Annotated in this window: 109 protein-coding genes (2 of these 109 cut by a window edge); 59 read left to right on the forward strand and 50 right to left on the reverse strand. The window is 54.9% G+C overall.

All coding sequences use genetic code 11. The annotated features are described in order from the left end of the window. Both K0J45_RS04115 and K0J45_RS04120 read left to right on the forward strand, forming a co-directional pair. Window positions 1–3631 carry the 3' portion of a S8 family serine peptidase gene (locus K0J45_RS04115; protein WP_220044368.1) on the forward strand. The gene continues 1487 nt to the left of window position 1, outside the view, so the window shows 3631 of its 5118 coding nt (coding positions 1488–5118); its start codon lies off the left edge, out of view; its stop codon occupies window positions 3629–3631. Between the two features lie 296 nt (window positions 3632–3927). Beyond that, a complete protein-coding gene (locus K0J45_RS04120; RefSeq protein WP_220044370.1) occupies window positions 3928–5592 on the forward strand; it encodes a methyl-accepting chemotaxis protein in 1665 nt (554 codons plus the stop codon). A 103-nt stretch (window positions 5593–5695) separates the two neighbouring features. On the opposite strand, the gene fdhF is transcribed toward K0J45_RS04120, so the two are convergent. Further along, the gene (gene fdhF / locus K0J45_RS04125; protein WP_220044372.1) at window positions 5696–9928 is read right to left on the reverse strand and encodes a formate dehydrogenase subunit alpha; all 4233 of its coding nucleotides are present in this window, start codon (window positions 9926–9928) and stop codon (window positions 5696–5698) included. A gap of 265 nt (window positions 9929–10193) precedes the next feature. Then, window positions 10194–11174, reverse strand: a complete 981-nt coding sequence (locus K0J45_RS04130; RefSeq protein ID WP_220044373.1) for a pentapeptide repeat-containing protein — start codon at window positions 11172–11174, stop codon at window positions 10194–10196. Window positions 11175–11363: 189 nt separating this feature from the next. On the opposite strand from K0J45_RS04130, the gene prfB reads away from it, so the two are divergent. From prfB to K0J45_RS04145, 3 genes are all read left to right on the forward strand, one after another. Beyond that, window positions 11364–12462, forward strand: a protein-coding gene (gene prfB, locus K0J45_RS04135) for a peptide chain release factor 2 (protein WP_186300663.1) whose coding sequence is annotated in 2 segments (ribosomal slippage) — window positions 11364–11438 and window positions 11440–12462 — 1098 coding nt in all. Because the reading frame shifts where the segments join, the coding sequence is not laid out codon by codon here. 12 nt (window positions 12463–12474) lie between these two features. Beyond that, a complete protein-coding gene (gene lysS / locus K0J45_RS04140; RefSeq protein ID WP_011864618.1) occupies window positions 12475–13977 on the forward strand; it encodes a lysine--tRNA ligase in 1503 nt (500 codons plus the stop codon). Window positions 13978–14275: 298 nt separating this feature from the next. Next, complete coding sequence (locus K0J45_RS04145; protein ID WP_258406761.1) at window positions 14276–16756, forward strand: sensor domain-containing protein; 2481 nt, start codon at window positions 14276–14278, stop codon at window positions 16754–16756. 44 nt (window positions 16757–16800) lie between these two features. Here the strand turns inward: K0J45_RS04145 and K0J45_RS04150 are convergent, their stop codons facing one another. Next, the gene (locus K0J45_RS04150) at window positions 16801–17349 is read right to left on the reverse strand and encodes a pseudouridine synthase (RefSeq protein ID WP_258406818.1); all 549 of its coding nucleotides are present in this window, start codon (window positions 17347–17349) and stop codon (window positions 16801–16803) included. A gap of 392 nt (window positions 17350–17741) precedes the next feature. On the opposite strand from K0J45_RS04150, the gene nagB reads away from it, so the two are divergent. From nagB to K0J45_RS04175, 5 genes are all read left to right on the forward strand, one after another. Then, window positions 17742–18548 (forward strand): glucosamine-6-phosphate deaminase, encoded by an 807-nt coding sequence (nagB, locus tag K0J45_RS04155; RefSeq protein ID WP_220044375.1) that lies wholly within the window; start codon window positions 17742–17744, stop codon window positions 18546–18548. A gap of 275 nt (window positions 18549–18823) precedes the next feature. Further along, entirely contained in the window at window positions 18824–19360 is a 537-nt protein-coding gene (locus K0J45_RS04160; RefSeq protein WP_220044377.1) for an SRPBCC family protein, read from the forward strand. Between the two features lie 11 nt (window positions 19361–19371). Then, on the forward strand, window positions 19372–19689 hold the full coding sequence (locus K0J45_RS04165) for a cupin domain-containing protein (RefSeq protein WP_220044378.1): 318 nt from the start codon (window positions 19372–19374) through the stop codon (window positions 19687–19689). Between the two features lie 167 nt (window positions 19690–19856). Beyond that, window positions 19857–21770 (forward strand): peptidase U32 family protein, encoded by a 1914-nt coding sequence (locus tag K0J45_RS04170; protein ID WP_220044379.1) that lies wholly within the window; start codon window positions 19857–19859, stop codon window positions 21768–21770. 40 nt (window positions 21771–21810) lie between these two features. After that, the gene (locus K0J45_RS04175) at window positions 21811–22185 is read left to right on the forward strand and encodes a PH domain-containing protein (protein ID WP_011864625.1); all 375 of its coding nucleotides are present in this window, start codon (window positions 21811–21813) and stop codon (window positions 22183–22185) included. Between the two features lie 50 nt (window positions 22186–22235). Here the strand turns inward: K0J45_RS04175 and K0J45_RS04180 are convergent, their stop codons facing one another. The 4 genes from K0J45_RS04180 to K0J45_RS04195 form a co-directional block, all read right to left on the reverse strand. Then, window positions 22236–23423, reverse strand: coding sequence for an AAA family ATPase (locus K0J45_RS04180; RefSeq protein WP_220044380.1), 1188 nt, complete (start codon window positions 23421–23423; stop codon window positions 22236–22238). 140 nt (window positions 23424–23563) lie between these two features. Next, a complete protein-coding gene (locus K0J45_RS04185) occupies window positions 23564–23851 on the reverse strand; it encodes a helix-hairpin-helix domain-containing protein (RefSeq protein ID WP_220044381.1) in 288 nt (95 codons plus the stop codon). Between the two features lie 66 nt (window positions 23852–23917). After that, window positions 23918–24511, reverse strand: coding sequence for a LysE family translocator (locus tag K0J45_RS04190; RefSeq protein WP_220044382.1), 594 nt, complete (start codon window positions 24509–24511; stop codon window positions 23918–23920). A gap of 247 nt (window positions 24512–24758) precedes the next feature. Then, window positions 24759–25664: a LysR family transcriptional regulator gene (locus K0J45_RS04195; protein WP_220044383.1), complete on the reverse strand. Its 906-nt coding sequence runs from the start codon at window positions 25662–25664 to the stop codon at window positions 24759–24761. A gap of 131 nt (window positions 25665–25795) precedes the next feature. Here K0J45_RS04195 and K0J45_RS04200 point away from each other — a divergent pair, with 131 nt between their 5' ends. Beyond that, window positions 25796–26437, forward strand: a complete 642-nt coding sequence (locus tag K0J45_RS04200; protein ID WP_220044384.1) for an NAD(P)-dependent oxidoreductase — start codon at window positions 25796–25798, stop codon at window positions 26435–26437. Between the two features lie 80 nt (window positions 26438–26517). Here the strand turns inward: K0J45_RS04200 and rpiA are convergent, their stop codons facing one another. Further along, window positions 26518–27177: a ribose-5-phosphate isomerase RpiA gene (gene rpiA / locus K0J45_RS04205; protein ID WP_011864631.1), complete on the reverse strand. Its 660-nt coding sequence runs from the start codon at window positions 27175–27177 to the stop codon at window positions 26518–26520. A 351-nt stretch (window positions 27178–27528) separates the two neighbouring features. Between rpiA and K0J45_RS04210 the strand changes: the two genes are divergently transcribed. Next, on the forward strand, window positions 27529–28452 hold the full coding sequence (locus tag K0J45_RS04210) for a DUF808 domain-containing protein (protein ID WP_220044385.1): 924 nt from the start codon (window positions 27529–27531) through the stop codon (window positions 28450–28452). Window positions 28453–28562: 110 nt separating this feature from the next. Then, window positions 28563–29210: a peptidylprolyl isomerase gene (locus K0J45_RS04215; RefSeq protein WP_220044386.1), complete on the forward strand. Its 648-nt coding sequence runs from the start codon at window positions 28563–28565 to the stop codon at window positions 29208–29210. Window positions 29211–29214: 4 nt separating this feature from the next. On the opposite strand, the gene K0J45_RS04220 is transcribed toward K0J45_RS04215, so the two are convergent. Then, window positions 29215–30108 carry a LysR substrate-binding domain-containing protein gene (locus K0J45_RS04220; RefSeq protein ID WP_220044387.1) on the reverse strand — a complete coding sequence of 298 codons (894 nt, stop codon included), beginning with the start codon at window positions 30106–30108 and terminating at the stop codon, window positions 29215–29217. 100 nt (window positions 30109–30208) lie between these two features. Between K0J45_RS04220 and K0J45_RS04225 the strand changes: the two genes are divergently transcribed. Further along, window positions 30209–30628 (forward strand): CidA/LrgA family protein, encoded by a 420-nt coding sequence (locus tag K0J45_RS04225; RefSeq protein ID WP_011864635.1) that lies wholly within the window; start codon window positions 30209–30211, stop codon window positions 30626–30628. Window positions 30629–30641: 13 nt separating this feature from the next. After that, a complete protein-coding gene (locus K0J45_RS04230) occupies window positions 30642–31331 on the forward strand; it encodes an LrgB family protein (RefSeq protein ID WP_220045215.1) in 690 nt (229 codons plus the stop codon). 40 nt (window positions 31332–31371) lie between these two features. Here the strand turns inward: K0J45_RS04230 and K0J45_RS04235 are convergent, their stop codons facing one another. Beyond that, the gene (locus K0J45_RS04235) at window positions 31372–31791 is read right to left on the reverse strand and encodes a CBS domain-containing protein (protein WP_220044388.1); all 420 of its coding nucleotides are present in this window, start codon (window positions 31789–31791) and stop codon (window positions 31372–31374) included. Between the two features lie 358 nt (window positions 31792–32149). On the opposite strand from K0J45_RS04235, the gene K0J45_RS04240 reads away from it, so the two are divergent. Beyond that, window positions 32150–33922: an alkaline phosphatase D family protein gene (locus K0J45_RS04240; RefSeq protein ID WP_220044389.1), complete on the forward strand. Its 1773-nt coding sequence runs from the start codon at window positions 32150–32152 to the stop codon at window positions 33920–33922. Here K0J45_RS04240 and K0J45_RS04245 read toward each other — a convergent pair. Then, window positions 33874–34083: a hypothetical protein gene (locus K0J45_RS04245; RefSeq protein ID WP_220044390.1), complete on the reverse strand. Its 210-nt coding sequence runs from the start codon at window positions 34081–34083 to the stop codon at window positions 33874–33876. The two genes, K0J45_RS04240 and K0J45_RS04245, sit on opposite strands and share 49 nt — an antisense overlap. A 100-nt stretch (window positions 34084–34183) precedes the next feature. Between K0J45_RS04245 and K0J45_RS04250 the strand changes: the two genes are divergently transcribed. Then, a complete protein-coding gene (locus tag K0J45_RS04250) occupies window positions 34184–34750 on the forward strand; it encodes a phosphoribosyltransferase (RefSeq protein ID WP_011864639.1) in 567 nt (188 codons plus the stop codon). An 81-nt stretch (window positions 34751–34831) separates the two neighbouring features. Here K0J45_RS04250 and K0J45_RS04255 read toward each other — a convergent pair whose 3' ends face one another. The 6 genes from K0J45_RS04255 to K0J45_RS04280 all read right to left on the reverse strand — a co-directional run bounded on the left by K0J45_RS04255 (window position 34832) and on the right by K0J45_RS04280 (window position 41347). Continuing rightward, window positions 34832–35044 (reverse strand): hypothetical protein, encoded by a 213-nt coding sequence (locus K0J45_RS04255; protein ID WP_011864640.1) that lies wholly within the window; start codon window positions 35042–35044, stop codon window positions 34832–34834. Between the two features lie 145 nt (window positions 35045–35189). After that, the gene (locus K0J45_RS04260) at window positions 35190–37817 is read right to left on the reverse strand and encodes an ERAP1-like C-terminal domain-containing protein (RefSeq protein WP_220044391.1); all 2628 of its coding nucleotides are present in this window, start codon (window positions 37815–37817) and stop codon (window positions 35190–35192) included. A 242-nt stretch (window positions 37818–38059) separates the two neighbouring features. Further along, window positions 38060–38653 carry a penicillin-binding protein activator LpoB gene (lpoB, locus tag K0J45_RS04265; protein ID WP_011864642.1) on the reverse strand — a complete coding sequence of 198 codons (594 nt, stop codon included), beginning with the start codon at window positions 38651–38653 and terminating at the stop codon, window positions 38060–38062. Between the two features lie 25 nt (window positions 38654–38678). Further along, entirely contained in the window at window positions 38679–40088 is a 1410-nt protein-coding gene (locus K0J45_RS04270; protein ID WP_258406763.1) for a COG3014 family protein, read from the reverse strand. A gap of 64 nt (window positions 40089–40152) precedes the next feature. Then, the gene (locus K0J45_RS04275; RefSeq protein ID WP_011864644.1) at window positions 40153–40365 is read right to left on the reverse strand and encodes a SlyX family protein; all 213 of its coding nucleotides are present in this window, start codon (window positions 40363–40365) and stop codon (window positions 40153–40155) included. Window positions 40366–40378: 13 nt separating this feature from the next. Next, window positions 40379–41347 carry a WD40 repeat domain-containing protein gene (locus K0J45_RS04280; protein ID WP_220044393.1) on the reverse strand — a complete coding sequence of 323 codons (969 nt, stop codon included), beginning with the start codon at window positions 41345–41347 and terminating at the stop codon, window positions 40379–40381. A gap of 179 nt (window positions 41348–41526) precedes the next feature. Between K0J45_RS04280 and fkpA the strand changes: the two genes are divergently transcribed. Together fkpA and K0J45_RS04290 are read left to right on the forward strand one after the other, a co-directional pair. After that, a complete protein-coding gene (gene fkpA / locus K0J45_RS04285) occupies window positions 41527–42294 on the forward strand; it encodes an FKBP-type peptidyl-prolyl cis-trans isomerase (RefSeq protein ID WP_011864646.1) in 768 nt (255 codons plus the stop codon). Between the two features lie 191 nt (window positions 42295–42485). Then, window positions 42486–42860 carry a YacL family protein gene (locus K0J45_RS04290; protein WP_220044394.1) on the forward strand — a complete coding sequence of 125 codons (375 nt, stop codon included), beginning with the start codon at window positions 42486–42488 and terminating at the stop codon, window positions 42858–42860. Window positions 42861–42988: 128 nt separating this feature from the next. On the opposite strand, the gene K0J45_RS04295 is transcribed toward K0J45_RS04290, so the two are convergent. Next, window positions 42989–43618 (reverse strand): response regulator, encoded by a 630-nt coding sequence (locus tag K0J45_RS04295; RefSeq protein ID WP_011864648.1) that lies wholly within the window; start codon window positions 43616–43618, stop codon window positions 42989–42991. Between the two features lie 61 nt (window positions 43619–43679). Next, window positions 43680–45383, reverse strand: a complete 1704-nt coding sequence (narQ, locus tag K0J45_RS04300) for a nitrate/nitrite two-component system sensor histidine kinase NarQ (protein WP_144203927.1) — start codon at window positions 45381–45383, stop codon at window positions 43680–43682. Between the two features lie 247 nt (window positions 45384–45630). Here narQ and nrfA point away from each other — a divergent pair, with 247 nt between their 5' ends. Next, window positions 45631–47031, forward strand: coding sequence for an ammonia-forming nitrite reductase cytochrome c552 subunit (gene nrfA / locus K0J45_RS04305; protein ID WP_220044395.1), 1401 nt, complete (start codon window positions 45631–45633; stop codon window positions 47029–47031). Between the two features lie 57 nt (window positions 47032–47088). Here nrfA and K0J45_RS04310 read toward each other — a convergent pair whose 3' ends face one another. Then, the gene (locus K0J45_RS04310) at window positions 47089–47631 is read right to left on the reverse strand and encodes a hydrolase (RefSeq protein WP_220044396.1); all 543 of its coding nucleotides are present in this window, start codon (window positions 47629–47631) and stop codon (window positions 47089–47091) included. A 252-nt stretch (window positions 47632–47883) separates the two neighbouring features. Here K0J45_RS04310 and K0J45_RS04315 point away from each other — a divergent pair, with 252 nt between their 5' ends. From K0J45_RS04315 to K0J45_RS04330, 4 genes are all read left to right on the forward strand, one after another. Continuing rightward, window positions 47884–48222, forward strand: coding sequence for a P-II family nitrogen regulator (locus K0J45_RS04315; RefSeq protein WP_011864652.1), 339 nt, complete (start codon window positions 47884–47886; stop codon window positions 48220–48222). Between the two features lie 12 nt (window positions 48223–48234). Beyond that, window positions 48235–49485, forward strand: a complete 1251-nt coding sequence (locus K0J45_RS04320; RefSeq protein ID WP_011864653.1) for an ammonium transporter — start codon at window positions 48235–48237, stop codon at window positions 49483–49485. A gap of 118 nt (window positions 49486–49603) precedes the next feature. Next, window positions 49604–49930: a hypothetical protein gene (locus K0J45_RS04325; protein WP_220044397.1), complete on the forward strand. Its 327-nt coding sequence runs from the start codon at window positions 49604–49606 to the stop codon at window positions 49928–49930. A 92-nt stretch (window positions 49931–50022) separates the two neighbouring features. After that, a complete protein-coding gene (locus K0J45_RS04330; RefSeq protein ID WP_220044399.1) occupies window positions 50023–51192 on the forward strand; it encodes a tetratricopeptide repeat protein in 1170 nt (389 codons plus the stop codon). A gap of 50 nt (window positions 51193–51242) precedes the next feature. Here K0J45_RS04330 and K0J45_RS04335 read toward each other — a convergent pair whose 3' ends face one another. Continuing rightward, on the reverse strand, window positions 51243–51959 hold the full coding sequence (locus tag K0J45_RS04335) for a substrate-binding periplasmic protein (protein ID WP_258406764.1): 717 nt from the start codon (window positions 51957–51959) through the stop codon (window positions 51243–51245). Window positions 51960–52336: 377 nt separating this feature from the next. On the opposite strand from K0J45_RS04335, the gene aroG reads away from it, so the two are divergent. Further along, window positions 52337–53389 (forward strand): 3-deoxy-7-phosphoheptulonate synthase AroG, encoded by a 1053-nt coding sequence (gene aroG, locus K0J45_RS04340; RefSeq protein WP_220044400.1) that lies wholly within the window; start codon window positions 52337–52339, stop codon window positions 53387–53389. Window positions 53390–53513: 124 nt separating this feature from the next. On the opposite strand, the gene K0J45_RS04345 is transcribed toward aroG, so the two are convergent. Continuing rightward, on the reverse strand, window positions 53514–53798 hold the full coding sequence (locus tag K0J45_RS04345; RefSeq protein WP_041406420.1) for a hypothetical protein: 285 nt from the start codon (window positions 53796–53798) through the stop codon (window positions 53514–53516). A 291-nt stretch (window positions 53799–54089) separates the two neighbouring features. Here K0J45_RS04345 and K0J45_RS04350 point away from each other — a divergent pair, with 291 nt between their 5' ends. Continuing rightward, a complete protein-coding gene (locus K0J45_RS04350; RefSeq protein ID WP_220044402.1) occupies window positions 54090–55865 on the forward strand; it encodes an ABCB family ABC transporter ATP-binding protein/permease in 1776 nt (591 codons plus the stop codon). Window positions 55866–55940: 75 nt separating this feature from the next. Then, window positions 55941–56198 carry a hypothetical protein gene (locus K0J45_RS04355; RefSeq protein WP_144200806.1) on the forward strand — a complete coding sequence of 86 codons (258 nt, stop codon included), beginning with the start codon at window positions 55941–55943 and terminating at the stop codon, window positions 56196–56198. A gap of 30 nt (window positions 56199–56228) precedes the next feature. On the opposite strand, the gene K0J45_RS19735 is transcribed toward K0J45_RS04355, so the two are convergent. Both K0J45_RS19735 and K0J45_RS04360 read right to left on the reverse strand, forming a co-directional pair. After that, window positions 56229–56438, reverse strand: coding sequence for a hypothetical protein (locus K0J45_RS19735; RefSeq protein WP_144200808.1), 210 nt, complete (start codon window positions 56436–56438; stop codon window positions 56229–56231). A gap of 113 nt (window positions 56439–56551) precedes the next feature. Next, the gene (locus K0J45_RS04360) at window positions 56552–57088 is read right to left on the reverse strand and encodes a phosphoglycerate mutase family protein (protein WP_220044403.1); all 537 of its coding nucleotides are present in this window, start codon (window positions 57086–57088) and stop codon (window positions 56552–56554) included. A gap of 152 nt (window positions 57089–57240) precedes the next feature. Between K0J45_RS04360 and K0J45_RS04365 the strand changes: the two genes are divergently transcribed. The 3 genes from K0J45_RS04365 to K0J45_RS04375 all read left to right on the forward strand — a co-directional run bounded on the left by K0J45_RS04365 (window position 57241) and on the right by K0J45_RS04375 (window position 59302). Then, complete coding sequence (locus tag K0J45_RS04365) at window positions 57241–57822, forward strand: DUF5610 domain-containing protein (protein ID WP_220044404.1); 582 nt, start codon at window positions 57241–57243, stop codon at window positions 57820–57822. Between the two features lie 129 nt (window positions 57823–57951). Next, entirely contained in the window at window positions 57952–58692 is a 741-nt protein-coding gene (locus tag K0J45_RS04370; protein ID WP_220044405.1) for a ferredoxin--NADP reductase, read from the forward strand. A gap of 10 nt (window positions 58693–58702) precedes the next feature. Beyond that, window positions 58703–59302: a glutathione S-transferase N-terminal domain-containing protein gene (locus tag K0J45_RS04375; RefSeq protein ID WP_220044406.1), complete on the forward strand. Its 600-nt coding sequence runs from the start codon at window positions 58703–58705 to the stop codon at window positions 59300–59302. Window positions 59303–59375: 73 nt separating this feature from the next. On the opposite strand, the gene K0J45_RS04380 is transcribed toward K0J45_RS04375, so the two are convergent. Next, complete coding sequence (locus K0J45_RS04380; RefSeq protein WP_220044407.1) at window positions 59376–59846, reverse strand: hypothetical protein; 471 nt, start codon at window positions 59844–59846, stop codon at window positions 59376–59378. 191 nt (window positions 59847–60037) lie between these two features. On the opposite strand from K0J45_RS04380, the gene K0J45_RS04385 reads away from it, so the two are divergent. The 4 genes from K0J45_RS04385 to K0J45_RS04400 all read left to right on the forward strand — a co-directional run bounded on the left by K0J45_RS04385 (window position 60038) and on the right by K0J45_RS04400 (window position 64995). Then, window positions 60038–61045 (forward strand): Fe(3+) ABC transporter substrate-binding protein, encoded by a 1008-nt coding sequence (locus K0J45_RS04385; protein WP_220044408.1) that lies wholly within the window; start codon window positions 60038–60040, stop codon window positions 61043–61045. A 157-nt stretch (window positions 61046–61202) separates the two neighbouring features. Then, on the forward strand, window positions 61203–62834 hold the full coding sequence (locus K0J45_RS04390; RefSeq protein ID WP_220044409.1) for an ABC transporter permease: 1632 nt from the start codon (window positions 61203–61205) through the stop codon (window positions 62832–62834). A gap of 1 nt (window position 62835) precedes the next feature. After that, on the forward strand, window positions 62836–63864 hold the full coding sequence (locus K0J45_RS04395; RefSeq protein WP_220044411.1) for an ABC transporter ATP-binding protein: 1029 nt from the start codon (window positions 62836–62838) through the stop codon (window positions 63862–63864). Window positions 63865–64050: 186 nt separating this feature from the next. Then, window positions 64051–64995, forward strand: coding sequence for a Dyp-type peroxidase (locus K0J45_RS04400; protein WP_011864670.1), 945 nt, complete (start codon window positions 64051–64053; stop codon window positions 64993–64995). A gap of 156 nt (window positions 64996–65151) precedes the next feature. Here the strand turns inward: K0J45_RS04400 and K0J45_RS04405 are convergent, their stop codons facing one another. Continuing rightward, window positions 65152–65610 (reverse strand): cupin domain-containing protein, encoded by a 459-nt coding sequence (locus K0J45_RS04405; RefSeq protein ID WP_220044412.1) that lies wholly within the window; start codon window positions 65608–65610, stop codon window positions 65152–65154. A gap of 195 nt (window positions 65611–65805) precedes the next feature. Further along, window positions 65806–66276, reverse strand: coding sequence for a transcriptional regulator ArgR (argR, locus tag K0J45_RS04410; RefSeq protein WP_011864672.1), 471 nt, complete (start codon window positions 66274–66276; stop codon window positions 65806–65808). A gap of 307 nt (window positions 66277–66583) precedes the next feature. Between argR and mdh the strand changes: the two genes are divergently transcribed. After that, entirely contained in the window at window positions 66584–67519 is a 936-nt protein-coding gene (gene mdh, locus K0J45_RS04415) for a malate dehydrogenase (protein WP_220044414.1), read from the forward strand. Window positions 67520–67639: 120 nt separating this feature from the next. Here mdh and ispB read toward each other — a convergent pair whose 3' ends face one another. Then, a complete protein-coding gene (ispB, locus tag K0J45_RS04420) occupies window positions 67640–68611 on the reverse strand; it encodes an octaprenyl diphosphate synthase (RefSeq protein ID WP_220044415.1) in 972 nt (323 codons plus the stop codon). A gap of 275 nt (window positions 68612–68886) precedes the next feature. On the opposite strand from ispB, the gene rplU reads away from it, so the two are divergent. The 7 genes from rplU to K0J45_RS04455 all read left to right on the forward strand — a co-directional run bounded on the left by rplU (window position 68887) and on the right by K0J45_RS04455 (window position 73112). After that, complete coding sequence (rplU, locus tag K0J45_RS04425; protein ID WP_011864675.1) at window positions 68887–69198, forward strand: 50S ribosomal protein L21; 312 nt, start codon at window positions 68887–68889, stop codon at window positions 69196–69198. 15 nt (window positions 69199–69213) lie between these two features. Next, window positions 69214–69468 carry a 50S ribosomal protein L27 gene (gene rpmA / locus K0J45_RS04430; protein ID WP_011864676.1) on the forward strand — a complete coding sequence of 85 codons (255 nt, stop codon included), beginning with the start codon at window positions 69214–69216 and terminating at the stop codon, window positions 69466–69468. Between the two features lie 215 nt (window positions 69469–69683). Next, window positions 69684–70847: an Obg family GTPase CgtA gene (gene cgtA / locus K0J45_RS04435; RefSeq protein WP_220044416.1), complete on the forward strand. Its 1164-nt coding sequence runs from the start codon at window positions 69684–69686 to the stop codon at window positions 70845–70847. 35 nt (window positions 70848–70882) lie between these two features. Then, complete coding sequence (locus K0J45_RS04440) at window positions 70883–71644, forward strand: threonine/serine exporter family protein (RefSeq protein ID WP_144200831.1); 762 nt, start codon at window positions 70883–70885, stop codon at window positions 71642–71644. Next, the gene (locus K0J45_RS04445; RefSeq protein WP_011864679.1) at window positions 71641–72111 is read left to right on the forward strand and encodes a threonine/serine exporter family protein; all 471 of its coding nucleotides are present in this window, start codon (window positions 71641–71643) and stop codon (window positions 72109–72111) included. Before K0J45_RS04440 ends, K0J45_RS04445 begins: the two co-directional genes overlap by 4 nt. 40 nt (window positions 72112–72151) lie before the next feature. Then, window positions 72152–72634, forward strand: a complete 483-nt coding sequence (gene folA / locus K0J45_RS04450) for a type 3 dihydrofolate reductase (protein ID WP_220044418.1) — start codon at window positions 72152–72154, stop codon at window positions 72632–72634. 85 nt (window positions 72635–72719) lie between these two features. Beyond that, window positions 72720–73112: a DUF3718 domain-containing protein gene (locus K0J45_RS04455; RefSeq protein ID WP_220044419.1), complete on the forward strand. Its 393-nt coding sequence runs from the start codon at window positions 72720–72722 to the stop codon at window positions 73110–73112. A 104-nt stretch (window positions 73113–73216) separates the two neighbouring features. Here K0J45_RS04455 and K0J45_RS04460 read toward each other — a convergent pair whose 3' ends face one another. The 7 genes from K0J45_RS04460 to lptD form a co-directional block, all read right to left on the reverse strand. Then, window positions 73217–75241 carry a methyl-accepting chemotaxis protein gene (locus K0J45_RS04460; RefSeq protein ID WP_220044420.1) on the reverse strand — a complete coding sequence of 675 codons (2025 nt, stop codon included), beginning with the start codon at window positions 75239–75241 and terminating at the stop codon, window positions 73217–73219. 104 nt (window positions 75242–75345) lie between these two features. Next, window positions 75346–76170, reverse strand: coding sequence for a symmetrical bis(5'-nucleosyl)-tetraphosphatase (locus K0J45_RS04465; protein WP_220044422.1), 825 nt, complete (start codon window positions 76168–76170; stop codon window positions 75346–75348). 26 nt (window positions 76171–76196) lie between these two features. Then, the gene (gene apaG, locus K0J45_RS04470) at window positions 76197–76577 is read right to left on the reverse strand and encodes a Co2+/Mg2+ efflux protein ApaG (RefSeq protein WP_011864684.1); all 381 of its coding nucleotides are present in this window, start codon (window positions 76575–76577) and stop codon (window positions 76197–76199) included. Window positions 76578–76628: 51 nt separating this feature from the next. After that, window positions 76629–77438: a 16S rRNA (adenine(1518)-N(6)/adenine(1519)-N(6))-dimethyltransferase RsmA gene (gene rsmA / locus K0J45_RS04475; protein ID WP_144200841.1), complete on the reverse strand. Its 810-nt coding sequence runs from the start codon at window positions 77436–77438 to the stop codon at window positions 76629–76631. A 2-nt stretch (window positions 77439–77440) separates the two neighbouring features. Continuing rightward, a complete protein-coding gene (pdxA, locus tag K0J45_RS04480; RefSeq protein WP_220044424.1) occupies window positions 77441–78439 on the reverse strand; it encodes a 4-hydroxythreonine-4-phosphate dehydrogenase PdxA in 999 nt (332 codons plus the stop codon). A gap of 5 nt (window positions 78440–78444) precedes the next feature. Next, window positions 78445–79749, reverse strand: a complete 1305-nt coding sequence (surA, locus tag K0J45_RS04485) for a peptidylprolyl isomerase SurA (protein WP_144200845.1) — start codon at window positions 79747–79749, stop codon at window positions 78445–78447. 126 nt (window positions 79750–79875) lie between these two features. Further along, a complete protein-coding gene (lptD, locus tag K0J45_RS04490; RefSeq protein ID WP_220044425.1) occupies window positions 79876–82197 on the reverse strand; it encodes an LPS assembly protein LptD in 2322 nt (773 codons plus the stop codon). Window positions 82198–82353: 156 nt separating this feature from the next. On the opposite strand from lptD, the gene K0J45_RS04495 reads away from it, so the two are divergent. The 5 genes from K0J45_RS04495 to K0J45_RS04515 are packed head-to-tail and all read left to right on the forward strand — an operon-like array spanning window position 82354 to window position 86562. Next, entirely contained in the window at window positions 82354–83391 is a 1038-nt protein-coding gene (locus K0J45_RS04495) for an aminoglycoside phosphotransferase family protein (RefSeq protein WP_220044427.1), read from the forward strand. Continuing rightward, window positions 83391–84092 carry an N-acetylmuramate alpha-1-phosphate uridylyltransferase MurU gene (gene murU / locus K0J45_RS04500; RefSeq protein WP_220044429.1) on the forward strand — a complete coding sequence of 234 codons (702 nt, stop codon included), beginning with the start codon at window positions 83391–83393 and terminating at the stop codon, window positions 84090–84092. The genes K0J45_RS04495 and murU overlap by 1 nt, the downstream gene beginning before the upstream one ends. Before the next feature lie 52 nt (window positions 84093–84144). Continuing rightward, window positions 84145–84921 (forward strand): co-chaperone DjlA, encoded by a 777-nt coding sequence (djlA, locus tag K0J45_RS04505; RefSeq protein WP_220044430.1) that lies wholly within the window; start codon window positions 84145–84147, stop codon window positions 84919–84921. A 22-nt stretch (window positions 84922–84943) separates the two neighbouring features. Then, window positions 84944–85588, forward strand: coding sequence for an outer membrane beta-barrel protein (locus tag K0J45_RS04510; protein WP_220044431.1), 645 nt, complete (start codon window positions 84944–84946; stop codon window positions 85586–85588). 20 nt (window positions 85589–85608) lie between these two features. Beyond that, window positions 85609–86562: a D-2-hydroxyacid dehydrogenase gene (locus tag K0J45_RS04515; RefSeq protein ID WP_220044433.1), complete on the forward strand. Its 954-nt coding sequence runs from the start codon at window positions 85609–85611 to the stop codon at window positions 86560–86562. An 84-nt stretch (window positions 86563–86646) separates the two neighbouring features. On the opposite strand, the gene purT is transcribed toward K0J45_RS04515, so the two are convergent. Continuing rightward, entirely contained in the window at window positions 86647–87825 is a 1179-nt protein-coding gene (gene purT, locus K0J45_RS04520) for a formate-dependent phosphoribosylglycinamide formyltransferase (protein ID WP_220044434.1), read from the reverse strand. Window positions 87826–88092: 267 nt separating this feature from the next. Between purT and K0J45_RS04525 the strand changes: the two genes are divergently transcribed. Beyond that, complete coding sequence (locus tag K0J45_RS04525; RefSeq protein ID WP_220045217.1) at window positions 88093–88482, forward strand: DUF3302 domain-containing protein; 390 nt, start codon at window positions 88093–88095, stop codon at window positions 88480–88482. A gap of 1 nt (window position 88483) precedes the next feature. Beyond that, complete coding sequence (locus K0J45_RS04530; protein ID WP_011864695.1) at window positions 88484–89620, forward strand: HlyD family secretion protein; 1137 nt, start codon at window positions 88484–88486, stop codon at window positions 89618–89620. Between the two features lie 130 nt (window positions 89621–89750). Here K0J45_RS04530 and K0J45_RS19790 read toward each other — a convergent pair whose 3' ends face one another. Further along, a complete protein-coding gene (locus tag K0J45_RS19790) occupies window positions 89751–91064 on the reverse strand; it encodes a methyl-accepting chemotaxis protein (protein WP_220044436.1) in 1314 nt (437 codons plus the stop codon). A gap of 310 nt (window positions 91065–91374) precedes the next feature. On the opposite strand from K0J45_RS19790, the gene K0J45_RS04540 reads away from it, so the two are divergent. Continuing rightward, window positions 91375–92844, forward strand: a complete 1470-nt coding sequence (locus K0J45_RS04540) for an AAA family ATPase (protein WP_220044437.1) — start codon at window positions 91375–91377, stop codon at window positions 92842–92844. A 12-nt stretch (window positions 92845–92856) separates the two neighbouring features. On the opposite strand, the gene K0J45_RS04545 is transcribed toward K0J45_RS04540, so the two are convergent. Then, entirely contained in the window at window positions 92857–93396 is a 540-nt protein-coding gene (locus K0J45_RS04545; RefSeq protein ID WP_220044438.1) for a DUF4136 domain-containing protein, read from the reverse strand. Window positions 93397–93587: 191 nt separating this feature from the next. On the opposite strand from K0J45_RS04545, the gene K0J45_RS04550 reads away from it, so the two are divergent. Continuing rightward, entirely contained in the window at window positions 93588–93860 is a 273-nt protein-coding gene (locus K0J45_RS04550) for a DUF1289 domain-containing protein (RefSeq protein ID WP_220044439.1), read from the forward strand. A gap of 78 nt (window positions 93861–93938) precedes the next feature. On the opposite strand, the gene K0J45_RS04555 is transcribed toward K0J45_RS04550, so the two are convergent. From K0J45_RS04555 to K0J45_RS04575, 5 genes are all read right to left on the reverse strand, one after another. Continuing rightward, window positions 93939–95222 carry an ATP-binding protein gene (locus tag K0J45_RS04555; RefSeq protein ID WP_220044440.1) on the reverse strand — a complete coding sequence of 428 codons (1284 nt, stop codon included), beginning with the start codon at window positions 95220–95222 and terminating at the stop codon, window positions 93939–93941. A gap of 10 nt (window positions 95223–95232) precedes the next feature. Continuing rightward, window positions 95233–95946, reverse strand: coding sequence for a response regulator (locus K0J45_RS04560; protein ID WP_011864701.1), 714 nt, complete (start codon window positions 95944–95946; stop codon window positions 95233–95235). Then, on the reverse strand, window positions 95946–96254 hold the full coding sequence (locus K0J45_RS04565; RefSeq protein ID WP_258406173.1) for a DUF3019 domain-containing protein: 309 nt from the start codon (window positions 96252–96254) through the stop codon (window positions 95946–95948). The genes K0J45_RS04560 and K0J45_RS04565 overlap by 1 nt, the downstream gene beginning before the upstream one ends. Before the next feature lie 107 nt (window positions 96255–96361). Next, on the reverse strand, window positions 96362–97243 hold the full coding sequence (locus K0J45_RS04570) for a MipA/OmpV family protein (RefSeq protein WP_220044441.1): 882 nt from the start codon (window positions 97241–97243) through the stop codon (window positions 96362–96364). A 173-nt stretch (window positions 97244–97416) separates the two neighbouring features. Next, window positions 97417–98253 carry a LysR family transcriptional regulator gene (locus tag K0J45_RS04575; RefSeq protein WP_011864704.1) on the reverse strand — a complete coding sequence of 279 codons (837 nt, stop codon included), beginning with the start codon at window positions 98251–98253 and terminating at the stop codon, window positions 97417–97419. A gap of 188 nt (window positions 98254–98441) precedes the next feature. Here K0J45_RS04575 and K0J45_RS04580 point away from each other — a divergent pair, with 188 nt between their 5' ends. The 5 genes from K0J45_RS04580 to K0J45_RS04600 all read left to right on the forward strand — a co-directional run bounded on the left by K0J45_RS04580 (window position 98442) and on the right by K0J45_RS04600 (window position 104972). Further along, complete coding sequence (locus K0J45_RS04580) at window positions 98442–99617, forward strand: acyl-CoA dehydrogenase (protein WP_220044442.1); 1176 nt, start codon at window positions 98442–98444, stop codon at window positions 99615–99617. Window positions 99618–99725: 108 nt separating this feature from the next. Then, entirely contained in the window at window positions 99726–102017 is a 2292-nt protein-coding gene (locus K0J45_RS04585) for a thiamine pyrophosphate-dependent enzyme (RefSeq protein WP_220044443.1), read from the forward strand. Window positions 102018–102034: 17 nt separating this feature from the next. Beyond that, window positions 102035–103108, forward strand: coding sequence for an ACP S-malonyltransferase (locus K0J45_RS04590; RefSeq protein WP_434086959.1), 1074 nt, complete (start codon window positions 102035–102037; stop codon window positions 103106–103108). 218 nt (window positions 103109–103326) lie between these two features. Next, window positions 103327–103848, forward strand: coding sequence for a GNAT family N-acetyltransferase (locus K0J45_RS04595; RefSeq protein WP_220044445.1), 522 nt, complete (start codon window positions 103327–103329; stop codon window positions 103846–103848). Window positions 103849–104405: 557 nt separating this feature from the next. Beyond that, window positions 104406–104972: an acetate uptake transporter gene (locus K0J45_RS04600; RefSeq protein WP_220044446.1), complete on the forward strand. Its 567-nt coding sequence runs from the start codon at window positions 104406–104408 to the stop codon at window positions 104970–104972. Here the strand turns inward: K0J45_RS04600 and K0J45_RS04605 are convergent. The 5 genes from K0J45_RS04605 to K0J45_RS04625 form a co-directional block, all read right to left on the reverse strand. After that, window positions 104969–106153, reverse strand: a complete 1185-nt coding sequence (locus K0J45_RS04605) for a response regulator (protein WP_220044447.1) — start codon at window positions 106151–106153, stop codon at window positions 104969–104971. The genes K0J45_RS04600 and K0J45_RS04605 overlap by 4 nt on opposite strands. Further along, window positions 106150–106488: an Hpt domain-containing protein gene (locus K0J45_RS04610; RefSeq protein ID WP_220044448.1), complete on the reverse strand. Its 339-nt coding sequence runs from the start codon at window positions 106486–106488 to the stop codon at window positions 106150–106152. The genes K0J45_RS04605 and K0J45_RS04610 overlap by 4 nt, the downstream gene beginning before the upstream one ends. Beyond that, a complete protein-coding gene (locus K0J45_RS04615) occupies window positions 106478–109237 on the reverse strand; it encodes an ATP-binding protein (protein ID WP_220044449.1) in 2760 nt (919 codons plus the stop codon). Before K0J45_RS04615 ends, K0J45_RS04610 begins: the two co-directional genes overlap by 11 nt. A 161-nt stretch (window positions 109238–109398) precedes the next feature. Next, on the reverse strand, window positions 109399–110073 hold the full coding sequence (locus tag K0J45_RS04620) for a YiaD family glycine zipper/OmpA-like lipoprotein (protein ID WP_011864713.1): 675 nt from the start codon (window positions 110071–110073) through the stop codon (window positions 109399–109401). Between the two features lie 148 nt (window positions 110074–110221). Next, window positions 110222–110728: a YcxB family protein gene (locus K0J45_RS04625; RefSeq protein WP_220044450.1), complete on the reverse strand. Its 507-nt coding sequence runs from the start codon at window positions 110726–110728 to the stop codon at window positions 110222–110224. A 152-nt stretch (window positions 110729–110880) separates the two neighbouring features. On the opposite strand from K0J45_RS04625, the gene K0J45_RS04630 reads away from it, so the two are divergent. The 3 genes from K0J45_RS04630 (at window position 110881) to K0J45_RS04640 (ending at window position 111935) form a co-directional block, all read left to right on the forward strand. Further along, window positions 110881–111198, forward strand: a complete 318-nt coding sequence (locus tag K0J45_RS04630) for a TehB-like domain-containing protein (protein ID WP_011864715.1) — start codon at window positions 110881–110883, stop codon at window positions 111196–111198. A gap of 198 nt (window positions 111199–111396) precedes the next feature. After that, window positions 111397–111681, forward strand: a complete 285-nt coding sequence (locus K0J45_RS04635; RefSeq protein WP_258406766.1) for a hypothetical protein — start codon at window positions 111397–111399, stop codon at window positions 111679–111681. A 5-nt stretch (window positions 111682–111686) separates the two neighbouring features. Next, window positions 111687–111935 (forward strand): hypothetical protein, encoded by a 249-nt coding sequence (locus tag K0J45_RS04640; protein ID WP_220044452.1) that lies wholly within the window; start codon window positions 111687–111689, stop codon window positions 111933–111935. Between the two features lie 64 nt (window positions 111936–111999). On the opposite strand, the gene K0J45_RS04645 is transcribed toward K0J45_RS04640, so the two are convergent. Beyond that, the gene (locus K0J45_RS04645; protein ID WP_220044453.1) at window positions 112000–112422 is read right to left on the reverse strand and encodes a VOC family protein; all 423 of its coding nucleotides are present in this window, start codon (window positions 112420–112422) and stop codon (window positions 112000–112002) included. Window positions 112423–112543: 121 nt separating this feature from the next. Next, window positions 112544–113005, reverse strand: partial view of an NAD(P)H-dependent oxidoreductase gene (locus K0J45_RS04650; RefSeq protein WP_220044454.1) — the 3' portion only. Its footprint extends 144 nt past the window's final position; only the last 462 of its 606 coding nucleotides appear in the window; its start codon lies off the right edge, out of view; its stop codon occupies window positions 112544–112546.

Raw genomic sequence — 113005 nt, forward strand, 5'->3', positions numbered from 1 at the left:
GGTGACGGGTATGGTGGTTAAGGCTAGCGACTATGGCGACGAGTACTGTGGTGAGCCGTTCCCGGCCGGCACCTTCGATCTGACCGACGCCGATGGCAACCCGACCGATGTGATCGTGGTGTGTAAGCGTAACGATCTGAACGATCCTAACGGTATCGCTCGTAGCGCTAAGGCCAACAACATCCTGGCTGGCGGCGCCGATGGCATGATCATGTACAACTACGCCAATGCCGACAGCATTGTGGCGACGGCAGCCTATTCTGTGCCAAGCATACATATCACCAAGCAGGAGTGGGATGGTCGCTGGGACAACGGTATGTCGGGTTACGGCCTGAGCGACTGGCTGGCCAAGGGCAGCAACCATGTGCTGACCATCTCTGAAACCACGATCGATCGCGACCTAGATCCTGAGCGCGCCGACTGGTTGGCAGCCTTCTCGTCACGCGGTCCTAGCCCGTCGACTCCAGAAGCCCTGATCCCTGCGGTTGCGGCCCCTGGCGTTAACATCTACGCCGCCTTTGCCGATGAGCATCCATTCGTTTCTGGTGGTTCGTCAGGTGATTTCGCCTTCCTCAGCGGTACCTCTATGGCCTCGCCACACGTTGCCGGTGCCATGGCGCTGCTCAAGCAGGCCAAGCCGAGCTGGAGCGCTACCGAGATCCAATCTGCGCTGGCGATGACGGCAGAGAACAAGGTGCAATATCACAGACTCAACGACGAGAACGGTGATGTGGCGCTGGCGTCTACCTACCGTGCCGGTACCGGTCGTATCAACGTGGCTAACGCCGCCAAGGCCGGTTTCATCATGGATGAAACGGTTGAGAACTTTAAGGCTGCCGATCCGCAAAATGGCGGCGCTGTGCACAAGCTGAACATCCCTCAGCTGGTGAACTTCGAGTGTAAGCCACAGTGTCAGTGGATCCGTACCATCAAGGCGACAACCGCCGGTAGCTGGAGCGTGACCCATGACGACGTGATGAACTGGGCCTTCGATTCTCGTTCACAGATGGCGCAGAACGGTGTGTCTATCAAGGTGACCCCGAGCGAGTTTACCCTGGAAGCGGGCGAAACCATGGATATCGTGGTCGAGGCTTCGATCATGGATACCCAGGACTGGTTCAGCAACGCGGAAGTTGAGCTGCACTCTAACCTGATCTTCACCGAAACCAGCGGCGCGGCGTCTGAGGCGCACTGGCCAGTGGTGTTCAAGTATGACAAGAACGGCATGCCAGGACGTCTGGCGGCAACGGCTCATCGTAATGATGGCAATGCGATCATCAAGGGGATCAGCCTGCCGGAAGGCGACAACATCCAAGGTCGTATCTTTGCACCTGTTAAGGCCGACGTGAAAACCATCACCCTGCCGAAGGATAACGATGGTAGCTTCCCTTGGAGCAGCAATGCCGATCAGAGCGTGCCGATGGAAGAGCGCTTGGATGAGGCGACTCATGTGGAGATGATTCAGGTGCCGGCTAATGCCCGTCGTCTGATGGTCGAATCGTTTGGCACCACAGAGAGTGGTCTGGAAGGCAGCCTGGGTAAGGGCAACCTGCTGGTTTACGTGGGTAAGGACTACAACGGCAATGGCAAGGCGGATCCGTTCGAAGAGCTATTGTGTGTCTCTAACCACATCCAGTACGACAACTTCTGTAACATCAATCAGCCGGAAGAGGGCCAATACTGGGCAATCTTCTACAACCCAAGAAAGGGCTCGGCGCAGAACAACTACCACGACTTCATGGAAGAGACTTTCCAGTTCGCGACAACGGTTGTGACCGATAATGTCGCCTCAGACATGAGCGTGGACGTGCCTGCCAGCAATGGTCAGGAGCCGGTAGATATCCAGGTGAACTGGAACCTGCCTGAGATGGTTGAGGGCGATGTTTACTACTCACTGATCGATTTTGGTACCTCAGAGGTCAACGCCGGCAACATAGGCAAGGTCGCCTTCAAGCTTGAGCGTGGTATCGATGACGTGCATCTGGATGTACCGCAAACCGGTGCCCATCTGGGTGAGCAGGTGCCTTTCACCTTCGAGGTGCAGCCTAATGACAGCGGCGCGGATCGTGCCTTCACCATTAGTGCCGACATCCCGGCAGGCCTGAGCCTGAATGTGGAAGATGTACTGACCTCGTCTAAGGCGATTGTGACAGACATCAGCCTGGAAGAAGGTAAGCTGACCATCAGCGGTGTTCAACCTAATACCGCCGATATGCAAGCCAGCTACAATGTCACCACTAACCTGGAAGACGCCATGTGCCGCACGCCAGACTTTGGTAACAAGAATCCGGGTGGTTATGTGGATCTCGAAGAGTTCCGTATCTATCCGATCTTCAGCGGCTTCGCGCCGGTGGAATACGATGCCAACGGCCGTGCCGTTAATGGTAAGGACAACAATATCCTGAGCCGCAACGGTATCGTGCTGCCAATCGATGTGATCTTCGGTGGTCGTTATGACAGCTTCCATCTGTATAACAACAACGAAGAGCTCAATGTTGCTAAGCAGAACGCCCTGGATATCCATGCACACGGTATCGTGTCGCTATGGGAAGGTCAGCCTTTCTTCTTCCCATACCATGACATCTTCCCGTATCAGAGCTTCCCATACGAGTCGATCGGCATGATGTGGCGTGGCTTCGAGGCGCTGGATCCAAGTGCGCCAAAAGCTATCCTATCGGCACCACTGGTCAACAACTTCAGTGAGCGTTCGGGCATCTCTATCGCCAGCACGCAAACTGGTTGGGGCATCCTGGAATACGATAACGCGCGTTCATACCTGCCTGCGGGCCGCGATGCAAACCGCGTCTATCAGTGGCAAGAGCTGGATGACAGATTCGACTTCGAGCTGATCTTCAACGTCAACACCCGTCATGGCGACGGCGAGTACGAGATGATGATGGCCTATGACAATCTGGACTTCGGTAGCCAAGACGGCCGTGGTTCTATCGGTATCCAAGGCTTCAAGGGCGGCGTCTATGCCTATGGTCCGCTGAGTGCCTACCTGGGTGAGCAGTTTACCTATGGCGAGCTGGACAAGAAGCTATCTGACGGTCTGGTGATCTGTTACGACTACGTGGGCCCTGAGTCTTCGCAGTTCGAGGTAACCGCCTGGACTCGTGTGAAAGACAATGCCGCTGGTCAAGACCTAACGGTTAACGCCGTGAGCCAGGTCGAAGGCATGGCCGACATCAGCATGAGCCACACCGTCAGCGTTGCCTCTAACATCACCCTGGGCGCTATCGCCGACCAGAGTGTGGCAGAGAACACTAGCCTGGAAGGCATCGCCGTGATGTACGCCGATGAGCAAAACAGCGTTAACCAGATCACCGTTACCGGTGAGCACATTATCGCTGTGGTCGATGGCCATACCTCAGGTAGCGAAATCACCATCACGCCAGCAGCCAACTTCTACGGCGAAGTGGAAGTCACGGTTACCGTGAGCGACGTGGAAAACCCAAGCGATGCAGCATCGACCAGCTTCATGCTGACCGTTGAGTCTGATGGCGTCGAGCCACAGCCAGAGCCAGAAACTCAACCTGAAGTCGAAAAGAAAGACGACGGTGGTGCGCTCGGTTTCGCGGCCCTGATGCTGCTGATGTTTGCCGGCCTACGCCGCAAGCTAGCACGCTAAGGTGAAATAGAGATTAGGCGGATTAACTTAATAAGCCGCCTAAAATCTCATGCTTAAATCCAGTGCTTAGCGATCAGGGTGATACTTAAGCGCTATCTGTTAGCACAAACCAATTACTGAAGTGATTGCCAGTATTCCAGGGATGGAATGCTGGCTTTTTTTATGTTAGGCAGAAATTTCCGCCTAGTTGGCTAAGATTATTGATCTACTACAATTTATCTAGCATTAAGCACTGACACTGGTACTTTTTAGCTATATTTTACTTACAAATGTAATAAACCCTGTTGGAGTGGAACATGTGGCAATTAAGAATGAAAAATAAGCTGTTGGTATTTGCTCTCCTGCCCCTGATTTTGAGTTTTCTCTTCTTAGTTTCAATCACCTATAACCTGGAATCTAACTCCCTCGAAGAGAATATGTCGACCTTCAAGGCGAGTCTCTATAGCGAACGTAAGGCCCAGCTAAAGGATCAGGTCGATATCGCCCTGGATATCGTCGAGCATCAGCTCTCCCTGGGGGCGGCGGGCGATGTGAATCAGGCGTTGCGTAACGTGCGTTTCGGCACAGCCGGTTACTTCTTTATTTACGATTTTGACGGCTTCAACCGCTTTCATGCGGTCAAGCCTGCGCTGGAGGGCACGGCGCAGATCGGCATGACAGACCCTAACGGCAAGAAGATAGTGGTCGGCCTGATAGATGCCGCCAGAAGCGGTGATGGCTTCTTTAACTATGACTACTCCAAGCCCGGGGTCACCGGCCTGGTGCCAAAGATAGGCTACGCCGCAACCGTGCCGGGTAAAGATTGGATCTTGGGCACAGGTGCCTACACCGACGATATCGACGCCCAGGTGGAGAGCTATCGTGAGGTGATGACCAAGCACATGAACGACAAGGCGATGATGATTCTGCTCTTCGCCCTGGTGCTGGTGGCGATCACCGCCGTGGTGATGCTGGTGGCCGCCCAGCGCATGGTTAACCCCATTTACAACATGGTGCAGAACCTCGAAGATATCGCCAAGGGAGAGGGGGATCTGACCAAGCGCCTGGACGTGCAGGGCAGCGATGAGATCGCCATGCTGGGCCGCGCCTTCAACCAGTTTGTCGATAAGCTGCAGGGGATCATCAAGGATGTGGCCAGGGCCACCGTCGAGGTGAAGAGCGGTGCGGATAACATCTCCTCCCAGACCGCCGCCATGGCGCAGCAGCTGATCAGCCACAACAACGAGACGGATCAGGTGGTTACGGCGATCACCGAGATGTCGGCGACCGCCTCAGAGGTGGCCATGAGTACCACTCAGGTGGCCGAGGCGACCCAGGCGGCCACCCAGGATGTGGGCAACGCCCAGGAGTGTGTCGACAGCTCGCTGCATGAGGTCTCGACCCTGATGGCGGAGATCGATATGGCGGCCGGACATATCAACTCCCTCAACGAGCAGTCACAGAAGATCAACAGCGTGTTGAGTGTGATAGGTGGCATCGCCGAGCAGACCAACCTGCTTGCCCTCAACGCCGCCATCGAGGCCGCCCGCGCCGGCGAGCAGGGGCGCGGCTTTGCCGTGGTAGCCGATGAGGTGCGTAGCCTGGCCAGCCGGACACAGGCCAGTACCTTAGAGATCAACGAGATGTTGTCTGAGCTGCATAATCTGGTGTCGCTGGCGGTGAGCAGCATGGAATCGAGCCAGCAGAGCTGTCATCGCTCGGTGACCTCGTCGCGGGCGATCTCCGATAGCCTGGGGGCGGTGACCTCGGCGGTGACCTCTATCAACGACATGAGTACCCAGATCGCCACGGCGGCCACGGAGCAGAGTTCGGTGACCGAGGAGATCAACCGCAACGTGTTTGCGATTCAGGAGATCGTCAACGAGTTGCTACAGGCCAGTAATAGCGCCTCGGATACCAGTCAGGGGCTGGCCAATGAGGGCCGCAACCTGGATACCCTGGTAGGCCAATTTAAGGTGTAGCTGGCAGTTTGGTGTAGCAGCCTGCTCGAAGCATCAAGCCGCTAAACAACAAAGAAAAAGGCCACAACTCTTGTTGTGGCCTTTTTGATGATGTCAGTTTGCCCTAAGACCAGCAGATCGCCTCGCTGGCCTTCTCTACTCTGACGGCGCAGATCTTAAACTCGGGGATCTTGGCCACAGGATCCAGCGCATTGTTGGTCAGCTTGTTAGCCGCCGCTTCGGCAAAGTGGAAGGGCAGGAAGAGCACTCCCGGCTGGGCGCGGCGCGTGACGAAGGCGGCGATGTTGATGCTGCCGCGCCTCGTCGACAGGGTCAGCACGTCGCCGTTGTTTACCCCCAGGCGGTCGGCGTCGATGGCCGACATCATCACCTTGGGTGAACCCAGGGTATTGAGACCGTCCGTCTTGCGGGTTAGGGTGCCGGTGTGGAACTGCTCCAGCAGGCGCCCGGTGGAAAGGGTGAAGGGATAATCCTCACAGGGCAGCTCGGCCGGCAGGCGGTAGCCGACGGGCGTCATCTTACCAAGTCCGCGGGTAAAGCGCTCTTTATGCATCAGGCGGGTGCCCTCATGGCCGGGCTCGGGACAGGGCCACTGCTTACCCAGCAGGCCTTGTGGCGTGCTGGGGTCTGTGTCATGCCATTGGATGCCGCGGTACTGGGGCGTGACGCGGGTCAGCTCCTGCCAGATGGACGCTTCATCCTCATAGCGCCAATCGGCGCCGAGTGCCTTGGCGATATCTGTGATGATCTGCCAGTCGCGGCGGGCCAGACCTGGGCTGTCGATGGCCGCCTGCAGACGCTGCACCCGGCGCTCGGTATTGGTGAAGTGGCCAGGCTTCTCGGCGAAGCTGGCGGCTGGCAACACCACGTCGGCCAGCTGGGCGGTCTCCGTCATGAAGATATCCTGGACGATCAGCAGCTCGGCCGACTCCAGCCCTTGCATCACATGGGCCTGATCGGGATCGCTCAGTACAGGGTTTTCCCCCATCACATAGAGGGCCTTGAGCCTGCCGTGGGCCAGGGCGTGCATCATCTCGGTTGCCGCCAGACCTATCTGATCCGGTAGCCACTCCTGCTGCCAGGCTTGTCTGAAGGCGGCTTGCACCTCGGGGTCGGTGACCTTCTGGTAGCCGGTGAAGTAGTTGGGCAGGGCGCCCATATCGCAAGCCCCCTGGACATTGCTCTGGCCCCGCAGCGGGTTGATCCCCGCGCCCTCGACGCCTATGTTGCCGCACAGGAGTTGCAGGTTGGCGATGGCGGTGACATTGTCATGTCCCGAGGTGTGCTGGGTGATCCCCATGGCATAGTAGATGGCGGTCTTCTCTGCCGTGCCTATCATGCGGGCCAGCTGGGCTATCTCCTCTTCGCCAACCCCGGTGATCTTGGCGGCGTTACTCAGGCTGTAGTCGTCCTTCATCACCTCGGCGCGCAGTGCGTCGAATCCTTCGACACGGCGACTGATGTAGTCGCTGTCCTGCCAGCCCTGCTTGATGATCTCCTGCATGATGGCGTTGAGCAGCATGACGTCGCTGCCGGGGCGGTGACGCAGGTAGAGCTCGGCGCTGTCGGCGATGCTCACCCGTTTGGGGTCGGCCACCACCAGGCGGGCACCGTGTTGGTTCACCGCCTGTTTGATCTTGGAGGCGATGATAGGGTGGGCGGCTTCGGTATCCGAGCCCAAGATGAAGATGAGATCCGAGGATTTTATCGACGGAATATCATTGGTCATGGCGCCGCTGCCAAGGCTTTCTTGCAGGGCGGTGACCGTCGAGGCATGACACAGGCGGGCGCAGTGATCTATGTTGTTGGTGCCGATGACGCTTCTAAACAGCTTCTGGAACAGATAGTTATCTTCATTGGTCGCCTTGGCGGAGGCCAGACCTGCTATGGCGTCGCCGCCATGTTCGGCCTTGATGCGACCCAGCTGAGTGCCTATGTAATCGATCGCCTCATTCCAGCTGACCGGCACCAGCTCACCATCTCTGCGCAGCAGCGGCTGGGTCAGACGTTGCTGGCTGTTGATGAAGTCGAATCCGAAGCGGCCCTTGACGCAGAGCATCCCCTCGTTGACCTGGGAGCGGTTGTCGCCCGAGACGCGTTTGATTTCGCCAGTTACGGGATCGCTGTGGATGATGACACGGCAACCCACGCCGCAGTATGTGCAGACGGTGGAGGTCTGTTTCAGCTCATGTTTAACGCCCTGACGCTTGTCTCTTGCATCGGTCAGCGCCCCTGTGGGGCAGACCTGGACACAGTTACCGCACTGCACACACTGGCTGTCGGCCATGGTGGCGCTGAACCCGGCGCGAGGCGCCTGACGGCTGTATGTTGCGGCCATTTCCTGGGGCAGGGCTAGATAGCTGTCGGGCTCGAAGCTGATCGCCTGATGGCCAGACTGCTGGCGGCACATGGCGACGCAGGCACCGCAGCTGATGCAGCGGTTGGGGTCGAAGTTGATAAAAGGCGTACTGGCATCCTGGGTAAAGGCGCGGTGGCCCTGTTTATCGAGCGCGGCACTATCGACACGGTACTCGGTGGCGTAGTCCCGCAGGGCACACTCTGTGTTGGCCTGACAGCCACACTCCAGGCAGCGGGCGGCCTCGAGCATCGCCTCCTCGTCGTTGAAGCCGAGTTCTATCTCGTCGAAATTATCCAGGCGCTTGTTGATGGCCAGTTCCGGCATCTTGGCCTTGGCCTGTAGCAGACGAGCCGGGAAGTGACGGCTGTCAGGCTTCTGCTCATCTTGCTTCTGGGAGTTGAAGGGCGCGGGTGTCAGCTCGCAGCTCAGCTCGCCGCTCAGCAGTTTCTCGATGGCATTGGCGGCCTTGCGCCCATCGGCCACCGCGGCAACCGCGGTGGCGGGGCCGGTGCGTGAATCCCCGAGCACAAACAGTTTCTCCACCCCTGATGACATAGTATGTTCACAGCCGGAGAAGGTGTTCCAGCGGGTCAGGGCCACCTCGCCGGTGGAGAGCTGACTCTCTGGATGCTCGAGGAAGGTCATGTCCGGGGTCTGGGAGACGGCCGGGATCACAGTATCGAACGCCTCGGTGAAGGTCTCGCCCGTGGCCTGGGGTGAGCGTCTGCCGGAGGCATCGGGTTCGCCAAGGCGCATCTTCTCGAAGGTGACGGCATTGATATGGCCATTGGCATCGCCATGGTTTTCGATGGGGTTAGTGAGGAAATAGAAGCGCACGCCCTCATGTTCGGCCTCCTCTATCTCATAGATCTCAGCCGGCATCTCATCGCGGGTGCGGCGATAGACCAGGGTTACCTCGGCACCCTTGCGTAGCGCGGTGCGGGCGCAGTCGATGGCGGTGTTGCCGCCGCCGATCACCGCCACCTTCTGGCCTGTGAGGTAGTTGTTGTCTGTGCAGTGATCTTTAAGGTAATCCACGCCTAAATAGCAACCTTCGAGGTCTACGCCTGGATAGTTCATGGGCACCGCCTTCTGGGCGCCGATGGCGAGACAGACGGCGTCGAATTGGCTGACTAGCTCCTTGAGGTGGATGTCTCGGCCGAGACGAGTATCTGTCTGTATCACCAGGCCATTTTGACACAGCAGGTCTATCTCTCTGTCCAGGATCTGCTTGGGCAGACGGTACTCGGGAATACCGTATCTTAGCCAGCCGCCCGCCTTGGGCATGGATTCGAAAATGGTCACCTCATGACCTGAGTTGGAGAGGTAGTAACCCGCGCTGATCCCCGCCGGGCCGCTGCCTATGATGGCGACGCGTTTGCCGGTGGCGGGCGCCTTGGGCGGCACATAGGTGTCTTCACTGTCCAAATCCAGGTCGGCGGCGTGACGCTTGAGCTGACGAATGGCCAGGGGCTCATCCAGCTCGCCGCGGCGACAGGCCGATTCGCAAAACGCCGGGCAGACACGGCCGATAGAGAGCGGCAGCGGCAGGGTTTGTTTGATCACCTTGACCGCTTCCTTGTGGTTGCCCTGGGCGATATGCAGCAGATAGGACTGCACGTCTACGCCGGCCGGACAGGCCTGTTGGCAGGGGGCTTCGCAGTCGGCGAAGTGGTCGTTCAAAAGGTGTTTCAGCGCCGCCTGACGGCGTTTGCTGAGGGCGGCCGAGTGAGTGATCACCTCGAGCGGCGCCTCGACCTGTGTCTTACAGGCCTTGACTGTGTGGAGGTCGCCCTGGTCGTCTCGCACCTCGACATAGCAGAGGTTGCAGTCTTGCTTGCCCGCGAGTTTGTCGTCCAGTTGCTTGCCCAGATGACATAAATTAGGGATCGCTATGCCTGCGGCCTTGGCACAGGTGAGCAGATCTTCGCCCCGGTTGGCTTTGACGACTTGGCCGTCGAAGGTGAGTTCTATCATGGTAGGGACCTTTTATTAGAATCTAAGCTTGAGCTTGGCTACCTTGGTCTCGTCGATGATTTTTTATGGACTGCCTATGGGTAAAGAGGCTTATCGTAAATTAGCGAAACAAGGTTTGCTTGAGTATACCCAGAGGCTTTTTCACCACAGGTCTTAGTAGTGATTTTTTGTGCTGCATTTGCAGTGCTGCTCACAAATTGCGCTGGGTTTGTTGGCTTGCGCCGTGGCGGAATTGGCGCGATTTGAGCTGGATCACACTCTGCCCTTAGCGGGTCATTTTCTTAACGAACACCACCACGAACAGGGCGATGGTAAAGCTGCCGGTGAAGGCCTCGACGGCCGCTATGGCGCGGGAATAGCCTATGGGGGTGAAGTCGCCATAGCCTAGCGTGGTGAAGGTGACGACCGAGTAGTAGATGCAGTTGAAGAAGAGCGCCAGGTTGGTGGTGAGATCGTTTTGCCAGTTGAACACATGGATATTGCCGTCATAGTTGAGGCCGGTAAACAGGTAGAGCAGGGCGCAGACGAAGATGAGCCCCATGGAGAAGCCGATCACCCGGGTGGGGGCCTCGCCATAGCCGCAGAAGATGTCGATCATCTTGGAGAGGATGCGCGAGTAGCTGTATTTGGGCATCTGATGGCGGCGCATGGTGAGTTCTTTACGCAGGTAGTCGCCGCCCATGGCAAACAGGCCTTCGCGCTCGGCGGCCTTACGCAGATCCCGGTAGATCTCCTCGGCCTGTTCGAAATAGTCGAGGGCGATCTCGTTTTCGCCCACTCTCTCAGCCTCGTTGGCCAGACGTTCCTGCCTGAGGAGCTTGCCGGTATTGATGTTCTCTATTTTGGCGCCGTTCCACTTGATCCCCAAGAGGTTGGTGCCCACCAGATTGGCGCAGTGAACATTGGCCTCGCGCAGATCCGCCTTCATCAGGCTGGCGTGTTGCAGGTTGAGGTTAAACATGTGAGCCCCCTGCAAATTGGCGCGATACAGCTCGGCGTGGCTCATGTCGAAGCCTGTCTTCTGATGGTGCCTCACCAGATCGATGCCGGGCAGGTTGGCCCGCTTGAGGGAGATGCCCCGCAGCATGCCGCCGTTGCGGGCGAAGGCCTCCAGGCGGGCGACATCTTCCGGCTTATCTTTAATGATTTTAGGATCATGCCAATAACAGAGCCCGGAGGCTTCGGCCGGCTCGGTGCAGGAGAAACCTTCGTCTTCGTGATAGCAGCATTGGTTCGTCTGTTTCATATTGAACAGTATAGCCAGCCTGCCGAAAAGGGGCGGGGATTCTCCCTGCTGCCGGAGCCGGGCAAGAATGGCGTTTTTTGCGATGAAATTCGCTCAATTAGCACTGCTTCGCCCCTATGCGAAAAGGGACGATTGCGTTAAAATACCGCGTTTGCATTCCTGCCAATCGAATTTTAAGTAGAAAGAGTCATGTTTGAAGTAAATCCGGTTAAATTTAAAATCAAGGAGCTGGCCGAGCGCACCCAACTTCTTCGGGGGTATCTTTGACTACGATGCCAAGAGTGAGCGTCTAGAAGAAGTCAGTCGAGAGCTAGAGAGCGCCGACGTTTGGAACAATCCCGATAATGCCCAGGCCCTGGGTAAAGAGCGCGCCTCACTAGAGGCCGTGGTCAAGACCATAGACGATATGGACAGTGGCCTAGAGGATGTGGAAGGCCTGCTGGAGCTGGCCGTCGAAGAGGAAGATGAAGACACCTTCAACGACGCCAACAGCGAGCTGGCTGGTTTAGAGAAGCGCCTGGAAGAGCTGGAGTTCCGCCGCATGTTCTCGGGTCCGAACGACGCCTCTGATTGCTACCTTGATATTCAATCGGGTTCTGGTGGTACCGAGGCACAGGATTGGGCCAACATGGTGCTACGTATGTATCTGCGCTGGGGCGAAGCCAAGGGCTACAAGCCTGAGCTTATCGAAGTCACCGACGGTGACGTCGCCGGCATCAAGGGCGCCACCATCAAGTTTACTGGCGAGTACGCCTTCGGGTCACTGCGCACCGAAACCGGGGTACACCGTCTGGTGCGTAAGTCGCCGTTCGACTCCTCGGGTAAGCGTCATACCTCGTTCTGCTCTGTGTTTGTCTATCCGGAGATCGACGACTCTATCGAGATCGATATCAATCCGGCGGATCTGCGCATCGACGTCTACCGCGCCTCGGGCGCTGGTGGTCAGCACGTTAACCGTACCGAATCTGCGGTGCGTATTACCCACTTGCCGACCAATACCGTAGTGCAGTGCCAGAACGATCGTTCACAGCACAAGAACAAAGACACGGCGATGAAACAGCTGAAAGCTAAGCTGTTCGAACTGGAAATGCATAAGCAAAACGCCGAGAAGCAAGCCGCCGAAGACGCCAAGTCTGATATCGGTTGGGGCAGCCAGATCCGCTCTTACGTGCTGGACGATGCCCGTATCAAAGATCTGCGTACCGGCGTGGAAAACCGTAATACCCAGAGCGTCCTCGACGGCGATCTGGACAAGTTTATTGAAGCTAGCCTGAAATCTGGCCTTTAACGAGAGAAGAAGATGACTGAACAAACTCAAGACGAAAACAAGTTAATTGCAGAGCGCCGTGCCAAGTTAGATCACGTTCGCGCTTCTTGCCCTGCTAACGGTCACCCGAACAACTTCGATCGAAAACATAAGGCTGCCGACATCCAGGCCGAGTATGGTCAATACAGCAAGGAAGAGCTGGAAGAGATGAATGTCCAGCGTTCTATCGCCGGTCGGATCATGGCCAAGCGCGGTCCCTTCCTGGTGATCCAGGACGTGAGCGGTCGCATCCAGGCCTATGCCGGTAAAGATGTTCAGAAAGATCTAAAGGCCAAGTATCAAGGTCTGGATATCGGTGACATTATCGGTGTGACCGGCCAGCTGCACCTGTCTGGCAAGGGCGATCTCTATGTCAACATGGAAGAGTACCAGCTGCTGACCAAGGCACTGCGTCCGCTGCCTGAGAAGTTCCACGGCCTGACCGACCAAGAGACCCGCTACCGTCAGCGTTATGTAGACCTGATCGTGAACGAAGAGTCACGTGCGGCCTTCATCATGCGCTCTAAAGTGGTTACCGCTATCCGTAACTTCATGGTAAGCAAAGAGTTTATGGAAGTGGAAACCCCTATGATGCACAGCATCCCGGGTGGTGCCTCTGCGCGTCCTTTCATTACTCACCACAATGCGCTGGATATCGAGATGTACCTGCGTATCGCGCCTGAGCTATATCTCAAGCGTCTGGTGGTAGGTGGTTTCGAGCGCGTGTTCGAGATCAACCGTAACTTCCGTAACGAAGGCCTGTCACCACGCCATAACCCAGAATTCACCATGATGGAATTCTATATGGCCTATGCCGACTACAAAGATCTGATGGACCTGACCGAAGAGATGCTCTCGTCAATCGCCAAAGATCTGCTGGGTGATACCAAGCTGCCATACGGTGAGCACACTATCGACTTCGGTGGTCCATACGAGCGTCTGAGCATGCTGGATGCGATCAAGAAGTACAACCCAGACAACGAGACGATTCAGTCTATGACCTATGAAGAGGTTAAAGACGTCGAGTTCATGCGTAACCTGGCTAAGAGCCTGGGCATGACTATCGAGAAGTTCTGGACCTGTGGTCAGCTGCTGGAAGAGATCTTCGGTGAAACCGCCGAGCCTAAGCTGATGCAGCCTACCTTCATCACTGGCTACCCGGCAGATATCTCGCCGCTGGCCCGTCGTAACGATGAAAACCACTTCATCACCGACCGTTTCGAGTTCTTCATCGGTGGTCGCGAAGTGGCTAACGGCTTCAGCGAGCTGAATGATGCGGAAGATCAAGACAAGCGTTTCAAGGCGCAGGTCGATGCTAAAGATGCGGGCGACGATGAAGCCATGTTCTATGATGCCGACTACATCACGGCGCTGGAGCACGGTCTGCCACCGACTGCCGGTCAGGGTATCGGTATCGACCGTCTGGTGATGTTGTTTACCAACACCCACACCATTCGTGACGTGATCCTCTTCCCGGCGATGCGTCCTCAGGGATAAGCAGGCAACGCTTAAGAAAAAAACCAGCCCCAGGGCTGGTTTTTTTATCTGCGTCATTTGCAGCTAAAGTGACCGCCTGAGATGAAGTTTTAGATTAAACCACTGATAAGTTACTCTATTTCTAGTATAAGATGGGTTGGGTCGCTGCCCGCGCCATTTTTTGTCGGGGCTAACACACTTTTGTTAAATTAAGGTTAATTTATCGCATTTGCAGGTGTCCATTACGACTATTTGGCGATAAGCTAGCGAAAAGGATTCAGGGATAGTGACACTCGGTCGTCGCTCTCGGAGTAGGATAGTGATAGATATCAAGATTCCAGATGAAGCGTTACAAGATTGGCAGGAAGCGTTAGAGACCCTGGCCCAGGCGTTTGACGGCAGTCTTTTCCTGCTGGCCCTCACCGCCAGCGATGGTCTGACGCCTCAGCTTAGCCTGTGCGATGACAATCAGGTCCATCGCCAGAGTGTCGCCCAGCTTTGCGCCCAGGGACTCAGCCTGTTTCGCGACTATATCGAACATCCCCATCATCCCCGTGAACCTGTCGATGTCGGCGGCATCATACTGCATCCGCTCTTCTGGCCATCCCAGGCCCTTTATGGCGCCCTGTGTCTGGTGCCAAACGAGCAGCCCAACCACGACAAGCGGCTAAACACCCAAGTCAAGCTGACCTGTCAGGCGATGCAATATGCCCTGATTAACCTCTATCAGACCCATCGCCAGCAGTTAATAGAGATAGCGCCGCAAGCGGCGCCCAATGTGGATCTGCAACTCTTCATCGACAGCCTGCAGGAGCATGTGTGGATGAAGGATGTGGCGGGGCGCTACGTGCTGATCAACCACAGCGTCGAGATCGCCTGGGGGCGCAGCAAAGAGCAGCTGCTCAATCGCACCGACGATGAGATCTTCTCCCCCGAGCTGGCCGAAGAGTTTGTTCAGGGGGATTATGAGTCAATCGTGCGCGGCGTGCAGGTGACGGCCGCCGAGTGTGAGGCCAAAGATATCGACCAGTCTAACTCCTGGCTGGAGACCACTAAGGTCCCGGTCGTCTCGCCAGATGGCACTCTGGAGGGGGTGATCGGCATCTCCCGTAACATCACCTCCCATAAGGCGGCCCAGGAACAGCTGGAACTGGCGGCCAACATCTTCGAGAACTCTGTGGAAGGTGTGGTGATCACAGACGCCAGCGGCAATATCATCGAGGTTCATGGCGCCTTTACCGAGATCACCGGCTATAGCCGCGACGAGGTGCTGGGGGAAAATCCACGCATCTTAAATTCCGGCCGTCACGACAAGGCCTTCTTCGAGCGCCTGTGGCGCTCGTTGCTGACCAACGGCAAGTGGCACGGTGAGATCTGGAACCGCCGTAAGAGCGGCGCCATCTATCCAGAGCAACTCACCATCAGCTCCATGTATGGCGACGATCATCAGGTGCGCTACTTCGTCGCCGTGTTTGCCGATATCTCGGCCCAGAAGCAGAGCGAGAAGGAGCTGGCGCGGCTGGTGTACCACGACCCGCTGACCAAGTTGCCTAACCGCATGATGCTGTCGGCCAACCTGGAGCAGGAGCTGAGACACGCCGCCCGTGAAGAGACGGAGCTGGCGCTGATCTTCATCGACGTGGATCTGTTTAAACATATCAATGACAGCTACGGCCATGTGACCGGCGATGCCATCTTGGTGGAGGTCGCCAGACGTCTGGGACAGAAGCTGGGGGAAGAGGCGACCCTGGCCAGGCTGGGCAGTGATGAGTTTATCGCCGTCCTGCCCCATGTGGAGAGTGACGACAGCGTCTCCCTCATGGTGAGTCGACTGCGCGAAGCCTTCGATGCGCCCTTCTTGCTGGATGATGAAGGCAGCGTGCGCCTCACCGCCAGCATGGGGGTGGCCATCTATCCGGGTGATGGCGAGAGCGGCGACACCCTGCTGCGTAACGCCGACACCGCCATGCACAGGGCCAAGGCCAATGGCCGCAACAACTACGCCTTCTATACTCAATCTCTGACCCTGGCTTCGGTGGAGCATCTTAAGCTACAGAGTGCGCTGCACGATGCCATCAACAAGGATGCCTTCTATCTGGTGTATCAGCCCAAGTTGGCGCTGGGCACGGGTCAGTGTGTCGGCTTCGAGGCGCTGCTGCGCTGGGAAGACCCACAGCTTGGCACTATCTCGCCAGCCATCTTTATCCCTGTGGCAGAAAATATAGGCCTGATCAACGAGATAGGTCTCTGGGTGCTGAAACAGGCGGCGACTCAGGGGGCTCAATGGTTAGCCGAGGGTAAGCGCTTTGGTCGCATCTCGGTGAACGTGGCCGGGCCTCAGTTGCAGCAGAAACAGTTTTGCGCCCAGGTGAAACGCGTGCTCGACGAGGCGGGACTGCCGCCCGAATACCTTGAGCTTGAGGTCACCGAGAGCTGCATGATGTCCGATCCCCTGGCGGTGATCGAGGTGCTTAAACAATTGGGTGAGCTCGGGGTCGAGCTGTCGGTGGATGATTTCGGGACCGGCTATTCGTCGCTGAACTACCTGAAGCGTCTGCCTATACATAAGCTGAAAATAGATCAGTCCTTCATCCGTGATATTCCCAGAGATGGCAACAACACGGCAATCGCCAAGGCGGTGATCGCCCTTGGCCATGCGCTGAACCTCTGCATCATAGCAGAAGGGGTGGAGACGCCGGAGCAGGCGGCCTTCCTGGAGGCGGCGGGGTGCGATCAGGCCCAGGGCTATCTCTACAGTAAGCCCAGAGTGGTCGAGGAGCTGGCCGAGTTCTTAGGTTAGCGCTAGGGCTAGTACTTAGATTAGCGCTTGGGCTAACGTCTGGCTTAACCTAGTGTCGCGAGCGGTTTAACTTCGCCTGGCAGCAGCGTGCCCAGGTGGATATCGCCTATGCGTACCCGCACCAGCCTCAGGGTGGCAAAGCCCACGGCGGCGGTCATCTTACGCAGCTGACGATTCTTGCCCTCGGTAATGGTGATCGCCAGCCAGCTGGTCGGCCCGTGGCGGGCGTCTCTTATCTTGCGTCCCCGCGGCGGTAGGTCTGGCGCCTGGTCGAGGCGGCGCGCGCGGCAGGGCAGGGTGCGATACTTCTCGCCCTTGATACCTATCTCAACCCCCTCGCAGAGGCTCAATATCGCCTTATCTGTGATCTCGCCATCGAGCTGCAGGTAATACTCCTTCTCTATCGACTTGCTGCGCACCGCATGACTGGTCTTGCCATCAGTGGTCAATAGTAGTAATCCCTCAGAGTCATGATCCAGCCGGCCGATCGCCATGATGCCCGTTGGGAAGTTGGCCAGCTCACCAAGTAAAGGCTTACGTTTACGCCGCTCGCCGACAAACTGGCTCAGATAGCCGTAAGGCTTAAAGATCATAAAGTGTTGGGCAGGCGTGCTTGTTTGCCCAGTCAATTGCAACTGTTCTTGGGCTTCGCCTTGAGTCTGTTCAATTGAATCTGGGGTAACTTTTAAAGGGCTGTCTTCTGCGGTCGTGACCTTTGCTGGCATAGAGGCTGCCATACGGGCTGATTTAGAGGCTGGCTTAGAGGCTGGCTTATAGGCTGACATGGGCTTCTCTGTGGTAATGGGCCGGGGCAGTTTACCACGAATGGCGCGGCGTTTTTATGGTCAGATTAATAATGACAACGCTGTCATTTGTGGTTATAGTAATGTTAATTTCTCTCATCGGCGCGTAGAGCTGAGTTTATGGTATTGCAGCCAGCCGCCGTGAGAGGGCGTTAACTACCAGGGCCGAGACGAATCAAATCATGCAAATTGTTATTCTAAAAGATAGCGCCGAGGTGGCGGAATATGGTGCCAATCTCATCATCAATCAGCTTAAGCGTAAGTCGGACTCTGTGCTGGGGCTGGCGACTGGATCGACCCCTGTGTCTCTCTATCAGCGCCTGGTGGCCGCCAATCAGGCGGGTGCCGTCTCCTTCAAGGGAGTGACCAGCTTTAACCTGGACGAATATCTGGGGCTGGAGGGGAGTCATCCCCAGAGCTATCGCTACTTCATGGATAGCCAGCTGTTCGATGCTATCGACATCAATAAGGCCAACACCCATGTGCCGCCGGGGGATGCCGAAGATCCCATCGCCGCCTGCGAGGCCTATGAGGCGCAGATCCAGGCCGCCGGCGGCATAGATATTCAGCTGCTCGGTATAGGCCGCAACGGTCATATAGGCTTCAATGAGCCTTCGTCTGGTTTGATGTCACGTACCCGGGTCAAGACGTTGACCCAGGCGACCATAGAAGACAATGCCCGCTTCTTTGCCGAGGGGGAATATCAACCCCACCTATCGATCACCATGGGGATTGGCACCATACTCGATGCCAAGAAGGTGCTGCTGCTGGCCACAGGTGAGAGTAAGGCCGACGCCATTCGCGCCGCGGTAGAGGGCGCCCTGAGCGCTGCCTGTCCGGCATCGGCGTTGCAGCTGCATCGCGACGCCGTATTGGTGATCGACGAGGCGGCGGCATCTAAGCTGGCCGACAAGGAGTTCTATCGTCATATCGAGGCGGAGAATCAGCTGCTGCAGACCAGGCTGGCGGCCCTCAAGGCCGGCGAGTAGTAACCGCTATTGGTAAACGAAGGGCGTCTCTCACTGGAGGCGCCCTTTCTATTTTGGGGCCTTGCTATGGCAAGGCCTTGTTATTAAACGGCTCTTTGCTGGTACTAGGAGCTGGTACTAAGAGCTGGACTAGGATTTGGTATTAGGAGCAGGAGTTAGCTGTCGGCGCGGCTTTCCAACACCCTGATTCTTGGCTATGTTATGACAGATACAATTAGGCCAGACCATTTTGTGCCAGCCACAAGGGGCATCGCCCGCCTGCTAAGGAACTCGCCATGCTAAAGAAACTCCTGATACTCGTACTCCTGCTACTCTCATCCCCCTTTATTGCCGCCCTGTTTATCGAAGAAGATTATCGTGTGGATACCCAAATCGTCATTGACAGGCCGGCGGACCAGGTATTCGACTTCTTGAGAAAGCTCAAAAACCAGGATCAATTCAGCGTCTGGGCCAAGATGGACACGGCCATGGAGAAGAGTTATCGCGGCGAGGATGGCACAGTCGGCTTTGTCTCAAGTTGGCGTAGCGACAACCCAGATGTCGGCGCGGGAGAGCAGGAGATCATGGCGATCTTCCCAGGCAAGCGTATCGAATATGAGCTGAGGTTTAAGACGCCCTTCGAGGCGGTCTCGCCCGCCTATATCACTACCGACGCTCTGGGGCCGACCCAGACCGAGGTGCATTGGGGCTTTAGTGGCAACATGGCCTATCCCATGAATATATTGCTGCCGCTGATGCAGGTGGATGCCATGGTAGAGCGGGATCTCAGCCAGGGGCTGAGTAACCTCAAGACCCTACTCGAGAGCAAGTGACGGAGATGGCGATGGAAAAGCACAACTTCTTTGCGTCCCTGCCGGATGACCTCACCCTGGAGGCGTTCGAGCCTCTGGTGGAAACCGGCGGCGTGTTGATCGAGCGTATCGTCTCTAAGGCCCATCGTACGCCAGAGGGACAATGGTACGATCAGGACAGAAACGAGTGGGTCATGGTGCTTAAGGGGGAGGCGACCTTAGTGTTCGAGGGCGCCGAGGTGGTGCACCTTAAGGTGGGCGATCACCTGAATATTCCTGCCCACTGTCGCCACAGGGTCAGCTGGACCAGCGAGCAGGAAGAGACTATATGGCTGGCGGTGCATTATTGAGTATATGGCGACCGGCATTAGTTAAAGCCGACGCTCGAGTGGTATCTGAGCCTGATGAATCGCTGGCTTGGTGAAAAAATGCGCGATATCAAGGTGTTTTGTGAGCCAGGTCTGTTATAATCGCGCCCCTAATTTTTATCTATCTGTGATCTGATTCGAGACTCCTCATGGACAAGCCTGAGATTTTTATCCCCGATAGCGCACCGATCGCGCCGGTAACTACCCGCTCAAACCGCCTCGAGCTCTTGGCCCCCGCCAAGAATGCCGACTATGGTATCGAGGCCATCAAGCATGGTGCCGACGCCGTTTATATCGGTGGCCCAGCCTTCGGTGCCAGGGCGACTGCCGGCAACAGCGTCGAGGATATCGCGCGTCTGTGTGAGTTTGCCCACCGCTATCACGCCCAGGTGTTTGTCGCCATCAACACCATCTTAATGGACGACGAGTTGGACGCGGCGCAGAAGCTGATCTGGCAGGTGTATGAGGCCGGTGCCGATGCCCTGATCGTGCAGGATATGGGGGTGCTTCAGCTGGATATTCCGCCTATCGCCCTGCACGCCAGTACCCAGATGGATAACCGTAATCCAGAGAAGGTTGCCTTCTTAGAGCAGGTAGGCTTCTCACAGGTGGTGCTCGCCCGCGAACTGGGCCTGAGTCAGATCCGCGATGTGGCGGCTAAGACTAACATGCAGCTGGAGTTCTTCATCCACGGCGCCCTGTGCGTCGCCTACAGCGGCCTGTGTAACCTAAGTCATGCCTTCAGTAACCGCAGCGCCAACCGCGGCGAGTGCTCGCAGATGTGCCGTCTGCCGGGGGACCTCAAGACCCGCCAGGGGGAGGTGTTGGCGCAGAACGAACACTTGCTATCGCTCAAAGACAACAACCAGACAGATAACTTAGAGGCGCTGATCGATGCCGGTATTCGCTCCTTTAAGATCGAGGGTCGCCTCAAAGATCTCAGCTATGTGAAGAACGTAACCGCTCACTATCGCCAGGAGCTGGATAAGATCATCGCGCGTCGCCCCGAGTTTGTGGCCTCGAGCCACGGCCGCTGCGAACACAGCTTCACGCCGAACACTGAGAAGACCTTCAACCGTGGCCGCACCGACTACTTCGTCAACGAGCGTAGCCAGGGAGTCAGCGATTTCCGCTCGCCGAAATATATCGGCGAAGAGGTGGGCAGGGTTGCAGCCCTGGGTAAAGATTTTATTCAGGTGGAATCGAGCCACAGCTTCAACAACGGTGATGGCCTGTGTTACTTCCCGCCAAACTATGAGAAGGCCAAGCAGTCTGACGACAAGCTGCAGGGGCTCAGGGTTAACCGCGCCGATGGCAACAAGCTGTATGTGATCGCCGTACCCGGCGATCTTAAGGTGAGCGCCACCCTGTATCGTAACCATGATCAGGCGTTCGAGACAGTGCTGGCCAAGGAGTCCTCCAAGCGTATCATCAAGGTGGACATGACCCTGAGCGATACCGAAAAAGGGGTCGCGCTGACCATGACGGACCAATATGGCCTGAGCGCCACGCGCGAGCTGGAACTCGATAAGACCCCGGCCACAGACATAGAGAAGGCGCTGAAGAATCTGCGTAAGCAGCTGGGTAAGCTGGGTAGCACAGACTTCGAGGCCCGCGAGATCAATATCGAGACCGCCAGTCCCTGGTTTATGCCGGCTTCCCTGCTTAACGGCCTGCGCCGTGACACGGTTGCCGCCCTGGAGCTGGCGCGCGTCGAGGGCTACGAGCGCCCGCAGGCATGGAAATACAACCAAGACGCCGTCTATCCCTTTAAGCACCTGAGCTTCATGGGTAATGTGGCCAACGAGAAGGCCAAAGAGTTCTACACACGCCATGGGGTGATCGAGATAGAAGACACCTATGAGAAGAACGGCGTGACCGAGGATGCGCCACTGATGGTGACCAAGCACTGCCTGCGCTTTAACTTCAACCTCTGCCCGAAAGAGGTGCCCGGCATCAAGGCGGAGCCGCTGCAGATTGAGATAGGTAAGGATGTGCTCAAGCTGGTCTTCGACTGTCCTAAATGCGAAATGATGGTTGTCGGCGCTAACCGTCAGGTATAGGCTAGGGAACAAATTAAGTTCACTTTCAAGGAGATCAAATATGGGATTGTTAGATGCGCTGATGGGCAATGCTGCCGAAGTGAACCTGGATGAGTTAGCCCAGGAGCTGGGGCCCATCATGGGCGACAACGAGCAGTTAGCGCTGGCTTACCGTGTCATCCGCGACATGTTTGTGTTTACCAACAAGCGACTCATCCTCATCGACAAGCAGGGCGTTACCGGCAAGAAGGTGAGTTATCACTCTGTGCCCTATAAGGCGATCACCCATTTTGAGGTGGAAACCGCCGGGACCTTCGACATGGACGCCGAGCTAAAGCTATGGATCTCGGGGCAGAAAGATCCCCTGGTGAAGGAGCTGAAGAAAGGCACCGACGTCGTGGGCATTCAGAAGACGATTGCTAACTTTTCTCTATAACACTAGTTCGCTTTAACGCGACGCGCCTTCGTTATTTGTTAAGCCCAGGCCTAGCCCTGGGCTTTTTGTTGCCAGTTCCAGCTTGGGGTGGAGAGCAGATCTTGCCCCACTATCTTGGTCTGCCCCAGCTGCTTGTCGAGTTCGATTAGCTGACACTGCTCAAATTCGTTGAGGGCATTGATCAGCCGATTGGCGTGGGAGACCACCCAGAGCTGACACACCTTAGATGCCTTGGCGATAAGCCGGGCCAGTGCAGGCAGAAGATCCGGATGCAGGCTGGTCTCTGGCTCGTTGAGCACCATCAACTCAGGCGGCCTTGGGGTGAGTAGGGCGGCGATCAGCAGCAGATACCTTAGGGTGCCGTCGGAGAGCTCCTGGGCGTTGAGGGGCCTTAGCAGCCCCTGCTGGTGAAAGTTGACGCTTAACAGGCCACCGGCCTGGTAGCCTATGGTGACATGGGCGCCGGGAAAGGCATCACTCACCGCCTCATCGAAACTTTCCCTATCGCCTATCTCGAAGATGGTTTGAATCGCCGAGGCCAGATCCCGACCGTCGTGGTGCAGCACAGGGGTGCGGGTACCCAGCTGCGGCTGACGCGCGGGCGCCTCGCCGTCGCTGCGGAAATGATCGTAGAAGCGCCAGGCTCGGATGCTGTCTCTGAGCCTCAGCACCTCGGGCGTGCGGCTGGGATCCGACAGCTCGGTGAAGATGCTGTCGCCATGCTGCATATGCTGATTCAGGCTCTGCCAGCCATCTTGCCCCCCTTGCTGGGCGCGCCCCTTCACCATGGGGCCACGTCGCTCCACCAGTACGGCGGCGGGTCGATACTTGTTGCCGACCCAGATCGCCTCACGCTTTATCTGAGGATCTAGCCCGAAGAGGGTGGTGCTGTCTGGCTTGGGTAGCCCCAGCTCGATGAGGTAGCTGAACTCATCGCCGGCAAAGCCCAGTTTCAGTCGTTTGGTCTGTTGCCGTACCGTGGGAGTTATCTCTGTGTCGCCGCTCAACATCCCCTTGGTGAGGTTTTCCGGCCCCGCCCAGAAGCAGGAGTCCAGTCCGCCCTCCTGGGCCAGGGCATTGACCACGCCACCTTGGGCCGTCTGTGCCAGTAGCCTAAGCGCCTTGTAGAGGTTGGACTTGCCACTGCCGTTGGCACCGGTGACCAGATTGAGCCGCCCCAGGGGCAGGCGTATGTCTCGCAGCGAACGGTAGTTGTTGATGGCTAAGGTGGTCAGCATGGCGCTCTTTTTTGTGGTTTGAGTATTGGTTTTAGTCGTGGTTTTCGTTGTTGTGGTTGAGCATGAGTCTAATTTTGGCTTGGGGCAATAGTGGCATCTTTAGGCTCTCGATGCCATAAGCGCTCAAACGCGGGGCGAGCTTATCCCTGTTGCAGCTTGGCCAGATGTGCCTTGCGCTCCGGGGTATAGTGCCACCAGGGCCGGGACTCTTCACCTTCCATGAAACGCACCGCGGCGATAAACACATCGATGACACAGGGATCGTGACGACACTGGGTGATGGCTTCGAGCTGGGCGTGCATCTGATATGGATCCAGCCCGATAAGCTCCTTGGGGTGATGCAGGCCGAGTTTGTAAAAATCCTCCGCCGTGGCCTTACCCACGTTGGGGATCATGGTGAACTCTGTGATGGTATCGCGGGCTGACATCTGGTTGCTCTTCTTATCTGTGTGGTTTTAAGTGTACGGCGTTTAACGCGGCTTGTCAGCGGCTCCCTAGGCCAGCAAGGCATAACCGACCGCGACTAGCATGGCGACGGCGAAGAAGATGCGCAGCGCCCTCGCGGCCTTTGGCCTGGAAAATAGCGGGCGTAGCAGGCCGCCGAAGATCAGCCAGAGGCTATCTACCAGAGTCGCGACCAGCAAGGCGCAGATCCCTGTGGCCAGATAGCCCAGTGCCGTGTTCTCCAGTGGCAGTAAAAATTGGGAGAAGATGGCCAGGAAGGCAGCATACGCCTTGGGATTGAGCAGGTTGAGGATAAAGCCATCTTTGAAGCTCGGTTCCTGCTGCGCGTCATCTAACTGGGTGCAGGGGGCACTGGCAATCTTATAGGCGATGAAGGCGATATAGGCGGCGCCGAGCAGTTGACAGGTGAGCCTGAGGTCGGGAAAGCGGCTAAACAGGGCGGCGAGCCCAATGCTGGCGCCTATGATGGCTACCGAAAGCCCCAGGAGTATGCCCGCCAGGAAGGGGGCGCCGCGTCTTATGCCAAAGGTAGCGCCCGTGGCGGCCAGTGCCAGCGGCGCAGGGCCGGGTGAGCCCAGGAGTAATCCGGTAGCGGCGATTAACGAAACGAGTGATTCCAACATGCCAGGCTCCTTGTGACGCGCTTTTAATGGGCAACCCATTTGCCCGGATAGAGCATCTTAGCCTGATTGGTTTATCTGTAAAGCCTTGGGGGCGATTTGGCGCGGCGCCTCGCTGCAAGGCTAACGCTACACCTAGCATTGCCCTCTCTGTAACTCGGCGGTAAACCTCGCGGTAAATCTTGCGATAAACCTAGGGGCGACACGTCGCGAGATCTGCACAGGTTTCATTACACTTTCGAAATCCTACCTATCGGGCCGGTGCGGGTTGCTTGAGGATATCTTGCTGCCAGCGCTCAGCGAGAAAATCGATGAAGTGGCGAATCAGATGTTGCTGATAGCTGCGCGACAGGTAGACGGCCCACAGCGTCTTACCCGGCAGGTGATATTCAGGCAGCAGCTCGACCAACGCCCCAGAGGCCAGGTGGGTATTGGCGAGATCGCAGGGTAAATGAATCAGGCCCTTGCCTCGCAGCGCCGCCTTGATGAGGACGCCCATGTCGTTGGCCTGCAGGTTACCGCCGACCTTTTTTTCGATGTTTTGATTGTCTTTGACAAACAACCAGCGGGTTTGGCTGGCGTGCAGCAAGCAGTTGTGCGCCGTGATATCGTCGAGGTTGGTGATGGGCTCATGGCCAGCGAGATAGTCAGGTGAGGCACACAGCACTGAGTCTATATGCATCAGGCGACGGGCGATCAGGCTCTCATCGGGCTGCTGGGTGTAACGCAGGGCGATATCAACCCGCTCATCGACCAGCTGCACCATCTCATCCGACAGCAGTAACTGCACCTTGACCTCGGGATGCTCGCGGGTGAAGTCATCGACCGCATCGAACAGCAGCGCCTGACCCAGGCCTATGGGGGAGGCGATACGTATGCTGCCGACCAGCTCTTGCCTATGGCGCTGGGCGCGGTTTTGTAGCGCCGCGACCTCATCGAGGATCTTCTGGCAATAGATGAAGGCCTCTTCGCCCTGCACGCTCAGGCTGACACTGCGGGTGGTGCGATGCAGCAGGCGCAATCCCAGCCAACGTTCCACCTCCTGAATATGGCGGGAGACCTGTAGTCGGCTGAGGCCTAGTTGTTCGGCGGCCTGGGTAAAGCTGCCGCAACTGGCGACCTCGACGAAACTACGGATCGCGCTGATCTTATCCATTCTAGTAACCTTATTTTGTAATCCAGATTAGTAACACAGGTTGAAACAATGATGCTCTATCTAAGCTATTTATCACTATTAGTGGGCCAAGTAAACTGATGCCAATTTAGTCAGATAGTGAGGAACAGAAGATGAATATAGCGATTATTGGCGCCACGGGTTGGATAGGCAGCACCTTGATGCAGGAAGCCTTAAGCCGCCAATTGCCGGTCACCGCCCTGGTGAGAGACCCGGCTAAATTAAGCGGTGAGTTAGCCGGTCAGGTTACGGCGCGAGTCGTCGATCTCGAGCAGGGTATCGACCCTCAGGTATTCGAGGGGATCGATCTGGTGATCGCCTCCGTGGGTGGACGAGCCTCTGGCCAGCATCAATTGGTGCCCCAGAGCGCCAAGGCGCTTCTCGAGCTGCTGCCCAAGACTCAGGTTAAGCGCCTGCTGTGGGTCGGCGGCGCCGGCAGTCTCGAGCTGGCCCCGGGCCAGACCCTGGTGCAATCGCCAGGTTTTCCGCCAGAATACAGGGATGAGGCCTTAGCCCAGGGCGAGGCGCTCGAGGTATTTAGAGAGAGCGATTCGCCGCTTAACTGGACCTTTGTCAGCCCGGCGGCCGAGATCTACCCCGGCGCCAGCGAAGGGGCCTATCGCATCGGCGGCGACAGGTTCTTCACCGATGAGGAGGGACGCAGCCGCATCTCGGTCGCGGATTACGCCAAGGCGATGCTGGATCTAATTGATTCAGATGACTATGCCCGCCAGCGGATCAGCGTGGCTTACTAGAGTCGCGAAGAAGCGCATTAGGGCCTGAAAAACAAAAAGCCACTCTATGAGTGGCTTTTTTTAATGGCTTTTGATTCGGCCTATGGCTTAACCGTCTTCACGCCTTCTGGGGTGCCGACCAGCAGGACGTCGGCGCCGCGGTTGGCGAACAGGCCATTGGTGACTACACCAACGATCTGATTGATCTGCTCTTCAAGTGCTTTGGGATTAAAGATCTTCATGTTGTAGACATCCAGGATCACGTTGCCGTTATCTGTGACTACGCCCTCACGGTAGACAGGGTCACCGCCTAATTTGACCAGCTCGCGGGCCACGTAAGAACGTGCCATAGGAATCACTTCTACCGGCAGCGGGAACTCGCCCAATACCTCGACTTCCTTAGTGTTATCCACGATGCAGACGAACTTGTCGGCCACGGCGGCGACAATCTTCTCGCGGGTCAGCGCGGCTCCGCCACCCTTGATCATGTCCATGTGGCCGTTGATCTCGTCGGCGCCATCGACATAGACAGAGAGCTGATCGACAGAGTTCAGGTCGAATACCGGGATCCCCAGCGCCTTCATCTTCTCGGTCGAGGCCTCAGAGCTAGACACTGCGCCTTCGATATCGGCCTTCATGGTGGCCAGTGCATCGATAAAGTGGTTAACGGTCGAGCCGGTACCCACGCCGACAATACTGTCTTTCTCTACATACTCGAGCGCGGCCCATCCGGCGGCTTTTTTCATTTCATCTTGAGTCATAAGGAGTTCCTATAAGGATAAACGAAGCATTTTGTCGTCATTATACCTCTAGTTCTCCTCTGGAGTATGTCAAATGACGCAGTTTGTTGCTTTAGCGCAGAATTTATTACCCAGATCCCAGGGGAAATTTGTGTGAAATCTCCCAACTTGGGCCTGCGACTGGGGTTTTGTCTGGCGCCCTCTGGAAAAATGTATTGAGGCAGAGTACTTTAGCTCTCAACAAGCGTACTTTAGCTCTCAACAAGCGTACTTTAGCTTGCAGTTAGCGTTAAAGATTGGCGCTTAATTCGCGAGAGCGCCCTCACGCCCAAGGCGGTGGGTAAAGGATATAGAAGAGAGTAAGGAGAGAGCATGGCGGGCGCGAGTCTGTTAACCCTGTTGGATGATATCGCGGCAATATTGGATGATGTCGCCCTGATGAGTAAGGTGGCGGCGCGCAAGACGGCCGGTGTGTTGGGGGACGATCTGGCGTTAAACGCCCAGCAGGTGTCAGGGGTGAATGCGGACCGTGAGCTGCCCGTGGTGTGGGCGGTGGCTAAGGGATCGCTGCGCAACAAGTGTATCTTGGTCCCGGCGGCGCTGCTGATCAGTGCCTTTATCCCCTGGGCGGTGACGCCGCTGTTGATGTTCGGTGGCCTGTTTCTCTGCTATGAGGGGTTCGAGAAGGTATATCACTCCCTGACCCACAAGCATGAGCCTGCCATGAGTCAGAGCGAGATGGCTAAGGCGGTCGAGGATCTCAAGGCCTTCGAGAAGCAGAAGGTGGCCGGCGCGATCCGCACCGATTTCGTGCTCTCGGCGGAGATCATCGCCATCACCCTTGGGGTAGTGGCCGAGAGTAGTTTCATGACCCAGGTGGTGACTCTGGCGATCATCGCCGTGCTGATGACAGTCGGTGTCTACGGCTTGGTGGCGGGCATCGTTAAGCTCGATGATGCCGGGCTCTATCTGAGTCAGCGTCAGGGGGATGGCCTGCTGCGCCGTCTGGGGCGTAAGTTAGGTGGCGGCCTGGTGAATGCGGCGCCTTACCTGATGCGTGGCCTCACTGTGGTGGGCACCATCGCCATGTTTATGGTGGGTGGCGGTATTCTCACCCATGGGATACATCAGATTGCCGAGGTGTTCGAGCAGGCGGCCCATTGGGTGGCTGGGCTTACTATAGTCGGGCCTGTCTTGGCCTGGATGACTCCGAGTCTGCTCAACGCCCTGTTTGGTGTCTTGGTGGGCGCGGTGGCCCTTGTTGTGATGTCGCTGATTGGGCGGCTACGCAACTGATATTTGAAGGTCAGATGTAGCATAATGTATCAGTAACAACTTGTATCTTATATTGTTTTCTAATTTAGTGCCTCGTAACACCCCTAAGGTAACACGCGTTGGGGACTGTGATGAAAAAGCAAATAAGAGGCAAGTTGGCGCTGGGAATATTGCTGCTTTTGGGCTTAACCGCCTGCGGCGGTGAAGAGGGCAGCAATGGGGCGATAGTCAATCCGCCGGTGACTGGCCCCGTGCCCGAGATGAGCATAGATGCCTGCTTTACTATGACCACGAGTCTGGGGGAGGTTGGGCTAGGCATCGATAGCCGCCATACGCCGCAATCGGCCGCCAACTTCATCGGCTATGTCGACGATGGCTTTTACGATGGCACCCTGATCCACAGGGTGATCCACAACTTCATCATCCAGGGGGGCGGATTCACCTCTGGCATGGTGCCTAAGCCCGGTAAGGCGCCTATCAAAAACGAGGCCAGCGTGGGCTTTAGCAACCTCAGGGGCACCCTGGCCATGGCACGCGCCCGTCTGAGCGATTCGGCCACCTCGCAGTTTTTCATCAACACCTTAGACAATCCGCAGCTGGATTATAGCGCCAGCAGCGAAGGCTATGCCGTGTTTGGCAGGGTGCTGTCTGGCATTGAGGTGGTGGATCAGATTGGCATAGTCGCTACCACCCGGGTGGGGGAGTACGCCGATGTGCCGCTGGAGGAGATAGCGATCGAACGTATCGCTCCCAGCGAGTGCCCTATGCTGGAAGAATGATACGCTATTCGCCGCTCGCCTGATGTCGCTTGACCAGATCTATCATCGCCAGGGCGGCGAAGGAGAGGCTGAGATCTTTGCGCCAAAACAGGCTCATTTGCCAGCTGAGATCTGTCTGGGTTAGGGGACGGGTGATAACGGCGTCGGGGCGATAGCGCTCGGCAATAAATTTAGGCAGCAGCATCAGGCCGATCCCGGCGGCCACCAGGGCGATGCCAAATTCCGGTTGGTTCACCTGGGTGGGGTTCTTGATGCTCACACCGGCCTGCTGGCAGGCATTGATCACCATCTCATGCAGAGAAAACTCCGATTCAAACAGGATCTGCGCCTGGCCATCGAGTTCGCCAAGGGGGATCTCCGAACGCCTGGCTAGCGGATGCTCGCTGGGAAGTACCACCACCATAGGCTCGGTATGGATGGCGATCCCCTCATAGCGGTCCTTGAGATCGATAATGCCGGTGGCGAGTTCTATCTCCCCCTGTTGTAGGGCCTGGGTCTGCTCGACGCCGCCGCGGACCAGCAGCTGGGTCTCTATCTCTGGATAGGCCTGGCGATACTTGGCTATGATGGGGGCAAACAGTTCGGCGCTGCCGAGTGGCGCCAGCCCCAGTTTTAGTATGCCGCGATTGAGCCCCTTCAGCTGTGCCAGCTCCTCCATCATCGCCTGCTTATCTTCCAAAAGCCTGAGGGCGTGGCGGTAGACCACCTCGCCATGGGGGGTGAGCTGCACCTTAGTGCCGCGTTTGCCCCGGGTGAGCAGGGGCAATGCCAGCTCGCTCTCCAGCTGGGCGATAGACTTGGACAGGGCGGGCTGGCTGATATGGATCCGCTCGGCGGCGCGGTTAAAGCCTCCCGAGGCGACGATCTCGACGAAGTAGTGTAGTGCCTTAAGATCCATTGAATAGCTTTTGGTGATTCATTTTATAAATAATATTCATTTTTTTTATTTAAATGGCAAGCGTAAGATCGCCATATCATCTCGTTAGACAGAGTTTTTCATGGCAACTTATCTCCCCCCACTTAGAAACTTGCTGCAGCTGTTGTTGCAGGTGGGGTTATTGTCTCTACTGGCCCTGGCCGCCCAATGGTTGGTGACTCGCCTGGCATTGCCGCTACCCAGCGGTGTGATTGGTCTGGCGGCGCTTCTGGCCCTGCTGGCGCTAAATTGGCTGCCGGAGCGTTTCGTGGCCCGCGGCGCCGCCTGGCTGCTCGGCGAGCTGTTGCTCTTCTTCATTCCGCCCGTGGTGGCCTCGATGCATTATGCGCCGCTGCTGGAGCAGTATGGTGTCAGCCTGCTCTGCACCCTAGTGTTGGGGAGTGTCAGCGTCTTGCTGATCACTGGCTTCGTGATAGACAGGGTCTTCAAGTATGAGCGCCGCCTCAGACAGGCCGGCGCGGCCAAAGCGGTGGGCGTCTGATATGTTGGCTTCCATGCACCTGTCGCTGCTTGGCCTTGGCTGTTTGCTGGCGACCCTGGTCAGCTATGGCCTGAGTAAGCGTCTCTATCGCCGCTACGGTCACTGGTGGCTGTCGCCCATGGTGCTGACGCCGGGCTTCTTGCTAGCCTTGGTGGTGGGGTTTGCCATTCCGCTGCCCACCTATTTTGAGTACAACCACTATCTCAGTTTGTTGCTGGCACCGGCGACCATCGCCTTCGCCCTGCCTATCTACCGCGAGCGTCATCTTATCCGCCGTTATCCGCTGACCCTGAGTCTGGGTGTGCTCACCGGCCTGTTGGCGGGCTTGGTCTCCTCCTGGCTGCTGACTAGGGTTATCTATCTGCCGCCCGAGCTGTCCCACAGCCTGCTGGTGCGTTCGGTCTCGACCCCCTTTGCCCTGGAGGCGACCCGCGAGTTTGGCGGCGTGCCGGATCTCACCGCCGTGCTGGTGTTGATGACGGGTGTGCTGGGCATGTTGCTGTGTGGCCCTGTGTTCAGGCTGGCGAAGATCTCTAGCCCTCTGGCTAAGGGTGCCGCCTTAGGCGCCAGCGCCCATGGGGTAGGGGCGGCCAAGGCCGCCGAATATGGCCGAGAGGAGGGTGTGGTAGCCAGCCTGACTATGATCTTTACCGGTATCGCCATGGTGATCGGTGCGCCGCTGTTCGCCTATCTGCTTGTCTAGCCTGGCTGTATCGGCTTGAGCGGTTGTCTGTTCTGATGCCTCATTGTTTTAGCAGTGAGGCGCACAGCTTAACGAAGTCCGACGAGGTCAGGATGCCGATCACCTTGTGATTGTCGTCGACCACAGGCAGGCAGCCCAGCTTGTTGTCGATGAAGTAATCCACCACGACCGCAAGAGGCTCGTCCAGCGTGACCCTCTGAAACTCCCTATCCATGATCTCGGCCACCGAGGTGCGCCGCTCCTGACGATCTAGCCCTTCGTTGCCGTAATGGGTCAGCATGCTCATCACGGTGCTGATCATCTTCTTGTGCGTCAGTATGCCTACTAGGCTGCCATCGACTTCGCTGATGACGGGCAGATGGCGCACGCCGCGGCTACTCATCAAGAGGTGGGCATCCTTGGTGGTGGCCTGATCGCTGATGCACACAGTGTCTGTGGTCATGATATCGCTGACTCTCATGGTCGACTCCTTCAACTATGGGGATGCCTTCATCATAACAGCTATTTACGCCGTGGTTGAAAAATGCACTCTGGCAAGCGGTGGTCGCGATCTCTGATTGGCGAAAAATGCTGTGACATGGCGATAAGCATGCCTCTGCCGAGATGTTCTGCTGCCGCGGCTGTGCCCCTTAGTCGAAACTAGCGGTTGCCGTGATCATAATAATTTTGCAATATTGTTAATTGATAATTAGAGTCATTAGACCTCTTACCAGGAATAACAATAACAAGGTCAGTTATCTTTCGCAGTACGCGTTTTCAGCTTCACATGGTGTGAACCGAGGGCACAAGGGATAACCGGCTCAAATAAAGGAATAACAATGAAAACCAATTATTCTCGCAGGGATTTTCTGGCCATGTCGGCCAAGGGTGTGGGTGCCGCCGTTGTCTCCTATGGCCTGATGGGCTGTTCAAGCAGTGATGACGATAAGCAAGAAACCGCCCCTAAGGTTCAATTTCTACACGGTATCGCCAGTGGTGACCCTACCCACAGCGCAGTGATCCTCTGGACTCGAGTAACCCCTGACACCGACGGTGATGTCAAGGTGGGTTGGGAGATCGCTTCCGACGCCAATTTTACCCAGATGATCTCAAACGGCGAGACCACCACTAACGCCGATCGCGATTACACAGTGAAGGTCGATGCCATCGGCCTGGATTCGGGTACCGCTTATTATTATCGCTTCATGTCGGGTGAGCAGGTCTCAAGTGTCGGCATGACCAAGACGCTGCCAGAAGGTGCCGTCGAGCAGGTCAAGCTGGCGGTGATGTCTTGCGCCAACTTCCCAGCCGGTTACTTCAACGTCTATGAGCTGGCGGGTCAGCAGGAAGGGCTGGACGCCGTGGTGCACCTGGGTGACTACATCTATGAGTATGGCCGCGGCGGTTATGCCAGCGAACATGCTGCCGAGCTTGGCCGTGAAGTACTGCCTGCCGGTGAACTCTTTACCCTGTCAGACTATCGCACCCGTTACGGTCAATACCGCAGCGACGAGTCTCTACAGACCCTGCATGCCAAAGTGCCTTTCATCACCGTATGGGATGACCATGAGGTGGCGAACGACACTTGGTCTGGCGGCGCCGAAAACCACAACGAGGGTGAGGGTGACTTCGAGGCCCGTAAGATGGGCGCCCTGCAAGCCTATTTCGAATGGCTGCCTATCCGTCCATGGCGCGAGGGTAATCACGAGGAAATTTATCGCTCATTCAGCTTCGGCGATCTGGTCGACCTGCATATGTTAGACACCCGAGTACTGGCTCGTGACAAGCAGCTGGACTACGCCGACTATGTCGATGCCACCACAGGTGCCATGGACAGTGCCCGCTTCATGGCGGATGTCACCAGCACAGAGCGTACTCTGCTGGGGGCCGATCAGCTACAGTGGCTGCAGGCCAGCCTGCTGAGCGCTACGGGTAAGTGGCAGGTGCTGGGACAACAGATTTTGATGGGCACCATGATGCTGCCTGCGGCGATCGCCATGCAGAAGCTCTCCGTCTATGAATATGCCGAGCTAGGCGCCTTGGCGCAGCTGGCAGCCCGTGCGGCGGCTAATGATCCGACTCTGACCCCACAGGAATACAGCTTCCTCATAGGCAACCAGTACAAGCTGACCCCTGAGGTGATGGCGCTGCTGCAACTGCCTTCTATCCCCTACAACCTGGATGCCTGGGACGGCTACGCCTATGAGCGTGAGGTGATCCTGGCAACGGCCAAGCAGAAGGGCGCTAACCTAGTGGTGATCGCCGGTGATACCCATAACGCCTGGGCCAACGAGCTTAAGGACAGCCATGGGGACCTGGTGGGCGTCGAGTATGCGACCAGCTCGGTATCCTCTCCTGGACTCGAGTATTACCTCGGCATTCCCGCCGACCAGCAGAGCGTGACCGAGGCTGGCGTCGTCGACCTGGTCGATGGCCTCAAGTACACCAACTTGAGAGATCGCGGTTTCATGGTGCTGACCTTCACCTCTGAGGCGGTGCGCAGCGACTGGCACTTTGTCGATACCATTCTCGACAGCGAGTTCAGCGAGGCGACTGACAAACACTACGCGGCGATGACCATGGCGGGTGAGCTTAAGATCACCGCGGCATAAGCCAAATTTAAGCCGATAAAGCCGCCCTCGAGGCGGCTTTTTACTTTTAAAAATGCATCCCCCGTCCAAGTTTCGCTATTTAGTTCTGCATGGGCGGATTTTTTAGTATAAAATTCAGCTCCAAATCCCGCAGCGTCGATTGTCGTCGTGTTGAAGTTCAATACGCGCCCCTTGTGCTACGCTGGATTTGGGGCGAAGCCTAATCGATGGATTAACTTCCTCCCTCTCAAAGACCAAATAGAACAAGATGGGGACGGCCTGATGTCTGAGAAACACTTTATTACCGCACAGGAATTGCTGGAAGATTCTTTTCGCCTAGCGGCGCAAGTTTATGAGAGCGGTTTTAGACCACAGTTTATTGTCGGCATATGGCGTGGCGGTGCCCCGATAGGGATTGCGGTCCAGGAATACTTCGATTTCAAGAAGGTCGAGACGGACCATATCGCCGTACGTACCTCCTCTTACTATGGCATTGGCACCGATAAGCAGAGCAAGCAGATCAAGGTGCATGGCCTGCACTATATCGTCGAGAACGCCAACGCCGATGACGGCCTGCTGATTGTCGACGATGTGTTCGACTCTGGCCGCAGCATTCACGCGCTGAAAGAGAAGCTGGCGGAGCTGATGCGCCTCAACATGCCAACCGACGTGCGTATTGCCTGCCCTTACTACAAGCCGAAGAATACCGCGGTATCTTTGAAGCCAGATTACTTCATCCATGAGTCTGAAGACTGGTTGGTGTTCCCACACGAAGTTTCTGGCCTGTCGCCAGAGGAGATCGCCAACGGTAAGGGCGATCTGAAGAACATCAAAGAGCTTTTCGTATAACGCGTTGAGCCATGATTAGTACCAATAAAAATGCCACCCTAGGTGGCATTTTTATTGGTACTAAGTCTTGCTCTAGCCTGGTTAGAGCTTGTCTATCTCGTCACCCAGCTGATAGGCCTTGTCCGTGACTATCTTTTCCAGGGTGGCGATGCGGGATTTTAGCTTATCTATCTCAGCCTTAAGTGCATCAATTTCACTGTTGTCTACACTGGCCTGTCGCCGGTTGTGCTCCTTAAAGGCGGCGAAGGCGAAGGCGCCTATGATGGCGATGGCGGCGAGTTGAAAAATGCCCATGGGCTTGCTCCTGTTTATGCTAGGGCCTGTAGACCTAGACGTCCCAATGTCTGTTATCTCACTATAACCCAAAAATCTTTCGCTACCAGGCCCTTATCCTGTTTTATCTATTCTGCTTACGAGGGACTGACTAGATCTACCAATGTTAGGGATTTGGCTGCATAGCTTCCTGCACCCGGATACATTCCTGCTCGGCGGCTATGGTTCGATTGATGCCTCTCAGGGTCGTTGGGCTATAGCCCTCTGGCCTATCGAGCAGTGCCTGCAGCCTGAGTAGGCTGGCGTAATTACAGCTTCTGGGCAGCAGGTTAGCCGTGTAGCTCTGCATGAATGCCTGGCTGTTGCGTTTGTCCACCTCGGCAAGTTCTGCAAGACGCTGCTCGGCGCTGGCCTGACTCAGGGCCTTCTGCTCGCTGGGGTAGAGGTGGCGCATCACCTGAGTTAATTTCTCCAGCAGCTGAGGATCGCTCTCCTTGCTGTGGGCCTGGATACGCTCGAACCACTGGCGTTTCTCCTTGGCGCGGGGACGGGCCACCAGGGCGCCGAGCGCCGCCGTTTGCCCCTCGGGCGAACTATCCTTCTGCTTTTCCTTGAGCAGCAGGCGTTCACTGCCCAGGTAGTCATAGCGATTGAGGTGGGTGATTATCTGCCAGCGGCGCTCGGGCGTGAGCGTGATGCCGGGTAGCGATTCTCTCTCCTCGAGCAGCGCCGCCAGATGACGCTTTGCCTGATGACTGACGGCAAAGTGCAGGTAGTTGTCGAACCACAGAGATTGCAGCGTGGGATCAGCCTTGTTGCTTATGGTCAGGCGCAGGCTCATCTGGGCGATGGCATTGAGGGCCTGACGGCTATAGCGCTGCTGATTGGGACTCATCTGCTCCAGCAGGGCCTTGGCTTGTTTAAGCTGGTCTTGAGTACTGATAAGCACCTGGGGATCGGTTTCAGCTGGCAGGTTCACCAGGGTACTGCCGATGAAGCGGGGCAGGGGAAGTTCACCGGCCAGCACAGACTCCCACAGGGATTGCCACAGCATGCGTCTGAGATCGGCTTCTTCCAGGCTGCCAAGGTGCAAGAGAGCCGTCTCTAGGGAGGCCTTGTCCAGCTTGACCCTGACGTAGGCCTTGTTCTGATAGTTGCTAAACACCAAGTCGGGACAGCGCACTCCCTTGAGGCGTTTAACCTCGGTGCTCGCGCCTTGGTAATCGACCTCGCTCACCAGATTCTTGTGCAGGCCATGACGCCCCAGGGTAAACAGACCTAGCTTGACCCTCTGTGAGCTACCCAGATCGCCATTATGCTGTTTGAGGTCAAAGCGCGATATGCGATCGCCTGAGCAGCTGAATTCTGCCTCCAGGCGGTTGACGCCGGCGCGCTTAAAGGCCGCCTGGCTCCACTGGCTCAGGGGCTGTTTGGTAACCTGCTCTAGGCTAGAAATAAAGTCGTTAAGGTCGGCATTTTGCAGGGCAAAGCGCTCGAGATAATTGCCAATGCCTTGGTAGAAACTGGTATCGCCCAGCATAAATTTCAGCTGATTTAGCTGGGCGATCGCCTTGTTTTGACTCGGCAAGGGATCTTGCGAGAACAGCTCCAGGCTGTTGGCGATCTGCTGCTCCACCTGTTCGGGGCTGCGGATAAAACTCTGTTGCTCTTCGGCCCGAGTCTGGCCAAACAGCTGGGCCTCGGCGTCGTCGGCAACCAGATAGGCCAGGCTCTGATTGAGCCAGAGCTGATCCCACCACTTGAGGGTGACCAGATTGCCTAGCCACTGCTCGGCCAATGCCCGCAGGACCTCACGGCGAGGCGTGCCTTGAGGCAGGCTTCGCTCATCGAAGCTGGTTTGGGCCTGACTGGCGCGAAACTCACTCGGCAGGTGAGGCACGATTGCCTGGGTGTAGTGACCGAAGGGGTATTTGCTGCCCAGGCGCTGCTGATAATAGTTAAGGGCCTGCTGGGTCTGTGATAGCCAGGTCTCGGCATCGATTGACTCTGCCTGGGATTGACGGGCGAACAGCTGCAGCGCTATGCCCTCGGCCTCACTCAGCCAGGTGTGATAAGGCCCCGCGAGTAGCGAAAAATTATGGGGGCTGACCGGCTCGCTCTGCATAAACTGCCAAAGATTGTTTTCGCCTGCTGGCTGATGGTTCTCGCCCACAGTCTGACGGCTCTCATCTACGGGCTGATGGCTCAGCACCTTGGCCGCGCTGGTCACCTGCCAGTCGCTGGGCGCCAACACGCTCAGCCGATAGCTGGCCCTGAGATCTGGCTGATCAAACTGCGGCGCCAGGGTCTGGGCGCTGGAGGGCAGGAAATGGCTGTAGAGATAGCGCAGACCATCCTTAGGGTCGATATACTCGATAAGTCCTTGGTCTTCATGGCTGTAGGGACTACTAAAGTCCACCTCTATTAGGTTAGCGCCGCCCTGTAGCAGGCTGGCCGGGATCACCAGAGTGTGGCCATCATAGTTGGGGTAAAGTTTTTGGCCGTTGATGACAAGTTGGCTGATGAGCGCCTGCTCCAGATCTAGGCTTAAGGCCTGCAGGGTGTCGGCTAACTGAAACTGGATCTGCGCCTCGCCCTTGAAGCGTCTCGCCTGGGTAAGGTCGAGGTGCAGCTGGTAGCTGACCTGACTGACTCTGCTGGCGCGTTGCTTGGCGACACTGGAACTGATGCCGAGGGACTTTTCGCTGCGCTGTTTGCTGCCGGGGGAGGTGCTTTGACATGCGCCGATAAGGAGGCAGAGGAGGAGGCTAGCGCACAGGGAAAACAGTCTCAAAATGGGTCCTTCTTATTCTATATGCTCGAGGGCTTGTCGGTTTGGCTGGCAGTCAAGGGGCGGGTAAATAGCCGCATCACGTATGAGTGCCAAAGGCCGCCACATTCTACCCGACTCTACCGCTCGGTAGTAGAATTTATCGACAAAATTTCTGTTACCTTCACCTGCTTTTGGCGATTGCTCACCGATGACAAGAGATAAAAAAACCAGCGCTGGGCTGGTTTTTTAAAGGAGATACTGGCTTACATGCCGAGGAAAGACTTCGACTTGGTCTTGCGGATCTCTTTCTCGTCTGACCATTCGATCAGGCCGGTTTCCAGATCCATCAGGCGCATGGTCATCTTGTAGTAGACATCCTTGGTGCTGCCATCTTGCTTAACTATGCTCGACAGGTTGCCGTACAGCATGTACTGAGCACCGATCTGACGGCCGAAGTTGATGGCGGTCGATGGGTCGACCATGCCGGCATTGTTTTGATAATCCAGTTGCTTGCGTACCGTGTCGACCTTGGTCATGTCGATGAAGCGGAACTTACCCGAGCGCAGCAGCTTGTTGCTGATGGAGTCGGTAACCGATTCGGTGTCGATATGCTCTGAGGTCTTGTTCTTGATCTTGTCGACGAAGATCACGGGACGATCTTTGGCTGTCATGGCGACCACTGGCGGGAAGCTCAGCATGCTGTCGACCATCTTGGCGGTGATCGCCTGAAGATCCGTAGAACCGAAGTTTTCATTAACGGTTTCGACTTCAGTTGCATCACCGTACTGCACCTTAGATTGACAGCCCGCCAGGCCAATCGCCACGGCGATGATAAAAATGAGGTTGAATTTTTTCATAAAAATACCGATTCCTTAGTCTTGATTAGATGATTATTGAATAAAAACGGGTGAAATTACCAGTCTCAATTATCCAAATTAATGTGGTTTTATCGCTTTGTACGTCAATCGCTTGCGTCTGGGACTGCCCCAGGCGGATTTGATACTGGCCCGCATCCAGATAACGACGTCCTAACTGTGCCTGCTTGGGCAGGGTCAGCCAGCTACGCCTGTCGGCCTGCTCTGTGACCACGTTAAAGATCTGCATGGCAATGGCGCCGGCATCGAACTCATCTTTGCGCCTTTTCGATTCACTGCGTACGCTGCGGGCCATCTCTGCCTTGGCGTAGATCCTCGCGGCCTGACGAAACAGGGCGCTGGGGAGCTCCTCCTTGAGAGCGGTTATCGCCAGGGCGTCGATATTGGCAAGCGGCGCCGTTTGCAGCACAGTGCCCAGGCCGATGACCTCGCCTTGAGGCACGCTTATCCTGCCTGGTGCATAGGTGGCCAGGGAAGCGGTTTGCCAGTTGCCATGGATACGAAATGGCACGGTAAAGCTCTGCTTCTCGGGGACAAATCCCCGCTCGAGCAGGACCACCACCTGGCCTTGTCCCGCCTTTGCCAGCTTGGCGTCGCCCCAACGACGCTTAAACTCTTCATACTGTGGCATGGCCAGTTTCTTGGCCAGACGCACCAGATCTTGCTGAAGATAGGGGTTGTCAGGGGTTATCTGCGCCGCCTTGCGATAATCGATGAAGGCGTCGTTTTCTTCCCCCAGCAGCTCATGCAGCAAGCCTGTGGTGTAGTAACTATAGGCGTTGAGGAAGGAGCTTGTGGTGGTGCCTGCCGCCTGCCCGAGTCGATTGACCTCGGCGTCTATGGTGCCGTTGGCCATCGCCTGCACCGAGGCCTGGGATTTCTGGTATCTGGCCTGTTCGCTCTGTTGTAGCTCGTTGCTGCGCCTGACCTCCACCAGTGCCCCCTGACTGTCTCGGCTAAAGAGATAGTTTAAGGCCTGATATTGGTGCAGCATGATGCGCTCATATCCTGGGCCGCGATAGGGAATAACATTGTCGTTGATAAACAGGCTGCTGGCGGTGGCGCCGAGGTCGGATGCGCTGATCACCGCCTGCTCGTCAAACTTCTGGTAGGCATCGACCGCCTGCTGATAATAGGTTTTGCTGGCCTCGAAGTTGCCGGTGATCTGGGCGATACGCCCCGCTTCCTGGGCGTACAGCAGCCCATCTTGCCCTGTGATGGCATCGTCGAACTGTCGATAGAGGGCGGCATCGCCTTGCCTGCCGAGGTCGGCCTTCACCGGTGCCAACTGAGAGGGGTAGCTGATGAACACGCTGTTAAAGGCGCAGCCCGATAGGGTGAGCGACAAGAGCGCGCCGGCAAATGTCGCGCGGTATCGACTTGAGACTCGGTTATGGGGGCTGCTTTGGTGTGGCATAGCGGGTCAGATCCTTTGTAAAGCAAGTTCCGTCAAATGGCTCCGCGCCCAGCGCGGCATCGATTTAATAGTGAGGTGGTGGCGTCTCTTCCGCCTGACTGGCGATGTTGCTGGGTTCGACCTGGGAGAGCTTGCTGGTGAGCAGGCGTAACTTCTCCTGTTGGTCCGCCAGTAGGTCATTGAGCCTGATCACCTGCTGGTTCAGCGACTCTATGGTGTCATCCTGAAACGCCAGTTTCATCTCAAGATCTTCGATTCGTTGTTCTAGTTGCACCAATTTAATTCCTCTATCAATCGGGCTTGGGCCAGGTCTCCAGCAAGCCATTGCTGCTAAAGCTGATGATCTGCCCATTAATGGTTTCAGCCACAGAGTATACAACGGCGCCCTTGATTTGGGCACGCTCGGTGCGGGTAACTTGCCAGTTGGCGCGCATTTTTCCATCGGCTACCCGCCAAACGCTCACTTCTCTGGCGGGAGTGCCCGTTAGCAGTGTCTGATTATCTTTGGTAAAGCGTGCGGTGGAAAAGTTCATTGTGCGGCGTTTTATTTTGAGCGAAGACACAGCTTTACCTGTCTGGGTCTGCCAGATGTCGGCCTTGTTAGTGCTGTCGGCCGCAAACGCCAGGCTGGCGTCCTGACTCAGACTCACCTCTAGTATCCGGCTGGGGAGTTGCCACTGGTGCAAAGGCTGGCCGGTGTTGGCCTGCCAGAGGAAGACTTTACTGTCGTTGCCGCCAGACAGCGCCCAGCGACCGTCGGCGGACAGGGCCACGCTGTTGACCTTCTCGCTGTGGCCGAGGAACTTGATCAGGGTATCTGTCTGGTGATTGAGGGACATGACGCTGCCGTCGGTGAGGCCGATGAGCAGGGTACCGTTATCGGCCAGCGCCAGACACTGACCGTTGGCGGGCAGGGACCACCATCCCAAGGGGTGACCGTCGTCCATGTTCCACAGGGCAACCGAGTCGCGGCTGAGGGAAGCGGCATATTTCAGGTTATCCGACAGGGCCGTGGCTATGGCTGTACCGCCCGCTTTACCGTGGAGCCACTGATATTTAAGCGTTTTATTGGTGAGGTCCCAGAGCTGTAGGTTGTTGCTGGTGGTGCTGACCAACAGATATCGGGCCTGGGGTGAGAGGCTGGCGTCATAGCTGGGTTCGGCGACCAGGCTGCTCACCTCGGGCTTAGGCTGGCAAGCGCTCAGCAGGAGCGTACAAGCAATCAGTGTACAAAAATGTAGCAATCTGGTTCTGCTCATGAACTTGTTCCTGGTAGCGTTGTCTCTAGCTCAAAGGTTTTCGCCTGGCGCAAGGGCGCCAGCCGACATTGATGAAACTTAATCAATGTAATTGGTATATGTTAATTAACTAGTATAAAGTGGTTCGTCTTAGAAGAGTAAGGTTATTGTAACCACAAGAAAATGCTGAGGAAGCTTTAATGAAGTCCATTTATAAAATGTCACTGGTCGCGTTGGCGGTGGTTGGTCTAACTGCTTGTAACCAAGAACAAAAAGTAACAAAACCGGCAGAAGTTAAACTTGAGACCCAGGCGCAGAAGCAAGCCTATAGCGTAGGTGCGTCTATCGGTAAATATATGTCTGGTCATATCAAAGAGCAGGAAGAGCTAGGTCTACCAGTGGATCGTAGCCTGATCATTCAAGGCTTTAGCAATGGTCTGAACGATGAGCTTAAGCTGACCGAAGAAGAGATGCAGACAGTACTGCAAGGCCTTGACGAGCAGCTAAATGAGAAGCGTCAGGCGCAAGCAACAGCACTGGCCGAGAAAGCCAAGGCTGAGAGTGCGGCTTTCTTAGAAGCCAACAAGGCAAAAGAAGGCGTAACGACCACAGATTCAGGTCTGCAGTATGAAGTGATCACCGAAGGTACTGGCGACAAGCCAAGCGCCGAAGATACGGTTGAAGTGCACTATGTGGGCACACTGATCGACGGCACCGAGTTCGATAGCTCTATCGCCCGTGGTCAGAGCGCTAAGTTCCCGCTAAACCGTGTTATCCCAGGTTGGACCGAGGGTGTTCAGCTGATGTCTGTGGGTTCTAAGTACCGTTTCGTGATCCCAGCCGAGCTGGCCTATGGTAGCCGCGACACAGGTAGCATTCCAGCTAACTCTACGCTGATCTTCGAAGTTGAGCTGCTTTCTATCGAGAAGGCTGCGCCAGCAGCAGAAGAAGCCGCAGCGGCTAAGTAAGCCTAATTACTAAAGGCTTAAAAGGGGCGCTTAGGCGCCCTTTTTTGTGGCCGAAAGAAAAGACTGTGAGAACCGCATGTGTGACCAGCGAGGGGGAATTTTCGCCGCTTAGTGTAAGGGGAATCGGATAACTCTGGCATTGTCTCGGCCTTAGGTTAGAATTTGCAAGGTAACCTTGGGGAAGACAGCTTATGGAATATGAATTTCGTCGCAACACATTGACCGGCACCCTGGTGGCTCAGTTCACCATGGATCATGAGATTATGGGGCTTTGGTTTGTCGATGAGCTAGGCGAAGACAAGGCCCTCATAGAGCAGATCGCATCGACCATAGCGGCGCTGCAGCAGGGTAGGCTGACTGAGCAACGTTTTGTCGGCCAAGGGATCTCCCTCGAGCTGGATGAGGAGCAGGCCAGAGTATTTGCCAACGCCCTTGAGATGGATGACGACACCCAACTGGATGAGTCCATGTCCCTGTATGACGGTGAGTCTCAGGCCTTCTGTGGCCTTGAGGATTTTGAGGCGGCGCTTAAGAGCTGGCAAGCCTTCATCGAAGAGAGCCGATAGGCAGGGACTATGCAGGGCAAGTGTGTAGAGAAAGCGTGTAGATAATTCGCGGGAATTCTTGCAAAGAAAAAGGCAGCTCAGGCTGCCTTTTTACGTTTTAGCGCTCTTGAAGTGTTTTGCACAGAGGCTTATTGGTTTAGGTAGCGTACCGCCATCTCGGTGCGCGACTTGGCGTTGGCCTTGCGCAGCAGGTTCTTCACATGCACCTTGACCGTCCCTTCGCTGATATGTAGCTGCTCTGAGATCACCCGGTTGCTCTTGCCTTCTGCCAGTTGCTCGAGGATCTGTAGCTCTCTCGGGGTCAGGTTGTCTATCCAGGCCTGCTCGTCGGCGCCATCTTTCAGCTCATAGATGAAGTCTTCCACCGACTCAGAGATCACTCTGTGGCCCTGCATGGCATTCTTAAGCTTCTCCAGCAGCAGATCCGGCTCTGTGTCTTTGAGCAGGTAACCGTCGGCGCCGGCCCTGACCAGGCGTATAACGTCCTGCTTGGCATCGGATACCGTGAGGATCACGATACGGCTGGTGACCCCTTCCTGACGCAAGGCATTGAGGGTATCTAGCCCTGTCATCCCCTTCATGTTGAGGTCCAGTAGTACAATATCCGGTTCGTTTTCGGCAATTGCCGACAGGGCATCTAGGCCGCTGCCTGCTTCACCAAATAGGGTGAAGTCTGAGTCAGAGGTGATAAGTTGACAGATCCCGCGACGTAGCAGGGGATGATCGTCTACAACCAAAACTGAATATGGTTTGCCCATTTTATTGCCTCCACTGAGGTCTGTTTTATTTAAAAATTAGTATCTTATATCACCAGCATCCCTACTGGCGCGGCTCTTGTTCGGGCGGGAAAAGCAAGGTGACCGTGGTTCCGCCCTGTTCATTGCTGCTGAAGTCTACCACACCCGAGAGGCGACTTGCGCGTTCATGCATGATTCCTATGCCAAAATGTTGATCCCTCTCCTTGAGCTTCTCAAGGCCAACGCCGTCGTCGCTGATGCTGATCTTGACGTTATTGCCGCTGCGGGTGCAACAGATATGAATATGATCCGCCTGGGCATGCTTGATGGCGTTGAGGGTCGCCTCACGGGTGAGCTGCAGCACATGAATGTGTTGATGAGCGCCGAGCAGCTGGATCGGCAGCTTATCTTCCAGGGTGATCTTGGCGGTAGTTTGTCCCCTGAGCTGGTCAAGCATCATCTCGATCGCATGATTGAGGTTGGGATCTTTAATGGTTAGGCGGAAGGTAGATAGCAGCTCACGCAGCTGCACATAGGCGGTGTTGACCCCCTCGTTGATCTCCTTGAGCTGCTCCTCTACCTGAGGGCTGCGGCACTGGCTGTCCAGCCCCTTGGAGAGCAGGTTGACCTGGATCTTGAGAAACGAGAGTAGCTGACCCAGGGAGTCGTGCAGCTCTCGGGCGATCACGCCGCGCTCCTCCATCAGTGCCAGCTGCTGGCGCTGCTCGCCGGCGTTATAGATGACGATGGAGCGGGCCAGCATGATGGCGAAGTTCTCGAACAGAGGATGATTGATCTCACCCAGGGCAGTGACCTCAAGATAGCCCAGTTCGTTGTCGGCAAATTTCAATGGGAAACGGGTCTGGCTGCGCGAGGCGATGGGCCAGCCGCCGTCGGCATCTATGTAGAGCTTCTCTTTATCATCTTGGGCGATCACCAGGCGCAGGAAGCTGTTGGGTTCGTGGGCCCTGAGCTGATTCAGCGCCTGTTTCAGGGTGCTGATCTCCAGCTTGCCCGAGTGCAACATCACCAGGTTGTCGTAGAGGAGCTTGAGCTCGTTGTTGGCGCGGGTGAGGGCGAAGGTCTTCTCTTTGACCTGATTTTCCAGGTTGTTATAGAGGGTCGATAGCTCTCTGGCACTGGTGGCCAGGGCGTTGCTGAGCGAGCTGAGTTCGATATATTCGCTATCAGGCATGGTGACATCGAACTCCCCCTTAGAGATGGTGTTGGCCGACTCCATCAACTGATTGAGGGGAGTGACCACCTTACGCTTGGTAAAGCGTACGGCAAAGAAAGCGATCAGTAACATGAGGCCCAGGCCGGTGATCTGGCTGGCAGCCAGCAGCTTGAGCTTGAAGGCGGCGAACTCCTCTGTTTCCAACACGAAGAGATCTATGGTGTCGACGAAATCTTTGAGGGCGGAGACATAGAGGCGTGAGTTCTCCTCTTCGATATATTGCTTCATCACCTGCCACTTCTGGATAACCAACAGGTACTGGGAGGCGAGATCGTCCGGCGTCATCCAGTCGAGTGAGCGTTTCAGCGCATCCGAGTGGAGGGTGGCCTCAAACTCTCTAATTTTGTCGTCGGCTCCCTCGCTGCCGGAGTTGGCGTAAAACATCAGACGGTAACTCTGCATACGCAGCGAGCCGGAGGCGTTGATGGCTCTGGCGTCTCCCAGGCTATAAGCCAAATTAGCTATGGCGAAGGTGGCGAGTCCACTGGAAAGTAAAATTAAGGCCAGCATTAACCTTAATATGGTGGAGGTGAGGCTGCCTTTCTTCATGTATTAGAACTCATTAAATTATAGGGAAAAATCGGAAATTTGGACTATGATACTTGTTTAGCAATTGCTGATAAAATTAACAAGGTGATAAAAATGTGACCAACAACACATTCACATTATGATCTGCCTCAAGTTTTAACCCGGATACCCCATAAGGGGTATATTTTTAACGGGGTTAAGGGACTAACTTTGGCCTTGGAGATGTTGTGGTTTTTAAGACTACTATAAAAAGTAACACGGAGATGAGATGGTGAGAACATTAACTACAAAAACCTTTGCACTGAGTGCTTTGGTCGCCGCTGGCCTGATGGCTACCGGCGTGATGGCAAGTGACAAGACTGAGCCACGTAACGAAGTCTACAAAGATAAGTTTTCTAAGCAGTACAACAGCTGGCATGACACAGCCGAAAGCAAAGAAGTTGTCGATATGCTTGAAGAAGTTCCTAGCCTGGTTGTGTTGTGGGCAGGTTACGGCTTCGCAAAAGATTACAATGCACCTCGTGGTCATATGTATGCGGTAACCGACGTACGTAACACTCTGCGTACCGGTGCGCCTAAGTCTGCCGAAGATGGCCCAATGCCAATGGCATGTTGGTCATGTAAGAGCCCAGACGTGCCTCGCGTGATCGAAGAGCAGGGCGAAGATGGCTACTTCACTGGTAAGTGGTACAAAGGCGGCGCAGAAATCGTTAACACTATCGGTTGTTCTGACTGTCACGAGAAAGGCTCTTCTAAACTACGTATGTCTCGTCCATTCGCCGAGCGCGCCATGGCTACACTAGGCACTCCATTTGACAAGGCTTCTAAGAAAGACAAGCAGTCTATGGTGTGTGGTCAGTGTCACGTAGAGTACTACTTCGAGAAGACCAAAGATCGCAAAGGTTTTGTTAAGTTCCCTTGGGATATGGGTACAACAGTTGAGCAGATGGAAGTCTACTACGACAACATGGAGTTCAAAGACTGGACTCACGCCGTATCTAAGACACCTATGCTGAAAGCACAGCACCCAGGTTATGAAACTTGGCAGCTAGGCGTACACGGTAAGAACAACGTTACCTGTACTGACTGTCATATGCCTAAGGTGAAGAATGCTGAAGGCCGTAAGTTTACCGACCATAAAGTAGGTAACCCATTCGATCGCTTCGAAGAGACTTGTGCGACTTGTCATACTCAAAGCAAGGAGTTCATGGTTAACCTGACTAAAGAGCGTAAAGTTAAGGTTGCTGACCTTAAGGCACGTGCTGAGTCTCAGCTAGTTAAGGCGCACTTCGAAGCTAAAGCGGCTTGGGATGCGGGTGCAACTGAAGCTGAAATGAAGCCAATCTTAATGGATATTCGTCACGCACAATGGCGCTGGGACTATGCAACCGCCTCTCACGGTGTTGCGGCTCACGCAGCTGACGAAGCGCTACGCATCCTAGGTACTGCGGTAGATAAGGCTGGTGATGCACGCATCAAACTAGCGCAACTGCTAGCAGCTAAAGGTGTTAAGCAACCTATCGCCTTCCCAGATGTTTCTACCAAGGCCAAGGCGCAAGCTGCACTGGGTATGGACATGAACAAGTTGAATGCCGACAAGGCAGAGTTCAAGAAGACTGTTCTTCCTAAGTGGGATGCCGAAGCTAAAAAGCGCGAAGCAACTTACTAATTTCTCCCCCCCTGCATAGTAAAAGCCCCGGTTATCCGGGGCTTTTTTATATCTTCACTACTTTATCATCTTCAGCAGGGCCCTGAATCTGTCGCCACTGGCCTCTGCCTGCAGCTCAAACAGCAAAGACTCGCTGTTGGTCAGCAAGGCGCCGTGCTGGGTCATCATCTCACAGCCTAATTGCTTATTGGCCTCGGTTCGCGAAGAGACGGCATCGGTCACCAAGTGCACCTCATATTCGTTGTCCAGCAGATCCCGGCAGGTCTGATAGACGCAGATGTGAGTCTCTATGCCGGCGAGCAATACCTTGTGCCTGCCATACTGCAGCAGTGCCTGTCTGAAGGGCTCGGCGTGCCAGCCGCTAAAGTGAGCCTTAGGGATAGGCTGATAATGAGGCGTAAGCAGCTCGGCCAATGCCGGGCTGGTGGCCCCCAGCTTATCGGGTAGCTGCTCAAGCCAGACGACAGGGATATCAAACAGCTCGGCCGCCTTTATCAGTGTGGTGAGCCGGGTTTCCAGTTCCTCTGCCTGGTGCATCAGGGTCGCCAGCTTTCCCTGGACATCGACGATGACGAGTACACATTCCTGTGGTTGCAACATAGGGCGCTCCTCTATGGGTGATGACTCCATCATACCCGGATAATTTCGCCACCCAATTCGTCATAAGTCGAATAGGCGACTGCGCTATTTTTGTGCGCTCGGTGCATAGTCGCACCTAATTGGTGCATTTATATGCAGCATGAAGGACGCTGCTATTACTAAGTTTATGAATGTTAAGGTTTTGTAATATTGGCCTGATGATTGAATTGCCTTTGGCATCAGCAAGAATACTAAGATGAGTCGGAGGCGGTAATGAAATTAATCAGCGCAATAATCAAGCCATTCAAACTCGATGATGTGCGAGAAGCCATTGCAGGGTTGGGGATTGAGGGGATGACGGTGACCGAGGTGAAGGGGTTCGGACGTCAGAAAGGCCATACAGAGCTCTATCGTGGCGCCGAATACCAGGTGGATTTTCTGCCTAAGGTCAAACTGGATATCGCCACTAAGGCTGAAAACGTCGATCACCTTATCGAGTCCATCGTCGCGGCGGCGCATACGGGCAAGATAGGCGACGGCAAGATTTTCGTGACGGATCTCGATCAGGTGATCCGTATCCGTACCGGCGAACTCGATAACGAAGCACTTTAAGGGGGAATTCCAATGGAAGAGTTAGTAACACTAGGTGCGACAGTATCTGAGTTGAAGTTTGCTCTCGACACCTTTTATTTCTTGATCTCTGGCGCGCTGGTGATGTGGATGGCGGCCGGGTTTGCCATGTTGGAAGCGGGTCTGGTGCGCTCTAAGAACACCACAGAGATCTTAACCAAGAACGTCTGTCTCTATTCTATCGCCTGTATCATGTATCTGGTGGTGGGTTACAACATCATGTACGTGGATAACGCCGAGGGTGGCTGGTTACCATCGTTCGCCAGCCTCATTGGTGCTCAGGCAAGCGATGCCGACCACGCGCTGGAATCGGATTTCTTCTTCCAGGTGGTGTTTGTGGCGACCGCTATGTCTATCGTCTCGGGCGCCGTTGCCGAGCGTATGAAGCTGTGGGCCTTCCTTATCTTCTCTGTGGTAATGACTGGGGTTATCTATCCAGTTGAAGGTTACTGGACCTGGGGCGGCGGTTTCCTCTCTGAGGCTGGGTTTGTCGACTTCGCCGGTAGTGGCATAGTACACATGGCGGGCGCGGCTGCGGCTATCTCGGGTGTCTTGTTACTCGGCGCTCGTAAGGGCAAGTATGGCCCTAACGGTCAGGTGAATCCTATCCCTGGTTCTAACCTGCCGATGGCAACCTTAGGTATGTTCATCCTGTGGATGGGTTGGTTCGGCTTTAACGGTGGCTCTCAGCTGCTGGTGTCTGATGCCGAGAACGCGTCGGCGGTGGCGAAGATCTTCGTTAACACTAACTCTGCAGCCGCCTTCGGCGCTGTCTCTGCCCTAGTGGTGTGCAAGATGGTATGGGGTAAGGCGGACTTGACCATGATCTTAAACGGCGCCTTGGCGGGCCTGGTGGCGATCACCGCAGATCCTTTGTCGCCATCGCTGCCTCTTGCCGGAGTTATCGGCATGGTGGCCGGCGGTCTGGTGGTTTTCTCCATCGTGATGTTCGACAGAGTTAAGATTGACGATCCTGTCGGTGCAATTTCGGTGCATGGGGTTGCCGGCCTGTTCGGTGTGATGCTGGTGCCGTTGTCAAATGCGGATGCGACAGTTTTGGGTCAGCTCTATGGCGCTTCGGTCATTTTCGCTTGGGTATTCGGGGTTTCTTTCGCGGCCTGGTATATCCTCAAGATCACCATGGGGATCCGTGTCTCAGAAGAGGAAGAGTACAACGGTATGGATGCATCGGATTGCGGCATCGATGCTTACCCAGAGTTTGTCTCACTCAAGAGCGCCAGTTAACGGCTAGTCAAAACAGATTGCCAACACTGATAGTAGAATTAACAGGGTCCGTACCTCATGGTGCGGACCCTGTCTTTTGTATTATGCTATCGAAAAGTATGGTGTGAGGAGCGCTAACATGAAGCAGTCTCTCTGGGTGTTGTTTTCGTTGCTGGTCTCAATTCAGTTGCAGGCGGGCCAGGTGGTGGTGCGTAAGTCGAGCGAACCCTTCGACGCCTTCGCCGTGCGCGACAAGGTGCAGCAGGACTTTGAGTGGCGGGAATCCCTGCGTTTGCAGCAGCAGATTCAGATATTACAGAGTCTGCCCTTGGGCTGCGTGCTGTTTAAGTTGCCCTATGCCTACTATCGTTGCGGCGCGAGTTTCTATCGCCCCTATCTGTATCAAACCGAGGGCGCAAATCCTCAACAGCTCTATATTCAGGTCGATCCGCCAGTATCTCAGTGATTGTTAATATTTTGTAACGCTTTGCGTGGGGCAAAATGAAAAAGCCTACTTTATGATAGATCTTACGGTGCCCTCATCAGCGTAGGTTTAATATGAAAAGGCTAATTGAGTATAAGCGCGCTATCTTGTTGTTATTCTTTATAGTGAGCGGTTGTGCCAGCGGCCCGGGTAAGGAAACCCTCGCTAATATCGATCAGTACTTTGCCGACGATGAATTCGCGGCGGTTGCGGTTCAGGTCACGCCGGATAAGTTGTTTAACTTACCTCCCAAAGAGATCAATCATTTACGGCAAGACTTCGAACGTAATCGTATGGCACGGGATTTTACACCTTCTCATAAATGGTTAGCCGATTATATCAATGCCGATGAGGGCGGCTTCAAGTATCGCGATAATCTGACCAAACCCCCTATGGATACCTTTAATGCGCGCGCCGGTAACTGCCTCTCGCTGGTGCTGCTCAGTGCCTCGCTTGCCGATACCTTAGGGGTCGATGTCGAGTTTCAAGAGGTCGAAGTGCCGCCGGTGTGGGACAAGGCTGGTGACTTCTATCTGGTGAATGGTCATATCAATCTGAGACTGATACCTAAAGAGAAAACCGATACCTATTTCGTTGAGAAAAATGCGATTCAGATAGATTTTCTGCCAGAGCGCGTCATGCGTGGCTATGCCAAACGGCGTATAGGCAGAACCACAGTCATGGCGATGTTCTATAACAATGTCGCGGCAGAGTCTCTGGTGGAGGGACGTTACGACCAGGCCTATGCCTACCTGAAACAGAGCCTGATGTTAAAGGCCGATTTTATTCCCGCCTTGAATACCCTGGGTATCCTCTATCGCTACAAGGGGCTGGACGATAAGGCTGAGACTCTCTATAAGCTGGCGCTATCCCAAGACAGCGAGGATATGATAGCCCTGTTTAATTACAGTGTATTGCTCGCCAGTCAAGACAGGCTAGAGGAGTGGGCCGAGGTGCATAAGACCCTTGAGCTGGTCAGGATCCGCAATCCCTATTACTACTATGACATGGCGCAGCAAGCCTACTCAGAGCATGAATATCAGACGGCGCTCACCTGGTACAAACGTGCGGTAGAGAAGGCCGATTATCGCCATGAGTTCTACTTTGGACTCTCCAGGGCCTATTGGGCCACGGGCGATGAGCGCAGGGCTAAGCTGAACATGCAAAAGGCACTGTCGCTGTCGGTGGATGAATATAATCAGCGACGTTATCAGGCCAAGCTGCAGGCGATGCAATCTCATTAGCTTAATAGAGGCTCGCCTGACGGGCCTATTAGCTGAAATCTGGAAAGTCTCTATCTATTTTGTTTGTCCGAGTGGGCTTCCTGTTTATCTTCTAACCTCTCTTCATCTTCCAATTGTGCTATACCCAGATCTATCTTTTGTGCTATGGACTGACTGTGGCAGGCTATCTTGCGCGGCGCCGCTGCAAATAGGGAGTGGCGAGAGGTTGGCTGTAGTGTGTCGACTCTAAACTTGAGTTGCTCGCGGTAGTAGTCAAAGATACGCCCCTCTAGGATGATGGCATCGACCCGCCCGGAAAACAGCATCATCACCTGACTCTTCTGACTATTGGATTCGCCATATTGTGGGTTACTGAGCGCCATCTGATAGAAGTCTCTACCTAAGTATTGGGTCGCGTTCTGAAACCCCATGACAGAGATCCCGGCCAGATCGGCAACCGAGTCGATCACAAGTTTATTGCTGGCCAGGGTGAACACGCTGTTTTGGTAGCTGATTAGGCTGCGGGTGTAGTAGAGACCCGCCAAGTTTTCCGGTGCATTGATGAGGCAGTCGACATTGCCACTGGCGACCTGACGAAAGGCTCGCTTATTGGGCGACAGATAGATATGGCCGATCGATAGGGACTGCTTGGCTAACGCGGAGGCGAGACGCTCATATTGAATTCCACTTTGACCGTTGGCAAAGAAGTAAGGGGGTATGGTGTTGCTGACCGCAAAGGAGATCTCAGTATTAGCATTTTGTGCCAGGAGTGGGTTAGAAACTAGCATAAAACCAGATGCCAGCAGCAATCTTCTCATCGGGGGGATGGTTACCTCAACAGGGGCTGTAGCGCCATCGGCGCCGTTTCGAGAGCCTCAATATGACTCTCTTATGACCATTAATAATCTACTATAGATAGGCTTTTGGTCGATTTCCAGATAAATGTTAACACTTTGTTTTGTTACTTCTGTTTTTTCTAGCAGGCTTAGCTGAGGAAGTTTTAAATAAAAATAATAATTTAATCTTATATAACAGATGGTTATTTTTATCTTCTTTATTTTATTAATGTTTGGTTGCAATAGCGGTGGATACTGGATAAATTGAAATCAGTAGTGCAATAGAGAGACCCTTATTTAATCCAGAGCCGGAGTGGAAAATAAATATCATGTATTATCAAACTGATGACGTTCGCATTAATAAAATTAAAGAGTTGTTACCCCCTGTCGCTATCCTCGAGCGATTTCCGGCAAGCGAAAATGCATCGGCAACAGTGTTTAACGCGCGGCAGAATATTCACAATATCCTGAAAAAAGAAGATGATCGTCTGTTGGTGATCATCGGGCCTTGTTCTATCCACGACCCTAAGGCGGCGCTGGAATATGGTGAGAGACTCGCCAAATTGCGCGAGCAATATAAGGATCAACTCGAGGTCGTGATGCGCGTCTATTTCGAGAAACCGCGCACCACAGTGGGCTGGAAGGGCCTAATCAACGACCCTTACATGGACAATAGCTTCAAGCTGAATGATGGCCTGCGCACAGCTCGAAAACTGCTATTAGATCTCAATGAGTTAGGCGTACCGACCGCGGGTGAATTTTTAGATATGATCACGCCTCAATATGTGGCGGATCTCATGTGTTGGGGCGCTATCGGTGCTCGCACCACAGAATCACAGGTACACAGAGAGCTGGCATCTGGTCTCTCTTGCCCCGTCGGTTTTAAGAATGGTACCGATGGCACCATCAAGGTGGCTATCGATGCTATTGGCGCCGCCAGTGCGCCGCATCATTTCCTGTCGGTGACCAAGTATGGTCATTCGGCGATCGTCTCCACCAATGGCAATCCTGATTGTCACATCATTCTGCGTGGCGGCAAGGAGCCTAACTATAGCGCCGAGCATGTGCAGGCGATCAGCGAGCAGTTGGCTAAGGCCAAGCTGCCGCAAAATATTATGGTGGATTTTAGCCATGCTAACAGCAGCAAACAGTTTAAGCGCCAGATGCTGGTGGGCGAAGATGTGGCCAGCCAGGTGAGCGCCGGTGAGCGGGCGATTTTCGGTGTGATGGTTGAGAGTCACCTGGTTGAGGGACGTCAGGACTATATCGAAGGGCAGCCGTTGTGTTACGGCCAGAGCATCACAGATGCCTGTATCGGTTGGGAAGATACCGAAACCTTGCTGGCAAATTTGAATCAGTGTGTGCTCGAGCGCCGCAGCTAACGCTATGCCAGCTTTGCCCAAGGTTTTGTTAGTTGCAGAGTTAGTGACAGTCGCTTGATGCTATGTAGACCTGAAATGAAAAAGGAAGCCAATTGGCTTCCTTTTTTGCGTTCTGCTGGCCTGTTTATTTGGCTTGTTGTTTCACCAGATATTCGTTGGCTTTAGCAAGACTGCCAAAAGACGATATTAAATTGTTTTGACCCTTTTGTTGGATTTCTGGGCTGTTCGATTCTGTCATCATCCATACCCAAGTTTGTACCAATGGCAATGGAGGGTATTGCACGTCAGATGATTGTGGCATATCGGCTTCCTTTAAAAATTTGGGGTTATTCCCGCTCTGCTTTTTACTCAGCTTGAACTGCCTTAAGCTGATCTTGAGATTATCAAAATCTCCGGCAAGAGATAACAATAATTACCCCGTTGAAACACTAAACTGATAATTATTCTCTCAAGAATAATGCTTTTTTCTGGTTTTGACATCATTTAATCAGTCAAAAGTTGTACCTGTTTGTACTGGGGACTGCGCCAAAAGTCTGATATTGACCTCCTTATCTAAGGCAAAATGCTAACCCCTTGGCAAAGGCGGATAATTGAGCTAGTGGCGGATGAGCCTACTGAGGTAAGATGGTGTATGTTATGGCTTTTATCTTAATCTCACCTAAATGCCATCGTCCTTATCTTGATGCTAGCTGGAGTTGCCATGCGTCCCACGCTCTATTTTGATGGTCCTATCGATAAACTGAACTGGCATGTCCTGAAATTGCTTTGGCCCTATTTGTTGGAGTTTAAGGGGCGGGTGATCTTGGCGCTTGCTTGTCTGGTGGTGGCCAAAATGGCGAGCGTCGGCCTGCCATTCGTACTCAAACAGCTGGTGGATACCCTGAGTGAGGCATCTCGCGAGCAGATGATCGCCGTACCCATCGCCTTGGTGCTCGCATACGGTAGCCTGCGCCTGCTCAATACGGTGATCTCAGAGGTGAGAGACACACTATTTGGCCGGGTCACAGAGCGGGCGATAAGGCGCCTTGGCTTGTCTGTGTTTGACCATCTGCACCGGCTGGATCTGGCGTTTCATCTTGAGCGGCGTACCGGGGGACTGTCGCGGGATATCGAGCGCGGTACCAGCGGGGTCAGCTTCTTGATGCGCTTCATGGTATTCAACATAGTACCGACCCTACTTGAGATAGCCCTGGTCGTGGGCATCTTGCTGTATAACTATGGCTGGGCATTTGCGTTAATTACCCTGAGCGCGGTCGTCGCCTATATTCTCTTCTCCATCTTCGCCACCGAATGGCGTACCGGCTTCGTGCGGGAGGCGGCGATGGCCGATTCTCAGTCCAATACCCGCGCCATAGATAGCCTGCTTAACTATGAGACGGTGAAGTACTTTAACAACGAGGCCTATGAGTCTGAGCAATATGATCATGCTCTCGAGCGCTGGGAAGTGGCCAAGCGTAAGAATCGACTCTCATTGTTTGCGCTCAACGCCGGTCAGGCGCTGATCATCTCGCTGGCGATGACCCTGATGTTGGCGTTGGCGGCGACTCAGGTGAGCCAGGGTGCCATGACCATAGGTGACTTTGTGCTGATCAACGCCTTCATGATGCAGCTGTTTATGCCGCTGAATTTTTTAGGCTTCGTCTACCGCGAGATCCGCGGCGCCCTGGCCAACATAGAGCGCATGTTTAGCCTGTTAGACAGGCAGCCCAAGATTGAGGATGCCCCCGATGCGACATCGCCCCTTATCACCCAAGGGAGCCTTAAATTTGAGGGGGTGAGTTTTCGTTACGGTGACAGGCCTATCTTGTCCGATGTGAGTTTCGAGATCCCCGCCGGTCACAAGGTGGCGATAGTGGGGGATAGCGGCGCGGGAAAATCTACCATAGTGAAGCTGTTGTTTCGCTTCTATGAGACGCAGCAGGGGACTATCACCATAGATGGCCATGATACCAAGGCGCTGACTCAACACGCGCTGCGCAGCGCCATCGCCATCGTGCCCCAAGATACCGTGTTGTTTAACGACTCCCTGCTGGAGAATATTCGTTATGGTCTGCCGGGGGCGAGTGATGAGCAGGTGAAGGCGGCGATAGAGCTGGCGCATCTGTCAAACTTCGTCTCGCAACTCAGCGAAGGCTGGCACACTAAGGTGGGTGAGCGCGGGTTAAAACTCTCCGGCGGCGAGAAGCAGAGGGTAGCGATCGCCAGGGCGATCCTCAAGGGCTCGCCCCTGTTGGTGTTCGATGAGGCGACCTCTTCTCTGGATAGCCATTCAGAGCAGGCGATCCTCAATGCGCTCAAGGAGATGGCCAAGGGGCATACGAGTCTGGTCATCGCCCACAGGCTGTCGACGGTCGTGGATGCCGACCAGATCTTGGTGCTGAGTCAGGGCAAGATAGTCGAGCGTGGCGATCATCAGAGCCTGTTGGCGGCCGATGGCCTGTATAAGAAATTGTGGACCGTACAAAATCAGCATTAATTGTGTGGGATTAAGTATTCGTTCAGGTTTGATTTGCATAATATTTGTTAATAACAAACCTACGGAGGCGGTCCCATGAAAAACATCCCTATACATGCAAGTATCGAAGGCCAGGCGCGGATCGTAGATACCGATTGGCTAGCCATCATGGCGACCTTAAGAGAGCGAGGATTGGGACAGGAGGAGTTGGTGGTCGTCTATGCCCAGCTGAGCTCCTACCTGAGGGTCACGACACGGGGCTTGACCCTTGCCATGATCCCGCCCTCGACCGTAATCGAAGGCCTTACGCGTGAAGTAAAGCATTACGCGAATGACTATGCGGGGATGATGTAGGGTTTGCCGCCAGACTGGCTGGCAGAAGGACTAGGCAGTTTTTGAGGTGTTGATCGGCTTCCAACCGTCACAGAGGAGGCTGAGCTTGGTATTTTGCGGCTCATAGGGGGTCAGTCTAATGATCTCTCCACCCTTGAAGCAGATTGTCTCGCCTTCGATAACCGTTAATCGGTTGCAGTTTTGACAGCTAACCGACAAAGGTTTACTTTTATTTCCCGCTCCAAAAAACGAATTACTCACCAGTGATTCTCCGTGGCTGCGCTTAATGTCAGCGCGTGCTGCTATTCCATATATCGCTAATGTAATCAAGTTTAGATCATAAAGCTAGCGCTATCTAGACTAATGTCTAATCCTTATTGGGTATTGCCTGAAGTTGCACCATATTGGGTTTTTATCAGGCTACTTGCGCCATCTTGGGGCAGGGAAAGGATAAACAAATTGTCATATTCATCCTCTCTCAATTGAGGTATTTCGGGTCCTCGAAGTGCCTTGATGATTAGTGGCACAGTATTGGAGTGGCCGGCAATGATCACATTGCCCTGCTGCGCCATCACCTTGTCGGCAATGGTTGCAATATGTTTGTCCAAATCCTTGCCTGCGTCGATGACAACTAAAGGAATTCCTCTGGCGATAATAAGCGGCGTTAAGGTTTCCTGGGTGCGCTTAAATTGTGTGGATATGGCTAGGCTGAGTGGGGTATCGCCCAAGCTTTCAACCAATGCCTGTGCTCGCAACTTGCCCGCGTCATTCAAGCTAGGGTCGCGTCCCTGGTCGGCTTTTTCGGCATGACGCACCAGAATTACCGTCTTGCTGGCGATCGCTGGATTGGCCTGCGCCATCGGCAGGTATGCTACCAGGGCGAGAAGTCCAAAGCTGATGAGTCGTAACATGGGAACCCTTATTTAATTAACGAATTGGTTAGCATATCGCACTTTGGGTGAATTGCCGATGACAGATTAATTGGGCATTTGCGCTAAAGTTGCTTGCAAAATGGACGATAATAATAGCTGAGGGTTAATTTAATTTGGTGAGCGAGGCGATTATGGAGATTCAAAATCACGGCGGAGCCGTATCTGCGGCGGCGCACAACAAGACAGATTCGACGACTAACCATGGTCAGCAAGTCTCCGAAGTGGCCAAGAACAAGACGGCCTTGGCGGCCAGTAAGCACTTGATGAATAAAATGATCCTGGAAGCGCAGCAAGAGGTGAACTTGAGCACGGGCAATGAGCCCATGCAGCTGCTGTATAAGGCGGCTATAGAGGCGATTAATGAAGAGCTGGCACCGACCATGGGCGAGCACGCCATCGAGAGGGCGGCGGCTCAAGGGGTGGATAACTCTCCTGAGGCGACGGCCGAGCGTATCGTCAGCTTTGCGACTCAATTCTTCGCCATTCATCAAGGGCAAAACAGCAGCATGTCCTTCGGTGAGCAACTTAGCTCCTTCATGGACATTATCGGCGGTGCCATTGACCAAGGTTTCGATGAGGCCAAAGATATCCTCTCCGGACTCAAGGTGCTTGAAGGCGATATTGTGGCTGGGGTCGACAAGACCTATGGCTTAGTACAGGAAGGGCTGCAGGCATTCAGAGACAGTTTCAATCAAGAAACAGAGCAAGAATAAGGCCTTCTGACTTCCATTTGATTTCGGTAAACCCCTTAAGATAAGGGGTTTTTTGTTGTCTTGACTCGGATAGAAAATCTATGAATCATGGGAGTATCAGTATCGATTGATGCCAGCAGAGGTGGGGATATGTGGGGAGAGGCAAAGGTTGTAGAGCGGATTGACTGGAGCGATCAGTTATTTACCCTGAAGCTGTCGGCCGATATCGGCGATTTCATTGCCGGACAATTCATTAAGTTGTCGCTGCATATCGACGATAAACGTGTCGCCAGGGCCTATTCACTGGTCAATGCGCCCGATGCGCCGCTGCTGGAGGTGCTGGCGGTCAGTGTCGACGATGGCCTGCTGTCGCCTAAGTTGCAGGCCTTAGCCCCGGGAGACAATGTCGATATCTCCACCAAGGCGGCGGGTTTCATGACGCTGGATGAGATCCCAGCCCAGGGCAAGCATATGTGGTTTTTTGCCACAGGAACCGCCGTGGGCCCCTTTATCTCTATGATGAGAACCACCGAACCCTGGCAGCGTTTTGAGCGGGTGATCTTAGTCTACGGCGTGCGCTATCAAGAGGATCTCGCCTATTATGAAGAGCTTAAGGCGTTCGAGGCCAAATACCCCGGAAAGTTTACCTTAGTCACCTCAGTGACTCGGGAGCCGGTGGAAGGCGCGCTCAGTTGCCGCATCACCCAAGGTATCGAGTGCGGTGTGATCGAGCAGCAGGTCGGCCTCAAGCTGAGCGCGCAAGATTCACAGGTGATGATCTGTGGCCATCCAGAGATGATCAAAGAGCTCAATACCCTGTTGCTGTCCCGCGGGCTGGCTAAGAACCTTCGCCGGGCGCCAGGGCAGGTCACCGTCGAGAAATATTGGTAGAGGAAGTGAGATGCAATTACTCTTTTCGCCGGCGTCACCCTACGCCAGAACCGTGCGGGTCGTTATCGCGCAGTTTGCCATCAGGGGCATCGAGCCGGTCGCCGTCAATCCACTTGAGAATACCGAGCTATTGCTGGATGCCAATCCGCTGGCCAAGATCCCTTGTCTGCTGTTAAACGATGGTGGCACCTTGTATGACAGCGAGGTGATCCTGCGCTACCTAGATCATGAGTATTGTGGTGGCGAGCTGTTTGGACTGCCCGGTGATTCCTGGTATGGCGAGACCCAGTATTCCCTGATTAAGGGCTTGCTCGATAGCGCGGTGGCCTTAAGGCAGGAGCAGATGCGTGACGATGAGGGTTTGCGTAGCCCATTTTGGACGGCCCGGTTTGAACAGGCCTTACTTAGGGGCTTGGCGCAGATAGAGTTGATGGCCATTTCTGGCCACAGCAAGGTGTCCTTGCAGCAGATCTGTCTCGCCTGTTTGTTAGAGTATGTAGATTTTCGTCATCCGGATCTGGATTGGCGTAAGGTCGCCCCGGCGACGGCTAGATGGCTACAGACCTTCTCCAAGAGCGCAGCAATGTTAACCACGCGTCCCCACGCCTAGGCTGTATCACTACAGAGTTTGCACTCAAGGATTTGGGTGTAGTAAGAAGCTGTTGGCGCTTTTCAGTTAGCTGTTAGTGGCGTGTATCGGTATGGCGCCGTCCCTTAGCCGGTTGACTGCGCCGGTTAGGCTCGCCAAACACACCATAGAGTTCACGGGTCACACCGAAGTCGACCCGCCTATCGTCAGTTTGTTCTCTCCTGTCTTCATGATGTCGATATCGACAGCTACATTCGCCCTCACTGCAGCTGGGAAGTGGTAGTGTTGGTGCGTCTTTGGAGAGGAATCGTTTGCCTCTTAATTTCTTCGCGCTGCCACACAGGCCCTCTTCGTTGACGATCTCGACACAGTGATAGGGATGGCTGGTATTAAGGCTGTGCGTCGGCGCATGGGGAACTGCTTCGCTGATCATCCTGGTGCTCAGGTTGGCCTGTGGCACGGCGGCTCTGCGGGCCCGCCTGACTCGTACCCGAGTAAATCTATGTTTAAACAGGAATAAAATAAGAATGACGGCGAGTATCAGCGCGAGAATTTCCAGAAACATGTGAGATCCTTTTTGTGGCCGAGTCCTTTGAGTCTAGTCAGCGAGGCTTTTTTGGTCAAAATGAGCGGCCTTTTGGTCAAAATGAGTGGCGTCGCAAATTTTGACGGATCTCACTTGCCGTTTCCTGTCAGATTGATTACTCTTGTCGCAATTGATAATTATTATCATTAACTTTATCGCGGAGTATCTGCATGAGATTCATGAAACGTTTGGCTGTTCTGGGTTTTGCTTGTGTCACTTCAATGGCCAATGCGGCCGACAGCATCACGGTTTATTCCTACCGACAGGCTTTCCTTATCGATCCTATTTTGGCTGACTTTACCAAGGAGACAGGCATCAAGGTCAATCTGGTATTTGCCAAACAGGGCATTGCCGAGCGAATCGCCCGCGAGGGACGCCTATCTCCTGCGGATCTCGTGCTTACCTCAGATTTCTCCCGTTTGATGGAGCTGGCGAATAAAGGGTTGGTGGCCTCGGTCGACAGCGAGACCTTAGCGCAGAACATTCCTGCGAATCTTCGCTCGCCCAATGGCGATTGGTTTGCCCTGACGAAACGCGTGAGAAATATCTACTCTTCTAAGGAGCGTCTCGGGCCCTTGGAGCTCGATTATGAAGATCTGGCGGATCCTAAATTTAAGGGCAAGATCTGTACCCGTAGCGGTAAGCATCCCTACAACATCTCTCTGGTGGCGTCGATGATCGCCCATCATGGTGAGGCAGATACCAAGACCTGGCTGGAAGGCGTTAAGGCAAACCTGGCCCGCAAGCCACAGGGTAATGACAGGGCGCAGGTGAAGGCGGTTAAAGAGGGGCTGTGTGATATCGCCATAGGTAACAGCTACTACCTGGGTAAGATGTTGCAAGATCCTAAGCAGGTACCTTGGGCCGAGGCGGTCAATATCAACTTCCCGAATCAGAAAAATCGCGGTGCTCACATCAACGTCTCAGGTATGGCCCTGGCTAAGCATGCCCCAGCGCGCGAGAACGCCATCAAGTTGATGGAATACCTCTCGGGTCAACAGGCGCAGCAGACCTATGCCGAACTCAACATGGAATACCCAGTCAAGGTGGATGTGAAGCCGTCCAAGCTGGTAGCCTCCTGGGGTGACTATAAGGCCGATGAGCTGCCCATCCACAAGCTGGCCGAGTATCACGGCGCGGCGGTGAAGTTGCTCGATCAGGTTAAGTTCGATCTCTAGTGCTAGGCGGTCGTTGCTTAAAAGATAGCCTTCCTTCGGGAAGGCTATCTCGTTTTTATGCCGCATGGGTCATTATTCAATTAATAATCGTTTGCGTTTAAGCTTAGATTTAAGTTGGTCACAGATAATGGCCTGACTCGCTTTATTGAGATTTTCTATGATTTTAGGCTTTCCCAAATCCTGGTCGACCCTAAGTTATCTGACCGCCATCTGCTTCGCCCTGCCCCTGGGGGCGATCTGCATACAGGCAATGGTGCCAGATGAGGCGGTATTCGGTCACCTGATGCAAACCGTCTTGCCTACCTATATTTTCAACACCTTGGCCTTGATGTTGTTTGTCAGCCTGGGCGCCTTGCTGATCGCCGTGCCTGCGGCCTGGTGCGTGGCCCGCTGTGATTTTCCCGGACGCAATTGGTTTCAGTGGGCGCTGTTGCTGCCACTAGCCATGCCCGCCTATGTGGTCGCCTATGTCTATACGGATCTGCTGGATTATGCCGGGCCTGTTCAGGCTTGGCTGCGGCAAGTCAATGGCTGGCTGTCGCCCACGGATTATTACTTTCCCGATGTGCGTACCCTGGGCGGTGCGTCTGTGATGCTGGCACTGGTGCTGTTTCCCTATATCTATCTGCTGGCGCGCACCGCCTTCATGGAGCAGTCGCCAAGCCTGCTGCACGCTTCTAGAGTGATGGGCGCGGGGCCCTGGCGCAGTTTCTGGCGTCTGAATTTGCCTATGGCACGGCCCGCCTTGGCGGTGGGAGCGGCGCTGGTGGCGATGGAGACGGCCGCCGATTTCGCTACCGTCAGCTACTTTGCCGTGCCAACCTTGACGACGGCGGTCTACGATACCTGGCTGGGATACGGCAGTCTGGCGGCGGCAGCTAAACTCTCAGCCATCATACTGCTGGTGGTCTTCTGTCTGATTGGCGCCGAGCGCTTTGCCCGGCGCAAACAGCAGCTGTTTCAGAAACAGACGCCGATAACCTCCCATGAACGATATGCGCTATCGGGGTTTAAGGCCTGGCTCGCCGCGGGCTATTGCGCTGTGCTGTTGCTGTTGGCCTTCGGTCTGCCGGTTTGGGTCTTGCTGGGGTATGCCTGGGATTACTTTGATGTCAGTTGGAATCAGGCCTTCTGGGAATACAGTCTCAACAGCCTGACCATTGCCCTGGTGGTTAGCCTAGTCACTGTGGTGTTCGCCTTGCTCTTGATGTTTGTCCGGCGCTGCAGTCCAAGAAAAATCGATATCCTGCCTTCACGCCTGGCCTCGACGGGTTATGCCCTGCCGGGGACAGTGCTGGCGATAGGCGTTTTGGTGCCTCTGAGCCTTCTTGATTTCGCGGTCAACGATCTCTATGCCTATTTCGACCAGAGTGGGCCTGGGCTTATCTTCAGTGGCACCCTGTTTGTGTTAATTTTTGCCTTTGCGATCCGCTTTGCCGCCATCGCCATCGGCAGCATAGAAAACAGCTATAAACAGATCAGTCCCTCGCTGGATATGGCATCGGTCACCATGGGGATGAAGCCTAGCGCCATTCTATCGCGGATCCATCTGCCACTGCTGCGCAGCGGCATCTTCGCCGCCATCTTGCTGGTCTTTATCGAGTGTATGAAGGAGCTGCCGGCGGCTTTGCTGCTCAGGCCCGTGGGATTCGAGAATCTCGCCACCTATGTCTACCAATTTGTCTCAGACGAACAGCTCGAGCAGGGCGCCCTGGGGGCCATAGTGATCGTCTTGGTGGGGTTAGTCCCGCTTATCTATCTCAATCGCTCCTTGGAGCAAGGTAACTAGTATGTCGACACTTACCATAGAACAGGTTCACAGCGATTATCAGGGGCAGACGATTCTGCGCGGCTTAGATCTTGTGCTGCATCAGGGAGAAATTGCCGCCCTGCTCGGCCCAAGTGGCTGTGGCAAGACCACGCTCCTCAAGGCGATTGCCGGGCTGCAGCCTATCTCCCAAGGGCGTATCAGCATCAATGGCCGACTGCTCTCTGGACCCGAGACGTTTGTGCCTAGCGAGCGGCGAGAGGTCGGGATGATTTTCCAAGACTACGCTCTGTTTCCTCACCTGACTGTGGCCGAGAATATCTTGTTCGGGGTGAAAGGCTTGGATAAGTCTGCCAGACAGGCGAGGCTAGGTGAGATGCTGGCGCTGGTGAAGCTAGAGGGCTTAGGGGGCCGTTATCCTCACGAACTCTCGGGGGGTCAGCAGCAGCGGGTGTCGATTGCTCGCGCGCTTGCTTATGAGCCAGAACTCTTGCTGCTCGATGAGCCCTTTTCCAATATCGACGCTAAGGTGCGTGGTGAGATGATGGTGGAGATCCGCGAGATCTTAAAGCAGCGCGGAGTAAGTGCCGTGTTTGTAACCCACAGCAAGGATGAGGCCTTCGTGTTTGCCGATAAGCTGGCGCTCTTCAAGGATGGGGGCATAGCCCAATATGGCAGTGCAGAGAGCCTCTACGCCGAGCCAACGGATAAGTATGTGGCGGAATTCCTCGGTCAGGTGAACTATCTTAGCTGTGAGGTGAAAGATAGGGCCCGATTACAGACCCTGCTGGGTGAGGTACAAAGCAGCAGTGATTTGGCCAAAGCGGCCGGATATCGCGGCGAGCTCCTGCTGCGTCCGGAGCAGCTGCAGATGGCAGAAGATGAGCAAGGTGAGGGCACTATAATAGCGCGGCGCTTCCTCGGTAATCTGTGCCACTACAGCATCTTGATTGGCGAGGAGATATTGGCGGTGCGCTCGCCCCTGCACCATTTTAGCCCTGGGCAGAAGGTTGGCCTGTCGGTGACGCCTCATCCGGCGGTGCTCTTCTAAGCTGGCCTATGTAACACTTTTGTGAAGGGCATTTGCGTCTGGCTATGGTTGCCAACTTAAAAAAAAGTTAATCTAGCCGGTAAATGACGTTTCGCTTTAACGGTTTGTGGGTTGTGTAATACTAATTATCGCTAAAGTTTCGGATAATAACGCCGAAATTGAGACTGACGAAAGGTAGGTTTATTTATGGATAGTCTGGTTATGCCACGTGAACAGCTGGGTGTGTGTGCCGAAGGAAATTTACATAGCGTGTATCTGATGTTCAACGCCAACGACGGCGTCGAGTCTCAGCTGCGTCCCTGCGTCGCCAATGTCGCTCAGTATATCTATGAATTGGCCGACCAGTATGCCGACAGCGCCTTCAACGGTTTCGTGGCCATAGGTGCCAACTACTGGGATAGCCTGTATCCAGGACGTCGTCCTTCACAGCTCAAGCCTTTCCCGGCCATGCATGCCGACAACCGCGATGCACCGGCCCATGAGTATGATCTCTTCGTGCATCTGCGCTGCGATCGTTACGACATCTTGCACCTAGTAGCCAACGAGGTGTGTCAGATGTTTGAAGATTTGGTTGAGTTGGTGGATGAGGAGAGGGGATTCCAGTTTATGGATACCCGGGATCTAACCGGATTTGTCGACGGCACAGAGAACCCTAAGGGGCGTCATCGTCAGGATGTGGCCTTGGTGGGCGACGAAGACGAGTATTTCCGTGGTGGCAGCTATATTCATGTGCAGAAGTTTGCCCATAACCTCAGTAAGTGGAACCGTCTGCCGCAGAAGAAGCAGGAAGATATCATAGGCCGTACCAAGATAGACAATATCGAGTATGCCTCTGAGGACAAGCCGCTTACCAGCCACATCAAGCGGGTCAATCTGAAGGATGCCGACGGTAAGTCGATGGAGATCCTGCGCCAGAGTATGCCTTACGGGTCGATGAAGGAGCAGGGGCTGATGTTTATCTCCGTCTGTCGCAACTCGGTACATTTTGAGAAGATGCTGAGCAGCATGGTCCATGGCGACGGCGAGGGGAACCATGATCACCTGATGCACTTTACCCAGGCACTGACCGGCTCGGCATTCTTTGCCCCATCGCTTGATTTCATGGAGCGAGAGGCAGAATTCGAGGATTAGAGTTCGAGGATTAAGGCATAGCGGTTCTCTTGAACAGTCGCTTAATATGAGTCTCTCAATCTGAATTCCTCAAAGTGACCAGCGTCTAGTAGCTAGACTCTAACCCAATAAAAACACACCCTAAGGTGTGTTTTTTTGTGCCCGCTTAACGGTGACTTAACGGTCGGGGTCCCAGTAGTTGGTAGGGCGCTTGGCATAGATCTCGTCGATGGAGCGCACCTGCACCTTATTATGCTCCGGGTACACCACCACATCGTGGGGATCGCGATTGCCCAGCACCAGAAACAGGAAGTCGGCGTCGGATTCGTTTTTCAGGGTATGGGCGATGCCTGAGTTGGCGGTAAAACAGATATAGTCGCCCTGCTTAAAGGGGTGAGGCTCGCCGTCGATATACAGGGTGGCTTCGCCCTGCAGCGCGTAGAGGTGTTCCTCTTCCTTGGTGTGATAGTGGGCGACGGAGGAGAGCTTGCCGGGTTCCAGTCGCTCCATGGTGACACCGATCTGCTGACAACCGGCGGCGTCGCCGATATGTTTCTGATGACTGGCGTATCGATCTGAGTGTTGCCAAGATTCCCAGCAAAGGTTGTCGATATTGATTATCTTATTGTTATTCATCTCGGGTCCTTAACCATCGGGTGACAGAGGGGATGGTTTGGACTCAGTGTATCCTATCAGATATACAGTATTCAATTTGAGCGTGATTAAACCTAGGTAAAACCAAGTCAAAACTTAGATAAAAAAACACCCTTTGCCCAAACAGGCTAAAGGATGTCTCTCGGGGGATGGCCTAGGCTATCTTTGCGAAGCGGACTAATCGGCGTAGTTAAACAGCGACTTGACCGTCTCGAGCGTCTTGTCCACTTCCTGAATGTTGGAAGGGCAGATGAAGATGGTATCGTCACCGGCGATGGTGCCCAGTATGCCCTCAGGCTTACCTATAGAGTCCAGCAGTCTGGCGATCAGCTGGGCTGCGCCTGGGCTGGTTCTGACCACTATCATAGATTGATTATGGTCGACATCCAGCACTAAGTTTTTCAGTGGGCTGCCGGCCGTCGGGACCCCAAGCTCGGCGGGCAGGCAGTAGACCATCTCCTGCTTGGCGTTGCGGGTGCGCACGGCGCCAAACTTGCTCAGCATGCGTGAGACTTTGGATTGGTTAATGTTGTTGAAGCCCTCGGACTGCAGGGCGTTTACTATCTCGCTCTGGGAGCCAAAACGCTCCTCCTTCAAGATAGCCTTAAAGGTTTTTACAAGTTCGTCTTGATTTTTATTGGCTTGCATATCGAATTATTCTTATATTCAAAAAACTGGGTTATTTTGAATATTTTTGCGCCATTAGTCAAGCGTTATTCGGATTGTGTGAATAAAAATTCAGGTTTGCGGGGTGGTTGGAGCGCTAAGGGGTCGCAGGCAAGGCCGGGCAGTATATCCTAAATGGGCTGTAAATGGCAGTTGGCTGGGAGAAATTGAAATTATCTGGCCACACGACTAAGGGATAATTGAATTTTTACCGTGATTCCAGTAATGTTGCGCCATCGGTAAATCTAGATCTATATCACATAATATCCAAGAATTAACGGAGATAACTATGAAAGTTGCTGTACTTGGTGCCGCCGGTGGTATTGGCCAGGCTCTTGCCCTACTACTCAAAACTCAACTGCCTGCCGGTTCAAAACTATCCCTTTATGATATCGCGCCAGTCACTCCTGGTGTTGCCGTTGACCTAAGCCACATCCCGACTGCTGTAGAGGTGAAGGGTTTTGCGGGTGAAGATCCAACGCCAGCGCTGGAAGGTGCCGACGTGGTACTGATCTCTGCCGGTGTTGCACGTAAGCCTGGCATGGATCGTTCAGATCTATTCAACATCAACGCGGGTATCGTGAGAAACCTGGTTGAGAAGTGTGCCGCAACTTGTCCTAAGGCGCTGATCGGTATCATCACTAACCCAGTTAACACTACTGTCGCTATCGCTGCAGAAGTACTGAAGGCTGCCGGTGTATACGACAAGAACCGTCTGTTCGGTGTAACTACCCTTGACGTTATCCGCTCTGAAACTTTCGTTGCCGAAGCGAAAGGTCTGAACGTTGCCGACGTTAAAGTGAATGTTATCGGTGGACACAGCGGTGTGACTATTCTGCCACTACTGTCTCAAATCGAAGGCGTAAGCTTCTCTGATGAAGAAGTGGCTGCACTGACGACTCGTATCCAGAACGCGGGTACCGAAGTGGTTGAAGCTAAGGCGGGTGGCGGTAGCGCGACTCTGTCTATGGGTCAGGCGGCATGTCGTTTCGGTCTGTCACTGGTTCGCGGCCTACAGGGCGAAGTAAACGTTGTTGAGTGTGCCTATGTCGATGGTGGCAGCGAGCATGCTGACTTCTTCGCGCAACCTGTACTACTGGGTAAGAACGGTATCGAGCAGGTACTTGCCTATGGTGAGGTTAGCGAGTTCGAAGCCAACGCACGTGATGCTATGCTAGACACGCTTAAAGCCGATATCGCATTGGGTGTCGACTTCGTAAAATAAGGCTAAGCCTTTAGTTCGTCCTTAAATAAAAATGGAGCCAATTGGCTCCATTTTTTTATGGGTAACTTTTACCTTGATATCGAGTGGCGAAAGACTGATTAGGAACTAATTGTCTGCTAATTAGTGATCGCGCGCCACGGCGATTCTCGCCAGCGATATCAGGGCTTGCTTATAGTCGCTATCGGGAATTAGATCTAATGCGCGTATCGCCTTCTCTGCTTCTTCCTGAGCGCGTTTCTCTGTGTAGTCCAGGGCGCCACACTGCTCAAGGGCATTTAGTATGGTATCGATATGCTCAGTGCCGTCGCCTTTCTCGATCGCATCGCGAATCAATTGACGCTCCAGCTCGTTGCCGTTGGCGATGGCGTAGATAAGGGGCAGGGTAGGCTTACCCTCGGCTAAGTCGTCGCCTATATTCTTACCTAGAGCCTCGGTGTCGGCCGTATAGTCTAATAGATCGTCGGTGAGCTGGAAGGCGGTGCCCAGATACTTACCATAGTCGGCCAGTGCGGTCTGCACTTCTATGCTGCTATCGGCCAGCACACCTGCCAGACGGGTCGCGGCTTCAAATAGTTTCGCCGTCTTGCAGTAGATCACCCGCATGTAGCTCTCTTCGCTGGTGTCTGGGTCGTTACAGTTCATTAGCTGCAATACTTCGCCTTCCGCCAGCACGTTGGTGGCATCGGCGAGTACTTCAAGCACCTCCATGCTCTTCAGCTCTGTCATCATTTGGAAAGAGCGGGTATAGAGGAAGTCACCCACCAATACGCTGGCGCTGTTACCGAACAGGGCGTTGGCGGTTTCCCGGCCGCGTCTAAGCATAGACTCATCGACCACGTCGTCGTGTAGCAGAGACGCGGTATGGATAAACTCAACGATTGCCGCCAATTTAAGATGTGCTTCACCTTCATAGGCGATGGCGCGGGCGGCCAAGATAGAGAGCAGCGGACGCATGCGCTTGCCGCCGCCATTGATGATGTAGAATCCGAGTTGATTAATAAGGGCGACATCCGATTCCAACTGCTTATAGATAAGTTGGTCGACGGCTTTCATATCAGCGTCTGCCAGCTGACGAATGGCATTCAAATCCATATAATGGCTCTACTTTTAGGGTTGCGAGGTAATTCAGACAGCCCAAATTAAGGCGAAAATGTTATAATTATTAGATTCTACCTAAAAATGCCTCGCCTGACAGTAGCAGAAGAGTATTGTGCGAGTAATTCCGATCTTTTTTTGATCAAAGTGAATTAGGACTTGTCAGCCAGGCGAACTTAGCGTAAACTCCGCGACCATTGTCATTAAAGCTTTTATAGCACCCAGCCAAACAAAAAGGGTCTGCGTGCTAGAAATATCGGAGTAAAATAGCTATGTACGCTGTTTTTCAAAGTGGTGGTAAGCAACACCGTGTTGCTGAAGGCCATACTGTACGTCTAGAAAAATTAGAAGTTGCTACAGGCGAAACTATCGAATTCGACCAAGTTCTTTTGGTTGCAGATGGTGAAACTGTACACGTTGGTGCACCTTTAGTTGAAGGTGGTAAGGTTGTAGCTGAAGTGATCAGCCATGGCCGTGGCGAGAAGGTAACTATCGTTAAGTTCCGTCGTCGTAAGCACCACGATAAGAAGATGGGCCACCGTCAGTGGTTCACCGAAGTTAAAATTACAGCTATCAACGCTTAATAAGGGGTCTAACTAATGGCACATAAAAAAGCTGGCGGTTCTACTCGTAACGGCCGCGATTCAGAAAGCAAACGTCTTGGTGTTAAGCGTTTCGGTGGTGAATCAGTTCTAGCTGGTAACATCATCGTTCGTCAACGTGGTACTAAGTTCCACGCAGGTGTTAACGTAGGTATCGGTCGTGACCATACTCTATTTGCACTAACTGACGGTAAAGTTAAGTTCGAAGTTAAAGGTCCTAAGAACCGCAAGTTCATTAGCATCGAAGCTTAATACTTAGCTACCCAAGCTAGTTTCTAAAGCCCTGCCTCTGGTGGGGCTTTATTGTTTATGAAGAATCATTACTGGTGAAAGAGCCTGTATATCGCTCCAGCACCAGTCCAATATTGTCTCTGCCGCTTTGTGCTGGGGCAGTTGCATCATTGTTTTTTGGCGGTAAGTTTCGATAGGCAGTATAATCGGTCTATTGTTTGGCGCCTGGAGTTGGTATGAAGTTTGTCGATGAAGCCGTGATCAGAGTCGAAGCTGGTGATGGCGGTAGTGGTTGCGTTAGTTTTCGACGCGAAAAATATGTGCCCGATGGCGGCCCAGATGGCGGTGACGGTGGTGACGGCGGCAGTGTTTATCTGCAGGCCGATGAAAACCTCAACACCCTGATCGATTACCGTTTCGAGCGTTTCCATTTTGCCGAGCGTGGCGAGAATGGTCGTGGTCGCGACTGTACCGGTCATGGCGGTAAAGATCTTATCCTTAAGGTGCCAGTCGGGACCCGCGCCGTCGATGAAGAGACCCAGGAAGCCCTTGGTGATCTCAAGACCCATGGTCAGAAGCTGTTGGTGGCTAAAGGTGGCTTCCATGGCCTGGGTAACACTCGCTTTAAGAGCAGTACCAACCGCGCGCCGCGTCAGAAGACCCTGGGTACCCCAGGTGAGGTGCGTAGCCTGAGACTCGAGCTAATGCTGTTGGCGGATGTGGGTCTGCTGGGTATGCCTAATGCCGGTAAGTCGACCTTTATTCGCTCTGTGTCTCGTGCCAAGCCCAAGGTTGCCGATTATCCATTTACCACTCTGGTGCCTAACCTAGGGGTTGTGACACCAAGACATGGTCAGAGCTTTGTGATCGCCGATATTCCTGGTCTGATCGAAGGCGCCGCCGAAGGGGCCGGATTGGGTATTCGCTTCCTTAAGCACCTGGAGCGTTGTCGCGTACTGCTGCATATCCTGGATATCGAGCCTATCGATGGCAGCGATCCTGTCGACAGTGCCCGTGCCATCGTAGGTGAGCTAGAGAAGCATTCGCCGCTACTGGCCAGCAAGCCTCGTTGGTTGGTGTTCAACAAGACTGACCTGCTACTCGAAGAGGAGCTGCAAGAGCGCGTCGATCGCATCGTCAAAGAGTTGGATTGGCAGGGCGATGTCTACTGTATTTCGGCCTACAACCGCGAAGGCACGCAGGAACTGGCGCTCAAGCTGATGGACTTTATCGATACTCTGCCACCAGAGGTCGAGGAAGATCCCGATGCAGAGGTCGAGTTCAAGTGGGACAACTATCATCAGAAGACCCAGGAAGTGGTCAATGAGGACTATGATGATGACTTCGACGACGACTTCGATGATGATGACTATGATGTCGAAATCATCTATCAAAGGTAAGTTTATTAAGTTACCCCTTTCATTCTGAGAGAATTGTGTACGCCGATACTCAAAATGATATTACCCGGCAGGTTGTCCGGGTTGCTCAACTCTTACTGGCCTATGGTGCTGAGTCCGACCTCGTCGAAGAGATCAGCCAGCGCCTGGGTCAGGCATTAGGTCTCGCCAGTGTCGAGATCTCCATCTCCTCTAACTCTCTGGTGCTGACCAGCCTGGTGCATGGTCGCTGTATCACTACTACCCGACGTATTCGCGAGCATGGCATCAATATGACCATCATCTGCGAGCTGCAGCGCATCTGTCTGTTGACGGAGAAGGGGATCTACGGCCTCAATGAGGTGCGTAAACGTGTCTCGCGGATCCAGCCAAAGAGCTATCCTAGGCGCTATCTGGTACCCATGATCGGCCTCTCCTGTGGCAGTTTCTGCCATCTGTTTGGTGGCGATACCATGGCAGTGTTGATCACCATACTGGCCGCATCAGTGGGCATGTCGGTGCGTCTGGCCATCGCCAAGCATCATTTCAACCTGCTGGTGAACTTTGCGGTGACCGCCTTTATCACCACCTTGGTGGCGCAGATGGGCTATCACCTGCAACTGACCGATACCCCTAAGCTGCCGATGGCCGCCAGTGTGCTGATGTTGGTGCCGGGTTTTCCCATGATCAACGCGATCTCGGATATGGTGAAGGGGCACCTTAACGTGGGGATCTCCCGTTGGGGCCACGCCACCCTGTTGACCGTCTCATCCGTCATAGGGATCACCATCGCCATGCAACTGGGAGGACTCTTCCTATGATGGAGCTGCTGCTCAAGCTGCTAAACGATGCGGCCTTCTCGGCTGTTCCTGCGGTGGGTTTCGCCATGGTGTTCAATGTGCCCAAACGCTTCCTGCCATACTGCGCCCTGGCTGGCGCCCTGGGCCACAGCCTGCGCACCTTGCTGCTGCATTTCGGTATGCCGATAGAGTGGTGTACCTTTGCTGCGGCGGCCTTGGTCGGGGTGTTAACCATTGGCTTTGCAAAGAAACATCTGGCACCGCCGCTGATGTACGCCGTGGCAGCGATCATCCCCATGATCCCGGGAACCTATGCCTACAACACAGTGATCGCCTTGGTGCAGCTGTCTGCCCAGTCTGAGGTGAGCCCAGAGCTGACCGCAGAGGTGATCAGCAATGGCTTGAAGACCATCTTCATCTTAGGGGCGTTATCTGTCGGACTCGCCATGCCCAGTCTGCTCTATTTTCGTACCCGCCCAGTGATCTAATTCTAAACCCTACAGACGGCACAAGACCGTTGGAGAGCCCATGAAAATAGCTATGATTGCCGCGATGGCAAATAACCGGGTTATCGGCAAAGATAATCAGATGCCCTGGCACCTGCCGGAAGACCTGCGCCACTTTAAACAGATGACCCTAGGTAAGCCTGTGGTCATGGGCCGTAAGACCTTCGAATCCATCGGCAGACCCCTGCCTGGACGCCACAACCTAGTGGTGAGCCGGCAAGAAGATCTGGTTATCGAGGGCGTGACCTGTGTGACCTCATTCGAACAGGCCAAGGAATTGGTGCAGGGCTGTGAGGAGTTGGTGGTGATAGGCGGTGGCCAGCTTTATGCCGAGCTATTGCCTCAGGCGGATCGCCTGTATCTGACAGAGATCAATCTCGATGTCGAGGGCGATACCCATTTCCCGGAGTGGGATGATGGCAGTTGGCAGCTGCTCGACAGTGAATCTCACATAAATGATAAAGGTTTGGAATATCGCTTTATCAATTTGGCAAAAAAATGTTAACTTATGGTGTTACCCCGAGTTGTCTTTAGGCATCACTTTAGTGATAGCTTACTGAAAAAAATAATAAATATTATAGGAGTACCCGATGCGTTTTTTACCGACTACGTTAGCTGTGGTGATTGCAGCCTCTGTTTATACCGTTCCAGCGCCAGTTCAAGCAAACGATCAACTCGTTGCCAACATCTGTAACTATGTTCAGGCCGATGATAAAAACCGTTTACGTAAGAAATTGAAAGAAGCACGCGTTAAGCTACGCAACGTGTATGAAGGGGTGACCTGTGATGGCAACAGCCTGTTGCGTTTCGCCATGATTAGCGGTGCCAACGACGTGGGCGAGTTCATGAGCAAGCGTCTCTCCACCGAAGAGTTGAGTGTCAAGGAAGCCGATGGTCTGACGGTTGTCGAATGGGCCGAGGGTAACGGTCACGGCGGTAGCCCAATTACCGCGGCAGTCAAGGAACGCCTCGCAGGTAACTAATCTGCCAAAACGCTTCGAGTAAGCATAAAAAACCGGACCCTAGAGTCCGGTTTTTTTGTACCTATTTAAAGCCGTTACTATGTCTTTAACTTTGGCTTTAGCTTTTACACCTTAAATTCGCCCACAGAGGCCTGGAGCTCTTCGGCAAGCTGGGCCACCTGATGGCTAGATTGTGCCGTTTGGTCGGCACCTGTGGCCGTCTCTTCGGAGATCGCGGCGATATGCTCTAGCTTCTCAGACACCTGCTGGCTCACCAGGTTCTGCTCCTGGGCCGCATTGGCAATATGAGTACCAGAGTCATGGGCATAGTGCACCGCATTGCTGATGCTCTCCAGGGCGACGTTGGCCTGCTCTGTCTTCTCGACACAGCTGTTGGCCTGCTGACGGCCCAGCTCCATCACGGAAACGGCTTCCTGGGTACCCTGTTGTAGCACCTGAATCATCTGCTGGATCTCTTGAGTCGAGTCCTGGGTGCGAGATGCCAGACTGCGAACCTCATCGGCCACCACGGCAAAGCCTCGGCCCTGTTCACCGGCCCTGGCGGCCTCGATGGCGGCGTTCAGCGCCAGCAGGTTGGTCTGTTCGGCGATGCCACGGATCACATCCAATATCGAGCCGATAGAGGCGCTGTCTGAGTGAACCTTGTTGATCACCTGTCCCGCCTTGGCGACTTCGTCGGCCAGCGCCAGTATGGTGCGCTTATTCTCATCGGCGATGGCACGCATATGCTGCGCCTCTTCATCGGCTTGCCTGATCTGGTTCAGGGCCTCGTCGGCACTTGTGCTTACCTGCATGGCACTTGAGCTGAGCTGGGTCGTGGCGGTTGCCACCTGATCGACCTGGTTCTTCTGCTCTTGAATGCCTGCTGTGGTCTGCGCTGTGATGGCTGACGTTTCTTCGGCGGCGGCAGCCAGTTGGTTAGAGCGGTCCAGGATCCCTTGGATCAGGGTGCGCAGGCTGTCGACTAACCTGTTACAGTTGCGCGACAGCTCGGCAAATTCGTCATGGCCGCTGTCATCCAGCTTATGGGTCAGGTTACCTGAGGCCAGGATATTGAGGGCGTTGTTGACCTTATCGAGTGAGTTCTTAAGCGGGCGGATCACCGCGATACTCACCAGCACCGCCACGACGATGGCGATCAGGACCAGTGCCAGGGTCTTATAGCTGGCGCTGTCGATTTCGTCGATCGCCTTGACGCTTACGGCCTGTGAGGTGGACTCGATCGCCTTGTTCAGGCTGCCCATGCTCTGGTTAACGGCGGTGGCGTTGGATTCGACGGTATTAAGCAGTTGACTGGCCTGCAGGTTGAAATCCAGCTGCTGACCCTTGCGCTTAAGAATCGAGTCTGGGCCGTTGAGCATGGTGAATACCTTGCTCGCCTCGGTGTTGATATTGTCCAGCGCTTCCTGGTCGATGACGCCTTCCCAGTGGCGGCTCACATATTCCAGCTTGTTTTGCGCTTCGCTGATGATGTAGTCCAGCTCCTTGAGTATGGTCTCGTACTTGGACTTCTCCTTGGCATTGACCAGGTCATAGCTGCTGGTGATCAGGTTGCTGAAGCTGTTGTCTATGTTGCTGGCGGTGGCAGCAATTTCACGTTCTGTGGGATCTTGACTGGTCTCCAGATCGATAAGGTCCAGTAGTAGTGATGCGGTATCATCGGCGGCGCTTTCGAGACTTTCCAGGTTGTCGACCAAAGATTCCTGAGTCTGCAGCGACTGCTCTCTGGCCTGCATCATCTTGAGGCTGTTGTCGTTGAACGACTGGTAGTTGGCCCTGAGTGACTTGATCTGGCCGCCAAGATTATCCTCGTGGCCTTGAATGATACGATTGAGTTGATCCAGTTCGGTGATAAAGCCTTTGCTGAGGCTGGTGAATTGGCTGCGAACCTGAGGCAGTTCTTTGGATTGCTTGCTATGGAAGGCTACCAGTAGCTGCTTTTCTTGCAATGCAAGATTTTGTGTCAGGCCATTGCTGCTCTTTAGGGCGGGAAGGCTCAGGTCTTGCAAAACGAGGGTGCTGCTCTTGATGTTGTCGTTGGTGACCAAGGACGCCACACCTAAGACGATAAGCAGTAAGGTGACGACACTAAATCCACCGATGACTCGAGTGGCGACATTCAATTTCATAGGGCACTCCGGTTTTTGTTGTTATATCCCTAATTACATAACATATTCTCAGGGCTGGGCGGTGATATCCGCTCATTTTTTTATCGGCCAAGCTAAGGGCTAGTTTAACTCTTTTTTAACTTATTTTGGGTAATTTTTTGATTCGATTCAAGATGCCAGAGGGTTAAATATTGTCCCCAGCAGCACCCGGTATCCAGTGCCTGCAGCCCAGGCTGGTTCACCTCTCCCATCAGGGCCGCCCAATGGCCAAAGACCAAAGTATGGCCTTTCATGGCCCGGCCTGGTTGTTTAAACCAGGGGATCAAGCCTTCCTTCTCGCCTTTCGCTGGCGGCAGCTTACAATCGAAGTTTAATCGACCATCGCTGTGGAGGAAACGCATCCGGGTAAGGGCGTTGATGGTATAGACGAGGCGTTTGAGCCCCTTGGTTTCGGGAGACCACTCGCTGACCGAGTTAGTGTACATCTTGGCGATGAGGCGCTCGATATAGTCATCTCTTGCCAGTGCTTCCTGTACCTTGCGCGACTCCTTGAGGGCGGTTTTAACGTCCCACTGGGGCGGAATGCCGGCGTGAGCCATCAAGACAGAATGGGCCTTATGTTCCCGGGCCAGTGGCTGTAGCCTGAGCCAATCGATGAGCTGGTTGAGATCCGGCGCCGCTAACAGGGCGCCCAGGTTATCCTTGGGATTGACCCGTTTCACCTTGCCGTGCAGCGCCATCAGGTGCAGGTCGTGATTGCCCAGCACGGATTTTACCGAGCCCTCAAGCCCCTTGAGGTAACGCAGTGTCTCCAGGGATTGGGTGCCCCTGGCCACCATGTCGCCGACCACCCAGAGCTCATCTTTGGAAGGGTTAAAGTCCACCTTGGCCAGTAGGGCCTGGAGCTCATCGAAACAGCCCTGTATATCGCCCACGAAGTATGTTGCCATAGATGCTCTCGGTTCGCTGTGTCGAATTAATGCAGCAGGCCGGGGGCCGCTAGACGGAAGGGGGCGATGGGCGCCTTGAAGGTCTCACCCTGTTCGGTCACCATCACATAGTAGCCCTGCATGACGGCAAAGGGCGTCTCGCATACCGTACCACTGGTGTATTGGTAGGCGGTATTAGGCTTGATGGTGGGGGTCTCGCCAACCACACCTGCGCCTTCGACCTTACTCTCATGGCCATTGGCGTCTGTAATGCACCACATGCGGCTCTTCAGAGTGACGGCTTCATCCCCTAAGTTGATGATGGTGATGGTGTAGCTGAACAGGTATCTCTCTTCTTCGGGCGAAGATTGCTCTTCGATATAGTCGGTTTTGACCTCAATCCTGATTGAGGATTCGAGTTGTTTCATTCGGATCCCTAAAGGTTAACGGGTGGGAGGCGCACAGCGCCTCCGTCACGGTTAGGCTTGGCGTTTATCGACCAGATGGTTGGCCATGGCGACATATTGCTGCACTGTGATCTGCTCAGGGCGCATGCTGGCATCTATGCCCAGCGCGCTGAAGTCGTCATCGTTCAACAACTGCTTGAGGTTGTTACGCAGTGTCTTACGGCGCATGTTAAAGGCCGTGGTACACAGGTGTCTTAGTAGATCCACATCTTTGCAGGGGTAAGGCTTCTCCTTGTAGGGGACGAGTCTCACCACGGCAGAGTCGACCTTTGGCGGCGGTGTGAAGCAGCCTGGTGGCACTTCGAGTACCGGCATTACCTGACAGAAATATTGCGCCATCACTGTCAAACGGCCATAGGCCTTGGTACCGGGTGCGGCGGAGAGTCTCAGTACCACCTCTTTTTGCAGCATAAAGTGCATATTCTCGATATGCTCGGCAAACTCAAACAGGTGGAACATCAGCGGCGTAGAGATGTTGTAGGGCAGGTTGCCAAACACCTTCATCTGCTTGCCTTCTTCGACCAGCTGCATGAAATCGAATTTCAGCGCGTCGCCCTGGTGGATCTCCAGCTTGTCTTTGAGAAACGGATGTGTCTGCAGACGCTCAACCAGATCTTTATCCAGCTCGACCACGGTCAGCTTGTCAATGCTTTCGGCTACCGGCTCGGTAAGCGCCGCCAGGCCTGGGCCAATCTCGACCATCACGTGATCGTTATCGGGCGAGATGGCGCCGACGATACGATTGATCACATTGCTGTCGGTCAAAAAGTTTTGTCCGAAACGTTTTCTCGCCGTGTGGCCTAAATGTACTTTATTACTCATTACTACTCTTTAAGTGACTCATTCTTGGTGGCTAGTTCGATAGCCTTGTTTAGCGCGCAGACAAAACTGCCGATGTCGGCCTTGCCTGTGCCTGCCAGCTCCAGTGCCGTACCATGGTCGACCGAGGTGCGGATATAGGGCAGCCCTAGGGTGATATTGACCGAGCTGCCAAAGCCCTGGGATTTCAGCACCGGCAGTCCCTGATCGTGATACATGGCGAGGATCACATCGGCATCTTCCAGATACTTTGGCTGGAACAGGGTGTCGGCAGGCAGTGGCCCGACGATATTCATGTTTTGCTCGCGCAACTCGTTGAGCGCGGGAATGATCACATCGATCTCTTCGCGGCCCAGGTGGCCATCTTCACCCGCATGGGGGTTGAGGCCACAGACATAGATCTTAGGATCATCCAGAGCAAACTTGGTCACCAGATCTTTGTGCAAGATCTTGATGATCTGATGCAGACGGTCACGGGTGATCGCCTTAGACACATAGGCCAGCGGAATATGTGTGGTGACCAGCGCCACCTGCAGGCCTGGGGCTGCGAGCAGCATTACCACATCCTGACAGTTGGCCTGGTGGGCAAAGAACTCGGTATGACCGCTAAAGGGGATACCCGCCTGGTTGATGATCCCTTTGTGGACAGGGCCTGTCACCACGGCGTCGAACTCGCCATTCATGTTCTTCTCACCGGCATAGGCCAGGGTGTCGATCACATAGCTGCTGTTCTGTTCATCGAGCTTACCGCACACTGCTTCTTTTATCAGGGGGAAGGGCACTATGGTCAGGGTACCGGCTTCCTGCGGCTTAGGCGCCTGATTGGGCTGAAAGGGGCGCAGCTGGATCGGCAAGCCGATCTGCTTGGCGCGGCTGGTCAGCAAAGTGGGGTCGGCACAAACAACAAGCTCAGCGGGCCAAGCGCGCTGAGCAAGTTGAATGACTAAGTCTGGGCCCACACCGGCAGGTTCTCCCGGTGTGATGGCGATGCGTTTAGTCGTCAATATGATTAACCTCGATTGAAATCGGCATCGAATACTTCAATGTAAGCCTCTGCTCGCATTTCATCCAGCCAGTTTTGTAATTCTTCATTAAACTTGCGGCGGAAGATGAGCTGGTGCGCCCGATTAGTGTTAAATTTATCTGTCGCATCCGTTTTACGTCTCTCCTCCAGCTGCACTATGTGCCAGCCGTGGCTAGAACGGAATGGCTCACTGATCTCGTTGATCTTCAGTGCGCCCAATGTCTGTGCGAAGGCTGGTACGTAGACAGTAGGATCTGCCCAGCCCAGTTCGCCGCCCTTGGCCGCCGAACCTGGATCTTCGCTGTATTGACGGGCCAGGGTAGCAAAGTCTGCTTCGCCGCTTCTCAGCTGGGCCGCAAACTTGTCGAGCATCGCCTTGGCACGCTCTTCCGACAGGATAGGCGACGGCTTGATCAGTATATGACGTGAACGTACTTCGTCAATTTCTTTGGTCTGCAGGCCGCGGGCATCCATCACCTTGATGATGTGGAAGCCGGCGCCGCTGCGCACAGGGCCTATGATGTCACCCGTCTTGGCGCCGACTAAAAGCTCGGCGAACAGGGTTGGCATTTCATTGACGTTCATGTAATCCCAGATACCGCCTTCCAGCGCCTTAGGGCCAGAAGAGGAGGCGATGGCGGTCTGTTTGAAGTCGGCATTGTCTTGTAGGCGCTTGAGCACGGCGTTGGCGCGGCTGCTGGCGGCTTCAAGTTGTTCGCTGTTAGGGCTGTTGGGCACCTCGATCAGGATATGACCGATCTGGTACTCCACCTGCTGCATACCCTGTTCTTCGATTAGCTTAACCAGGCTGTTGATCTCCTGTGGAGAAACCTGGATACGACGCTGTACCTGAATACGTTGGATCTCGCCTAGGGTGATCTCTTCGCGTAGCTGCTCGCGGTATTGGCTCCAGCTCATGCCTTCGGCCTCGACCTTTTCGCGCATCATCTCAGGAGTCATCTTCTGCTCCTTGGCGATGTTCTCGATTGTCTGGTCCAGCTGCAGGTCACCGATGTGTAGACCGATGCGGTCGGCCATCTGTAGTTGCAGACGGGTCACGATCAGACGCTCGATCACCTGAGTGCGTAGCGCCTTGTCAGAAGGTAATGACTGGCCGGCGGCTTTTGCGTTGGCTTTGACTGTCTTCAACATGTTGACGATTTCGCTTTCCAGCACTATGCCTTCGTTGATCTGAACCGTCACCCTATCCAGGGGCACGTTCTCGGCCATCGCGCCGTGGCTCATCGCCAATGTAAGTAAAGCAAAAATCAGTTGTTTACAGGGTTTCATCCACAAAAATCCTTGGCATATTCAGGTCGGTCGACACAGGTGTCGACCGAGTATCTAATTCGACTATTCAGATTGGACTACAAGTCCGTATCTAGGTTCAGCGCAAAGCCGATTAAAATATCAAAACTAGTTTTTCAGGTAGAGCGGCTTGCGATAGTTAAACAGGCCATCGTTAAGCATGTCCGATACCCCAAGCGGGCCGGAGCCACCTAATCCCTTGATCACAAAGTTCAGGTAGAAGCCGCTTTCGAACAGCTCCCTATCGTTGAACGTGGGATCCAGGTTGTCCACATAGTTGGTTTTAATGCGGTAATGATAACTTAAGCGCACCGCCCAGCAACAAGATTCGTATTGAAATCCAGTGTAGGTCTCGACGCTACGTTTCTCATTGAGATCGTAATACCAGTTGCCCACGATATACCAGTTGTCGTTGATCGGCCAAGCCGTACGCAAGCCGGTTTGCGACACATTAACAGATTCGTTGGTGTTGCTGTTAACTAAATCGGGCACATAACGGTAGCTGAGCTGCAACAGCTTGTTGACCCCGGGGCGGAAATCCAGGGTGACCTCACTCTTCTTGTTGTTCTTGTTTTTGGTGTCATATTGAATGGCACCGCTCAAGAACCAATCGCTGTAGAGCTGAGTGTTGAGCTCCGCTGCCAGCACTGAGTTTGAGGTATTTTCCTGCTTAAAGATCTCGTTGGGACGGGAAGGATCTGTAATGCCTACCTTGCTGTCTTCGAAGTAGTAGATCTGACCCAGACTGAACTTGAAGCGCTCCAGGTTATGGTCGTCAAACAGACGGGTGGTCAAACCCAGTGTCATCTGGTTGGCGTCTGCGATACGGTCCAGACCCGAGAAGCGGCGATCCCTGAAGAGGCCGTAGTAGTCTTCCTGCAGCAGCGCAGTGTCATAGATGCCGATGTTGGACTGATCTTCATAGCCGACATACAGGTACTGGAACTGTGGCTCCAGGGTCTGACGATAGTTGGCATCGAAGTAGTCGGTGAAACGCTCGAAGTTAATCTGACCGTGAATGCGCACCTGGGGCAGGGTACGGCTCACCGAGCTGTCCAGCGGCTCAGTGCCTGTGTAGCTCTTGGTGTCCTGCCAGTAGTTGGTCTGCAGCAGCTTAAGCTCACTGGTCAGCGAACCGGCCGGCCCGTGGATCGGTAGTGAGACACTGGGCTCGAAGTGCAGGCGGCTGGCGGTAGCATATTGATCTTCCTTATGGCGGAAGTTGCTGGCTTCCCCCATGAGGTTGAAGTCCAAGCCTTGCCAGAAACCTGGGGCGCGATAGTTAAAGCCTATCTGCGGCATCACCTGATAGGGAGACTCTTCTTCACCCAATACCTTGATATCCTGCACCCGGGCTGACATGTCCCAGTTATCTTCGAAATAGGCGATTTCGCCTATGCGAGAGAGCTGGTTGTCGGTGGCGCGCAGCACGTCGGAGGGCAGATCGTTGAAGTAGTTGTTGTCCGACACATCGGTAAAGTTGGCCAGTACCCGCCAGTTGTCGGCGATGGCCCCCTGATGCTCCCAGTGGTAAAGGTAACGGTCGGCGCGGTTAGGCACCAGATCGTCATTGCTCAGGTATTCCACATTCAACTGCCCCTGCTGGGCCTCACCGGCGAGATAGCGAAATTCCGACTTAAGGAACAGGCCACGTGCCGACATATAGTGCGGAGTAAAGGTGAGATCATACTCTGGCGCTATGTTCCAGTAGTAGGGGGTCGCCACCTCGACACCATTGGTGGTGCTGGTGCTGAAATAGGGGAACAGGAAGCCTGACTTACGCTTTTCCGACACGGGAATCGTCATATAGGGCAGATAGAAGACGGGCACATCGCCTATCTTGAGCTTGGCATCCCAAAGCTCGCCCCACTCTTCGCTGCTGTCTATCTTGATGGTCTCGGCCTCTAGCAGCCAGGAGCTATCGCCCGGCGGACAGGTCGTGAAGTTGGTGTTCGACAGGTGCAGGTTGTTGTCTTGGGTGATCTCTAGGTTTTCCGCTTCGCCGTGGATCTGCTGACCGTGGAGCCAATATTGGGCACCCTTAAGTTGGGCGCTGTTGCTGCGCATCTCGGCGCTGAGAGAGTCGGCCGTGACGGTAAACATATTGTCCTGAAACACCAGGTTACCGTTGGCATCCAGGCGCTCGTTAGCCTGATCCAGTACCGCGCTGTCGGCGGCGATATGGCGGCCGCCTTGGCTGAAGGTCACATCTCCCTGGAAACTGGCCTTGTCACCCATCTTGGCTGCCGATGAGTCGGAAACGATCTTAATCTGCTGCAGATCTAGGGGACGTTCGTCTGTGCTGGGCTCAGGAATAGGAACGGGCGGGAGCACCAGACACTGGGCACCGGGCGCGGGAGTGGTTTCCGATTCGTCTGCCAAGACTAGCTGCGGGAGTAGCGCCAATGCCAATAAGTAACGGATATGCATCTTTTATCGTTTTTGTGGTTTCTTAGTCTAGACAAGTTATCGGTGAGAATAGTTGCATCCCCCTCGGGAAGCAACTTAGCAAAAGAGATAGAATCATCTTAATTGCTGTTTCTATTTTGCTTTATAATAAAGCAATTTTCTTCTAAGAGCCATGAGGTGCCCTTGTCAGATCCAAGATTTCTTGCCCTTAATTCATGGATAGCGCGAACTTTAGGCGATGAGGCGCGAGTCGCCTTAATTTCCGGTGACGCCAGTTTTCGCCGCTACTATCGTGTCCAGTTTTCAAACCAGACGTTTATTGCCATGGACTCGCCGCCGGATCTGGTGCCCGTCGCCCCTTTTATCGCCCTCGCAAACGCCTATCACGATCATGGCATACTGGCGCCTGAGGTTAAGGCCGCCGACCTGTCCCAAGGCTTTCTGCTGCTCTCGGATCTCGGTGATACCCAGCTGCTCGAGGTGCTAAACCAGGATAACGTCGGTCACTATTATGGCAAGGCACTTGGGCTGCTCGATAAGCTGCAGACCATCACCTCGGCGGCGGGGCAGCCCTTGCCCGATTATGATGACGCCTTCGTGCTGCGTGAGCTGAATATTTTCGTCGAGTGGTTGCTCGAGCATCATCTTAAGCTGGGCCTCGACAGCAATACCCGGCAGATAATCGATAAATGCTTCCACCTGCTTATCGATAACGTCGCCGAGCAGCCCAAGGTAGGCATGCACAGGGACTATCACAGCCGCAATCTCATGCTATGTGATGGTGAGCTGGCGGTGATCGATTTTCAAGATGCGGTCTTAGGTCCCATCACCTATGACGCCGTCTCCTTGCTGCGCGACTGCTATGTGCGCTGGCCGCTCGACGTGGTCGAGCCCTTGCTTGAGCAGCACTATAATCAGATGCGCGCCCTGGGCCGCCTCGGCGATGAGGTGAACTTGAGCCGGTATCGCCGCTGGTTCGATCTCATGGGGATGCAGCGCCACCTCAAGGCGGCGGGGATCTTCTGCCGTCTCAACTATCGCGACGCCAAGCCGGGCTACCTTAAAGATATCCCGCTGACTCTGAGTTATGTGTGTGACATAGGGGGGCAATATCCTGAGTTTGAGCCGTTTGTTGCCTGGTTAAGGCGAGAGGTGATGCCGCAGATGACGAGCGACAAGTTGTCGCAGCTGACAAATGAAACGGAGGCGCTGTGATGAAGGCCATGATACTCGCCGCCGGTCGCGGTGAACGCCTGCGCCCCCTGACCGACACCCTGCCTAAACCCCTGGCAGAAGTCGCGGGCAAGCCGCTCATCGTCTATCACATAGAGCGTCTTGCGGCCCTTGGCATCACAGAGATAGTGATCAACCACGCCTGGCTGGGCCACAAGCTCGAGGCCAGTCTGGGGGATGGCAGCGCCTGGGGCGTGAGTATCAGCTACAGCCCAGAGACAGAGGCGCTCGAGACAGGCGGCGGCATCAAGCAGGCCTTGCCTCTGCTTGGGGATGAGCCTTTTCTGGTGCTCAATGGCGATGTCTATATCGACAGCTTGCCGACGGTGAAGGGCCTGCCGCTGGATGCCGCACTCAATACGGCAAAGATTGCCGAGCTGATGAGCGAGCAGGAGGCTTATCTCTGGTTGGTGGATAACCCTAAGCAGCATCCACAGGGCGATTTTGCCCTGAGGGATGGCAAGGTGAATGATGAGGACGAGCCTAAGCTGACTTTTTCTGGCATGGCCATCTATCATCCGCGTTTCTTCGCCGGTACCTCGAATGGCCGTTTCGGCCTGGCGCCGCTATTGAGAGCCAAGATGCAGCAAGGGCTTATTGGCGGCGAGCATTACCCGCACCTCTGGTGCGATGTGGGCACGCTGGAGAGGCTTGAGTCACTGGACGCAGAGTTAAGGGCCTAGTATCAAAGACTAAGGTTTTTAGATGAAGGGTTGTTAGATTAAGGGTTGTTAGATGAAGATTTGGGGTAAGTTTTTCGGTTTTGCCATAGGTTTCATGTTTGGCCGCATCATAGGCGGACTCATAGGTCTCTGGCTCGGCCACCTCTATGACAAGAAGCGTGGCGAGGTGGAAAAGTTGATGGGTAAGGGCAGCGATCGCCAGGCGCTGTTCTTCAATACCGCCTTTGCCGTGATGGGCCACGTGGCCAAGGCCTCGGGCCAGGTGACAGAACATGATATCCGCTTGGCGACGGCGCTGATGGATCAGATGCGTCTGAGCGGCGATACCCGCCGTGAGGCCCAGGCGGCCTTTACCCAGGGCAAGGCCGCCGATTTCGACCTTAAGGCATCGCTGCGCACCTTCAGGTTGATCTCCATGGGGCGGCGAGAGCTGCTGCAGATGTTTCTGGAGATCCAGATCCAGACCGCCCTGTCAGACGCCAAGCTAGATGCCAAAGAACATGCCATACTCTTAACCGTGGCGCAGGAGCTGGGCTTTAGCCGCGAGCAACTCGACGAGCTGCTCAAGCGCTGGCAGGCGGAAGTGAACTTCCAGCGTCATGGTCGCCAGCAGACCTCCATCAAGGATGCCTACGAGGTGTTGGGGCTGGATGAGCAGGCGTCGGATCAGCAGGTGAAGCGCACCTATCGTAAGTTGATGAACGAGCATCACCCCGACAAGCTGGTTGCCAAGGGGTTACCCGCCGAGATGATGGAGCTGGCCAAACAGAAGGCGCAGGATATTCAGGCCGCCTACGACAGGGTAAAGCAAGACCGCGCCATGAGATGATTATCTAACAAAGGAGAGGGCGATGAAGCGAACAAGGCTGACCTTATTGACAGGACTCTTAGCATGGATGGCGGCCCAGTCTTTCTGGGCCCAGTCTGTTTGGGCAGAGTCGGATATTTACGTCGCCCCCTTCGGTGGTTATAGCTTCGGTGCCAGTGAGCTCGATGCCACTGATATCGACACCAATACCCAGGGTAACATCAGCATCAAGGATTCGAGCCACTACGGCATCATATTGGGGATGAAGACCCGGGATCCTGGCGATGTCTACCTGCTTTACAGCCACCAGAGCACAGATATGCACGCCGCGGGCATGTTCAACCCCAACCGTTTGGCAAAGCTTGAGCTGGATTACGTCCACCTGGGCGGCTCGCTCTATTTCCCCAAGGGCAACCTGCGTCCCTATGTTACCGTCAGTGTAGGCATGACCCAGATGCGCCCGTCGGGGGATTTCTCCGACGAGTCACGCTTCTCCATGGGAATTGGCGGCGGGGTGGAGTACCTGCTCGGCGATAACTTCAGCCTGTTTGCCGATGGCCGCGGCTACGCCACCTTTATCAACAGCGATAATGCGCTATTTTGCGATGCCAATCGTTGTATCTGGAATATCCGCGCCGATGTCATGTGGCAGGGCCAGGTGAACGCCGGATTTAAATACACCTTTTAACCCATAAGAGAGCAGTCTTAATGAAGATAGTGGTACTCGATGGTTACACCCTCAACCCTGGCGATCTCGACTGGCAGCCCCTCGCGGCGCTGGGCGAGTTTCACTGCTATGACAGAACCTCCCCGGCGGAACTCCTGGATCGTGCTCAGGGGGCCCAGGTACTGCTGACCAATAAGACTGTGCTCGACGCCGATGCGCTCAGGGCGCTGCCAGATCTTGAGTATATCGGCGTGCTCGCCACTGGCACCAACGTGGTGGACCTCAATGCCGCCAGCGAGCTTGGGATCAAGGTGACCAATGTGCCTGGCTATGGCCCGGATGCGGTAGCCCAGATGGTGTTTGCCCATATTCTTCATCACACCCAGCGTTTGTCGGACCATCACAACGCTGTGGTGGCCGGGGCCTGGTCTCAGGCGCCAGATTTCTGCTTTACCCTGGCGCCGTTACGGTCCCTAAAGGGTAAAACCCTCGGCTTGGTAGGGTTTGGCGACATAGGTCGGCAGGTGGCCACTATTGCCAAGGCGTTTCAGATGCGGGTGCTGGTCAACACGCCATCCATTAAGCATGACCTCCCTGAGGGGGTCAGCTGGTGTGAGCGTGAGGCGCTCTTTGCCAGCGCCGATATCATCTCACTGCACTGTCCGCTAACGCCGGATACCCAGCAGTTGATCAACCAAGAAAGGCTCAGCGCCATGAAGCCAAATGCCATCTTAATCAACACAGCCAGAGGCGGTCTGGTGGACGAGCAGGCCCTGGCCGATGCCCTGGCACAGGGGGAGATTGCCGCCGCCGGGGTGGATGTGCTTTCTAGCGAGCCGCCACAGGCTGACAATCCGCTGCTGAGCGCACCTCATATCAGCATCAGCCCGCATAACTCCTGGGCGACCAGGGAGGCGCGCCAGCAACTGCTGACGATAGCGGTCGATAACCTCAAGGGCTATCTGGCGGGTCAGTCGATGAACCTGGTGAATTAAGCTCTGATAATACGTTAAATCTAGATAGACAAAGGGCGCCTGATTCATGAGAAGAGGCGCCCTTTTTGTCATAGTTTTGCCGGATTAATCCAGAATCACCTCGACCTGTTTAGCCACGTTAAGCGCCTTGTCGATCGCCTCATCGATGGTATTGCCACGGGCCAGGCCGACACCGAGACGGCGGCGACCGTCGATATCCGGCTTGCCGAACAGGCGTAGCTGAGTGTTGGACTCAACGAGTGCCTGTGCCATCCCCTGGTAACCTATGTTGTGGCTGCTGCCTTCTGCCAGGATCACCGCCGAAGCCGATGGGCCGTGCTGCACTATGTTGGCGATCGGCAGGCCTAAGATGGCGCGCACATGCAGGGCGAACTCAGACAGATCTTGGCTGATGAGTGTCACCAGGCCGGTATCGTGGGGGCGAGGTGACACCTCAGAGAAGTAAACCTCCTCTTCCTTGATAAACAGCTCGACGCCAAATAGACCATAGCCACCCAGTGCCTCGACCACCTTGCGGCCTATCTCCTGCGCCTTGGCGAGTACGGCATCAGACATGGCCTGGGGTTGCCAGGACTCGCGGTAGTCACCATCTTCCTGACGGTGGCCTATGGGGTCGCAGAAGTGGATGCCATTGACGGCGCTGACGGTGAGCAGGGTGATCTCATAGTCGAAGGGCACGAAGCCTTCGACGATCACCCGGCCACCACCGGCGCGGCCACCTTCCTGGGCATAACGCCATGCCGCGAGGATCTGCTCCTCGCTGCGAATGATGCTCTGGCCCTTACCCGACGAGCTCATCACAGGCTTGACGACACAGGGCAGACCTATGTCGGCGACAGCCTGCTCAAATTCTGCCTGGGTGTCACAGAAGAAATAGGGTGAGGTGGGCAGCCCCAGCGTTTCGGCGGCCAGGCGGCGTATACCCTCGCGATCCATGGTGAGCTGGGCGGCCTTGGCCGTTGGGATCACCTTAAGGCCTTGGGCCTCCATCTCAACCAGAGTCTGGGTGGCGATTGCTTCGATCTCGGGGATCACCAGGTGAGGTAGTTCCTGCTCTATGATGGCGCGCAGGGCCTCGCCGTCCAGCATGTTGATCACATGAAATCTGTGACTGACCTGCATCGCTGGGGCGTTGGGATAGCGGTCGACGCCAATTACTTCAACTCCCAGACGTTGTAATTCGATGGCAACTTCTTTGCCGAGTTCGCCGCAGCCAAGCAGCATGGCGCGCAGCGCGCCGCGTGAATAGGGTGTGCCTATCATGGTGTGGGTACCTTTTTATCTTGAGTGGGTCGTTCGCCCAACTTAGGTTATTTGGCGATCATCTTACCCCGTCCACAGGAATAAGCAGACCCTTTGCGCCGACAAGTGTGTACTGGATCAAGATTCTGACGCGAATTAGAAAAGAAATATCAGCAATTTATGACTAGTATAGTTAAAGTAATGTTGCGAGGTTTACCCGTTTGCGCCAGTCTCAATGGGGTGGTGCGCCGCCTGTTAAATGGATTAAATAAGAGTAAGGAGCGAGCCGTGTTTCTGGATTACTTTGCGTTAGGCGTCATCATCTTTGTCGCCGTTTTCCTGTTTTATGGGGTGATCGTCATCCACGATATTCCCTACGAGATAGCCAAGAAGCGTAATCATCCGCAGCAAGATGCCCTGCATGTTGCCGGCTGGGTGAGCCTGTTTACCCTGCATGCCATCTGGCCCTTCCTGTGGATCTGGGCGACCCTGTATCGCGAAGACAGGGGCTGGGGGTTCAACAAGGTGGTCGAGCGCGAGCTGGCGCTGGAAGATGAGGTGAAACAGCTCAATCAGACCGTAGCCCAGCTTGAGCAGCGACTCAGCGCGGTCGAGGGCGGGCAAACGGCCCTGCATGTGGTCGAGACGCCATCCAACGATCAAGAGAAGGAGTCATAAGATGGATCTGCTACTCATTCTGACCTATACCGCCATCTGCATCGCCATCTTTAAGATCTTCAAGATTCCCTTAAACAAATGGACAGTGCCCACGGCGATTCTCGGCGGCATAGTGATCGTCGGCGCCCTGGTGCTCTTGATGAACTACAACCATCCCTATACCCCCTATGCCCGTCAGGTGTTTGCGACCGTGCCCATTAACCCTGCGGTGCGCGGCCTGGTGACCAGTGTCGAGGCGAAACCCAATGTGCCCCTGAAGAAGGGGGATGTGCTGTTTCGTATCGATCCCGCCCCCTTCGAGGCGGTGGTGATGCAGAAGCGCGCGGCACTGGCGGCGGCCGAGCTGGAGGTGCCTCAGCTGGAGGCGGCCTGGCAGACGGCTCAGGCCAGTGTGGAGCGCGCTACGGCGGACAGAGACCGCACCAAGTCGGCGTTCGAGCGTTACGAGAAGGGACGCAAGCGCGGCGGGGCCAATTCGCCCTTCACCGAGCTTGAGCTGGATAACAAGCGTCAACTCTACATGGCCTCAGAGGCGCAGCTCACCGCGGCGCGATCCGAGGAGTTGAGAGTCAGGCTCGCCTATGAATCTAACGTCGATGGCGTCAACACCAAGGTGGCCGGGATTAGGGCCGAGCTGGACAAGGCGCTGTACGATCTCGAGCACACTGTGGTGCGGGCTCCGGCCGATGGCATAGTGACTCAGATGGCACTGCGCCCAGGGGTGATTGCTGTGCCTATGCCGCTGCGCTCTCTGGTGAGTTTTATTCCCGATGAGGATCGCTACTTTGCCGGCGCCTTCTGGCAAAACTCTCTGCTGCGACTCAAGGAGGGAGATGAAGCCGAGATGATCTTAGACGCAGCGCCGGGTCAGGTGTTTAAGGGACGTGTGGCTAAGGTGCTGCCAGCCATGGCCGAGGGCGAGTTTCAGTCTCAGGGGTCGCTCATCTCTTCCATGGCGCTGCTGCCTAGGGGGCGCGCTATCGTCTTGATAGAGCTCGATGATCACGAGGCGAAACGTAATTTCCCTGCTGGGGTCTCGGGTCAGGCGGCCGTCTATACCGAGCATTTCTCCCACGTGGCTGTGATGCGTAAGGTGTTACTGCGGATGCAGGGTTGGTTGAACTACCTGTTCCATTAAGCCTTACTTGCTAGATTATAAATCGTCATTAAAAGGCCCCATGGTGGGCCTTTTGTTTTACTGGTGCTTTGTTTTACTGGAGCTTTGTTTTCTTGGGCTTAGCTGTCTATTCAATGTAAATCATAAGAGATTAGTCTTTGCTGACCAGGCCATTGACGGTATCTGCTACCTGCTGCGCCCCGCGGCGGATCTCGTCGATCAAGGCCTGGGTGGCCGCCAGCTGTTGATTGGAGAGGGAGACCTTCTGCTGAATCGACTGCATCCCCTGCTCAGACACTTGGGTCAGCTCGCTGTTGCGGGCAACGATGCGCTCGATATCCTGGGTGGCATTGGAAGTGTTGGCGGCGAGATTGCGTACCTCGTCGGCGACCACGGCGAAACCGCGTCCCTGTTCGCCGGCGCGGGCCGCCTCGATGGCGGCGTTCAGCGCCAGTAGGTTAGTCTGATCCGCTACCTTGGCGATGGTGTGCACTATCTGGCTGATCTGCTGTGACTGCTGCGCCAGTTCGCCCATCAGCCTTGTGGCATCGGCCACCGCGCCATCGATCTCATTGGCCAGGCTGGTGGCGGCGCTCAGGGTACTCGCCCCCTGGCCGGTGATCTCTACGGTTTCTACGGCGCTTTGGTGCGCGAGTTGTGACGCCTCCTGTACCGCTTGTTGATGCAAGATGCGCGGGGTGATGTCGCTGGCGAGTTTCACTACCCGTACGACCCGGCCTGCATCATCGAACACCGGGTTATAGGTAGCCTCTAACCAGATGGCTTGTCCCTGTCTGGTGATGCGCTCAAACAGGCCGGACTGAAAACGCCCCTTGGCGAGATCGGCCCAGAAGTCGGGGTGCTGGCGCATGAAGGCCTCGGTGCAGAAGAGGCGGTGGTGTTGCCCCTTTAATTGCTCGAGCGAGTAGCCCATTGCGCTACAAAAGTTGGCGTTGGCGTTGATGATCTCCCCTTGCGGGGTAAACTCGATATAAGCAAGAGACTTATTTAAGGCATCGAATATCGCTTCTTGCCGCTCTGCCTGCAGTTTCTCCTGGGTAACGTCGCTGGCGATCTTGACCACTTTGGTGATGCGCCCCGTGTCGTCGGCAACCGGCACATAGGTGGCCTCTATCCAGATTGGTGAGCCATCCTTGTGTTGGCGCTGAAAGGTGCCGTGATTGGCCTCGCCCCTGGCGAGGTTCTGCCAGAAGGTGCGATAGGCGGCGCTGCTTGCCAGTGACGGGCTGCAGAGCAGCCTATGGTGTTGACCCTGTATCTCTTCGAGTCTATAGCCGATGGCGGAGAGAAACTGCTGATTGGCCGATAATATTTTCCCCTCTATGGTGAACTCGATAAAAGGCGCGCTCTGGCGAATCGCCCTAAGCATCTGACTATCGTCACACAGGGCCTGATATTCCTCATCCTGTTGGATTAGCGCTTTTTTTCGATTAAAACCAAACATCTGAACACCTTTGTATTGCGGTACATAGATTAACAAGGAACCAATCGGCAACAAGGGGCTGATAATTATTTTGTTGCCAACCAATTACCTAGGACTATAGCCTGCATTGATACGCTTAGAGACATTTTGCCATGTCGATCTGTCTGTATGCCAGTAACTCCTCTCGGGATCAGTCCGGGGGCGAATTGTGCCATCAGATACCGATGAGATTGAATTTACCCGGCTTGTGGGGTATCAATAGCTGATGCCGTCCCCAGGCCGATTAAGCGAGTATAGCGCCTGGCGACCCACTATTTTTCTAAGGATGATTATGCAAGATATCAGGGATCTCACCGCCGTCCTGCGCTCAAACACCCCCATAGTGGTGATCGAAACCTATGAAGAGTACCGGGTAATCGAGCTGCTAAAGCGGGTGTCGACCATCTTGTATCAGCCGCTATTCACCTGGAGCATCACTCAGGGGCTGACCCGCGCCGATGTGAAGATGGGGACTCAGAAGTTCAACACAGATCCCACGGAGATCCTGGGGCAGATCAAGTCCACCAGTCAGCAGGGGATCTATGTGTTGTGTGACTTTCATCCCTTCGTCGACAACGCCCCCAAGAATGTGCGCCTGCTCAAGGAGATTGCGCTGGAGTATGAGGCGCTGAAACATACCATAGTCCTGGTGAGTCATGCCTTCGACATTCCGCCCGAGATCAAACGCTACTGCGCCCATTTCTCCATCTCGCTGCCGGACACGGCGCAGCTGCAAAATCTCATCTATGAGCAGATAGACAGGGCCCGTGCCGATGGCTTGCTGCAGAGCGTCGATGAAGATGCGGTGCTCAAGCTGGCGGAGAACCTCAGGGGGCTGACCTTCGACGATGCCCGCCGCCTGGCCCACAAGGCGATAGTGGACGACGGAGCGATCACCCACTCGGACGTGGACAGGATCAACCAGGGCAAGTTTAAGCTGCTGGATATGGAGGGGGTATTACAGTTCGAATATGACACCAGCGACTTCTCTCAGGTGGCCGGCCTGCATAACCTCAAGAAATGGCTGTCCCAGCGTAGCCCTGCATCGAGTGCTGAGGGGCGGGTCGATCATCCCAAGGGGATTCTGCTGCTGGGGGTACAGGGCAGCGGCAAGAGCCTGGCGGCCAAGGCGGTGGCGGGCATGTGGCAGCGGCCCCTGCTGCGTCTGGATATGTCGGCGCTATATAACAAGTATATCGGCGAGACAGAGAAGAATCTGCGCAACGCCCTGGCGCTGGCCGACCTCATGGCCCCCTGTGTCTTGTGGATCGACGAGATAGAGAAGGGGCTCAGTAGCGGCAGCAGCGACGATGGCACCTCTAAGCGGATACTCGGCGCGCTACTCACCTGGATGGCCGAGCGTAAATCTGAGGTGTTTCTGGTAGCCACGGCCAACGATATCAGCGCCTTGCCACCCGAGCTGATGCGTAAGGGCAGGATGGATGAGATCTTCTTCGTGGATCTGCCCGACGATAGCGTGCGCCAGGCGATCTTCCTGATCCATCTGCAGCGTCGTCAGCTGGACCCGCTTAACTTTGATCTGGCCAAGCTGTCACAGGCCAGTCAGGGCTTCTCCGGCGCCGAGATAGAGCAGGCGATCATCTCGGCCCGTTACACGGCGCGGGCGCTGGAGCAGAGCGTATCACAGCAGCTGCTGCTGGGTGAGTTGATGAAGACGCGACCCTTGTCCGTGGTGATGCGGGAAAAGCTGGCCGCGCTGCGGGATTGGGCAAAGGGGCGTACGGTCAACGCCCATCAATAGCACCCGGGGAGATTATTGGGCCTTAGGGGGAAACTGAGAGAGAATTTTGTTCACGGTTTCCCGGGTCTCTTTGGCCTTCTTCTCGCCGCCGTCATCGTAGTCAAACTTGTCGCTGCCGCGCCAGATCAGCTTGTTGCTGGCGCTGTCGACGATATCTATCTGGATGATCTGCATCTTGGCGCTGTCGCTACCCAGAGGCACGCCGACGCTGGTGCCCACACCGACGCCGCCAGAGCTGCCCCAGCTGCCAGTGCCTAGGCCGATTGAGAGGCCAGAGCTCTTTGGCTTGTCCACCACCTTAAAGCCATAGGTCACCATAAACTGAGACTGTTCGGCGACCTGGCTGTAGCCGCGCTGTGTCAGGCTGTCGACGATGGCACTATCGATTCGCTCAGTGCTGAGGGGATCGCCGATATTGGCCGGTCTTTGCAGAGTGAAGCGCTTGAGCGAATCAAAATCATATTGGGTATCGTAATCTGTGGTGGGCTTGCTGGCACAGGCGCCCAGTAGCAAGGCGGCGATTGTGAGGATGAGCAGGCGTAGTGAGTTCATAGGGCTTCCTGTGAAATAATCATAAATTCAGCTATCAGCTTATTTATACAAGAGTTTTTAGTGTAGCGATATGAATAAAGTTTAGCCAGTTGTCGAGAATTAGGTTATGTTTTAACTATAGGCTCATTTAGCGTCCCCTTATGTGAGCCCGAATTCAAGATGACATAGATAATTAGGTGCGGCTAGCCCCCATGGAACAGTTAGAGTTTTTCGAGATCCCCAGTCCCTGTATTGGTGTCTGTCAGACAGACGCCAGGGGCTACTGCAAGGGCTGCCTGCGTAGCAGAGACGAGCGCTTCAACTGGCTGAACTTCTCTGACGCCCAGAAAAATGAGGTGATCCGCCTGTGTAAGCAGCGCCATCGCCGTCGTCGCCTGGCACTGTTAAAGGCGAAGAAGACGGCTATCTTGGAGGAGCGCGCCGCCGCGACCCAATCGCTGGACTTCGACGTCGATGCCGAATGAGCTGGGCGGGCGTTAACCCAATGTCGCGTTCGCCCTCATCGACAAACCACTTACTCGTTTAACCCCGCTTCCCGCCTGCTATTTTCTTAGTCTGTTGGTACTCACCCTGGGCCAGCTCAGGGTAAATACCGTGTTGCCAGGCTCGCTGGCCAGCGACACCCGGCCATTGTGTTTGTGCATGATGCGCTTGATGATGGCCAGTCCCAGGCCATGACCCTTGTTGCCGTTCTGCACCACCTTGCTGCGATAGAAGGGCTCGAAGATCTTCTCCTGATCCACGGCGGCGATGCCCGGGCCATCGTCCATCACCTCTAGCTGTACCGATTTGTTGTCCTGACGGATGGCGATAGTGATATGACTCTTTGCGAAACGCTGGGCGTTGATGATCAGGTTTTGCAGCGCCCGCTCGATGAGTGACGGGTCGCCCATCACCTTCAGTTCCGGCGTCTGCTCGTCAAAATAAATGGGAATGCTGTGGCGATTTTGCAGCCGGCTGATGGTCTGTTGGGTGAGCCGGGTCAGCTCACAGCACTCAAATTCCAGGTCCTGCTGCTGAGACTCCAGGCTGGCATAGGTCAGCAGCTCCTGTAGCAGGGTCTCCATCTCTTTGACATCTTGCTGCATCTCGTCGAGAAACGCCTGTCGCTGGGCGGGATCAGAGTCCGGCGCGCAGTATTGGGGCACCAGGGCCAGGGCAAATTTGAGCCGGGCCAAGGGCGTTCTGATCTCGTGGGAGACGGCGTTGGAGAGATGCTTTTGGTTCTCTATCAGGGCGCTGATGTGGCGCGCCATCTCGTTGAAGGTGCTGGCCAGCGGCTGCACCTGAGAGCGGCTGGAGAGTTGAATCTGGGTGTCCCACTTAGCCTGGCCGAATGCCTTGGTCGCCAGGCGCAAGGTCTTGAGATCCCGTGACAGGGGCCAAACCCAGATCAGTGCGACCAGGGCCAGGGAAAGGTAGAAGAAGAGGGTAAACAGGCCGCGTAGCTGCTCCCTGGGATCTATCTCTATGGGGCCGGCCATCAGGATCTGCTGGTCATCCACCTGGATAAAATGCAGCTCGTGTTGTTCATCCGGCGCCGTGACTAGGACGCTGTCGCGCGCGAGTGAGTCGTCCAGGTTGACCGCCACCTGAGCCTTAGGCAGTAGTCTGAGGGGATAGCTTTGTTGGGTGCTAAGCTCGGCGAGAAAAGCCTCGCGCTGGCTCTCTGGCAGCTTGCCGATCAGCTGGGCTAAGGCGATGAGCGGCGCATCCTGCACACCGCTATCGTCGACATTGTTTTGCCAGATGCTGTCTAAGGTCCAGCCTATACCGAGAAAACTGAGGCTCAGTAGCAGGTATAGGCTGATGAAGAGTCGTTTCAACGCAGCTCCGTTAGTTGTTCCAGGCTTCTGGGGCGAACAGATATCCCTGACCCCATACCGTCTTAATTCTAAATGGGGTTTCGATATTGTCACCTAACTTCTTGCGTAGCCGTGAGATACGCACGTCGATCTTCCTGTCCTTACCGTCGAAATCTATGTTGAGCAGGTATTGGTAGATATATTGGCGGCTCAGTACCTGGCCAGCCTGTGAGGCCAGCAGCCAGAGGAGTTCAAACTCATGGCTGGTGAGATCCACCTCGAGATCGCCAAGGCGAATCGCCTGAGTGTGGGGATCTATGCTCAGCTTGCCGAAGCTCAGGCAGTGAGACTCCGCCTGTGGTGGCTTGGCGGTGCGGCGCAGCAGATTGTTGATGCGGGCGATAAGCAGCGCAGGATCCACCGGCTTGACCACATAGTCGTCGGCGCCCAGCTCCAGCCCCTTGATTTGATCTTCGTTGGAACCCAATGCGCTCATCAGCAGGATAGGGCCGGCGAAGTAGTCAGGCAGTTTTTCACAGAGGGTAAGGCCATCCATCCCTGGCAGCATGATATCGAGCAAGATGATATCTGGTTTGTAGTTGATCAGTCGGGTCAATACGGTATCACCGCGACGCTCAACTTCCACGTGCATTCCATGCGACTTTAAATAATCCACAATCAGGTTTGCCAGACGAATATCGTCTTCGACGAGCAAGACTCTATGGGTCGATTGAGATTCTGTCATTAGAATAGACTCCAGGGGTTGCGATAACGACGTCTCACCTGAGGCGCCGAAGTAGGGGTAACTTTTAATTTTACGCCGGCCAAAGTTTGGTGGCTTTCTTTGTCTATCATGACAAATTGAATATCTTTTTGTGTCTCAACCTTCAGGGTGAGTGAATGGGTATTGGGCGAGTCGGCGCACCACTTCTCCAGCTCGTTATGATCCGACATGATGCAAACTACCTGGGGATAGGGGGTCTCCCAGTTCAGTACCAACTCGATTTCACAGCTCTGCTCGACATCGGCCGTGATGCAAAATTGGGGTGACAACGACAAGCTGGCCGTAGACTCTTGGCCCGCGGCATAGGTAATGTTACACAGTAAAATGATGACAAGAGTTGCCTGTATCAGCTTGAAAGTCATTGAAAACACTAACCTTAGAACCTATAGGCAGTGCCGATAAAGTAGGTGTTGGTGTAACTTTCAGTGACGAGTGGACTGGCGGTGATTTCATCGGCCAAGTCGGTATAGCGTACCAGGAAGAGCAACTCCCAGTGCTCACTCATTATGTATTGTGTCGTCAATTCTAATCCTAAATTAGTGCCAGAACCGGCACGGTAGCGTTCACTCCAATAGGTGTTCTCACTTGGACGTACGCCGTAATAGTAGTTGATGATCTCTTCGCTCTTCCAGTTAGCCACTGCGGCGAATTCAAATTTCCAGTCGGTCCATGATAGGTTGTATAGCCACTTCACCTTGGCCTCCATGCCGGAGTGCACGTCGAAAAGATCGTGGGCCAGGGCGAGGTTGATTATACCCATTGGTGTGTAAATAAACGCTTCTGCTCCGCCAAGAAGTGTAAATTTTCTGTCTTCCAGCTCATTAAATACCGGCTCAGGCTCGGCGCCAAAGGCTTGAAAACGCGAGGTAAATGCCGATGGTGTTGAGCTTAGCTGGCTAGTGCCAGAGATAAAGATGTTCGACGGGTCCCAACGGTAGAAGTAGGCGCTGTCGCTGCTGAAGCTGGTGGTCAGGTTGACGCTGAACAGCTCCTCATCCGCCAGGGTGTAGCCCAGATTGCCATTATCGAAAAACCATCTGTCGCCATAGTAGGCCAGGGTAGGTGCAAGGTAGATGGGGATATCGTCGTAGTCGCGAACAGGGTTGCTACGCTCACCATAGCCCAGCGCCAGGCCAAGTTGCCACTGACCAACTTCGACACATTCATCATCCATATGACAAACCTTCTGCTCGTCGGCCTGCACGGCAAAGCAGAGGAGCAAAGGGGTAAGTAGGCTTGTCAGCAGCTTGTTTTTCATGGGTATAGATACACTAAATCGGGTCAAACAGGAGTCTAAGCAAAAGATTACCATTTACGTCATATATGCACAGCGTTTTCGCTGCTGCTGATGCAAAATGATACAGCTTCACGCCTAGTGTTGAGTAAGTTTTGGCGAAGTGTTGCGTGGCGAGTACGCCGCTGTGATCCCTTTTAGCTATAGAGTTTGCTGACTTGTTGTAACTGTTTCTGCTGCTCGGTGCGCTCCCCCTCTCTTTGCATGGCCAGACCGACCGTGCGCCTGAGCTGCAGATCGCCAATCGCCTTATAGATGATGTTGCTCTGTTCCATCAATACCGGCAGGGCGGGCACCAGGGCGATACCGACGCCGGCCGCCACCAAGCCCACGGCATATTCCACCGTCTGGATCCGCGCGCGGATCTGCATCTTTATCCCCTCGAGATCCATCAGCTGCTGCAGATCCGCCAGGGCCTCGCAGGGCGCGCGGTGGATAAAGGGCTGGCCGCTGAGATCCTGCAGGCGGATCTCTTTCTTCAGGGCCAGGCTCATGGTTGAGGGGATCGCCAGTAGGTAGTCGTCATGCCAGATGGGCTGAAATACTTCGTCCGACTTTAGCTGACTGGTGGTGATTATGCGGGCATCGCAGGGCTCGTTGGCCTCGACCAGGGTCAGCTCCATATCATGGCAGGCCTGGCTAAAGTCTTTGAGCAGCATGCTCATGCGCTGCACCCCGAGGGAGTTGATCAGCCCAAGCTTGAAGGGTTGGCGCTGTTCTGGCGTATTAAACAGCGAAGCGATCGCCTTGGACTCGTTTAGCAGCCGCTGGGCCAGGGGATAGAGGCGCTCTGCCGACTCTGTGGGGCTCACCCCTCTGCCGTGGCGCTGAAACAGCTGAGTGTTGAGCTCGTCTTCGAGCTGGCTGATGGCCGAGGAGATAGAGGGCTGGGCGATATAGCACTGCTTGGCGGCGGCGCTGATGGTGCCCTTATCGTAGACGGCGACAAAGTAGCTCAGGGCTCTGAGGTTCATGGCTAGGCTCTTAGGTTGGTGTCGGGACTCATCTTTACGCTTACGTAAGATATATGTAATAACTATGCAAGCTAAACAAAAAGAATATTTTTCCTACGGATAAATTATGCCTATGCTAGTCGAATTAGCAAGTGGTGAATTAGTCACCAGTTGCAACACAACAATAAATGACAGCAAGGAACAGACTCATGGCTCGAGTGAAATTTGATTGGCAAGATCCACTGCAATTCGATGCGTTACTTAGCGAAGATGAACGCATGATCCGCGACATGGTGCACGACTATGCCCAAGAGAAGTTGATGACCCGGGTATTGATGGCCAATCGCAATGAGCATTTCGACCGTGAGATCATGAATGAGCTGGGTGAGCTCGGGCTCCTGGGGGCGACTCTGCCCGAGGCCTATGGCTGCGCCAACGCCAACTATGTCAGTTATGGCCTGGTGGCCCGAGAGATTGAACGGGTCGATAGCGGCTATCGCAGCGCCATGAGCGTGCAGTCTTCGCTGGTGATGCACCCCATCTATGCCTATGGCAGCGAGGCGCAGCGTCAGAAATACCTGCCTAAGCTGGCAACCGGCGAGTGGGTGGGCTGTTTCGGTCTGACCGAGCCGGATGTGGGCTCAGATCCCGGTGGAATGAAGACTCGCGCCGAGCGTATCGACGGCGGCTATCGTCTCAATGGCGCCAAGATGTGGATCACTAACTCGCCTATCGCCGATGTCTTTGTGGTGTGGGCCAAGCTCGACGGCGTGATCCGTGGCTTCATCCTCGAGAAGGGGATGAAGGGGCTGAGCGCACCTAAGATTGAGGGTAAGTTCAGCCTTAGAGCTTCTATCACCGGCGAGATAGTGATGGACAATGTCGAGGTGGGCGAAGAGGCGCTGCTGCCTAACGTCGAGGGACTCAAGGGGCCGTTCGGCTGTCTCAACAAGGCCCGCTACGGCATCGCCTGGGGCGCACTGGGGGCGGCAGAGTTCTGCTGGCACGCGGCGCGTCAATACAGCCTGGACCGTATTCAGTTTAACCGCCCGTTGGCAGCCACTCAGCTGATCCAGAAGAAGCTGGCGGACATGCAGACAGAGATCACCACAGGCCTGTTTGCCTGCCTGCAGGCCGGTCGCCTGATGGATCAGGACGCCTTACCTGTAGAGGCCATCTCACTCATCAAGCGTAACTCCTGCGGTAAGGCGCTGGAGATCGCCCGTACCTCCCGCGACATGCATGGCGGTAACGGCATCAGCGACGAGTTCCATGTGATCCGCCACGTGATGAACCTCGAGGCCGTCAACACCTACGAGGGCACCCATGATATTCATGCGCTCATCCTGGGCCGCGCGCAGACCGGCATTCAGGCCTTCGGGTAATCCTTCTCCTTCAGCTCGGAGCGACGGCGTCGCTCCGCCTTCTCGTCGCAGCGGCCGAGTGAACGCCTGTGGTATAGGCCTAGTTGCGCCCAATTGAGGTAGATCAACTTGGAAGATAGAGCTATCGCCCTCGACAGGCAATTTGTCGAACGTGTATCCCAGCAAGATTTCCTAGAGATAGAGCAGGGCTGGTGCCATACCCGCCTGGGGCTCAGTGATGCCGATTTCGTCGGCATCTTCGAGTCACAGATGAAGAGCCGCCTGCTGGATCTCGAGTCCCGTAAGATGCGCGCCCGCAACCAGGGTTTCTATACCATAGGCAGCTCGGGGCACGAAGGCAACGCCGCCTGCGCCGCGGCGCTGCGCCCGACCGATATGGCATTTCTGCACTATCGCAGCGCGGCCTTCATGATTGAGAGGGCGCGCCAGGTGCCCGGCGAGACCTCCCTGTGGGACATGCTGCTCTCCTTTGCCGCCTCCAGCGAAGACCCTATCTCGGGCGGCCGTCACAAGGTGCTCGGCAGTAAGCGGCTGATGATACCGCCGCAGACCTCCACCATAGCCTCACATCTGCCTAAGGCGGTGGGGGCGGCCCTGAGCATTCCGCTGACGCAAAGGCTAGATATCGACAGCGTCTTGCCCGAGGACAGCCTGGTGTTCTGTAACTTCGGCGACGCCTCGGCCAACCATGCCAGCGCGCAGACGGCGATCAATGCCGCCGGCTGGGCCGCGTACCAGCAGGTGCCGCTGCCGCTGCTGTTTGTCTGTGAAGACAATGGCATAGGTATCTCTACCGCGACCCCAAATGGCTGGATAGCCGCCAACTTTAAAGATCGCGCCGGCATCAAGTATTTCTACTGTGATGGGCGGGATCTGCTGGACTGCTATCGGGTTAGCCGTCAGGCGGCCGAGTATGCCAGGGTCAAGCGAAGGCCCGCCTTCTTACATGTCAGAACCGTGCGCCTGATGGGCCATGCCGGCAGCGACGCCGAAATAGCCTACCTCAGCAAACAGAAGATCTTCGATAACGAGGCTCAGGACCCGCTGCTGCTCAGTGCCAAGCAGATCATCGAAGCCAAGCTGATGACCCCGGACGAGATAGTCAACCAGTATCAGACGCTCAAGGCGCGCATCGCCGCCATCGCCAGGGTGGCGGTTGAGCGGCCAAAACTGAACAGCGCCAAGGCGGCGATGGCGGCGGTGATCCCGCCCGTCAATGACAAGCCGCTGACTCACCATAAGCTGACCGATGAGGCCTTCGCTCAGCTCTTTAGTGCAGACAAAAATTCTCTGGGTAAACCGCTGCACATGGGTAAGCTGATTAACATGACACTCACCGAGTTGATGGCGCGCCAACAGAACATAGTGGTCTGCGGTGAGGATGTGGGCAAGAAGGGCGGTGTCTATCATGTGACCTCGCGCCTGGTGGAGCGTTTCGGCCCCAACCGGGTGATCAATACCCTGTTGGATGAGACCTCTATCTTAGGCCTGGCCATAGGTATGGCCCACAACGGCCTGCTGCCGATTCCTGAGATCCAGTTCCTCGCCTATGTCCACAACGCCGAGGATCAGATCCGCGGCGAGGCGGCGACCCTGCCGTTTTTCTCTAACGGCCAATTTACTAATCCCATGGTGATCCGCATCGCCGGTCTGGGTTATCAGAAGGGCTTCGGCGGCCATTTTCATAACGACAACTCATTGGCTGTGTTTCGCGACATTCCCGGCCTCATACTGGCTTGTCCCTCTAATGGCGCCGATGCCATGGGGATGCTGCGGGAATGCGTGCGGCTGGCCGAGCAGGAGCAGCGACTGGTGATCTTCTTAGAGCCAATTGCACTCTACATGACGCGGGATCTCCATGAGGAGGGAGATGGACTCTGGAGTCATGACTATTGTCCTCAAGAGAAGGCCAAAGCCCTGCCCTATGGAGAGCTGGGGGTCTATGGCAAGGGTAAGACGCTGGCCATTCTCAGTTATGGCAACGGCTACTATCTCAGTCGTCAGGCCGAGCGCGAGCTGTCTGGGCTCGGCATCGACTGTCGGGTGATCGATCTGCGCTATCTCATCCCCCTCAACGAGGAGGCGATCATCGCGGCGGTGAGCGAGTGCGAACACCTGCTGATCGTCGATGAGTGCCGCCGCAGTGGCTCGGTGAGCGAGGCGATAGTGACCTGCGTCCATGAGCGCTTGGGGGATCTCGCGCCGCAGATGGCCAGGCTCACCGCCGAGGACTGTTTTATCCCGCTGGCCGAGGCGGCGACCCTGCCGCTGCCGAGTCGCTCAAAAATTGTTGAGGCCGCCCTGGCCCTGGTTGGTGAGCAGGCCCAGGTTGGCGAGCACGGAGTTGACGATGAGGGCAGTGAAACCATCCAGGATGCGGGAGTGAGACAAGTCTTATGATACAGGAAGCCAAGATGATGAAGAGCGAGCAAGCGGGTAGTGCGACGGGCAAGCTAAGGGCCTTGGTGGTGGCGCCGGGAAGAGGATGCTACAACAAGGAGGAGCTTGGCTATCTCGCCAGACACCATGGCGACAAGTCCGCCTTTATCGAGGCGATCGATGCCTATCGACGCGACCTGGGCCAGCGGCCGATCGCCGACCTCGATGGCCAGAGTAAGTACTCCTTCAAGCTACATACGCCGGGGGAGAATGCCTCGGCCCTCATCTATGCCTGCGCCATGGCCGACTTCATGGATATCGATCGCGAGCGCTTTGAGATAGTGGCGGTGACCGGCAACTCCATGGGCTGGTATATTGCCTTGGCACTGGCTGGCGCCCTGGATGAGCGCGGCGCTATCGAGGTGATCAACACCATGGGCAGCATGATGAGTGATGGCCTGATCGGCGGGCAGATGATCTATCCCGAGATGGATGATAACTGGCGCCGGGACCATGCCAAGACAGCACTGCTGGATAAGGTCATCGATGAGGTGAACCAGGAGGCGGGCTGTGAGCTCTACACCTCTATTCACCTCGGGGGCTATCGCGTGCTGGCGGGTAACGAGGCGGGTCTTACCCAGGCCGAGGCCCGTCTGCCCAAGCTGGAGGATCGCTACCCTATGCGTCTCTATAATCACGGCGCCTTCCACTCACCGCTGCTGCAAGAGATCGCCCGCCGGGGTCAGCAGGCGCTGCCCGCGTCGCTGTTTCATCGGCCTAAGCTGCCCATGGTGGATGGTCGGGGACAGATCTGGGGACGCTTCTCTAGCGACATGGAAAGATTGCACAACTACACATTAGATCATCAGGTGGTGGCGCCCTATGACTTCAGTCAGGCGATGGCGGTTGGAGTGAAGGAGTTTGCCCCTGACTGTGTGATAGTGCTCGGCCCGGGTAACACCTTAGGCGGCCCCGTGGCGCAGACGCTGATCGCCAACCAGTGGTTCGGCTGGCAGCGCAAGCAGGATTTCAGCGAGGCGCAGAAGCAGGCGCCAAAGCTTATCGCCATGGGGAATCCGGCGCAGCGGGCGCTTGCTACGGGTAAGGCCTAGTGTTACGGGTTAGTGTTACGGATTAGTGTTGCGAATTAGTGTTACCGATTAGCGTAAAGGATTAGTGTTGTGGATTAGTGCTAGGGGTAAGTGTTGCGTACTAGTGCTACGGGTTAAATCTATAGCCAGCGGAGCGGCGGCCTTGTTCATACTGTCATTGCTTAGCCTATTGCTACTGTGGCATATTGCCTTCTTTTATAAGGAAATAAAGGACGTTTATGGCAGAGCAAGAGTTTGATTCCCCCCAAGCCCCAGAGATCAGCATACGTCACAGCACAGATGGCGACATAGAGGGAATTTTTGCCCTCTATGGCCAGCGTAGCTGTTATGCCGGCACCCTGCAGCGTCCCTATCCGTCGCTGGCCTTCTGGCAGAAGCGGCTAAAGGATCTGCCGGAGAACTGTTACAGCCTGGTGGCCGTACGCGATGGCAAGATAGTGGGTCAACTCGGCATGGAGGTCTATAGCAATGCCAGGCGCAAGCATGTGGCCAACTTTGGCATGGCGGTATGCGAGTCGGCCCGCGGGCAGGGGATTGGCAGTGCCTTGCTGGGAGCCATGATAGATCTGGCGACCAACTGGCTGGCGGTGCGGCGCATCGAGCTCGAGGTCTATACCGACAACGAGGCCGCCGTCGCCCTCTATAAATCCCATGGATTCGAGATAGAAGGCGAGGCCAAAGATTACGCCTTTCGGGATGGCGGCTATGTGAATGCTTTCCTGATGGCAAGATGTTGCTAAGCCCTTTAAAAAACTTGGCTAAGAGCTTTGGCGCTCGCCAGGCACTTAAGCCTGGTACTAATGCCAAGCATTTAAGCCAAGCACCTAAAATGAGCGCCAAAATTAGCTTTTGATTGAGGCGCAAAACTGATCTAGATCAGCAGATGGTTAACTAAGCCCTTCTGCTGATTTTTTTGTGGGTTGAATCACGACAAATGGAGAAGTGAGAGGCTCATCTTGTCTAGCCCGCTTTTCATTAGCATCTGATGTTTATCCGGGAGCGGCCCGAAACTCACTTTGTGATGAACCTCTTGAAACCTCGTTTTTTGCGATATTGGTATCACGCGGTCTGCTGTCCTTGTTTATCTTAATGAATTCATTAGCGATTTTTCTTGCCTGTCAATGTCCCTTCTCGACAGCCTTTAGTTATCATGTTGTTTTATATTGATTTTAATTATGGCGTTTTGGCCATTTGGCCTGGCATTGTGAAGCCCTTAAGACTTCTCTAGAATCCGCCGCGATTTTGACCGCGCCACGGGGGCGCATCATTCACTGCGAGCGATAACGAGGGGAATTAAATGTCGACAAAATTGGCCAATCCAGCGCCTCTGGGTCTGATGGGATTTGGTATGACGACCGTGCTATTGAACATACACAACGCGGGCTTCTTTGCCATCGATGCCATGATCTTGGCGATGGGGATCTTCTACGGTGGTCTGGGCCAGGTGCTGGTGGGCATGATGTGCTTTAAACGGGGAGATACCTTCGGCACTACGGCATTTACCTCCTATGGCCTGTTCTGGTTTACCTTAGTGGGGCTAATCATGCTGCCTAAGCTTGGCCTCGCCCCTGCCAGTCCGAGTCACTTCATGGGCTGGTACTTAAGCCTCTGGGGCCTGTTTACCGCCTTCATGTTTGTCGGTTCTTTGCGTTATCCACGCGCCAAGCAGGTGGTGTTCGGTTCCTTGACGATACTCTTCTTCCTGCTTGCGGCTCGTGACTTCACGGGTAGCGAGTTGATCGGGATGATCGCCGGGTTCGAAGGGATCTTCTGCGGCGCCAGCGCCATCTACTTCGCCATGGCTCAGGTGCTTAACCAGGAGTATGGCCGGGTGATCCTGCCCATTGGTGAGGTTAAGGCTTAGCCATATTCGATGGCGGTCTTGACCGCCTGAAGGATCTCGGTGCGATTGGAGGGCTTAAGAATATAGCCCTTCAGTCCCACCTGGGCCCAACGCTTGATCAGCTCACGGTTGTTGTTGCTGGTCAGCGCCACCACGGGAATATCCTTGCCGTCATTATCTGCCTTGAGCTGTTTGGTGGTGTTGATGCCATCCAGATGAGGCATGTAGAGATCCATCAGGATCAGGGCGTAATCGTTACCCTTGATCATCTTGAGGGCCGTAAGACCGTCGCAGGCCTGCTCGGTATCATACTCATCCTGCTCAAGCACCTTGACTATCATCTCCCGGTAGATCTGATTATCCTCGACCACCAAGATCTTCTTCTTGGGGGGCTTGGCCTCATGTTCATCCAGCAGCGAACTGACCAGGGCCTGGGTGGGGATCTTGGCTTGCTGTTTGGCGATCACCTGCTGCTTAATGTCTTTGATCTCGCTATGGCGACTGGTGAGCTGCGCCAGGATGAGATCCAGGCCATCTTTGATCTCCAGCTCCAGCTGAGTCAGTAGGGGCTCGATATGCTGTTTGGCCAGCGACTTGACCAGCGCCTTGTCGTGACTCATGCCCTCACTGCCATGGGGAAGCTGCTCGGTCGACTGTTCGACTGACGCCTTGCAGGAGTCGACCGAATCCAGTAGTTGGCGCTTACACTGGCTGCTGAGTTCGATGAGCGAGGCGAGGTTGGTATCGATGCACTCCAGCTGGTCGTCATCCAGACCGGCATAGTGATCATCCCCCTGGCTCTGCCTCAGTCCGTTGTGGACTATCATCTTGAGGCGAAACTTCTCATACAGGGGCAGGTAGACGAAGTAGTTGTCGAACACGCCCTTGATGCAGCTGCGAAAGGCCAGGGCGGACTCCTTGTTCTTGCACAGTACTATGGCGTAATGCCTGTAGGCGATCTGCTGGTTTTTAAGGAGCTTGGTATAGAGTTCTATGCTGAGCTTCACCGAGCTCATGGCAAAGAGGATCACAGAAGGCTTATGCTCTTTTATCTGCTCGCCCACTAGCCGGGTCACGGGTACGGTACGATATTCGTCGACCTGCTCGGCAATGATATTGGCGGCGCCCGAGATATCCTCCTCCTTCTCATAGAGCATGATCACTTCGGGGTGGCGACAGGCAACGCTGGGTTTTCGAGTCATGAGTTGATCACCTCTATCAGGGACTGCAGGGCATTTTTGAGCTGGATGATGAGCTGCTTGCACTGGGGCATATCTTCCCCCAGGGCGGCATATTCCAGTTGTTGCAGCTTGTCGGCAACCTCTTCGGCGCCGATCGCCTTGGCAGAGGTCTTGAGAAAGTGCGCCCCCTGCTTGAGGCCGGCAAATTCACGGTTGTTGTAGTGGGTGGCCAACTCGCGCAGGCTGGTGCGGGCCTGGGCGACGAAGTCCTGCTTAAACTGGGCGATGAGCCCGGGATCATTGCCGATGAGATCACGCATGATCTTAGGGTTGAGGATCTGGGGACTATTCTTCATGGCGATACCATTTCTGGATGACCTTCTTCAGGTCTCTAAGCTGCACAGGTTTACTGACAAAGTCGTTCATGCCCGAGCGGTAGCAGTCATCTAGCTCGGTGGCCATGGCGGCCCCTGTGATGGCCACTATGGGCACAGATTTTCGTTGGGTGCTGTTCTCTATCTGGCGGATCTGTTTAGACATGTCATAGCCGTCTAGGTTGGGCATGTGGCAGTCGGTAAGGATTAGCTTATAGTCTGCCGACTGCCAGAGGTGCACCCCGGCCAGACCATCTTCGGCGAGGTTGCAGCGATAGCCGAGCATGTCGAGCTGTTTAAGAATCAGCTTCTGATTTAACGGGTTATCTTCGACCACCAGTATGTCGGCATCTCCCTTAAGCCCTGGCATTGGCTCCTGCGTCAGTGGGTCGCAGAGATCCAGCTCCATCTCGTCGAGGTCGATGGCAAGGCCTTTGTCTAGGCGTTTGTGCACCGCCTTGAGCAGCAAGGCCTTGGAAAGCAGGTAGCTGTCCAGGCTGTCTATCTGGGGAATCGTCTGTGTCAGCGCCTTGCGTTGATGTTGGGGCAGGGCGACAAGCCAGTTGCTGTGGCCCTTTGGACTCGCCGCCTGGTTGGCGAGAAAGTGCAGCTCGTCAGCCTCGCCTGTGGCGAGAATGATCACCAGAGGCAGAGCCAGGGTATCGATACCCAGTTGCTCGGCCTGGTAGCATTTGACCCTGCCCCCCTTGTCGGTCAAACACTGTTTTATCCAGTCAAGTGTGGCCTGGGACTGGCCCAGGTTCACCACGCCTATGGTGTGTTCGCTAAGCTCCTGGGTCTGTTCATGGTGATGGGCGCGCCAGAAGGGAAGCTCGACACAGAACTGCGCCCCCTGGCCAAGTTCGCTTTTAAGGCTGATGCTGCCGCCCATCAGGTTGGTGAGCTTGCCGCAGATAGCCAGGCCCAGGCCCGTGCCGCCATAGTTGCGCGTGGTCGAGCGCTGGGCTTGCACGAAGGGGGTAAACAGACGTTTCTGGGTCGCCTTGTCTATGCCTATGCCATTGTCTGTCACGGTAAAGCGTACCCGGGTCACTATGTCATTCTGCTCACCTACCGTGATGCTCAGCGACACACAGCCGGTCTGCTCCTGTGTGCTGTGGGTGAATTTCATCGCGTTGCTGAGTAGGTTACTGAGGATCTGCCGCACCTTGACGATATCTCCCTCGACCCAGTCGGGCAGCTCCAGAGCTTCCTGTACGGCAAAGCGTAACCCCTGACGGCTGGCCACCGGCGAGAAGCTCTTGATCAGGTCGGCGATCACCCCGGCGAGGTGGAAGTCTTGCTGCTCCAGCTGCATCTTGCCCGACTCTATTTTGTTGATGTCGAGGATGTCGTTGAGGATATAGATGAGATTATTGGCCGAGGTCGACGCCGTCTCGATAAGATCTCTTTCCTCGCCCGACTTGTCGGCCAGGGAGAGCAGCTCCAGTGCGCCGATCACCGCGTTCATCGGCGTGCGCAGTTCGTGGCTGATCATAGAGAGAAACTCACTCTTGGCCTGGCTGGCGATTTCGGCCCGCTCCTTGGCAAGCTGCAATTCTGTGGTGCGCTGCTTTACCCGGCTCTCGAGTGAGCGGTAGCTCTCCTGCAGCGCCAGGCGCGCCTGGTAGATGGGGGTTTGATCGATACAGATACCATCGATACGGCTGTTTTGTTGGTTCTGCCCCTGGCTCACCTTACCCTTGGCCAGTATGTAGATGATCTCCTGGTTGGGCAGAATGGCGCGATACTCCTGATGAAATGGATTGCCGTTGGCCAGTGAGTCTTCCACCGCGGCCATGACGGCGGGGAAGTCTTCCGGGTGGATCCGCTCGGCCCACTTCTCCAGCACGCCAATATCTTCGATGTTGAGGCAAAACATCTCGTTGGCCCTCTGATCCCACTGCCAGATCCACTGTCCCTGTTCATCTATCTGTGCCCGCCAGTTGCCTATGTTACCGGCCTCGAGCGCCAGCTTCTTCGACTCGTTGGCCTCGTTGAGGGCATCTAGCATCGCCTTGGACTCTGTCTGATCTTTGATGAGGCCGAGCAGCTTAAAGTGGCCATTTTCCAGATAGATATGCTCGGCGAAAAGCTCGTACACCCTGGCGACATCGTTTGAGTCGATGCGAAAACGAAACGCTAGTTTATGTTTTCCCGAGGGCGAGGGGGCGAGAAAGGGGTCAAACTTATGGCGATCTTTCACCGTGACCATCTGCTGTAGACTCTGCCAGCTTAGGGGACTGTGATGGTTAAGTTGCAGCAACTCCTTCACCCGGTTGGAGAAACGTGTCTCGCCCGTGGCGGAGTCATAGTGCCAGATGCCGATATCGGCGGAGCAGAGAAAGGCCTCGAAGCGCTTGAGGTATACCTGATTGATGTTGGGGTCGTCGCGTTGGGGGACAAACAGCAGCAGGTAGCGATTATTGCTTAGCGCTTGGGGAAACACCTGATACCAAGGCATCCTGGATTGGCGGTGTAGACGCACATCGAGCGATTGCCTATCTGCTAAGGCAAGTGCCAAGACATGAGTGATGGCCTCAAGCAGTGAGTCGTTTGAGTCGGTCTGATTAAGTGTGAGTAGCTGCTCGAGTGGGCGTTTGATGATGGCTTTATGGTTGAGCTCAAACAGCGCACACAAGGCGTTGTTGGCCTCAATAATGAGCCCTTGCTTGTCGCAGATAAGCTGCGCAAACGGCGAGTCGTCTATGCTATTCCCTGCTGGCGCCATGGCATCCACATCCTTGTTATCCCTTGAGAATAAGTCTAGACCTATGAAGCCAATTTAGGGGAGGCGATTTGTGAATCTTTTTTGCGGGAGAGGGGTTAAAGCGTGTCCCTCAAGCGATAGGGCGCGAGGGACACGATAGGATTAGGTGGTTAACCTGGTGCTTAGCCTTGTGACATTGGGCTTAGCACGATCTCGACACGGCGGTTTTGCGCGCGGCCTTGCTGGGTCGAGTTGTCGGCGATTGGACGAGACTCACCCATGCCCACAGAGCTGATGCGCTGGCTCTTGATTTCACGAGACATCAGGTAGTTGGCAACTTCTGCCGCACGAACTTGAGACAGACGCAGGTTGTATGACTCGCTGCCAGAGCTATCGGTGAAGCCCATGACATTCAGCATGGTTTCATCGTACTCCTTGGCGACCAGGGCTACGCTGTCCAGCACGTTCTTGGCACGGCTGCTCAGCACAGATTGATCGACACCGAAGGTCACTTCGTTTGGCATGTTAAGGATGATGTTGTCGCCGTTACGGGTTACGCTCACGCCAGTCGATTGTAGCTGCTTACGTAGCTCGGCTTCCTGCACGTCCATGTAATAGCCGATACCACCACCAACGGCTGCGCCCGAGGCGGCACCGATCAGTGCGCCCTTACCCCGGTCGCTCTTGCTTGAAGAGGCCACACCGATAGCTGCACCGGCGATGGCACCTATGATGGCGCCGTTAGTCGCCTTGGCGTTCTGGCTTTCGTTGGTATAAGGATTAGTTGTCTGACAAGCCGAAATAAATAGTGTCGAACCGGCCAAGATTGCCGCGACGAGTTTCTGGTTACTGATCATCGTTACTCCATTATCAGGTTTGCCTTAGGGCGGAGATCGTCCTTAGGGCTTGTTGTTATGTGCGCTATTGTCGCATTTTGTTTGCATAATAACAAAGCGAGGCACTTTTGCCTGAATCTATACAAAGTTTAATAAAACTGCGGCGAATTTAGCCCTGTTTGGCGCCCTTGCCGCGTATAAACTGGCAGCAGGCTTCATCGAGAAAACGTTTGGAAAGGTAGTGTTTCTGGCCGCCTGCTAGCAGCAGAAAGCCTGCGCTGGTCTCCTGTATGTCGTCGATACCGTCCCAGCTAAGCTGCTGTTTAACGTAGAGGGATTCGATACTGATCCCTTGTTCGTTCAGGGTGAGGTTGGCCTCGTTGCCGGCGGCCTTGCTCATCATCTGGCGGGTCAGATACCAGGGGCGTTTAAACTTGATACTTAATCCCTCCAATACGCCGAGGGCGATAATAAACCAGGAGGCGTAGGCGTTAACGCCGGTCAACAATAGCGCCAGGCCGATCAGCAGAAAGCCGAGCGCCTTAGTGTATTCGGCGCGGGGAGCGGGCTGAGTCACAGAGGCATCGAAGCATTCAGCATAGTAGGCTCTGTCCAGGGTAAAGTGGGTGCTGTAGCTAAACGAAGCGTTTGATTGAGAGTGAAATGAAGCTGTCATACAAGTAGAGATAGCTGAATTTGGGACACAGTGTAATCTCTTGTGAGTGAAGTGCAATCTCGCCGTGAGCTTGTCTTAGATCTTTGGTTAAATTTAGACTAAGTTTAGCTTTCTGAACGTCGGCAATCGGCCTTGAAAATGGGAGCCTCAAGATGTCATTTGTGCCTAAAGGATATGTGAAGTGCAAGAAGACACCTGTGTTTAGCGAGCAGGATATGCCCGCCATCTATCGTGAGCGGCATTTTACCCGGCCCGGCGTGTATGAGCAGATCCATGTGATCCAGGGGGAGCTGATGTTTTTCGGTTACCTAGATAAGTTGGGCGAGGTCAATCGCGAGGTACGTCTAGGGGCCAATGAGACGGCGATTTCTCATCCCGGCTACTGGCACAGCATCAAGCCGCTTACACCAGATACCCGTTTCGAAATTCATTTCTTCATCAAACCCGAGGGGCCGGTAGAGCAGGCCTAGCCGAAACATTTTTTGCCTTCACCTATCCAATAACCTTAGTGACGAACTAGCTAGAGTGGTGAGCTGGTTAAGGTGTTGATTTGGTTAAGTTTTGGCCTGAGGTGAATAAGAGGTGAATATAAGAAGTGAATAAAAGTTAACCTGACTTTCCCTCGGCCAGGCTTTAGAGTTCAATAAAGCCTTTAGCTAAGAAAGCTGATGAAGACCTCCCCAGACTCTACCCACAAGTCTCAGGCGCCTATGGAAAACTTGGCAAAGACTAAGCCAGGTAAGCTAGTGCATACAAGTGCCGAGACATCTAAGACAGCGAAGACAGTCAAAACGCCTGCTAGCGCCTCCTTGTTGCAAGACTTGGCCGAGATGGACACAGGTTTCGCCCTGCTGCAATCCATGGCACGCTCCAAGACGCTCACCATTATGGTGATCATCTTTCTGCTCGCAGGCGCGGGTTTTGCGTTGTTTCTTAGCAAGATGGCGGGGTAATACTCATGTTAGCGGCTAGTCTCACCGAACTCTTTATCTGGTTTATCTGGGAGATCTTACTCTCGTTTATTCTCTATACCACGGGCGCCGTGGTGATTGGGCTAGTGACCTTTGGCCGGGTGCAGAAGCCCTTGTATTGGCCTGCCTTGTTTCATCAAGAGAAACGCCTGGCGAAAAACGATTTTTACGCCGTCTATATGGCAGGCTTTTTCTTCTATCTCTTGCTGTTTACCCTGCTGGTCTATCTGGGATAGGCCCGGATATCAAAGACAGATAGATCTATCCCCTCGTATTTTTGCTAATGCTTCGCGGCCGCTATCAAGTGTCGTAGCGGTTACGCTGCTCTGGCAGGTCACTGAGATACTGCACAAACTCCACTTCATAGCCGTTAGGGTCGATAAAGTAGACGTTGCGGCGGAACGGATCCTCCAGCCCCGTTTTGTCCACCTCGAAGCCCGCCTTACCGAGTCTGGCGATCACGCCATCGAGATCTTGAGTCACGAAGGCAAAGTGAGCCAGGCCGACCTGATGTCCGCTTAAGTCACGGTTTTCGCCTTCGCCATCATCGTTGAAGGCCAGGTATTGATAGTCATCGCCGAAGTGAACCCAGTTGCGTGGCTTGCCATACCAGGTTCCCTGACCGCCGCCACGTACCGACCAATGGGGGAAGGCGGCACGGTAGAAATTAAGGGCCGTTTCTATGTCGGTGACGACGAGATTTATGTGTTCTAAATGGATCATGATGCAATTCCTTCTCTGCTGGCTTGGTGTTATTCCGTTAATACGCTCAATCTAGTGCCTATCTGGGGCTAGCGCATGACTTGGGGCTGGCGCATGACTTGGAGTGAGCACTTAGGCGGCACTACATGCCGTATACATATTCCTGTTGTTTGGGGTAAGGCTGATCCCTGTGGCGCTGGCGTATGGCGCCGAGGGCATCTGCATACTGGCCGAGCATATGTAGGCTGTAGTCGATGCGCGCTCTTAACCCTTGCTCTCTGGCATCTATCTCACCCTCTCCCAGTACCTGCTCCACGTTACGAATGATCAGATGATCGGGAATGGGCACCAGCTTGTTGTTCTTCAAGGCATTCATCTTTAACTCGGCGATAGGGTAGGCGCCGCTGATGCCGCTGGTAACCGCGACCAAGAGGGCGGGCTTGTGGGCCGTGTCCTGGTTGTCACACAGTAGCAGGAAGTTTTTCAACATGGGTGAGGCCATGCCGCCCCATTCTGGGGTGATCAGAACCAGAGCGTCGGCTTGCTTTACCAGCGGGCTTATCTTTTGCCAGTCGCTCGCCTTAAGCGCTGCGCCGTCTCTGTC

It is taken from the genome of Shewanella alkalitolerans, from assembly GCF_019457575.1.
GTDB classification, from domain to species: Bacteria; Pseudomonadota; Gammaproteobacteria; order Enterobacterales; family Shewanellaceae; genus Shewanella; species Shewanella loihica.

Coding starts and splice junctions, on each gene's coding strand:
- K0J45_RS04120 (WP_220044370.1), top strand. CDS start 3,928: ATGTGGCAATTAAGAATGAAAAATAAGCTGTTGGTATTTGCTCTCCTG.
- fdhF (WP_220044372.1), bottom strand. CDS start 9,928: ATGATAGAACTCACCTTCGACGGCCAAGTCGTCAAAGCCAACCGGGGC.
- K0J45_RS04130 (WP_220044373.1), bottom strand. CDS start 11,174: ATGAAACAGACGAACCAATGCTGCTATCACGAAGACGAAGGTTTCTCC.
- lysS (WP_011864618.1), top strand. CDS start 12,475: ATGACTGAACAAACTCAAGACGAAAACAAGTTAATTGCAGAGCGCCGT.
- K0J45_RS04150 (WP_258406818.1), bottom strand. CDS start 17,349: ATGATCTTTAAGCCTTACGGCTATCTGAGCCAGTTTGTCGGCGAGCGG.
- nagB (WP_220044375.1), top strand. CDS start 17,742: ATGCAAATTGTTATTCTAAAAGATAGCGCCGAGGTGGCGGAATATGGT.
- K0J45_RS04160 (WP_220044377.1), top strand. CDS start 18,824: ATGCTAAAGAAACTCCTGATACTCGTACTCCTGCTACTCTCATCCCCC.
- K0J45_RS04165 (WP_220044378.1), top strand. CDS start 19,372: ATGGAAAAGCACAACTTCTTTGCGTCCCTGCCGGATGACCTCACCCTG.
- K0J45_RS04170 (WP_220044379.1), top strand. CDS start 19,857: ATGGACAAGCCTGAGATTTTTATCCCCGATAGCGCACCGATCGCGCCG.
- K0J45_RS04175 (WP_011864625.1), top strand. CDS start 21,811: ATGGGATTGTTAGATGCGCTGATGGGCAATGCTGCCGAAGTGAACCTG.
- K0J45_RS04180 (WP_220044380.1), bottom strand. CDS start 23,423: ATGCTGACCACCTTAGCCATCAACAACTACCGTTCGCTGCGAGACATA.
- K0J45_RS04185 (WP_220044381.1), bottom strand. CDS start 23,851: ATGTCAGCCCGCGATACCATCACAGAGTTCACCATGATCCCCAACGTG.
- K0J45_RS04190 (WP_220044382.1), bottom strand. CDS start 24,511: ATGTTGGAATCACTCGTTTCGTTAATCGCCGCTACCGGATTACTCCTG.
- K0J45_RS04195 (WP_220044383.1), bottom strand. CDS start 25,664: ATGGATAAGATCAGCGCGATCCGTAGTTTCGTCGAGGTCGCCAGTTGC.
- K0J45_RS04200 (WP_220044384.1), top strand. CDS start 25,796: ATGAATATAGCGATTATTGGCGCCACGGGTTGGATAGGCAGCACCTTG.
- rpiA (WP_011864631.1), bottom strand. CDS start 27,177: ATGACTCAAGATGAAATGAAAAAAGCCGCCGGATGGGCCGCGCTCGAG.
- K0J45_RS04210 (WP_220044385.1), top strand. CDS start 27,529: ATGGCGGGCGCGAGTCTGTTAACCCTGTTGGATGATATCGCGGCAATA.
- K0J45_RS04215 (WP_220044386.1), top strand. CDS start 28,563: ATGAAAAAGCAAATAAGAGGCAAGTTGGCGCTGGGAATATTGCTGCTT.
- K0J45_RS04220 (WP_220044387.1), bottom strand. CDS start 30,108: ATGGATCTTAAGGCACTACACTACTTCGTCGAGATCGTCGCCTCGGGA.
- K0J45_RS04225 (WP_011864635.1), top strand. CDS start 30,209: ATGGCAACTTATCTCCCCCCACTTAGAAACTTGCTGCAGCTGTTGTTG.
- K0J45_RS04230 (WP_220045215.1), top strand. CDS start 30,642: ATGCACCTGTCGCTGCTTGGCCTTGGCTGTTTGCTGGCGACCCTGGTC.
- K0J45_RS04235 (WP_220044388.1), bottom strand. CDS start 31,791: ATGAGAGTCAGCGATATCATGACCACAGACACTGTGTGCATCAGCGAT.
- K0J45_RS04240 (WP_220044389.1), top strand. CDS start 32,150: ATGAAAACCAATTATTCTCGCAGGGATTTTCTGGCCATGTCGGCCAAG.
- K0J45_RS04250 (WP_011864639.1), top strand. CDS start 34,184: ATGTCTGAGAAACACTTTATTACCGCACAGGAATTGCTGGAAGATTCT.
- K0J45_RS04255 (WP_011864640.1), bottom strand. CDS start 35,044: ATGGGCATTTTTCAACTCGCCGCCATCGCCATCATAGGCGCCTTCGCC.
- lpoB (WP_011864642.1), bottom strand. CDS start 38,653: ATGAAAAAATTCAACCTCATTTTTATCATCGCCGTGGCGATTGGCCTG.
- K0J45_RS04270 (WP_258406763.1), bottom strand. CDS start 40,088: ATGCCACACCAAAGCAGCCCCCATAACCGAGTCTCAAGTCGATACCGC.
- K0J45_RS04280 (WP_220044393.1), bottom strand. CDS start 41,347: ATGAGCAGAACCAGATTGCTACATTTTTGTACACTGATTGCTTGTACG.
- fkpA (WP_011864646.1), top strand. CDS start 41,527: ATGAAGTCCATTTATAAAATGTCACTGGTCGCGTTGGCGGTGGTTGGT.
- K0J45_RS04290 (WP_220044394.1), top strand. CDS start 42,486: ATGGAATATGAATTTCGTCGCAACACATTGACCGGCACCCTGGTGGCT.
- K0J45_RS04295 (WP_011864648.1), bottom strand. CDS start 43,618: ATGGGCAAACCATATTCAGTTTTGGTTGTAGACGATCATCCCCTGCTA.
- narQ (WP_144203927.1), bottom strand. CDS start 45,383: ATGAAGAAAGGCAGCCTCACCTCCACCATATTAAGGTTAATGCTGGCC.
- nrfA (WP_220044395.1), top strand. CDS start 45,631: ATGGTGAGAACATTAACTACAAAAACCTTTGCACTGAGTGCTTTGGTC.
- K0J45_RS04310 (WP_220044396.1), bottom strand. CDS start 47,631: ATGTTGCAACCACAGGAATGTGTACTCGTCATCGTCGATGTCCAGGGA.
- K0J45_RS04315 (WP_011864652.1), top strand. CDS start 47,884: ATGAAATTAATCAGCGCAATAATCAAGCCATTCAAACTCGATGATGTG.
- K0J45_RS04320 (WP_011864653.1), top strand. CDS start 48,235: ATGGAAGAGTTAGTAACACTAGGTGCGACAGTATCTGAGTTGAAGTTT.
- K0J45_RS04325 (WP_220044397.1), top strand. CDS start 49,604: ATGAAGCAGTCTCTCTGGGTGTTGTTTTCGTTGCTGGTCTCAATTCAG.
- K0J45_RS04330 (WP_220044399.1), top strand. CDS start 50,023: ATGAAAAGGCTAATTGAGTATAAGCGCGCTATCTTGTTGTTATTCTTT.
- K0J45_RS04335 (WP_258406764.1), bottom strand. CDS start 51,959: ATGCTAGTTTCTAACCCACTCCTGGCACAAAATGCTAATACTGAGATC.
- aroG (WP_220044400.1), top strand. CDS start 52,337: ATGTATTATCAAACTGATGACGTTCGCATTAATAAAATTAAAGAGTTG.
- K0J45_RS04350 (WP_220044402.1), top strand. CDS start 54,090: ATGCGTCCCACGCTCTATTTTGATGGTCCTATCGATAAACTGAACTGG.
- K0J45_RS04355 (WP_144200806.1), top strand. CDS start 55,941: ATGAAAAACATCCCTATACATGCAAGTATCGAAGGCCAGGCGCGGATC.
- K0J45_RS04360 (WP_220044403.1), bottom strand. CDS start 57,088: ATGTTACGACTCATCAGCTTTGGACTTCTCGCCCTGGTAGCATACCTG.
- K0J45_RS04365 (WP_220044404.1), top strand. CDS start 57,241: ATGGAGATTCAAAATCACGGCGGAGCCGTATCTGCGGCGGCGCACAAC.
- K0J45_RS04370 (WP_220044405.1), top strand. CDS start 57,952: ATGTGGGGAGAGGCAAAGGTTGTAGAGCGGATTGACTGGAGCGATCAG.
- K0J45_RS04375 (WP_220044406.1), top strand. CDS start 58,703: ATGCAATTACTCTTTTCGCCGGCGTCACCCTACGCCAGAACCGTGCGG.
- K0J45_RS04380 (WP_220044407.1), bottom strand. CDS start 59,846: ATGTTTCTGGAAATTCTCGCGCTGATACTCGCCGTCATTCTTATTTTA.
- K0J45_RS04385 (WP_220044408.1), top strand. CDS start 60,038: ATGAGATTCATGAAACGTTTGGCTGTTCTGGGTTTTGCTTGTGTCACT.
- K0J45_RS04390 (WP_220044409.1), top strand. CDS start 61,203: ATGATTTTAGGCTTTCCCAAATCCTGGTCGACCCTAAGTTATCTGACC.
- K0J45_RS04395 (WP_220044411.1), top strand. CDS start 62,836: ATGTCGACACTTACCATAGAACAGGTTCACAGCGATTATCAGGGGCAG.
- K0J45_RS04400 (WP_011864670.1), top strand. CDS start 64,051: ATGGATAGTCTGGTTATGCCACGTGAACAGCTGGGTGTGTGTGCCGAA.
- K0J45_RS04405 (WP_220044412.1), bottom strand. CDS start 65,610: ATGAATAACAATAAGATAATCAATATCGACAACCTTTGCTGGGAATCT.
- argR (WP_011864672.1), bottom strand. CDS start 66,276: ATGCAAGCCAATAAAAATCAAGACGAACTTGTAAAAACCTTTAAGGCT.
- mdh (WP_220044414.1), top strand. CDS start 66,584: ATGAAAGTTGCTGTACTTGGTGCCGCCGGTGGTATTGGCCAGGCTCTT.
- ispB (WP_220044415.1), bottom strand. CDS start 68,611: ATGGATTTGAATGCCATTCGTCAGCTGGCAGACGCTGATATGAAAGCC.
- rplU (WP_011864675.1), top strand. CDS start 68,887: ATGTACGCTGTTTTTCAAAGTGGTGGTAAGCAACACCGTGTTGCTGAA.
- rpmA (WP_011864676.1), top strand. CDS start 69,214: ATGGCACATAAAAAAGCTGGCGGTTCTACTCGTAACGGCCGCGATTCA.
- cgtA (WP_220044416.1), top strand. CDS start 69,684: ATGAAGTTTGTCGATGAAGCCGTGATCAGAGTCGAAGCTGGTGATGGC.
- K0J45_RS04445 (WP_011864679.1), top strand. CDS start 71,641: ATGATGGAGCTGCTGCTCAAGCTGCTAAACGATGCGGCCTTCTCGGCT.
- folA (WP_220044418.1), top strand. CDS start 72,152: ATGAAAATAGCTATGATTGCCGCGATGGCAAATAACCGGGTTATCGGC.
- K0J45_RS04455 (WP_220044419.1), top strand. CDS start 72,720: ATGCGTTTTTTACCGACTACGTTAGCTGTGGTGATTGCAGCCTCTGTT.
- K0J45_RS04460 (WP_220044420.1), bottom strand. CDS start 75,241: ATGAAATTGAATGTCGCCACTCGAGTCATCGGTGGATTTAGTGTCGTC.
- K0J45_RS04465 (WP_220044422.1), bottom strand. CDS start 76,170: ATGGCAACATACTTCGTGGGCGATATACAGGGCTGTTTCGATGAGCTC.
- apaG (WP_011864684.1), bottom strand. CDS start 76,577: ATGAAACAACTCGAATCCTCAATCAGGATTGAGGTCAAAACCGACTAT.
- rsmA (WP_144200841.1), bottom strand. CDS start 77,438: ATGAGTAATAAAGTACATTTAGGCCACACGGCGAGAAAACGTTTCGGA.
- surA (WP_144200845.1), bottom strand. CDS start 79,749: ATGAAACCCTGTAAACAACTGATTTTTGCTTTACTTACATTGGCGATG.
- lptD (WP_220044425.1), bottom strand. CDS start 82,197: ATGCATATCCGTTACTTATTGGCATTGGCGCTACTCCCGCAGCTAGTC.
- murU (WP_220044429.1), top strand. CDS start 83,391: ATGAAGGCCATGATACTCGCCGCCGGTCGCGGTGAACGCCTGCGCCCC.
- djlA (WP_220044430.1), top strand. CDS start 84,145: ATGAAGATTTGGGGTAAGTTTTTCGGTTTTGCCATAGGTTTCATGTTT.
- K0J45_RS04510 (WP_220044431.1), top strand. CDS start 84,944: ATGAAGCGAACAAGGCTGACCTTATTGACAGGACTCTTAGCATGGATG.
- K0J45_RS04515 (WP_220044433.1), top strand. CDS start 85,609: ATGAAGATAGTGGTACTCGATGGTTACACCCTCAACCCTGGCGATCTC.
- purT (WP_220044434.1), bottom strand. CDS start 87,825: ATGATAGGCACACCCTATTCACGCGGCGCGCTGCGCGCCATGCTGCTT.
- K0J45_RS04530 (WP_011864695.1), top strand. CDS start 88,484: ATGGATCTGCTACTCATTCTGACCTATACCGCCATCTGCATCGCCATC.
- K0J45_RS19790 (WP_220044436.1), bottom strand. CDS start 91,064: ATGTTTGGTTTTAATCGAAAAAAAGCGCTAATCCAACAGGATGAGGAA.
- K0J45_RS04540 (WP_220044437.1), top strand. CDS start 91,375: ATGCAAGATATCAGGGATCTCACCGCCGTCCTGCGCTCAAACACCCCC.
- K0J45_RS04545 (WP_220044438.1), bottom strand. CDS start 93,396: ATGAACTCACTACGCCTGCTCATCCTCACAATCGCCGCCTTGCTACTG.
- K0J45_RS04550 (WP_220044439.1), top strand. CDS start 93,588: ATGGAACAGTTAGAGTTTTTCGAGATCCCCAGTCCCTGTATTGGTGTC.
- K0J45_RS04560 (WP_011864701.1), bottom strand. CDS start 95,946: ATGACAGAATCTCAATCGACCCATAGAGTCTTGCTCGTCGAAGACGAT.
- K0J45_RS04570 (WP_220044441.1), bottom strand. CDS start 97,243: ATGAAAAACAAGCTGCTGACAAGCCTACTTACCCCTTTGCTCCTCTGC.
- K0J45_RS04575 (WP_011864704.1), bottom strand. CDS start 98,253: ATGAACCTCAGAGCCCTGAGCTACTTTGTCGCCGTCTACGATAAGGGC.
- K0J45_RS04580 (WP_220044442.1), top strand. CDS start 98,442: ATGGCTCGAGTGAAATTTGATTGGCAAGATCCACTGCAATTCGATGCG.
- K0J45_RS04590 (WP_434086959.1), top strand. CDS start 102,035: ATGAAGAGCGAGCAAGCGGGTAGTGCGACGGGCAAGCTAAGGGCCTTG.
- K0J45_RS04595 (WP_220044445.1), top strand. CDS start 103,327: ATGGCAGAGCAAGAGTTTGATTCCCCCCAAGCCCCAGAGATCAGCATA.
- K0J45_RS04600 (WP_220044446.1), top strand. CDS start 104,406: ATGTCGACAAAATTGGCCAATCCAGCGCCTCTGGGTCTGATGGGATTT.
- K0J45_RS04605 (WP_220044447.1), bottom strand. CDS start 106,153: ATGACTCGAAAACCCAGCGTTGCCTGTCGCCACCCCGAAGTGATCATG.
- K0J45_RS04610 (WP_220044448.1), bottom strand. CDS start 106,488: ATGAAGAATAGTCCCCAGATCCTCAACCCTAAGATCATGCGTGATCTC.
- K0J45_RS04615 (WP_220044449.1), bottom strand. CDS start 109,237: ATGGCGCCAGCAGGGAATAGCATAGACGACTCGCCGTTTGCGCAGCTT.
- K0J45_RS04620 (WP_011864713.1), bottom strand. CDS start 110,073: ATGATCAGTAACCAGAAACTCGTCGCGGCAATCTTGGCCGGTTCGACA.
- K0J45_RS04625 (WP_220044450.1), bottom strand. CDS start 110,728: ATGACAGCTTCATTTCACTCTCAATCAAACGCTTCGTTTAGCTACAGC.
- K0J45_RS04630 (WP_011864715.1), top strand. CDS start 110,881: ATGTCATTTGTGCCTAAAGGATATGTGAAGTGCAAGAAGACACCTGTG.
- K0J45_RS04635 (WP_258406766.1), top strand. CDS start 111,397: ATGAAGACCTCCCCAGACTCTACCCACAAGTCTCAGGCGCCTATGGAA.
- K0J45_RS04640 (WP_220044452.1), top strand. CDS start 111,687: ATGTTAGCGGCTAGTCTCACCGAACTCTTTATCTGGTTTATCTGGGAG.
- K0J45_RS04645 (WP_220044453.1), bottom strand. CDS start 112,422: ATGATCCATTTAGAACACATAAATCTCGTCGTCACCGACATAGAAACG.